At 59.8% G+C, this 115,343-nt stretch carries 100 protein-coding genes (2 of these 100 cut by a window edge); 63 read left to right on the top strand and 37 right to left on the bottom strand.

The window, feature by feature from the left end:
• From QYH43_RS03290 to gpmI, 3 genes are all read right to left on the bottom strand, one after another.
• Positions 1–1,256, bottom strand: partial view of a S41 family peptidase gene (locus QYH43_RS03290; protein ID WP_095058291.1) — the 5' portion only. 64 nt of this gene lie to the left of the window's left edge; only the first 1,256 of its 1,320 coding nucleotides appear in the window; the start codon lies at positions 1,254–1,256; its stop codon lies beyond the left edge, outside the window.
• Between the two features lie 31 nt (positions 1,257–1,287).
• Positions 1,288–2,583 carry a murein hydrolase activator EnvC gene (locus QYH43_RS03285; protein WP_095058292.1) on the bottom strand — a complete coding sequence of 432 codons (1,296 nt, stop codon included), beginning with the start codon at positions 2,581–2,583 and terminating at the stop codon, positions 1,288–1,290.
• Between the two features lie 252 nt (positions 2,584–2,835).
• Entirely contained in the window at positions 2,836–4,365 is a 1,530-nt protein-coding gene (gpmI, locus tag QYH43_RS03280) for a 2,3-bisphosphoglycerate-independent phosphoglycerate mutase (protein WP_095151742.1), read from the bottom strand.
• A gap of 153 nt (positions 4,366–4,518) precedes the next feature.
• Between gpmI and QYH43_RS03275 the strand changes: the two genes are divergently transcribed.
• From QYH43_RS03275 to secB, 3 genes are read left to right on the top strand one after another with little or no spacing between them, the layout of a single operon-like run.
• Positions 4,519–4,932, top strand: a complete 414-nt coding sequence (locus QYH43_RS03275; RefSeq protein WP_053153177.1) for a rhodanese-like domain-containing protein — start codon at positions 4,519–4,521, stop codon at positions 4,930–4,932.
• 1 nt (position 4,933) lies between these two features.
• Positions 4,934–5,188, top strand: a complete 255-nt coding sequence (gene grxC / locus QYH43_RS03270; protein ID WP_095058294.1) for a glutaredoxin 3 — start codon at positions 4,934–4,936, stop codon at positions 5,186–5,188.
• A 42-nt stretch (positions 5,189–5,230) separates the two neighbouring features.
• Complete coding sequence (secB, locus tag QYH43_RS03265) at positions 5,231–5,716, top strand: protein-export chaperone SecB (protein ID WP_007949026.1); 486 nt, start codon at positions 5,231–5,233, stop codon at positions 5,714–5,716.
• A 180-nt stretch (positions 5,717–5,896) separates the two neighbouring features.
• On the opposite strand, the gene trmL is transcribed toward secB, so the two are convergent.
• Entirely contained in the window at positions 5,897–6,352 is a 456-nt protein-coding gene (gene trmL, locus QYH43_RS03260; protein ID WP_095058295.1) for a tRNA (uridine(34)/cytosine(34)/5-carboxymethylaminomethyluridine(34)-2'-O)-methyltransferase TrmL, read from the bottom strand.
• Between trmL and QYH43_RS03255 the strand changes: the two genes are divergently transcribed.
• Complete coding sequence (locus QYH43_RS03255; protein ID WP_301156285.1) at positions 6,351–6,791, top strand: hypothetical protein; 441 nt, start codon at positions 6,351–6,353, stop codon at positions 6,789–6,791. The genes trmL and QYH43_RS03255 overlap by 2 nt on opposite strands.
• Positions 6,792–7,312: 521 nt before the next feature.
• Here the strand turns inward: QYH43_RS03255 and ntrC are convergent.
• From ntrC to glnA, 4 genes are all read right to left on the bottom strand, one after another.
• The gene (ntrC, locus tag QYH43_RS03250) at positions 7,313–8,749 is read right to left on the bottom strand and encodes a nitrogen regulation protein NR(I) (protein ID WP_095058297.1); all 1,437 of its coding nucleotides are present in this window, start codon (positions 8,747–8,749) and stop codon (positions 7,313–7,315) included.
• Positions 8,746–9,831 (bottom strand): nitrogen regulation protein NR(II), encoded by a 1,086-nt coding sequence (gene glnL, locus QYH43_RS03245; protein WP_095058298.1) that lies wholly within the window; start codon positions 9,829–9,831, stop codon positions 8,746–8,748. The genes ntrC and glnL overlap by 4 nt, the downstream gene beginning before the upstream one ends.
• A 273-nt stretch (positions 9,832–10,104) precedes the next feature.
• Complete coding sequence (locus QYH43_RS03240) at positions 10,105–10,614, bottom strand: DUF4124 domain-containing protein (protein WP_095058299.1); 510 nt, start codon at positions 10,612–10,614, stop codon at positions 10,105–10,107.
• Positions 10,615–10,812: 198 nt separating this feature from the next.
• Positions 10,813–12,219: a glutamate--ammonia ligase gene (gene glnA / locus QYH43_RS03235; RefSeq protein ID WP_095058300.1), complete on the bottom strand. Its 1,407-nt coding sequence runs from the start codon at positions 12,217–12,219 to the stop codon at positions 10,813–10,815.
• A 332-nt stretch (positions 12,220–12,551) separates the two neighbouring features.
• Here glnA and thiI point away from each other — a divergent pair, with 332 nt between their 5' ends.
• Both thiI and typA read left to right on the top strand, forming a co-directional pair.
• Positions 12,552–14,006 carry a tRNA uracil 4-sulfurtransferase ThiI gene (gene thiI, locus QYH43_RS03230; RefSeq protein ID WP_095151745.1) on the top strand — a complete coding sequence of 485 codons (1,455 nt, stop codon included), beginning with the start codon at positions 12,552–12,554 and terminating at the stop codon, positions 14,004–14,006.
• 139 nt (positions 14,007–14,145) lie between these two features.
• Positions 14,146–15,966, top strand: coding sequence for a translational GTPase TypA (gene typA, locus QYH43_RS03225; RefSeq protein ID WP_095058303.1), 1,821 nt, complete (start codon positions 14,146–14,148; stop codon positions 15,964–15,966).
• A 197-nt stretch (positions 15,967–16,163) separates the two neighbouring features.
• Here the strand turns inward: typA and QYH43_RS03220 are convergent, their stop codons facing one another.
• Entirely contained in the window at positions 16,164–16,601 is a 438-nt protein-coding gene (locus tag QYH43_RS03220; RefSeq protein WP_095058304.1) for a YkgJ family cysteine cluster protein, read from the bottom strand.
• Positions 16,602–16,844: 243 nt separating this feature from the next.
• Between QYH43_RS03220 and QYH43_RS03215 the strand changes: the two genes are divergently transcribed.
• The 5 genes from QYH43_RS03215 (at position 16,845) to QYH43_RS03195 (ending at position 25,891) form a co-directional block, all read left to right on the top strand.
• Positions 16,845–19,295 (top strand): glycogen/starch/alpha-glucan phosphorylase, encoded by a 2,451-nt coding sequence (locus tag QYH43_RS03215; protein WP_095058305.1) that lies wholly within the window; start codon positions 16,845–16,847, stop codon positions 19,293–19,295.
• 170 nt (positions 19,296–19,465) lie between these two features.
• On the top strand, positions 19,466–22,669 hold the full coding sequence (locus tag QYH43_RS03210; RefSeq protein WP_301156279.1) for a DUF2339 domain-containing protein: 3,204 nt from the start codon (positions 19,466–19,468) through the stop codon (positions 22,667–22,669).
• Entirely contained in the window at positions 22,666–24,036 is a 1,371-nt protein-coding gene (locus QYH43_RS03205) for a DUF3999 domain-containing protein (RefSeq protein ID WP_301156277.1), read from the top strand. Before QYH43_RS03210 ends, QYH43_RS03205 begins: the two co-directional genes overlap by 4 nt.
• A gap of 238 nt (positions 24,037–24,274) precedes the next feature.
• Positions 24,275–25,285: a class 1 fructose-bisphosphatase gene (locus QYH43_RS03200; RefSeq protein WP_095058308.1), complete on the top strand. Its 1,011-nt coding sequence runs from the start codon at positions 24,275–24,277 to the stop codon at positions 25,283–25,285.
• A 3-nt stretch (positions 25,286–25,288) separates the two neighbouring features.
• A complete protein-coding gene (locus tag QYH43_RS03195; protein WP_301156275.1) occupies positions 25,289–25,891 on the top strand; it encodes a DUF924 family protein in 603 nt (200 codons plus the stop codon).
• Between the two features lie 117 nt (positions 25,892–26,008).
• Here the strand turns inward: QYH43_RS03195 and QYH43_RS03190 are convergent, their stop codons facing one another.
• Positions 26,009–27,901: a methyl-accepting chemotaxis protein gene (locus QYH43_RS03190; protein ID WP_301156274.1), complete on the bottom strand. Its 1,893-nt coding sequence runs from the start codon at positions 27,899–27,901 to the stop codon at positions 26,009–26,011.
• A gap of 282 nt (positions 27,902–28,183) precedes the next feature.
• Here QYH43_RS03190 and QYH43_RS03185 point away from each other — a divergent pair, with 282 nt between their 5' ends.
• Together QYH43_RS03185 and QYH43_RS03180 are read left to right on the top strand one after the other, a co-directional pair.
• Positions 28,184–28,438: a hypothetical protein gene (locus QYH43_RS03185; protein ID WP_301156273.1), complete on the top strand. Its 255-nt coding sequence runs from the start codon at positions 28,184–28,186 to the stop codon at positions 28,436–28,438.
• A gap of 31 nt (positions 28,439–28,469) precedes the next feature.
• A complete protein-coding gene (locus QYH43_RS03180) occupies positions 28,470–29,039 on the top strand; it encodes a lipocalin family protein (RefSeq protein ID WP_095058312.1) in 570 nt (189 codons plus the stop codon).
• 113 nt (positions 29,040–29,152) lie between these two features.
• Here QYH43_RS03180 and QYH43_RS03175 read toward each other — a convergent pair whose 3' ends face one another.
• The gene (locus QYH43_RS03175) at positions 29,153–30,517 is read right to left on the bottom strand and encodes a formimidoylglutamate deiminase (protein WP_301156270.1); all 1,365 of its coding nucleotides are present in this window, start codon (positions 30,515–30,517) and stop codon (positions 29,153–29,155) included.
• Positions 30,518–30,663: 146 nt separating this feature from the next.
• Between QYH43_RS03175 and hutC the strand changes: the two genes are divergently transcribed.
• The 15 genes from hutC (at position 30,664) to mdoH (ending at position 50,242) form a co-directional block, all read left to right on the top strand.
• Positions 30,664–31,374: a histidine utilization repressor gene (hutC, locus tag QYH43_RS03170; protein WP_172435301.1), complete on the top strand. Its 711-nt coding sequence runs from the start codon at positions 30,664–30,666 to the stop codon at positions 31,372–31,374.
• On the top strand, positions 31,371–31,940 hold the full coding sequence (locus QYH43_RS03165) for a HutD family protein (protein WP_095151751.1): 570 nt from the start codon (positions 31,371–31,373) through the stop codon (positions 31,938–31,940). Before hutC ends, QYH43_RS03165 begins: the two co-directional genes overlap by 4 nt.
• A gap of 426 nt (positions 31,941–32,366) precedes the next feature.
• A complete protein-coding gene (gene hutU, locus QYH43_RS03160; RefSeq protein ID WP_095151752.1) occupies positions 32,367–34,034 on the top strand; it encodes a urocanate hydratase in 1,668 nt (555 codons plus the stop codon).
• Positions 34,035–34,173: 139 nt separating this feature from the next.
• Complete coding sequence (locus QYH43_RS03155; RefSeq protein WP_301156267.1) at positions 34,174–35,643, top strand: cytosine permease; 1,470 nt, start codon at positions 34,174–34,176, stop codon at positions 35,641–35,643.
• Between the two features lie 69 nt (positions 35,644–35,712).
• Complete coding sequence (locus tag QYH43_RS03150) at positions 35,713–36,681, top strand: ABC transporter substrate-binding protein (protein WP_095058317.1); 969 nt, start codon at positions 35,713–35,715, stop codon at positions 36,679–36,681.
• A 70-nt stretch (positions 36,682–36,751) separates the two neighbouring features.
• Positions 36,752–37,603: a proline/glycine betaine ABC transporter permease gene (locus tag QYH43_RS03145; protein WP_095058318.1), complete on the top strand. Its 852-nt coding sequence runs from the start codon at positions 36,752–36,754 to the stop codon at positions 37,601–37,603.
• Entirely contained in the window at positions 37,600–38,430 is an 831-nt protein-coding gene (locus QYH43_RS03140) for a glycine betaine/L-proline ABC transporter ATP-binding protein (protein ID WP_301156264.1), read from the top strand. The genes QYH43_RS03145 and QYH43_RS03140 overlap by 4 nt, the downstream gene beginning before the upstream one ends.
• A 135-nt stretch (positions 38,431–38,565) precedes the next feature.
• The gene (gene hutH, locus QYH43_RS03135; RefSeq protein WP_095058320.1) at positions 38,566–40,089 is read left to right on the top strand and encodes a histidine ammonia-lyase; all 1,524 of its coding nucleotides are present in this window, start codon (positions 38,566–38,568) and stop codon (positions 40,087–40,089) included.
• A 119-nt stretch (positions 40,090–40,208) separates the two neighbouring features.
• Positions 40,209–41,741, top strand: a complete 1,533-nt coding sequence (hutH, locus tag QYH43_RS03130) for a histidine ammonia-lyase (protein ID WP_095151754.1) — start codon at positions 40,209–40,211, stop codon at positions 41,739–41,741.
• 90 nt (positions 41,742–41,831) lie between these two features.
• The gene (hutI, locus tag QYH43_RS03125; protein WP_301156261.1) at positions 41,832–43,037 is read left to right on the top strand and encodes an imidazolonepropionase; all 1,206 of its coding nucleotides are present in this window, start codon (positions 41,832–41,834) and stop codon (positions 43,035–43,037) included.
• A gap of 10 nt (positions 43,038–43,047) precedes the next feature.
• Entirely contained in the window at positions 43,048–43,851 is an 804-nt protein-coding gene (hutG, locus tag QYH43_RS03120) for an N-formylglutamate deformylase (protein WP_095151756.1), read from the top strand.
• 283 nt (positions 43,852–44,134) lie between these two features.
• Positions 44,135–45,106, top strand: a complete 972-nt coding sequence (pip, locus tag QYH43_RS03115) for a prolyl aminopeptidase (protein ID WP_095058324.1) — start codon at positions 44,135–44,137, stop codon at positions 45,104–45,106.
• Complete coding sequence (dtd, locus tag QYH43_RS03110; RefSeq protein ID WP_095058325.1) at positions 45,103–45,540, top strand: D-aminoacyl-tRNA deacylase; 438 nt, start codon at positions 45,103–45,105, stop codon at positions 45,538–45,540. The genes pip and dtd overlap by 4 nt, the downstream gene beginning before the upstream one ends.
• A 321-nt stretch (positions 45,541–45,861) precedes the next feature.
• Positions 45,862–47,679, top strand: coding sequence for a glucan biosynthesis protein G (locus QYH43_RS03105; RefSeq protein ID WP_095058326.1), 1,818 nt, complete (start codon positions 45,862–45,864; stop codon positions 47,677–47,679).
• Complete coding sequence (gene mdoH / locus QYH43_RS03100; protein ID WP_301156257.1) at positions 47,672–50,242, top strand: glucans biosynthesis glucosyltransferase MdoH; 2,571 nt, start codon at positions 47,672–47,674, stop codon at positions 50,240–50,242. The genes QYH43_RS03105 and mdoH overlap by 8 nt, the downstream gene beginning before the upstream one ends.
• Positions 50,243–50,398: 156 nt before the next feature.
• Here mdoH and QYH43_RS03095 read toward each other — a convergent pair whose 3' ends face one another.
• The 10 genes from QYH43_RS03095 to ubiE form a co-directional block, all read right to left on the bottom strand.
• Positions 50,399–52,315, bottom strand: a complete 1,917-nt coding sequence (locus QYH43_RS03095) for a methyl-accepting chemotaxis protein (RefSeq protein WP_301156255.1) — start codon at positions 52,313–52,315, stop codon at positions 50,399–50,401.
• A 239-nt stretch (positions 52,316–52,554) separates the two neighbouring features.
• Positions 52,555–53,262, bottom strand: a complete 708-nt coding sequence (locus tag QYH43_RS03090; RefSeq protein WP_095056509.1) for a 16S rRNA (uracil(1498)-N(3))-methyltransferase — start codon at positions 53,260–53,262, stop codon at positions 52,555–52,557.
• Entirely contained in the window at positions 53,259–54,053 is a 795-nt protein-coding gene (gene tatC, locus QYH43_RS03085; protein ID WP_095056508.1) for a twin-arginine translocase subunit TatC, read from the bottom strand. The genes QYH43_RS03090 and tatC overlap by 4 nt, the downstream gene beginning before the upstream one ends.
• On the bottom strand, positions 54,050–54,493 hold the full coding sequence (gene tatB, locus QYH43_RS03080) for a Sec-independent protein translocase protein TatB (protein WP_095056507.1): 444 nt from the start codon (positions 54,491–54,493) through the stop codon (positions 54,050–54,052). The genes tatC and tatB overlap by 4 nt, the downstream gene beginning before the upstream one ends.
• Before the next feature lie 10 nt (positions 54,494–54,503).
• Entirely contained in the window at positions 54,504–54,776 is a 273-nt protein-coding gene (locus tag QYH43_RS03075) for a twin-arginine translocase TatA/TatE family subunit (protein WP_053153307.1), read from the bottom strand.
• Positions 54,777–54,801: 25 nt separating this feature from the next.
• A complete protein-coding gene (locus QYH43_RS03070; RefSeq protein ID WP_008047820.1) occupies positions 54,802–55,134 on the bottom strand; it encodes a phosphoribosyl-ATP diphosphatase in 333 nt (110 codons plus the stop codon).
• Positions 55,127–55,528: a phosphoribosyl-AMP cyclohydrolase gene (hisI, locus tag QYH43_RS03065; protein ID WP_007989281.1), complete on the bottom strand. Its 402-nt coding sequence runs from the start codon at positions 55,526–55,528 to the stop codon at positions 55,127–55,129. The genes QYH43_RS03070 and hisI overlap by 8 nt, the downstream gene beginning before the upstream one ends.
• Before the next feature lie 80 nt (positions 55,529–55,608).
• Positions 55,609–57,213 carry a ubiquinone biosynthesis regulatory protein kinase UbiB gene (ubiB, locus tag QYH43_RS03060; protein WP_095056506.1) on the bottom strand — a complete coding sequence of 535 codons (1,605 nt, stop codon included), beginning with the start codon at positions 57,211–57,213 and terminating at the stop codon, positions 55,609–55,611.
• Entirely contained in the window at positions 57,210–57,833 is a 624-nt protein-coding gene (locus tag QYH43_RS03055) for an SCP2 domain-containing protein (RefSeq protein WP_095056505.1), read from the bottom strand. Before QYH43_RS03055 ends, ubiB begins: the two co-directional genes overlap by 4 nt.
• Positions 57,833–58,603 carry a bifunctional demethylmenaquinone methyltransferase/2-methoxy-6-polyprenyl-1,4-benzoquinol methylase UbiE gene (gene ubiE, locus QYH43_RS03050; protein ID WP_060542605.1) on the bottom strand — a complete coding sequence of 257 codons (771 nt, stop codon included), beginning with the start codon at positions 58,601–58,603 and terminating at the stop codon, positions 57,833–57,835. Before ubiE ends, QYH43_RS03055 begins: the two co-directional genes overlap by 1 nt.
• A 155-nt stretch (positions 58,604–58,758) precedes the next feature.
• Here ubiE and QYH43_RS03045 point away from each other — a divergent pair, with 155 nt between their 5' ends.
• The 3 genes from QYH43_RS03045 to QYH43_RS03035 all read left to right on the top strand — a co-directional run bounded on the left by QYH43_RS03045 (position 58,759) and on the right by QYH43_RS03035 (position 60,515).
• The gene (locus tag QYH43_RS03045) at positions 58,759–59,034 is read left to right on the top strand and encodes a polyhydroxyalkanoic acid system family protein (protein WP_095151760.1); all 276 of its coding nucleotides are present in this window, start codon (positions 58,759–58,761) and stop codon (positions 59,032–59,034) included.
• 223 nt (positions 59,035–59,257) lie between these two features.
• On the top strand, positions 59,258–59,680 hold the full coding sequence (locus tag QYH43_RS03040) for a phasin family protein (protein WP_095056503.1): 423 nt from the start codon (positions 59,258–59,260) through the stop codon (positions 59,678–59,680).
• Positions 59,681–59,690: 10 nt separating this feature from the next.
• On the top strand, positions 59,691–60,515 hold the full coding sequence (locus tag QYH43_RS03035) for a phasin family protein (RefSeq protein ID WP_095056502.1): 825 nt from the start codon (positions 59,691–59,693) through the stop codon (positions 60,513–60,515).
• 92 nt (positions 60,516–60,607) lie between these two features.
• Here the strand turns inward: QYH43_RS03035 and QYH43_RS03030 are convergent, their stop codons facing one another.
• The 10 genes from QYH43_RS03030 to QYH43_RS02985 form a co-directional block, all read right to left on the bottom strand.
• A complete protein-coding gene (locus tag QYH43_RS03030) occupies positions 60,608–61,225 on the bottom strand; it encodes a TetR/AcrR family transcriptional regulator (protein WP_095056501.1) in 618 nt (205 codons plus the stop codon).
• 59 nt (positions 61,226–61,284) lie between these two features.
• Entirely contained in the window at positions 61,285–62,967 is a 1,683-nt protein-coding gene (gene phaC, locus QYH43_RS03025) for a class II poly(R)-hydroxyalkanoic acid synthase (RefSeq protein WP_095056500.1), read from the bottom strand.
• 114 nt (positions 62,968–63,081) lie between these two features.
• Positions 63,082–63,936 (bottom strand): poly(3-hydroxyalkanoate) depolymerase, encoded by an 855-nt coding sequence (gene phaZ, locus QYH43_RS03020; RefSeq protein WP_095056499.1) that lies wholly within the window; start codon positions 63,934–63,936, stop codon positions 63,082–63,084.
• 165 nt (positions 63,937–64,101) lie between these two features.
• Positions 64,102–65,781, bottom strand: coding sequence for a class II poly(R)-hydroxyalkanoic acid synthase (gene phaC / locus QYH43_RS03015; protein WP_095056498.1), 1,680 nt, complete (start codon positions 65,779–65,781; stop codon positions 64,102–64,104).
• Positions 65,782–66,040: 259 nt separating this feature from the next.
• Positions 66,041–66,418, bottom strand: a complete 378-nt coding sequence (locus tag QYH43_RS03010) for a gamma-butyrobetaine hydroxylase-like domain-containing protein (protein WP_095151761.1) — start codon at positions 66,416–66,418, stop codon at positions 66,041–66,043.
• A 116-nt stretch (positions 66,419–66,534) separates the two neighbouring features.
• Positions 66,535–67,872 (bottom strand): HslU--HslV peptidase ATPase subunit, encoded by a 1,338-nt coding sequence (hslU, locus tag QYH43_RS03005; protein WP_095056496.1) that lies wholly within the window; start codon positions 67,870–67,872, stop codon positions 66,535–66,537.
• Between the two features lie 54 nt (positions 67,873–67,926).
• On the bottom strand, positions 67,927–68,457 hold the full coding sequence (gene hslV / locus QYH43_RS03000; RefSeq protein ID WP_007975582.1) for an ATP-dependent protease subunit HslV: 531 nt from the start codon (positions 68,455–68,457) through the stop codon (positions 67,927–67,929).
• A 288-nt stretch (positions 68,458–68,745) separates the two neighbouring features.
• Positions 68,746–69,450 carry an SPOR domain-containing protein gene (locus QYH43_RS02995; protein ID WP_095056495.1) on the bottom strand — a complete coding sequence of 235 codons (705 nt, stop codon included), beginning with the start codon at positions 69,448–69,450 and terminating at the stop codon, positions 68,746–68,748.
• A gap of 1 nt (position 69,451) precedes the next feature.
• Positions 69,452–71,188, bottom strand: a complete 1,737-nt coding sequence (gene argS / locus QYH43_RS02990) for an arginine--tRNA ligase (RefSeq protein ID WP_095151762.1) — start codon at positions 71,186–71,188, stop codon at positions 69,452–69,454.
• 237 nt (positions 71,189–71,425) lie between these two features.
• The gene (locus QYH43_RS02985; RefSeq protein WP_095151763.1) at positions 71,426–73,645 is read right to left on the bottom strand and encodes a primosomal protein N'; all 2,220 of its coding nucleotides are present in this window, start codon (positions 73,643–73,645) and stop codon (positions 71,426–71,428) included.
• Positions 73,646–73,934: 289 nt separating this feature from the next.
• Between QYH43_RS02985 and rpmE the strand changes: the two genes are divergently transcribed.
• From rpmE to QYH43_RS02970, 3 genes are all read left to right on the top strand, one after another.
• The gene (rpmE, locus tag QYH43_RS02980) at positions 73,935–74,165 is read left to right on the top strand and encodes a 50S ribosomal protein L31 (protein WP_053153366.1); all 231 of its coding nucleotides are present in this window, start codon (positions 73,935–73,937) and stop codon (positions 74,163–74,165) included.
• Positions 74,166–74,179: 14 nt separating this feature from the next.
• A complete protein-coding gene (locus QYH43_RS02975) occupies positions 74,180–74,980 on the top strand; it encodes a thermonuclease family protein (RefSeq protein ID WP_301156233.1) in 801 nt (266 codons plus the stop codon).
• Between the two features lie 184 nt (positions 74,981–75,164).
• Positions 75,165–76,433: a malic enzyme-like NAD(P)-binding protein gene (locus QYH43_RS02970; RefSeq protein WP_095056491.1), complete on the top strand. Its 1,269-nt coding sequence runs from the start codon at positions 75,165–75,167 to the stop codon at positions 76,431–76,433.
• A 237-nt stretch (positions 76,434–76,670) separates the two neighbouring features.
• Here QYH43_RS02970 and QYH43_RS02965 read toward each other — a convergent pair whose 3' ends face one another.
• Entirely contained in the window at positions 76,671–79,112 is a 2,442-nt protein-coding gene (locus QYH43_RS02965) for a penicillin-binding protein 1A (protein WP_095056490.1), read from the bottom strand.
• A 213-nt stretch (positions 79,113–79,325) separates the two neighbouring features.
• Here QYH43_RS02965 and QYH43_RS02960 point away from each other — a divergent pair, with 213 nt between their 5' ends.
• The 24 genes from QYH43_RS02960 (at position 79,326) to gspM (ending at position 106,940) form a co-directional block, all read left to right on the top strand.
• Positions 79,326–80,390 carry a pilus assembly protein PilM gene (locus QYH43_RS02960; RefSeq protein ID WP_301156231.1) on the top strand — a complete coding sequence of 355 codons (1,065 nt, stop codon included), beginning with the start codon at positions 79,326–79,328 and terminating at the stop codon, positions 80,388–80,390.
• Entirely contained in the window at positions 80,390–80,956 is a 567-nt protein-coding gene (locus QYH43_RS02955) for a PilN domain-containing protein (RefSeq protein WP_095151766.1), read from the top strand. Before QYH43_RS02960 ends, QYH43_RS02955 begins: the two co-directional genes overlap by 1 nt.
• Positions 80,953–81,576, top strand: coding sequence for a type 4a pilus biogenesis protein PilO (locus QYH43_RS02950; protein ID WP_301156229.1), 624 nt, complete (start codon positions 80,953–80,955; stop codon positions 81,574–81,576). Before QYH43_RS02955 ends, QYH43_RS02950 begins: the two co-directional genes overlap by 4 nt.
• On the top strand, positions 81,573–82,097 hold the full coding sequence (locus QYH43_RS02945) for a pilus assembly protein PilP (RefSeq protein WP_301156228.1): 525 nt from the start codon (positions 81,573–81,575) through the stop codon (positions 82,095–82,097). Before QYH43_RS02950 ends, QYH43_RS02945 begins: the two co-directional genes overlap by 4 nt.
• Positions 82,098–82,110: 13 nt before the next feature.
• Positions 82,111–84,177, top strand: coding sequence for a type IV pilus secretin PilQ family protein (gene pilQ / locus QYH43_RS02940; protein WP_301156227.1), 2,067 nt, complete (start codon positions 82,111–82,113; stop codon positions 84,175–84,177).
• 4 nt (positions 84,178–84,181) lie between these two features.
• Positions 84,182–84,700, top strand: a complete 519-nt coding sequence (gene aroK / locus QYH43_RS02935) for a shikimate kinase AroK (protein WP_053153402.1) — start codon at positions 84,182–84,184, stop codon at positions 84,698–84,700.
• Positions 84,701–84,851: 151 nt separating this feature from the next.
• Positions 84,852–85,952, top strand: coding sequence for a 3-dehydroquinate synthase (gene aroB, locus QYH43_RS02930; RefSeq protein ID WP_095056484.1), 1,101 nt, complete (start codon positions 84,852–84,854; stop codon positions 85,950–85,952).
• A gap of 10 nt (positions 85,953–85,962) precedes the next feature.
• On the top strand, positions 85,963–87,555 hold the full coding sequence (locus tag QYH43_RS02925; RefSeq protein ID WP_095056483.1) for an AAA family ATPase: 1,593 nt from the start codon (positions 85,963–85,965) through the stop codon (positions 87,553–87,555).
• A gap of 351 nt (positions 87,556–87,906) precedes the next feature.
• Positions 87,907–92,352: a glutamate synthase large subunit gene (gene gltB / locus QYH43_RS02920; RefSeq protein WP_301156224.1), complete on the top strand. Its 4,446-nt coding sequence runs from the start codon at positions 87,907–87,909 to the stop codon at positions 92,350–92,352.
• A gap of 125 nt (positions 92,353–92,477) precedes the next feature.
• Positions 92,478–93,896 (top strand): FAD-dependent oxidoreductase, encoded by a 1,419-nt coding sequence (locus QYH43_RS02915; RefSeq protein WP_095056481.1) that lies wholly within the window; start codon positions 92,478–92,480, stop codon positions 93,894–93,896.
• Between the two features lie 222 nt (positions 93,897–94,118).
• Positions 94,119–95,186: a uroporphyrinogen decarboxylase gene (gene hemE / locus QYH43_RS02910; RefSeq protein ID WP_095056480.1), complete on the top strand. Its 1,068-nt coding sequence runs from the start codon at positions 94,119–94,121 to the stop codon at positions 95,184–95,186.
• A 292-nt stretch (positions 95,187–95,478) separates the two neighbouring features.
• On the top strand, positions 95,479–96,945 hold the full coding sequence (gbpA, locus tag QYH43_RS02905; protein ID WP_301156222.1) for an N-acetylglucosamine-binding protein GbpA: 1,467 nt from the start codon (positions 95,479–95,481) through the stop codon (positions 96,943–96,945).
• Positions 96,946–96,954: 9 nt separating this feature from the next.
• Positions 96,955–97,572, top strand: a complete 618-nt coding sequence (locus QYH43_RS02900; RefSeq protein ID WP_367316863.1) for a cytochrome b/b6 domain-containing protein — start codon at positions 96,955–96,957, stop codon at positions 97,570–97,572.
• Between the two features lie 179 nt (positions 97,573–97,751).
• A complete protein-coding gene (locus QYH43_RS02895) occupies positions 97,752–98,114 on the top strand; it encodes a hypothetical protein (protein WP_367316862.1) in 363 nt (120 codons plus the stop codon).
• An 8-nt stretch (positions 98,115–98,122) separates the two neighbouring features.
• Positions 98,123–100,042, top strand: a complete 1,920-nt coding sequence (gene gspD, locus QYH43_RS02890; protein WP_301156220.1) for a type II secretion system secretin GspD — start codon at positions 98,123–98,125, stop codon at positions 100,040–100,042.
• 4 nt (positions 100,043–100,046) lie between these two features.
• Positions 100,047–101,519, top strand: coding sequence for a type II secretion system ATPase GspE (gene gspE / locus QYH43_RS02885; protein ID WP_095151772.1), 1,473 nt, complete (start codon positions 100,047–100,049; stop codon positions 101,517–101,519).
• A 3-nt stretch (positions 101,520–101,522) separates the two neighbouring features.
• Positions 101,523–102,731 carry a type II secretion system inner membrane protein GspF gene (gene gspF / locus QYH43_RS02880; protein ID WP_095151773.1) on the top strand — a complete coding sequence of 403 codons (1,209 nt, stop codon included), beginning with the start codon at positions 101,523–101,525 and terminating at the stop codon, positions 102,729–102,731.
• Positions 102,732–102,734: 3 nt separating this feature from the next.
• Positions 102,735–103,178, top strand: a complete 444-nt coding sequence (gene gspG / locus QYH43_RS02875; protein WP_301156218.1) for a type II secretion system major pseudopilin GspG — start codon at positions 102,735–102,737, stop codon at positions 103,176–103,178.
• 7 nt (positions 103,179–103,185) lie between these two features.
• The gene (gene gspH / locus QYH43_RS02870; RefSeq protein ID WP_095151775.1) at positions 103,186–103,653 is read left to right on the top strand and encodes a type II secretion system minor pseudopilin GspH; all 468 of its coding nucleotides are present in this window, start codon (positions 103,186–103,188) and stop codon (positions 103,651–103,653) included.
• Positions 103,646–104,029 carry a type II secretion system minor pseudopilin GspI gene (gene gspI / locus QYH43_RS02865; RefSeq protein ID WP_301156216.1) on the top strand — a complete coding sequence of 128 codons (384 nt, stop codon included), beginning with the start codon at positions 103,646–103,648 and terminating at the stop codon, positions 104,027–104,029. The genes gspH and gspI overlap by 8 nt, the downstream gene beginning before the upstream one ends.
• Positions 104,022–104,564 (top strand): type II secretion system protein GspJ, encoded by a 543-nt coding sequence (locus QYH43_RS02860; RefSeq protein WP_095056517.1) that lies wholly within the window; start codon positions 104,022–104,024, stop codon positions 104,562–104,564. The genes gspI and QYH43_RS02860 overlap by 8 nt, the downstream gene beginning before the upstream one ends.
• A gap of 41 nt (positions 104,565–104,605) precedes the next feature.
• The gene (locus QYH43_RS02855; protein WP_301156384.1) at positions 104,606–105,406 is read left to right on the top strand and encodes a type II secretion system protein GspK; all 801 of its coding nucleotides are present in this window, start codon (positions 104,606–104,608) and stop codon (positions 105,404–105,406) included.
• The gene (gene gspL / locus QYH43_RS02850; RefSeq protein ID WP_301156214.1) at positions 105,406–106,512 is read left to right on the top strand and encodes a type II secretion system protein GspL; all 1,107 of its coding nucleotides are present in this window, start codon (positions 105,406–105,408) and stop codon (positions 106,510–106,512) included. The genes QYH43_RS02855 and gspL overlap by 1 nt, the downstream gene beginning before the upstream one ends.
• Positions 106,509–106,940, top strand: a complete 432-nt coding sequence (gene gspM, locus QYH43_RS02845; protein WP_095056470.1) for a type II secretion system protein GspM — start codon at positions 106,509–106,511, stop codon at positions 106,938–106,940. The genes gspL and gspM overlap by 4 nt, the downstream gene beginning before the upstream one ends.
• On the opposite strand, the gene QYH43_RS02840 is transcribed toward gspM, so the two are convergent.
• On the bottom strand, positions 106,933–108,213 hold the full coding sequence (locus QYH43_RS02840) for an MFS transporter (RefSeq protein ID WP_301156210.1): 1,281 nt from the start codon (positions 108,211–108,213) through the stop codon (positions 106,933–106,935). The two genes, gspM and QYH43_RS02840, sit on opposite strands and share 8 nt — an antisense overlap.
• Positions 108,214–108,331: 118 nt before the next feature.
• On the opposite strand from QYH43_RS02840, the gene QYH43_RS02835 reads away from it, so the two are divergent.
• The 3 genes from QYH43_RS02835 (at position 108,332) to QYH43_RS02825 (ending at position 110,694) form a co-directional block, all read left to right on the top strand.
• Positions 108,332–109,234, top strand: coding sequence for a LysR family transcriptional regulator (locus QYH43_RS02835; protein ID WP_095151781.1), 903 nt, complete (start codon positions 108,332–108,334; stop codon positions 109,232–109,234).
• A gap of 511 nt (positions 109,235–109,745) precedes the next feature.
• Positions 109,746–110,009: a DUF6124 family protein gene (locus QYH43_RS02830; protein WP_095151782.1), complete on the top strand. Its 264-nt coding sequence runs from the start codon at positions 109,746–109,748 to the stop codon at positions 110,007–110,009.
• A gap of 301 nt (positions 110,010–110,310) precedes the next feature.
• Positions 110,311–110,694, top strand: coding sequence for a type II toxin-antitoxin system PemK/MazF family toxin (locus QYH43_RS02825; protein WP_095056466.1), 384 nt, complete (start codon positions 110,311–110,313; stop codon positions 110,692–110,694).
• A gap of 214 nt (positions 110,695–110,908) precedes the next feature.
• On the opposite strand, the gene QYH43_RS02820 is transcribed toward QYH43_RS02825, so the two are convergent.
• Together QYH43_RS02820 and QYH43_RS02815 are read right to left on the bottom strand one after the other, a co-directional pair.
• Positions 110,909–111,163 carry a hypothetical protein gene (locus QYH43_RS02820; protein ID WP_095056465.1) on the bottom strand — a complete coding sequence of 85 codons (255 nt, stop codon included), beginning with the start codon at positions 111,161–111,163 and terminating at the stop codon, positions 110,909–110,911.
• 70 nt (positions 111,164–111,233) lie between these two features.
• A complete protein-coding gene (locus QYH43_RS02815) occupies positions 111,234–111,581 on the bottom strand; it encodes a DUF6124 family protein (protein ID WP_095056464.1) in 348 nt (115 codons plus the stop codon).
• 447 nt (positions 111,582–112,028) lie between these two features.
• On the opposite strand from QYH43_RS02815, the gene QYH43_RS02810 reads away from it, so the two are divergent.
• Positions 112,029–112,625 carry a helix-turn-helix transcriptional regulator gene (locus QYH43_RS02810; RefSeq protein ID WP_301156206.1) on the top strand — a complete coding sequence of 199 codons (597 nt, stop codon included), beginning with the start codon at positions 112,029–112,031 and terminating at the stop codon, positions 112,623–112,625.
• A complete protein-coding gene (locus QYH43_RS02805) occupies positions 112,618–113,490 on the top strand; it encodes a queuosine precursor transporter (protein ID WP_301156205.1) in 873 nt (290 codons plus the stop codon). The genes QYH43_RS02810 and QYH43_RS02805 overlap by 8 nt, the downstream gene beginning before the upstream one ends.
• Before the next feature lie 52 nt (positions 113,491–113,542).
• Here QYH43_RS02805 and queC read toward each other — a convergent pair whose 3' ends face one another.
• On the bottom strand, positions 113,543–114,241 hold the full coding sequence (queC, locus tag QYH43_RS02800) for a 7-cyano-7-deazaguanine synthase QueC (protein ID WP_301156204.1): 699 nt from the start codon (positions 114,239–114,241) through the stop codon (positions 113,543–113,545).
• Positions 114,242–114,456: 215 nt separating this feature from the next.
• Positions 114,457–115,343, bottom strand: the 3' portion of a protein-coding gene (locus QYH43_RS02795) for a beta-ketoacyl-ACP synthase (protein WP_095056460.1). The gene runs 340 nt beyond the window's last position; only the last 887 of its 1,227 coding nucleotides appear in the window; its start codon lies beyond the right edge, outside the window; it ends in the stop codon at positions 114,457–114,459.

The raw sequence follows: 115,343 nt of genomic DNA, 5'->3' as shown, positions 1-115,343 counted from the left end.
TCGTCCTGCGGCATCGGCTTGGCTTTGCCGCCGGAACCGGTCGGTTTGTCGGCGCCGCCGTTGCCATTGCCCAGGTGACCCTGCAGGTCGGCTTCCTTGAAGTAGTCGCTGTCCTGCTCGCTGGTGATCTTGGCCTTGCGCACTTCGATGTCCGGCACGATGCCCTGGGCCTGGATCGAGCGACCGTTCGGCGTGTAGTACAACGCGGTGGTGATCTTCAGCGCACGGTCGTTGTTCAGTGGCAGCACGGTTTGTACCGAACCTTTGCCGAAACTGGTGGTGCCCATGACGACTGCGCGTTTCTGGTCCTGCAGGGCACCGGCGACAATTTCCGACGCCGAGGCACTGCCGCCGTTGATCAATACGACCATCGGCACGGCTTCGCTTTCGTCCTTGCCGGTGGCGGAGAAGCGCAGTTCGGAGTTGGCGATGCGGCCCTTGGTATAGACGATCAGGCCCTTGGTGATGAAGTGGTCGACCACTTCCACCGCGGCTTGCAGTACACCGCCAGGGTTGTTGCGCAGGTCGAGGATGATGCCCTTGAGCTTCTTGCCATTGTCCTTGCGCAGCTTGGCCAGGGCCTTGGAGACCTCTTCGCCGGTCTTGACCTGGAACTGGGTTATGCGGATGTAGCCGTAGCCCGATTCCAGCAACTGGCTCTTCACGCTCTTCACTTGAATGACCGCGCGGGCCAGCGTTACGTCGAACGGCGTGCCGCCATCGCGTACCAGGGTCAGGGTGATTTTTTCGCCGATCTTGCCGCGCATCTTGTCCACGGCTTCGGTCATGCTCTGGCCGCGTGTTGGCTGGCCGTTGATCTTGACGATGAAGTCGCCAGCCTGAATGCCGGCTTTGGAGGCTGGCGTGTCGTCGATGGGCGAGACCACCTTGATGAAACCGTCTTCGGCGCCGACTTCGATACCCAGGCCGCCGAATTCGCCGCTGGTGCTTTCCTGCAGCTCGGCGAAATCTTCAGGGCCCAGGTACGCGGAGTGCGGATCGAGGTTGCTGAGCATGCCCTTGATGGCGTTTTCCAGCAGGGTCTTGTCGTCCACCGGCTCGACATAAGCGGCCTTGATCCGGTCCATTACCTCGGCAAACGTGCGCAACTCATCCAGCGGCAATGGCGCCTTGGTGGTCGCAGCAGTGCCCGCTGGCGCGACCGCCGGGGCTGGTTGAGCGGCAAACGCCAAAGGCGCGCCGATCACCAGGGCGATCGTCAGGGCCAGCGAGGTAAGGCGGGACAAATGCAGCATGTCGAACAAACTCCTGAATTAGGTAACGCGCTTATCCTTGCGCGCGGCACCATTGCGCCGGATCACTCGGGTGACCCTGCTGACGAATAGCAAAATACAGCGCTGGCGTGTCCTGCCCGCCACTGTTGCCGACAGTGGAGATGGACTCGCCGGCTTTAACCACATCACCCGCAGACTTGAGCAGTGTCTGGTTGTGACCATAAAGACTCAAAAAACCGTTGCCGTGGTCGAGGATCACCAGCAGCCCGGCGCCTCGTAGCCAGTCGGCAAACACTACGCGACCACCATGCACCGCATGTACGGTGCTGCCGGCAGACGCGCTGATCATCACGCCGTCCCACTTGGTCCGGGAGTCGTCGCCACGGCCTTCACCGAAACGTGCCAGCAGTCGACCGTCGACAGGCCATGGAAGTTTGCCGCGGGTTGACGCAAAAGGGCCACCAAAGGTCTCGCCGGAACTGGACACCAGTGCTCCGGGTGACGACTTAACGGGTTTGCGTGGGGCATCATCGCCGGCATCTGCCTGCGCCTGGGCCTCACGTAAACGCTTTTTTTCGGCTTCCTGCTGGGCGATCAGCGCTTTTTGCCGCGCTTCTTCTGCCTCACGAGCCTGGCGGGCCAGGGTTTCTTCAATGGTTTTAAGGACTTTAGACAGATCTGCCTGATCCTGCTCGCGGGCTGCCAGTTTCTGGTCGCGAGCCTTTACATCGGTATTGAGCTTGGCCAGGACTTGCTGGCGTTCCTGGCGGACTTTGTCGAGCTCGTCGCGTTGGGTGTCGAGGCTGCTTTTCTGCACCAGCAACTGCGCCTGCTGCATGGCGATGTCTTTTTCGACATTGGCCAACTGGCGCAGGGTTTCGTTGAAATTCTTCAGCTGCTCCAGGCGGGCCTGGCTCAGATAGTCGTAATAGGTGAGGGTGCGGGCGAATTTTTCCGGGTTCTGCTGGTTGAGCAGCAGCTTGAGGTACTCCTGACGACCATTCTGGTAAGCCGCACGGGCCTGAATGGCGATCAGGTGTTGCTGTTCAGTGCGCGCGCTCTGGAGTTTTTTTTTCTCTGCATCGAGTCGCTGCAGCTCGGTTTCGCTTTTCTTCAGCTCTTTTTGCAGGGCGTCGACCTGCTTCTCAAGCTTGCCCATTTCGGTTTCGGTGCCCTTGAGCTCCTTCTGCACACCGGATTTTTCTTCCTGGAGCTTGCCCAGCAGCTTTTTCAGCTCGGCAATGTCCTGACGCGTGGCGTCCAACTGTTGTTGGGTGTCCGCGCGCTCGTCAGCGAAAGCCGGTTGGAGCAGACAGGTCAGGGCTAGGGCAGTCAGGATGCGGAGCATAGGGGCGGGCGGCACCAGGGAAAGGGACGGCCTAGTATGCCCGCCATGGACGGCAAAAAAAACGCCCATTTCTGACTGCGTGATAACTGGCCCAAACGTCAGGCTGAATTTCATTTCGAAAACACCACAAACCACTGTGGGAGCTGGCTTGCCAGCGATTGCGTCGGCACATTCAACATAGCAGTTGGTGCCAGATTGCTATCGCTGGCAAGCCAGCTCCTACAGGGTTTAGCGGTGTTTCGGGGAAGCCGATCAGACCAGAATCGAAGTCCCGGTCATTTCCTTCGGCTGCTCCAGACCCAGCAGCTTCAGCATGGTCGGCGCCACGTCCGCCAGTACGCCGCCTTCACGGACTTTCAGGTCGCGTTTGCCGACATAGATGAAAGGCACTGGCTCGGTGGTGTGCGCAGTGTGCGCCTGGCCGGTGGATTCGTCGGACATTTGCTCGACGTTGCCGTGGTCAGCCGTGATCAGCGCTTCGCCGCCGACTTTTTCCAGCGCCTCGACGATACGGCCGACGCAGACGTCCAGGCATTCAACGGCTTTGACAGCGGCTTCGAACACTCCGCTATGGCCGACCATGTCGCCGTTGGCGTAGTTGACCACGATCACGTCGTATCGCTGGTTTTCGATGGCGTCGACGATGCGGTCGGTCACTTCAGGCGCGCTCATTTCCGGCTGCAAGTCGTAGGTGGCGACTTGCGGCGACGGGATCAGGATGCGCTCTTCGCCCGGGAACGGTTCTTCGCGACCGCCGGAGAAGAAGAAGGTCACGTGGGCATACTTCTCGGTTTCGGCAATACGCAACTGAGTCTTGCCGTTTTTCGCGAGGTAATCGCCCAGCACGTTTTCCAGGCTGCCGGCAGCGAAAGCCGACGGTGCAGGGATGCTGGCGGCGTATTGGGTCAGCATGACGAAACCGGCCAGTTTCGGCTGGCGGGCACGCTCGAACTCACTGAAGTTGTCTTCGACGAACACGCGGGTCAGCTCGCGGGCACGGTCGGCGCGGAAGTTCATGAACACCACGGCGTCGCCGTCTTCGACTTTTACCGGCTCGCCGATGGAAGTGGCTTTGACGAATTCGTCGCTCTCGCCACGTTCATAAGCTGCTTGCAGGCCTTCCTGGGCGGTGGCGGCGTTGAATTGGCCGTGACCGTCAACGATCAGGTTGTAGGCCTGGGAAACGCGGTCCCACCGGTTGTCGCGGTCCATGGCGAAGTAGCGGCCAATGATGCTGGCGATCCGGCCTTTGCCCAAGGCCTGGAACGTGGCATCGAGCAGCTCGATGGACGATTGCGCGCTTTTCGGCGGGGTGTCGCGGCCGTCGAGGAAAGCGTGCAGGTAAATTTTTTCGGCGCCGCGCTTGAAGGCCAGTTCGGCCATGGCGACCAGGTGATCCTGGTGGCTATGCACGCCGCCATCGGACAGCAGACCCATGAAATGCACGGCTTTACCGGCAGCGACGGCTTTGTCCACGGCGGCGCAGATGGTCGGGTTCTCGAAGAACTCGCCGTCGCGGATCGATTTGGTCACGCGAGTGAAGTCCTGATACACCACGCGGCCGGCGCCGAGGTTCATGTGGCCGACTTCGGAGTTGCCCATCTGGCCATCCGGGAGGCCGACGTCCATGCCGCTGCCCGAGATCAGGCCGTTCGGCACGGTGGCCCACAAACGGTCGAGCACAGGCTTCTTCGCGGCAAAGATTGCGTTGGATTCTGGGTTGTCGCTGTGACCGAAGCCGTCGAGAATCATCAGGACCAAAGGTTTAGGCGTGGTAGTCATGGAATCCGCTCTGGCTTAAGTAAAAAAGGGGCGATGGAAAAGGGAGTCGCAGTTTAAAGCTAAGTTCCGGCCACGTCACCGCCGGACGGGGTTTGGCCCACCATAGGGGCTGTGTATACTGGCCGACATTTTAACGCCCTGGAACCTCCTTCGATGGTTGCTCACCTGATTGAATTTGCCACTAACCACTACATTCTCGTCGGTATCTTCGTCGTACTGCTGGCGTTGCTGATTGCCTATCAAATGCAGGGCGGCGGCCGTAGCCTGAGCACCGGCGAACTGACCGGGCTGGTCAACAAGGACGCAGGCGTGGTGATCGACATTCGTCCGACCAAGGATTTCGCCGCCGGTCACATTGTCGGCGCGCTGAACATTCCTCAGGACAAACTGACCGCCCGCGTCGGTGAACTGGAAAAGCACAAGGCCAAGACCATCATCCTGGTCGACGCCATGGGCCAGACCGCCGGCACCCACGCTCGCGAGCTGATGAAGTCCGGCTTCACCGCCGCCAAGCTGTCCGGTGGTATCTCCAGCTGGAAAGCCGACAATCTGCCGCTGGTGAAGTGATATGAGCAACGTCGTCGTCTACTCCAGCGATTACTGCCCTTACTGCTCGCGAGCCAAGTACCTGCTCGAGAACAAAGGCGTGGACTTCGAAGAGATCAAGGTCGATGGCAAGCCGCAGGTACGCGCCGCCATGGCCCAGAAAGCCGGACGCACGTCCGTGCCGCAGATCTGGATCGGCAGCACCCACGTCGGCGGTTGTGATGATTTGTTCGCTCTGGAGCGCGCCGGCAAGCTCGACGCGCTACTCAGGGCCTGAATTCCATACCCTATAAAAGCCCAAGATCAGAAAGGATCTGAGATGACTGACCAACAGAACACTGCAGCTAGCGAAGAAGAAACCGCACCGCAATTCTCCTTGCAGCGCATCTACGTACGTGACTTGTCCTTCGAAGCTCCGAAAAGCCCGGCGATCTTCCGCCAGCAGTGGGAGCCGAGTGTCGGTCTGGACCTGAACACCCGTCAAAAGGCGCTGGAAGGAGACTTCCACGAAGTCGTGCTGACCCTGTCGGTGACCGTGAAAAACGGTGACGAAGTGGCGTTCATTGCTGAAGTGCAACAGGCCGGTATCTTCCTGATCAAGAATCTGGACGACGCTTCGATGAGCCACACCCTGGGTGCGTTCTGCCCGAACATCCTGTTCCCGTACGCTCGCGAAACCCTGGACAGCCTGGTCACCCGTGGTTCGTTCCCGGCACTGATGCTGGCTCCGGTGAACTTCGACGCGCTGTACGCGCAAGAACTGCAACGCATGCAGGCTGCCGGCGAGACTCCAACCGTTCAATAAACGGCGGATGGAAAAAAAAGCGCCGTAACAGGCGCTTTTTTATTGGGAAAACGAAGCCGTGTGATCCATGGAGACCTTTGTAGGAGCTGGCTTGCCAGCGAAGGGGCCGTAACATTCGACATCTCTGTTGGCAGTTACATCGCTTTCGCTGGCAAGCCAGCTCCTACAAGGACGGTGGTGTTACTTGAAGCCGTTCTGACGCCAGGCTTCGTACACGGCGACGGCCACGGTGTTGGACAGGTTCAGGCTGCGACAGCCTTCACGCATCGGCAAACGCAAGCGTTGCTCGGCGGGCAATGCGTCGAGCACTTCAGGCGGCAAACCACGGCTTTCCGGGCCAAAGATAAACGCATCGCCCGGGGCAAAGCTGGCATCGTGGAACGGCCGCGAGCCCTTGGTGGTAAAGGCGAACAGCCGTGGATGACCGAGGCTTTCCAGGCAGCTGGCGAGGTCCGCGTGGCGTTGCAGGGTGGCATATTCGTGATAATCGAGGCCGGCCCGTCGCAGGCGCTTGTCGTCCATCTCGAAGCCTAGCGGTTCGATCAAATGCAGGTGGCAGCCACTGTTGGCGCACAGCCTGATGACGTTGCCGGTATTCGGCGGAATTTCTGGTTGGAAAAGGATGACGTGAAACATGCACGGCTCCGAAGGTAAAGATGAGCGGCATTCTACGCCGCAAGCCGACCTGCGTTCGAAACTATTCCTGCGGGTGATGGCGTCGCTGGCGATTGTCGGGGTGATGGTGGGGCTGATGATCGGTCGCCTGACCACGCCAGACCCCAGCGTGCTGCAGCAGATTGAAGTGACGAGCGATGGCCTGGTGGTGTGGTTCAACAACGAACCCAAGACCCACGGCGAGATCGTCGAGGGCAGCGTCGCGCTGTTGTTCGGCGCTGAAGGCAAGGCACAGAAAGGCCAGCTCAAACTGGGCGACAAGGACGTGAACTGGCGGGTGCGTTTGAGTGATGGCGGGTTGTTCCTGACACTGGTGGCGGCCCGGCCCCTGCAGGGCGACTGGGCCGGTAGTGAGGTTGATGACCGCTGGCGGCTGGTAATTCATCTGCGGGAGCAATAAAAGAGGGAATCCCCGGCCTGCCTGTACCAAGGTCCCCAAAACGGGAGGCTCGTCGCGAGTGCGGTGTGAGCCTGGTGTAAAGAAGGAACCCCTGACCTGCCTGTATCAAGGGCCCCAAAACGGGTGGGCTCGTCGCAAGTGCGGTGTGAGCCCGATGTAAAGAGGGGAATCCCCGGCCTGCCTGTACCAAGGTCCCCGAAACCGGGTAGTGAACTGAATCACTGAATGGACTATTGCAGGCGGCGTGCCAGTTTTCACAAAGAGAAACAAAAAATCGATTTAAAACGCTGAAAGCCCCGTAATTCGGGGCTTTCATGTTTTTTCGGAAAGGATTCGATTGCAAAAGCGGGCAGGGTTTCGAAGTGGTTTTTGTGCGCGATTGCGGTTCACGGTGCATTGCGGCGGTGCACAAACAAAAAAAGATCGCAGCCTTCGGCAGCTCCTACGGGTGTTCGTATTAACCCTGTAGGAGCTGCTGAAGGCTGCGATCTTTCGCTGGTAACTAAGCTCGAAAGCCGGATTTAGCCCTCATCCCCCTCATCCTCATCCCCGCCATCCACCTTCATCCCCAGTTCCTTGATTTTGCGGGTCAGGGTGTTGCGGCCCCAGCCCAGCAGAACGGCGGCATCGCGACGGCGACCGGCGGTGTGCTTGAGGGCGGTTTCGATCATGATCCGCTCGAAAGCCGGCACGGCACTGTCGAGCAAGCTCGATTGACCGCGAGCCAGCGCCTGATCGGCCCACTGACGCAGCGCCTGTTCCCAGTTGGTCACGGGCGCCGAGTCCTGCGGCAGGCTCAGCAGCTCTGGCGGCAAATCGCCGATGTGCACTTCGCGACCCGAAGCCATCACCGTGATCCAGCGGCAGGTGTTCTCCAGCTGACGCACGTTGCCCGGCCACGGCAGGTTTTTCAGGTACTCCTCGGTCTCGCTTTTCAGCAGCTTCGGCTCGACGGCCAGCTCCTGGGCGGCACGGCTGAGGAAGTGCTTGGCCAGGGTCGGGATGTCTTCGCGACGGTCCGACAGGCGTGGAATGTGGATGCGGATAACGTTCAGACGGTGGAACAAGTCCTCACGGAATTTACCGGCATGCACCAGGGTTTCCAGATTCTGGTGGGTCGCGGCGATGATGCGCACATCGACCTTCACCGGCACATGACCGCCAACGCGGTAGAACTCGCCGTCGGCCAGTACGCGCAGCAAGCGGGTTTGAGTGTCGGCCGGCATGTCGCCGATTTCATCGAGGAACAGCGTGCCGCCATCGGCTTGCTCGAAACGCCCGCGACGCAGATTGGCCGCGCCGGTGAACGCGCCTTTCTCGTGGCCGAACAGTTCGGACTCCATCAGGTCTTTGGGGATCGCCGCCATGTTCAGGGCAATGAACGGCGAAGCGGCGCGAGGGCTGTGTCGATGCAGGGCGTGGGCCACCAGTTCTTTACCGGTACCCGATTCGCCGTTGATCAGCACAGTGATGTTGGAATGGCTCAAGCGCCCGATGGCGCGAAACACTTCCTGCATCGCCGGTGCTTCGCCGATGATTTCCGGGGTGCGGGTCAGGGTAGGGACCACTTCCAGACCCTGTTGCTCCTGGGCGTGCTGGTTGGCGCGCTTGACCAGGGAAACCGCTTCGTCGACATCGAACGGCTTTGGCAGGTACTCGAATGCGCCGCCCTGATAGGACGCGACAGCGCTGTCCAGATCCGAGTGGGCCGTCATGATGATCACCGGCAGCCGTGGGTGCGATTCGCGAATCCGCGCCAGAAGGTCCAGGCCGCTGGCGCCGGGCATGCGGATGTCGGAGATGATCACATCCGGCTGCTGGCGCGCCAGGCGGCTCATCACGCCATCGGCGCTGTCGAAGCTTTGCGTGGTCATGCCTTCCTGTTGCAAGGCTTTTTCCAGGACCCAGCGGATAGAACGGTCGTCATCGACGATCCACACGGTTTCACTACGGCTCATGTCGATGTGGCTCCTTGTTCCAGTGGCAGAAAGATCGAGAAGGTGGTGTGGCCTGGATGGCTGTCACATTCGATCAGGCCCTGGTGCTGGCTGATGATGTTCTGGGTGATGGCCAGGCCGAGCCCGGTACCGTCCGGGCGTCCGCTGACCATGGGGAAGAAAATGGTTTCCTGGAGTTCAGCAGGAATGCCCGGGCCGTTGTCGATGATCTCGATCTTGGTCACCAGGCGATGGCGCACATGGCCGATGGTGAACTGGCGCATGGCGCGGGTGCGCAGGCTGATGCGGCCCAGGCGCAACTCGTTCTGGCTGCTGATGGCCTGCATTGCGTTGCGCACGATGTTCAATACGGCCTGGATCATTTGTTCGCGGTCGATCAGGACGTCGGGAATGCTCGGATCGTAATCACGCACCAATGTGATGCGCCCCTGGCTTTCAGCCTCGACCAGATGACACACGCGCTCCAGCACTTCGTGAATGTTGCACATCGCCAACGAAGGCAGCTTGTTGGAGCCGAGCATGCGGTCGACCAGGTTACGCAGGCGGTCCGCTTCTTCAATGATGACGTTGGTGTAATCCTTCAGGCTTTCTTCCGGCAGTTCACGGGCCAGCAATTGCGCTGCGCCACGAATCCCGCCCAGTGGATTCTTGATTTCGTGAGCGAGGCCGCGCACCAGCATCTTGCTGGTTTCCTGTTTGGAGAGTTGTGCTTCTTCCTTGGTGATGCGCAGTAAGCGATCCCGGGGATGGACTTCGAGCAGCAACAAAGTGTCGCCATTGCTCAGAATCGGCGTGACCGCGTAATCGACGGTCAGGGTCTGGCCGGTGAGGGCCGTGAGCATGGCTTCGCGCTTGGTGAACGGATGCGCCTGCTCGACGGCCTGACGCAAGGAATTGAGCGCCTCGGTGGATTCGGTGAACAGTTCGCTGATGAACTGCCCATGACTTCGCTGGCCGCTGATGGCCAGCAGCATCTCCGCCGCCGGGTTCATGTACTCAAGGCGCAGTTCCGCGTCGAGCAGAATGGTGGCGGTCGTCAAGTTGTCGAGTAGCAGACGATGCAGTGCGTCACTGATGGTCATTCAGGACCTCTTTTGGAGCAGGGCGCGCGCATGAATAAAGCGCTGATACGGACAAAATGCAAAAACCAAACCAAGGCTCCGAAAAGAAGCGCTAAAGGCCTGAAACAGGCGTTTAACGCTCGGTTGCGTGGCGTTCTGCCGGCTTTTGCGGGTACTTTCGAACCAAAATGGGGTGGAGTTGGGCGGTAGTGCAACCATTCGCACCAATATAGTGCGCAAAGCTGAGCGATGTCAGAAAAGTATCAGGAACGAGGAAAAGCTTGGCGCAGGCCTTCAGCGTTTGTGCACTCGCTGAACGGTGAAGGTGATGGAAGGGCTTTGCTGGATGAGCGTCTCGCCGTCGATTACCTGTACCGCCAGGCTGTGTTCTCCGCGATCAATGTTGACCAGTTGCAGGCTCGGGACATTGCTTGGCTGACCGTAAGGTTGGTTGTCCAGCAGCAGACGCAACCGATGGGGAGCTTGCAGGCGTGGGTTGATCAAGACATTCACCGTGAACGTGCCATTGTTGGCGCGCAGGGCTTCGGTGGTGGGCAGTCCGGTGAGCTCCAGTGTCTCGTAGGCCTTGGGGGGTGGTTTGTTCGCTTGGGTTGGCGCCGGGGAGGTTGGCGTGACCTGGGGTTCAACGGTATTGAGCGGTGGCAGTTCGACCGTTTGAGTCTTCACGCCATCCGGGGGTTGATTGCTGTACGCGGTGTTGCCATTGGCATCCGTGTACTTGTAGATCTGCGCGGTGGCGGGCAATGCGATCAGCAGCAGAATGAAGAGAAGTCCACGACCCATGGAATCGACCGGAAACGAAAGCGTTGGGTTGCAGCATAGGTCAGACGGGGTGGTTATCCCAAGCCGAAAACATTTGGGCAAGATTTAACGAGATGCTCCAGACACCCGAAAAAGCGCCCACAGGAAAATTTGGCAATAAAAAAGGCCTCCCGAAGGAGGCCTCTTTTTTGTCACGCCGCGTGCTGCGGCGCTACCGGATCAGCAGCTGTAGTACAGCTCGTATTCCAGTGGGTGTACGAAGGTGCGTACTTTGATTTCTTCTTCGCTTTTCAGAGCGATGTAAGCGTCGATGAAGTCGTCGGAGAACACGCCGCCTTTGGTCAGGAACGCGCGACCTTTGTCCAGCTCTTCCAGGGCTTCTTTCAGGCTGCCGCAAACTTGTGGGATCTCTTTCGCCTCTTCAGGCGGCAGGTCGTACAGGTTTTTGTCAGCAGCGTCGCCAGGGTGGATCTTGTTCTGGATGCCGTCCAGGCCAGCCATCAACAGTGCGGCGAAGCACAAGTATGGGTTGGCAGCCGGATCCGGGAAGCGGGCTTCGATACGGCGGGCTTTCGGGCTCGACACGTAAGGAATACGGATCGAAGCGGAGCGGTTGCGAGCCGAGTAGGCGAGCATCACTGGCGCTTCGAAGCCTGGAACCAGACGCTTGTAGGAGTTGGTGGCCGGGTTGGTGAAGCCGTTCAGCGCCTTACCGTGCTTGATGATGCCGCCGATGAAGTACAGAGCGGTGTCGGACAGGCCGGCATAACCTTCGCCAGCGAAGGTGTTCTTGCCATCTTTCCAGATGGACATGTGCACGTGCATGCCCGAGCCGTTGTCGCCGTACAGAGGCTTAGGCATGAAGGTCGCGGTGCGGCCGTAAGCGTCAGCAACGTTGTGGACAACGTACTTCAGGGTCTGGGTTTCGTCGGCTTTCTTCACCAGGGTGTTGAACTTGACGCCGATTTCGTTCTGGCCGGCAGTCGCCACTTCGTGGTGGTGAACTTCGACGGTCAGGCCCATTTCTTCCAGTGCGTTGCACATGGAGGTACGGATTTCGTGGTCGTGGTCGAACGGCGGAACCGGGAAGTAGCCGCCTTTGACGCCTGGACGGTGGCCCTTGTTGCCGCCTTCTACGTCCTGGTCGGACATCCACGAACCTTGTTCGGAGTAGATCTTGAACATGGAACCGGAGATGTCGGACTTGAACTTCACTTGGTCGAAGATGAAGAACTCTGGCTCTGGACCAGCGAATACGGTGTCACCGATACCGGTGGCTTTCAGGTGTTCTTCGGCGCGACGGGCGATCGCACGTGGGTCGCGGTCGTAGCCTTGCATGCTCGAAGGTTCGATGATGTCGCAGACCAGGATCAGGGTCGGCTCTTCGGTGAACGGGTCGAGAACGGCAGTGCTGTCGTCCGGCATCAGGATCATGTCGGAAGCTTCGATGCCTTTCCAGCCAGCGATGGAGGAACCGTCGAACATTTTGCCTTCTTCGAAGAAAGCGTCATCCAGCGCGTCGCGAGCCGGCATGGTCACGTGGTGCTGAGTGCCTTTGGTGTCCGTGAAGCGCAGATCAATCCATTTGACGTCATGATCTTTGATGAGTTGAACCGACTTCGACATAGTGTCCTCCGGGGTGGCTTCGGGCTTAGTAATGGATAGCCCTTGGAATGTGGGTGATGCCGGCGCGAATACTCTGCCAAGGCAACCTGCCTCACAAGGGAGCAAATTGCATGCCAGTGCCCCACCATGGGTTTTTTGCCCCAAAAACACGCTTATAAGCCTTCTATACGCGTTAAAGCAGAAAATGGCGCCCTTTAATGTAGCGTCGAATTCAACAAATGACCTGTTTTGGTGCGCGCGAAACCTTCTGCACATTAACTGGTTAAACCTTGAGCAATTTCCGCTATAATCCGCGCCCCCCTTTTTCGGCAGGCCATGCGCGCGCTGTTTCCATGAAATTAATCGTAAAAGTCTTCCCCGAGATCACCATCAAGAGCCGCCCGGTACGGATGCGTTTCATCCGTCAATTGGCCAAGAACATCCGTGCCGTGCTCCGCGATCTGGACCCGGCCGTGGTGGTGAACGGCGTGTGGGACAACCTCGAGCTGGAAACCCGCGTCACCGAGCCCAAGGCCTTGAAGGAGATGACCGAGCGCCTGAGCTGCATGCCGGGCATCGCGCACTTCCTGCAGATCGATGAGTACCCGCTGGGCGATTTCGACGACATCGTTGAAAAGTGCAAGCAGCACTACGGTGATGCGCTGGCCGGGAAGATTTTCTCGGTGCGTTGCAAACGGGCCGGCAAGCACCCATTTAGCTCCATAGACATCGAAAAATATGTCGGCAGCCAGTTGCGCCGTCAGTGTGGTGCCGCCGGGATCGACCTGAAAAAGCCGGAAATCGAAGTCCGGATCGAAGTTCGCGACCAACGGTTGTTTGTGATCCACAGTCAGCACACCGGCATCGGCGGTTATCCGCTGGGAGCACTGGAGCAGACGCTCGTGCTGATGTCCGGTGGCTTCGACTCCACCGTGGCGGCCTACCAGATCATGCGCCGCGGCCTGATGGCCCACTTCTGCTTCTTTAACCTGGGCGGACGGGCCCACGAACTGGGCGTCATGGAAGTCGCGCATTTCATCTGGAAGAAGTACGGCAGCTCTCAACGCGTGCTATTTGTCAGTGTGCCGTTCGAGGAAGTCCTGGGCGAAATTCTCGGCAAAGTCGATAACAGTCATATGGGCGTAGTATTGAAGCGTATGATGTTGCGCGCTTCCTCCCAAATTGCCGATCGACTGCAAATCGAGGCGCTGGTGACGGGTGAGGCGATCTCCCAGGTGTCGAGCCAGACGTTGCCGAACCTGAACGTGATCGACTGTGTGACCGAGAAGCTGGTCTTGCGCCCGCTGATCGCCAGCCACAAGCAGGACATCATCGACCTGGCCAACGAAATCGGCACCGCCGATTTCGCCCGGCACATGCCGGAGTACTGTGGCGTCATTTCGGTCAATCCGAAGACCGCAGCCAAACGCCATCGCGTCGAGCATGAAGAGAAAGAGTTCGACATGGCAGTGCTCGAGCGTGCGCTTGAGAATGCCAAACTGGTGCCGATCGATCGCGTGATCGATGAATTGGGCCAGGATCTGCAAATTGAAGAAGTCAGCGAGGCGCTGGCCGGTCAGATCGTCATCGATATCCGTCACCCGGATGCCGCTGAAGACGACCCGCTGGATCTGGCTGGCATCGAGGTACAAACGATGCCGTTTTATGCACTGAACGCTCGTTTCAAGGAACTGGACCCTACTCGCCAGTACCTGCTTTATTGCGACAAAGGCGTGATGAGTCGCCTGCATGCCCACCATTTGCTCAGTGAGGGGCATGCCAATGTGCGCGTTTATCGACCGAGCTAAGAGCCCGGGGCTGTATGCCTGTGGCCTGCGTCACCGGCCCCCCGACTCTGCCGTCAAGCTGTAACGGCAAGGCCTGACTCTACTGTAAATCGCTGCCAAGACTTGTCAGCACACCGAATCCTCTGATCGAGATACACAAGTGATCGAAAATCTACGCAACATCGCCATCATTGCTCACGTTGACCATGGTAAGACCACCCTGGTAGACAAACTCTTGCGTCAATCCGGCACCCTGGAGCGCAACGAGCTCAACGACGAGCGCGTGATGGACTCCAACGACCAGGAAAAAGAGCGCGGTATTACCATTCTGGCGAAAAACACCGCCATCAACTGGAACGGCTACCACATCAACATCGTGGACACCCCGGGCCACGCCGACTTCGGCGGCGAAGTTGAACGCGTAATGTCGATGGTTGACTCCGTTCTGCTGCTGGTTGACGCTCAAGACGGCCCTATGCCGCAAACCCGTTTCGTGACCAAGAAGGCTTTCGAAGCCGGCCTGCGTCCAATCGTGGTAATCAACAAGGTTGACCGTCCAGGCGCGCGTCCGGACTGGGTTCTGGACCAGATCTTCGACCTGTTCGACAACCTGGGTGCCACCGAAGAACAGCTGGACTTCAAAGTCGTCTACGCCTCGGCCCTGAACGGTATTGCTGGTCTTGAACACACCAACATGGCTGAAGACATGACCCCGCTGTACCAGTCGATCATCGACGACGTACCTGCGCCGAAAGTCGACCGCGATGGCCCGTTCCAGATGCAAATCTCGGCACTGGACTACAACAGCTTCCTGGGTGTTATCGGCGTTGGCCGTATCGCTCGTGGTCGCGTCAAGCCGAACACCCAGGTTGTGGCGATCGACGCTGACGGCAAGCGCCGTAACGGTCGTATCCTGAAGCTGATGGGTCACCACGGTCTGCACCGCATCGACGTTGAAGAAGCAGCTGCCGGCGACATCGTCTGCATCAGCGGCTTCGACCAGCTGTTCATCTCCGACACTCTGTGCGACCCACTGAACGTCGAAGCGATGAAGCCGCTGACCGTTGACGAGCCAACCGTTTCGATGACCTTCCAGGTTAACGACTCGCCGTTCTGCGGCCGTGAAGGCAAGTTCGTGACCAGCCGTAACATCAAGGAACGTCTGGACAAAGAGCTGCTGTACAACGTTGCACTGCGCGTTGAAGAAGGCGACTCGGCTGACAAGTTCAAGGTTTCCGGCCGTGGTGAGCTGCACCTCTCGGTACTGATCGAAACCATGCGTCGCGAAGGCTTCGAAATGGGCGTTGGTCGTCCGGAAGTGATCATCCGCATGGTTGATGGCGTCAAGCACGAACCGTACGAAAACGTGACCATCGACCTGCCGGAAGAATCCCAGGGCGCGATCATGGAGCAAATGGGTCTGCGTAAAGGCGACCTGACCAACATGGTTCCGGATGGCAAGGGCCGTGTGCGCCTTGAGTACAACATCCCGGCCCGTGGCCTGATCGGTTTCCGTAACGAGTTCCTGACCCTGACCTCCGGCGGCGGCATCCTGACCTCGATCTTCGACCGTTACGACGCGATGAAGTCCGGCGACATGTCCGGCCGTCAGAACGGCGTGCTGGTATCGGTAGCTACCGGTAAGGCTCTGACCTACTCGCTGGAAACCCTGCAGGCACGTGGCAAACTGTTCGTTGAACACGGCCAGGACATCTACGAAGGTCAAATCGTTGGCTTGAACAGCCGCGACAACGACCTGGGTGTGAACCCAACCAAAGGCAAGAAGCTCGACAACATGCGTGCTTCGGGTAAAGACGAAACCATCGCTCTGGTTCCGCCTGTCAAGTTCACTCTGGAGCAAGCTCTGGAATTCGTACAGGAAGATGAGCTGTGTGAAGTGACTCCTAAGTCCATCCGTCTTCGCAAGAAGATCCTGGGCGAAAGCGAGCGTACCCGCGCTGCCAAGAAGTCCGGTAACTAAGTCATTTAGTTAGCTGGCAAAAAAACGCCCCCGGTCGAAAGGCCGGGGGCGTTTTTGTTTGTCTGGGATTTATGCGGTTGTTTGTTCCGGCCTCATCGCTGGCAAGCCAGCTCCTACACGGTTGCGTGTCGTACGCATTGTAGGAGCTGGCTTGCCAGCGATAGCGGTGGATCAACCGCCGCAAATTTCAAGAGCTATCAGAACCGCTCGATACTCCGCGAAGTTCGCTCGCGCTCCACTTCCTTCGGCTTGTACGCGCAATACCCCGGCCGCGGGCCGATTTTCGGGTGGTTGCGGCAGGTATCCGGGCGCTTTTCATAAATAGTGCACAGACGGCTCTTACGATCCAGATAGTAGCAATCGTTATTGCTCATGCGCTGGAGGGTGAAGATCCCCGACTTCTGGTTAAAACGCTCGACCAGGCCTTCTTTCTGCAGACGCTTGGCGATGTTCTTCGGCGGATCACCCAGCTCGAACTCGTCGACGATGCCGATACGGATCAGATCCTTGATCTTGACCTCGACGGGCAGGGTGCAGCAGCTGGACACGCACGAGCCGCACATCGGGGCGGAGTACTTGGCCCAGGTATCGAGTCGGTCGATCTCCGCGGCGGCGATCAGGTTGGGCTTCATCATCGGTTGTTACCAGCGTGTGCATCAGGGCGCGCGATCATACCGGGACTGGTGGATTTTTGAACAACCTTTCGCCAGATTTTTTTCATGTGCGGCTCAACAAGATCAAAATTCGGCACGGCCCCTGCATTCATTCAGGTACACGATCCAGCTCACACTCATGGGAAAAACTGCCGAACCAGAGTCTCTACCGCCTGTCAGACCGTCTAGGCTCAGACAATTCCAAGCTCGCTCGAGGTCCTATCGATGACTCAAGAACCACTTGTTCGCGAAGCAGAGGTGGCCGCATTCCGCGACGCCGTCTTGACCAAACTCACCTACGCGGTGGGCAAAGACCCGGATCACGCCTTCGACCATGACTGGTTCGAAGCCATTGCCCTGGCGGCGCGTGATCACATGGTCGAGCACTGGATGGACCACACGCGACAGATCTACCGCAAAGGTCAGAAGCGCGTTTATTACCTCTCCCTGGAATTTCTCATCGGCCGGCTGCTCTACGACAGCTTGAGCAACCTCGGCCTGCTCGACGTGGCGCGCGAAGCCATGACCGAGCTCGGCGTCGACCTTGAACGCATCCGCCTGCTGGAGCCTGACGCGGCCCTGGGCAACGGTGGTCTCGGGCGATTGGCGGCGTGTTTCATGGAGAGCATGTCGACCCTCGGCATTGCGGGTCACGGTTACGGCATTCGTTACGAACACGGCTTGTTTCGGCAGGCCATCGTCGACGGCTGGCAGCAAGAACAAACCGAGCATTGGCTGGATTTCGGCAACCCATGGGAGTTCGAGCGCCCGGAGGTGGTTTACCCGATCGGCTTCGGCGGCAGTGTCGAGACCGTGACCGATGACAGCGGCAAGTCCAGGCAAGTCTGGCATCCGGCAGAAACCGTGCGGGCCATTGCCTACGACACGCCGGTGGTCGGTTGGCGCGGGGCGAGTGTCAATACGCTGCGGCTGTGGCGCGCCCGGGCCATGGAAGATTTGCACCTGGAGCGCTTCAACGCCGGCGACCACCTGGGCGCCGTGGCCGAAGTGGCCCGGGCCGAAAGTATCTCCCGCGTGCTTTACCCGGCGGACAGCACCGAAGCGGGGCAGGAATTGCGTCTGCGTCAGGAATATTTTTTCGTCGCCGCGTCGTTGCAGGACCTGCTGCGCCGTCACCGCAACATGCACACTTCGGTGCTGACCCTGGGCGACCACGCGGCGATCCAGCTCAACGACACCCACCCTTCGATTGCCGTGGCCGAACTGATGCGGCAACTGGTCGACGTGTACGACGTCGCGTGGGACGCGGCGTGGCAGGTCACTGTCGATACGCTGTCCTACACCAACCACACGTTGCTGCCGGAGGCGCTGGAAACCTGGCCGGTCGGGTTGATGGAACGCATGCTGCCGCGGCACATGCAGATCATCTACCTGATCAACGCCCATCACATCGACTCCCTGCGGGCCAAAGGCATCCACGATTTCGACGTGCTGCGCGCGGTGTCGCTGATCGAGGAAGACAACGGACGCAGAGTGCGCATGGGTAACCTGGCGTTTCTCGGTTCCCACAGCATCAACGGCGTGTCCGGGCTGCACACGCAACTGATGCGCCAGACGGTGTTCTCCGAACTGCACAAGCTCTATCCGCAGCGGATCAACAACAAAACCAACGGCATTACCTTCCGCCGCTGGCTGTATCAGGCCAATCCCGAGCTGACCTCGATGCTGGTGGATTCCCTTGGGGCGCAGCTGCTGGATAACCCCGAAGAGCGTTTGCTCGCCCTCGAACCGTTCGCCGAGAAAGCCGGGTTCCGCAAGGCCTTTGCCGAGCAGCGGCTGCACAGCAAGAAAGCCCTGGCGTACCTGATTCATGAGCGGCTGGGCGTGGCGGTCAATCCGGCGGCGATGTTCGACGTGCAGGTCAAGCGGATCCACGAGTACAAACGGCAATTGCTTAACCTGCTGCACACCGTGGCGTTGTACCAGGCGATCCGTGCCGAACCGGAAGTCGACTGGGTGCCGCGAGTGAAGATCTTTGCGGGTAAAGCGGCGGCCAGTTATCACCAGGCCAAGTTGATCATCAAACTGACCAACGACATCGCCCGGGTCGTGAACAACGATCCGACCGTGCGCGGTCTGCTCAAAGTGGTGTTCCTGCCCAACTACAACGTCAGCCTGGCGGAGAGCATCATTCCGGCGGCGGATCTGTCCGAGCAGATATCCACCGCCGGGTTTGAAGCGTCCGGCACCAGTAACATGAAATTCGGCCTGAACGGGGCGCTGACCATCGGCACCCTGGACGGTGCCAACGTGGAAATGTGCGATCGCATCGGCGCCGAGCACATGTTCATCTTCGGCCTCAGCGCGCAGCAAGTGGAAGCGCGCAAGCAGAACCATGAGTTCAATGCCACGCAGGACATTACCGCATCGCACCGATTGGGCGATGTGCTGCAAGCGATTCGCAGCGGGGTGTTTTCGCCGGATGATCCGTCCCGTTACACCGGGCTGATCGATTCGCTGGTAGATTACGACCGCTTTCTGGTCTGCGCCGATTTCGATTCGTACTGGAACGCCCAGATGCGCGTCGAAGCCCATTGGCACGATTCGAAGGAGTGGTGGCGTTCGGCAGTGTTGAACACATCGCGGATGGGCTGGTTCTCGTCCGACCGGACCATTCGCGAGTACGCGACGGAAATCTGGAAGGCGTTGGAGTAACTTTCCACTCTGCTCGACAGGTTGGTGGGCTGGAAAAGATCGCAGCCTTCGGCAGCTTCTACACAGCGCGGTATTGCGCTATCCCGTAGGAGCTGCCGAAGGCTGCGATCTTTTTGTATCCGGCTGGGCTAATCTTTCCAGGTTGGCCAATACGATTAGGGATATCGACCATGCAATGGATGTTGATGCTGATTGGGCTGGTGCTCGGCTGGATACTCGACGAAGAGTTCAGCGAAGCGCTGCTGGGCGCGTTGCTCGGGTTGGGAATCGGCCAGGCCATTCGCATCGGGCGTCTGGACTCGCAAGCGGCCGGACAGCATCGTCTGCTGGAGCAGACGAAAGTTGCGCTGCACGCGGTCGAGCAGCGGCTGGCGGTGTTGGAGGTGCCGGGTGCCAAGACGTTCGAAAGCGCCGAGCCTGTTGTCTCCGCTGAAACCGTAAAGGATGAAAACCAGATCACCACCGAGCTGATCTGGGAACTCCCCCCCGAACTCGAACCGACTCCCGCGATGGCCAGCGAACCCGTTCGTGCGCTGCCGGTCGATGCCTGGAAGCCCGATCCGGTTGCCCGTGAGCCACAACAACCTGCCGAGCCGCGCGGCCCGAATGTGATTGATCGAGCTATTGCCCACGCCCGCGCCTGGCTGTTCGGCGGCAACACCGTGTTGCGCGTCGGTGTGGTGCTGTTGTTTCTCGGCCTGGCTTTCTTGCTGCGATACGCCACCGAAGGCGTGGTGGTGCCGGTCGAGCTGCGTTACGCCGGTGTTGCGGCGGCGGCCTTGGGTTTACTCGGCTTGGGTTGGTGGCTGAGAACCCGCAATCCCGGTTACGCATTGATCCTGCAAGGCACCGGCATCGCCGTGCTGTACCTGACGGTGTTCGCCGCGATGCGCCTGCATCCGTTGCTTGACCCATCGGCGGCGTTTGGCCTGCTAGTGGCGGTGACGGTGTTCTCGGCGATTCTCGCCATTACCCAGGATTCCCTCGGCCTGGCCGCCGCCGCAGCGTTGGGCGGTTTCGCTGCGCCGCTGTTGGCGTCCACGGGCACCGGCAGCCATGTCGCATTGTTCAGTTACTTTGTCCTGCTCAACAGCGGCATCCTTGCCATCGCCTGGTTCAAGGCCTGGCGGGTGCTCAATGTCATTGGCTTCGTCGGCACGTTCGGCATCGGTTTTGCCTGGGGCATTCGCTCCTACCATCCCGAGATGCTGTGGAGCACCGAGCCGTTCCTGATGGTGTTCTTCCTGATGTACCTGGCCATCGGTCTGTTGTACGCCCGCCGCACGTTGCTGCAGATGAGCGACGCGCCCGAGGAGAGCGATCGCGAGGCGCTGCTGCGCTGGTCGGCGCGCAAGGGTGATTACGTCGATGGTTCGCTGCTCTTCGGCCCGCCGCTGGTGGGTTTCGGTTTGCAATTCGCGTTGGTCCAGCATCTGGAATTCGCAGCCGCGTTCAGTGCCCTGGTGCTGGGCATGATCTACATGGGCCTGGCCCGTTTGTTGATGGGCGGCCGCGCGACGTTGCTGGGGGAGACCTGCCTGGCGCTGGGCGTCATTTTCACCAGCCTGGCGATTCCGCTGGGGCTGGATGCGCACTGGACGACAGCGGCGTGGGCAGTGGAGGGTGCGGGGATTTTCTGGCTCGGCCTGCGCCAGCAACGCGCGCTGGCCCGGGCATTCGCCCTGTTGCTGCAACTGGGGGCGGCGCTGGCGTTTCTCAGCGAGTTGCACAGCAGCGAGAGCAGCCTGCTCGATGGCTCGACCTTGGGTGCATTGATGCTGGGTACTGCGCTGTTGTTCAGCTTCTATCGACTACGCAAAGCGCTGCCCGAACAAACCTCGTCGTGGGAACGCCAAAGTTTGCCGGTGCTGGCGGGACTTGGCCTGGCGTTTCTTTATCTGCTGGCGCCGCTGTTTTTCTTCGGACACGGCACGGCGATCAGTTGGGCCTTGGCCGGATTGCTCACGTTGTTTGCCGGTTTGCACCTGCAATCACGCACCTTCCTGTTTGCCGGGCTTGCCGTGCAGACGCTGGGCGGCGCGTTGTACCTGGTGGCGGGGTCGGTGTTGGGTGACGAGGTGCGGCCCTTGGCCCATGGCGAGTTCTGGGCGCCGTTGGTGCTGGGGCTGGTGGCGTTTGTCGGCGCCTGGCGTTTGCAGCGCGATAAGCCTGCCACGGCGTTTGAAGGGCTGAGCGTGCAGCGCTTGTCCCAGGCGTTGCTGGTGTGGGGCGCGGGTTGGTGGGCGCTGGCATGGATCAGCGAAGTGCTGCGGTTTGCGCCGGTACCCTTGCAAGCGACGCTGTTACTGGCCATAGCGGCGGCGAGCGCTGCGTTGTGGGCGGTGTTGGCGCTGCGTCTGAAGTGGCCCTCGTTGGGGTTGCTGTGCACCTTGCTGATTCCAGCTGCCGCGTGGGTGTTGTTGGCCGCCTGGCATTCGCGGTACCACCCGGCAGCGAATTGGGGTTGGCTGATGTGGGCGGCAGTGTTTGTCGTGCATTTCGTTTCGCTGCGACGTCTGGCTTCGATGTTGCCGGCGCAAGCCTTGAGCGCCGCCCATGTGCTGGGTTGCTGGTTGCTTATCGGGGTGCTGGCGCTGGAGTTGCGCTATGTCTTGCTGCTGATGTCCGAGCAGTACAACGCCTGGCGCTGGCTGGGTTGGGCGATTCTGCCGAGCTTGTATCTGGTGCTGATGGCCGCACCCCGTGCCTGGCCAAGGCCGGTATCGGCTTACCCTCGTGAATATCGCCTTTACGCCGCTGCGCCGCTGGCACTGTTGATGCTCGGCTGGTTCTGGCTGGCGAACGCTTTCAGTGACGGCACCGCCGAGCCGTTGCCCTACGTGCCGCTGATCAACCCGCTGGAATTGGGCCTGATGTTTGCGCTGTTCGGCATCTACGTCTGGTCCCGCAGCGCGGCGACGCAACTGACACTGCGCCAGAGCTCCGCCGCGAACGCCACACAAGTGATCGCCGGCGTGTCGCTGTTCATGTTCTTTACTGCAATGGTCATGCGCACGGCACATCACTGGAGCGGCGTGCCGTTTGAACTGGATCTGTCGCTGGCGTCGATGCGGGTGCAGGCCGGGCTGTCTATCGTCTGGACCTTGATAGCATTGAGTCTGATGATCGGCGGGCACCTGCGCCAGCGTCGCGAAGTCTGGTTGATTGGCGCGGCGTTGATCGGCGTGGTCGTGGCCAAGCTGTTCTTTGTCGAACTGAGCAATCGCGGCGGACTGGCGCGGATCGTGTCGTTTATTGGCGTTGGCGTCCTGTTGCTGGTGGTGGGCTATTTCGCACCGCTGCCGCCCAAACGTGTCGAGTCTGTGCCGGATGCTGAAAAACCGGGCGCGGACACCGAAGGAGTGTCGTCATGAGCCAGAAGCTGAACCTGGGCTGGTTAGGCGCTGTTGCCGTGGCGGTGACCCTGTCGGCCGGCGCTCAGGAAAAACCGGCGGACTTCACCACTCAAGTGCCCTTGTCGGTGACGGGTGACGGCCCGTGGTATCGCCTCGAATTGCCGTTGGCGGTGCAACTGAGTGCGCGGCAGACCGACTTGAGCGATGTGCGCGTGTTCAACGCCGCCGGGGATGTTCAGGCGTATGCCCTGGCCCGGGAGGCGGCGAAGACCGACGACAATCGCACCCTCACTGACGTGAAGTGGTTCCCGCTGTACGACGCGGCGGGCGCCACCGGGCAAGCGCCGAGCGTGCGCGTGCAATCGAACACCAATGGCACGTTGGTTGAAGTGCAGCCTTCCAGTCAGTTGGAGGCCGGCGAGGAAGAACTGCGCGGCTGGTTGCTCGACGCGTCCGCCATCAAGGCACCGTTGCGGCAGTTGATCCTCGACTGGACCAGCGAACGCGACGGCTTCCAGCGTTTCACCATCGAAGCCAGCGAGGATTTGCAACACTGGCAGTCCTGGGGTGAAGGGCAGGTGGCGCGCCTGACGTTTGCTGACGAACGGGTCGAGCAGCATGAAATTGGTTTGCCGGGCCAATCGGCGCGTTACTTGCGACTGCTATGGAGCACGCCGCAATCGGCGCCGACATTGACCTCGGCGCAACTGGTCAGCGTCAGCCCCCGTAGTCTGCCGCTGCCGTTGGTCTGGTCACAACCGTTGGCCGGCAGCACCGGGAAGGCCGGTGAATACACCTGGCAGTTGCCGATGGACCTGAGCGTCGAGCGGGTGCAGGTTGAGTTGAGTCAGCCCAACAGCCTGGCGCCGGTGACCCTGTGGGGTCGTCGCGATAACAGCCTGCCATGGCAAACGCTGAGCAGCGGTTTGCTCTATCGCCTGACCCAGAACGGTCAGGATGTGGTGCAAAACGAATTGCAGCTGCCGGGGCAAACGGTTCAGCAATTGAAACTGACCGTGGACGAGCGCGGCGGTGGCTTGGGCGCAGAGGCGCCCACCGTGAAGTTCGCCGTACGTGCAACGCACCTGGTGTTTCTGGCCCGCGGACCAGGGCCCTATACGCTGGCGCTGGGCAATTCGACGATGAAGGCAGCCAACTTGCCGTTGTCGACACTGATACCGGACTACAGCGCGGCGAAACTGGCGACGCTGGGCAGGGCGATGGTGGACGGTGGGGCGGTGGTTACCCCGGCAGTTTCGACAGCGCCGGCAGCATCGGGTATCCACTGGAAGAAATTCGGCCTGTGGTCGGTGTTGTTGCTCAGCGTTTTGTTTTTGGCGGCAATGGCGTTCAGCTTGTTGCGCAAGCCTTCGGCCAAAACTTGAATCTGTGACGAGGGCGCTTGCTCCCGTTCGGTTGCGAAGCAGCCGTGAGAGGTACGGAACAGGGCCGCTTCGCGCCCCGACGGGAGCAAGCGCCCTCGCCACAATTGGGTGGATTTGCAACTACGCTCAACCCCGCGCCTGAACTCTCTTTGGCCGATCACGTCTGATAGGAGGAAATGCGCCCCGACTCGCGTTAAACTGCGCGGGTTTTTAGCCCCCCATTCCTCCGGAGCCTTCCATGTCCCGCGTTACCTTGAGTCGCTATTTGATTGAGCAGACCCGCAGCAACAACACTCCTGCCGATCTGCGCTTCCTGATCGAAGTGGTGGCGCGTGCCTGCAAGGAGATCAACCACGCCGTGTCCAAAGGCGCCCTCGGCGGCGTTCTGGGCAGCATGGGCACTGAAAACGTCCAGGGCGAAGTGCAGAAGAAGCTCGACGTGATCTCCAACGAGATCCTGCTCGAAGCCAACGAATGGGGCGGTCACCTGGCCGGCATGGCGTCCGAAGAAATGGACAATGCCTACCAGATCCCGGGCAAATACCCGAAAGGCGCCTACCTGCTGGTATTCGACCCGCTGGACGGTTCGTCGAACATCGACATCAACGCCCCGGTCGGCACGATCTTCTCGGTACTGCGTTGCCCGAACGAATACCTGAGCCAGAACGAGCCTTTGAATGAAAAGGCCTTCCTGCAGCCAGGTACTCAGCAAGTGGCCGCCGGTTACGCGATCTACGGTCCACAGACCATGCTGATCCTGACCCTGGGCGACGGCGTGAAAGGTTTCACCCTGGACCGTGAAATGGGCAGCTTCGTACTGACCCACGAAAACATCACCATTCCTGAAAGCACCCAGGAATTCGCCATCAACATGTCCAACCAGCGTCACTGGGAAGCTCCGGTCCAACGTTACGTCGGCGAGTTGCTGGCTGGCGAAGAAGGTCCGCTGAAGAAGAACTACAACATGCGTTGGGTCGCAGCGATGGTTGCCGACGTACACCGCATCCTGACCCGTGGCGGTCTGTTCATGTACCCACGCGACAACCGCGAGCCGTCCAAGCCGGGCAAACTGCGTCTGATGTACGAAGCCAACCCGATGTCGTTCCTCGTGGAACAAGCGGGTGGCGCTTCGACCAACGGCCACCAGCGCATCCTCGACATCCAGCCGGAAGGCCTGCACCAGCGTGTAGCGGTGTTCCTGGGTTCGAAGGAAGAAGTTGCACGCGCCACGGCTTACCACAAGGAATAAACCATGAACGCGCCCTGGCAGCCGCTGCTCGATTGGTGGTTCGGAAGTTCCGGATCAGCGAGCGAAGTAGCGGCGCAGAAGGGCAAGTTGTGGTTCGGCAAGCGCGACAGCCAGGACCTCGAAGCGCGCACGCGCTTCGAGGACCAGGTCGAGCAGGCACTGGCCGGCGGATTGACCGAGTGGATGCAACGTCCCGAAGGTTGGCTGGCACTGGTGCTGTTACTCGATCAACTCCCGCGAATGATCTTTCGCGACACACCCAAAGCGTTTTCCGGCGATTCCCGGGCACAGAAACTCGTGGCCCAAGGCATTGCGGCGGATTTCGATCGGCAGTTGCGGCCGATTCAACGGGTGTTCATCTATCTGGTGTTCGAGCACAGCGAAAACCTCGCGGTGCAGAACGAAGGCGTCTCGCGTTACATCGAATTGGTGGCGCAGCAGCCTGAAGGTGACCGGGCGTTGTTTGCCGATTACCTGGATTACGCCGAGAAGCACCAGAAAATCATTGCGCAGTTCGGACGGTTTCCCCATCGCAATGCGGTGTTGGGAAGGGAGAGTACTGCACAGGAACTCGCGTTTCTGTCGAAGCCGGGCTCTCGGTTCTGATTTTTCGCTGTTGCTGATGCCGCCATCGCTGGCAAGCCAGCTCCTACAGTAGATCTCCAGTACGACAAAGATCCCTGTAGGAGCTGGCTTGCCAGCGATGGGGCCCGCGAAAGCGCCTCAGATCCTGAAACTACCCACCAACTGCTTCAACCGCGCCGCCTGCTGCTCAAGATCGGCACACGCACGCAAGGTCGACTGCAGGTTCTCCACACCTTCCTGGTTCAGCGTGTTGATCTCGGTAATGTCGACGTTGATCGACTCCACCACAGCCGTTTGCTCTTCGGTGGCGGTCGCGACCGACTGGTTCATGCCATCAATCTCGCCGATACGCTGGGTCACGCTCTCCAGTCGCTCACCCGCCTGATTGGCGATGCCGACACTGCTTTCGCTCTGGCGCTGGCTGTCGGTCATGATGCCCACCGCTGCGCGGGCGCCGACTTGCAGCTCTTCAATCATGGTTTGCACTTGCTGCGCAGAATCCTGCGTGCGGTGGGCGAGGTTGCGCACTTCGTCGGCAACTACCGCGAAACCGCGTCCGGCTTCACCCGCTCGTGCGGCTTCAATGGCGGCGTTGAGCGCCAGCAGGTTGGTCTGCTGGGAGATGCTGGTGATCACTTCCAGAATCTGCCCGATGTTGACCGTGTTGCTGTTGAGCGTCTCGATGTTGCCGCACGAATCGCTGATCTTCGCCGAGAGCTGTTGCATGGCGGCGATGGTTTTATCCACAACCTGTTGGCCGTCTTCAGCCAAGGCACGGGCGTCGCTCGAATGTTGCGAGGCAAGGGCGGCGTTCTGGGCGATTTCCTGGGCTGCGGCGCCGAGCTGGTTGATCGCGGCGGCCACGCTGCTGGTGCGCGAGGCTTGCTGGTCGGAGTTGAACATCGACGAATTGGACGCCGCCACAACGCGCAGGGCGACTTCGTTGACCTGGCCGGTGGCCGAGGACACTTCGCTGATCGAGGCGTGGATACGCTCGACGAAACGGTTGAACGACAACCCCAGCGCGCCGAACTCGTCGTGACCGTGGATGGTCAGGCGTTTGGTCAGGTCACCGTCGCCTTCGGCGATGTCATGCATGGCGCGACCCATGGTCAGCAGCGGTTGCATCAACAGGCTGATCAGCATGCCCAGCAACGCGATGATGATTACCACCGCAATCACCATGGCAATGATCGCCGAAGTGCGGAATTCGCTGAGCATCGAAAACGCGGTGTCCTGGTCGAGCACCAGTGCCACGTACCAGTCTGCCGACGGCACGCCGTTGACGTGGGTGAAAGAGATGAACTGACGCTTGCCGTCGATCTCGACTTCTTTCATGCCCGGGCTGACTTTTGGCGCGCCATTGGGGTAGGCCTCGGTCAGGTTCTTGAGCACCAGTTTGCTGTTCGGGTGGATCAGGATCTTGCCGTCGGCACTGACGATGAAGGCATGGCCGTGACCGCTAAAGTTCAGCGAGTTGATGATCGCACTGACGCTGGACAGATCAATGTCAGCGCCTGCTACACCGATCATCTGGCCCTGGTGCTGCACCGGGGTTGCCACGGTGATCACCAGTTTTCCGGACGATGCGGCGATGTACGGTTCGGTGACGATGGTCTGCTGTGCGCTGTTGGCTGCCTTGTACCAGCCACGGGCGCGCGGATCGTAGTCCGCTGCGCGATTGCCCGCCGGGACCGAGAACATCACGCCGTCGGTACCGCCAAAGTAGCTCAGCTGGAAATTGCCGGTGTAGGCGGGCAGGTCAATGATGCGCTTCAGGCTGGCCGGGGCATTGCCATCTGCTGTGACCTGTTGAGCCATCGACTGCAATAACTGCATGCGGCTTTCCAGCCAGGTCTGGATGTTGCTGGTGGTCAGGCTGCCGAGTTCCTGCATCGAAGCTTCGGTGCTGCTGCGCAGGGTCTGGCGCTGGCGATAGTCGTTGAACAGGATGAAACAAGCGAATGCGACGGCCACCACGAGGGCGGCAGCCAGCAAGATCTTGTGGCTGAACTTCATGTTTCTGGTCATTTGGATGAGCTACCGCAGAGGGTCGGGTCAACAAAGGGGAGGCAAACGCCACAGGCGTGGCTTTTGCGTTGCACCTATGTCGACTGTGCGGCGCCAAAGATTAGGCGGATTTGATGAAAATCGACGAAAAACCGGATAGACAAAAAAAGTGATTGGTTTTTCGGCCGATGGATGACGAGCGGGCCAACAAATAGCCATGGGGTCAGGGAACCAGAGAGGGGTTTTCTCTTCTAAGCTTCAGCTTGGCAGCCATGCCATTCCCCTACACCCCGGAGTTACACCATGTCGCTGCGATCCATCGCCCTGCTTTCCTTCTGCGTGTTGCTCGCTGCGTGCAGCAAGGTCAATCAGGAAAACTATTCGAAGCTCTCGTCAGGAATGACCAAAGCCGAGGTCGAAACCCTGTTGGGCAAGCCCGCCGATTGTTCAGGCGCGCTCGGCATGTCCAGCTGCACCTGGGGTGACAAGAACAGCTTTATCAGCGTGCAGTATGCCGGTGAAAAAGTGCTGATGTTTTCTGGCCAAGGCCTGAAGTAAACCGGGGCGGACTGCCCACGGGAGAAGAACAATGAAGCGGTTATTTATCATCCTTTTTGCCGGCCTGGTGTTGGCTGGCTGTGCCACGTCTGGCCAGGATACGTTGGCGCCAAAAACCGTCAACAGCGTCAACCTCAAGCGTTACCAGGGCAAGTGGTACGAATTGGCCCGTTTGCCGATGTACTTCCAGCGCGACTGTGCGCAATCCGAAGCTCATTACACGCTCAAACCCGACGGCAACGTCGGGGTGTTGAATCGCTGCCTGACGGCGCAGTGGCAATGGGAGGAGGTCAAGGGCACCGCTTATCCACAGGTGCCGGGCAAGACCGACAAATTGTGGGTCGAGTTCGATACCTGGTTTTCGCGGCTGATTCCGGGTACGGCGAAGGGCGAATATTGGGTGTTGTACGTCAGCGATGACTACAAGAGCGCCATCGTCGGTGATCCGAGCCGCAAATATTTGTGGTTGTTGTCACGCACCCCGACCGTGAACGGTGTGGTGCGTGAAGAACTGCTAAGCAAGGCGCGTCAGCAGGGTTACGACACCACGCGGCTGATCTGGCGGGCGTCGGATACGCAGATGGCGAAGACCTCGAACTAATCACGCAACCCCTGTAGGAACTGGCTTGCCAGCGATGGCGGCCTGTCAGGCAACAATGATGTTGAATCTGACGGCCTCATCGCTGGCAAGCCAGCTCCTGCAAGGGTTTTGGGTTAGCCCAGAAGATCGCGCAGGACCTGGGTGAAGGCGCGGCTGCTTTCCTCTTCATCCGCATGCCGCCCGTCACGCACCACCCACTGGCCATTCACCAATACATCCCGCACCTGACGATCTCCACCGGCAAACAACCAGCGATTCAGAATCCCGTCACCATTGGCTGTCGCCAGGTACGGATCGTTGCCGTCCAGCACCAGCCAGTCGGCGCGCTTGCCGACTTCCAGCGCACCAATCGGTTGCCCCAGCGCCTGAGCGCCGCCGTCCAGCGCCGCATCAAACAAGGTGCGCCCGACCATCGGTTGATCCGCGCCATACAAACGATTACGCCGCTGATCACGCAGACGCTGGCCGTATTCCAGCCATCGCAGTTCTTCCACCACACTCAGTGACACATGGCTGTCGGACCCGATACCCATGCGTCCGCCTTGGGCGAGGAAATCCACTGCCGGGAAAATTCCGTCACCGAGGTTGGCTTCGGTCGTCAGGCACAGGCCGGCAATGGCGCGACTCTTGGCCATCAGCGTGACTTCTTCCGGGTTGGCGTGGGTGGCGTGGACGAGGCACCAGCGCTGATCGACTTCAGTATTTTCGTACAGCCATTGCAGCGGACGACGACCGCTCCAGGTCAGGCAGTCGTCGACTTCTTTCTGCTGTTCAGCGATGTGGATGTGCACCGGGCATTGCTTGTCGCTGGCTGCCAGCACTTCGCTGATCTGCTGCGGCGTGACCGCACGCAACGAGTGGAAACACAGGCCCAGCGATTGCGCCGGTTGCTGCGCCAGTAACGGTTGCAGCCTCGATTGCAGCGTGAGGTAGTTTTCAGTGCTGTTGATAAAGCGGCGCTGACCCTCGTTTGGCGCTTGGCCGCCGAAACCGGAATGGCTGTACAGCACCGGCAGCAGGGTCAGGCCGATCCCGGCGGAGCTGGCGGCCTGACTGATGCGCAGCGCCAGTTCGGCCGGATCAGCGTAAGGCTGACCGTTGTTGTCGTGGTGCACGTAATGAAACTCCGCCACCGAGGTGTAACCGGCCTTGAGCATTTCGATGTACAGCTGACGGGCGATGACGCCGAGTTGCTCCGGGCTGATTTTTCCGACGAGGCGGTACATCAAGTCGCGCCAGGTCCAGAAACTGTCGTTCGGATTGCCCGCCACTTCCGCCAGCCCGGCCATGGCCCGCTGGAAGGCGTGGGAGTGCAGATTCGGCATGCCCGGCAGTAGCGGACCGCTCAACCGTTCGGCGCCATCTGCATGGGAGTCGGCCTGGATATGGGTCAATACGCCCTCGGCGCTGACCTCAAGACGTACATTGTTGGCCCATCCACTAGGCAGCAGCGCGCGTTCGGCAAAGAAGGCGGACATGGTTCAGCACCCCATCGTGTGTTATTTGTATATACATATACAGACGTTTGCCTGCTCGGTAAACTCCGGCAAGCTAGCGACATTCACTAAACGACCAAGGATTAACCGTGCCGACTCCGCCTCCAGTTTCTCCGTTGGCCGCGAACATGGGCGACAGTCCGGCGCCCTTGTACGCCCGCGTCAAACAGATGATCACCCAGCAAATCGACAGTGGTAACTGGCCGCCGCACTATCGCGTTCCGTCGGAAAGCGAACTGGTCAGCCAGTTGGGCTTTAGCCGCATGACCATCAACCGCGCCTTGCGCGAGATGACCGCCGACGGTCTGTTGGTGCGCATGCAAGGGGTCGGCACTTTCGTAGCCGAGCCGAAAAGCCAGTCCGCCCTGTTCGAAGTGCACAACATCGCCGACGAAATCGCCTCTCGCGGTCATCGCCACACGTGCAAGGTCATCACCCTCGAAGAAGAGGCTGCCGGCTCCGAGCGCGCTTTGGCGCTGGACATGCGCGAAGGTCAGAAAGTGTTCCACTCGCTGATCGTGCATTTCGAAAACGATATTCCGGTGCAAATCGAAGACCGTTTCGTCAACGCGCTGGTGGCGCCGGACTACCTCAAGCAGGACTTCACTCTGCAAACGCCTTACGCCTATCTCAATCAGGTCGCGCCACTGACCGAAGGCGAACATGTGGTCGAGGCGATCCTGGCCGAGGCGTCTGAATGCAAATTGCTGCAGATTGAAAAAGGCGAGCCGTGCCTGCTGATCCGTCGCCGCACCTGGTCCGGCCGTCAGCCAGTGACTGCTGCTCGCTTGATCCACCCGGGTTCCCGTCATCGTCTGGAAGGTCGGTTTCACAAATGAGCAGTTTGAAAGTTCTACGCGCCAAAGATTACCCGCGCATGCCGTGGAAAAACGGCGGCGGCAGTACTGAAGAAATTACCCGTGATGCCGGCACTGGCCTGGATGGCTTTGGCTGGCGCCTGTCGATTGCCGACATTGGCGAGTCGGGCGGGTTTTCCACCTTCGCCGGTTACGAGCGGGTGATCACCGTGTTGCAGGGCGATGGCATGACCCTGACGGTGGATGGTCAGGACACTCGGTCGCTGTTACCGCTGGACCCGTTTGCCTTTAGTGGTGAGAGCAAGGTTTCCTGCACATTGCTCGCTGGCCCGATTCGCGATTTCAACCTCATCTATGCACCGCAGCGTTATGCCGCGCGGTTGCAGTGGTTGAGTGGGGAGCAACGGTTCTTCAGTTCGGCGGGCACCGTGTTGGTGTTCAGCATCAGCGAAACGTTGGAAGTGAAAGTCGGTAACAGTGCTTCGCAGCTGGGTCGCCATGATTGCCTTCAGCTTGTTGGTAACATAGGTCTTCTCGAGGTTTCCATTCGCGGCGCCTGTTGCGTGATCGAATTGACAGAGCGCTGAACCCCACCCTGTAGGAGCCGGCTTGCTGGCGATAGCTATCTTAAGGACGCTATCGCCAGCAAGCCGGCCCCTACGAAAAGCTGTTCCCCATCGCGCACCACTTTGTTACCGAACGCCCCAGCGTGGCTCAAAACCACGCTTCAGTAACAATCGTCGCGACCTCCAAAAAATCCCCGCAGAAAATTTCATCTTCGCCACAACCCTTGTTCCATGAGCTCTCCAGCCCTTTCAGAATTTTTCTTGAACACCCATCCAACAAGTTGGCCGCTTGATTGCATATGCTTGTATGTACAAGTAAAGACGTATGCGTATGAGTCACGAAGACTCAACCGTCGTCCACTGATTCGCCGGTGTGCACTGATGCCCATCGGCTTGCTCGCCCACTGCCCGGGCTGGTTTTGGATTGATTGCTGAGGAGTTCTTTTCGTGACTAAATTTCGTGACGTTGAAATCCGCGCTGCCCGCGGTAACAAGCTGACCGCCAAGAGCTGGCTGACCGAAGCACCGCTGCGCATGCTGATGAACAACCTCGACCCGGAAGTCGCCGAGAACCCTAAAGAACTGGTGGTTTACGGTGGTATCGGTCGTGCGGCACGTAACTGGGAATGCTACGACAAGATCGTCGAAAGCCTGACCAACCTGAACGACGATGAGACCCTGCTGGTGCAATCCGGCAAGCCGGTCGGCGTATTCAAGACCCACACCAATGCACCACGCGTACTGATCGCCAACTCCAACCTGGTGCCGCACTGGGCGAGCTGGGAACACTTCAACGAACTCGACGCCAAAGGCCTGGCCATGTACGGCCAGATGACCGCTGGCAGCTGGATCTACATCGGCAGCCAGGGCATCGTCCAGGGCACCTACGAAACCTTCGTCGAAGCCGGTCGCCAACACTACAACGATGACCTCAAAGGCAAGTGGGTCCTGACCGCTGGCCTGGGCGGCATGGGTGGCGCCCAGCCGCTGGCTGCAACCCTGGCCGGCGCTTGCTCGCTGAACATCGAATGTCAGCAGGTCAGCATCGATTTCCGTCTGAAAAGCCGCTACGTCGACGAGCAAGCAAAAGACCTCGACGACGCACTGGCCCGCATCGCCAAATACACCAAAGAAGGCAAGGCGATCTCCATCGCGCTGCTGGGTAACGCGGCTGAAATCCTGCCGGAACTGGTCAAACGCGGCGTGCGCCCGGACATGGTCACCGACCAGACCAGCGCCCACGACCCGCTCAACGGCTATCTGCCGGCCGGCTGGACCTGGGACGAGTACCGCGCTCGTGCCAAGACCGAGCCTGCTGCTGTGATCAAAGCCGCCAAGCAATCGATGGCCGTGCACGTCAAAGCGATGTTGGACTTCCAGAAAATGGGCGTACCGACCTTCGACTACGGCAACAACATCCGTCAGATGGCGCAGGAAGAAGGCGTGGAAAACGCATTCGACTTCCCGGGCTTTGTACCGGCCTACATCCGTCCGCTGTTCTGCCGTGGCATCGGCCCGTTCCGTTGGGCCGCACTGTCGGGCAACGCTGAAGACATCTACAAGACCGACGCCAAGGTCAAAGAACTGATCCCGGACGACGCCCACCTGCACAACTGGCTGGACATGGCCCGCGAGCGCATCAGCTTCCAGGGTCTGCCGGCACGTATCTGCTGGGTTGGCCTGGGTCTGCGCGCCAAGCTGGGTCTGGCGTTCAACGAAATGGTGCGCAGCGGTGAGTTGTCCGCGCCAATCGTCATCGGTCGCGACCACCTGGACTCCGGTTCGGTCGCCAGCCCGAACCGCGAAACCGAATCGATGCAGGACGGTTCCGATGCCGTGTCCGACTGGCCACTGCTCAACGCTCTGCTCAACACCGCGAGCGGTGCGACCTGGGTTTCCCTGCACCACGGCGGCGGCGTCGGCATGGGCTTCTCCCAGCACTCAGGCATGGTGATTGTCTGCGACGGTACTGATGAAGCGGCCGAGCGTATCGCTCGCGTGCTGCACAACGACCCGGCCACTGGCGTTATGCGTCACGCCGATGCGGGTTACCAGATCGCGATCGACTGCGCCAAGGAACAAGGGCTGAACCTGCCGATGATCACCGGCAAGTAATGCTTGCCCTGTAGGAGCCGGCTTGCTGGCGATAGCATCAGCGCGTTGCACCAGACACACCGCGCCGCATGGATCGCCAGCAAGCCGGCTCCTACAGGGGATTATCCAACCCAGAATAACAATCCACAGAGGTTGAATCATGGCTGCTAACAGCGAACGTGCAGGCAACAAACCTTTGATCGAGAAACGCTCGATCGACTACATCCCGGAAGCGGAAAGACACGGTCGTCTGTTTAGCCAGTTCACCTTGTGGATGGGGGCCAACCTGCAAATCACCGCGATTGTCACCGGGGCCCTGGCCGTGGTGCTGGGCGGTGATGTGTTCTGGTCGTTGATCGGTCTGTTGATCGGCCAACTGCTCGGCGGTGGCGTGATGGCGCTGCATGCCGCGCAAGGGCCCAAGCTTGGCCTGCCGCAGATGATTTCCAGCCGAGTGCAGTTCGGCGTTTACGGCGCGGCCATCCCGATCGTTCTGGTGTGCCTGATGTACCTGGGCTTCACTGCAACGGGCACGGTGCTTTCCGGCCAGGCGCTGGGCCAGTTGTTTGGCGTGAGCGACACCGTCGGTATTCTCATTTTCGCCAGTGTCATCGTGCTGGTTACAGTGCTCGGTTATCGGGTGATCCATTGGATCGGCCGTGTTGCCAGTGTCATTGGCGTGATTGCCTTTGTTTATCTGTTCAGCCGCCTGATGAGCCAGGTTGACGTTGGCGCCCTGTTGGAAATTCGCCACTTCAGCTGGAGCAGTTTCCTGCTCGCGGTGTCGCTCGCGGCGTCCTGGCAGATCGCCTTCGGCCCTTATGTGGCTGACTATTCCCGCTACCTGCCGAGCAAGACTTCCTCGGTGAAAACCTTTTTCGCCGCAGGCGCAGGTTCGGTCATTGGTGCACAGGTGGCGATGGTCCTCGGCGTGTTCGCGGCCGCTTCGGCCAACGGGCAATTCGCCGGTCACGAAGTGGCCTACATCGTGGGTCTGGGGGGTGCCGGTGCCACCGCTGCGCTGCTGTATTTCAGCATTGCGTTCGGCAAGGTCACCATCTCCACGCTGAACTCCTACGGCAGCTTCATGTGCATCGCGACCATCATCAGCGGTTTCCGGGGTGAGCTGAAGGTCACGCGCTTGCAGCGTCTGGTGTTCGTGCTGGTCATCGTCGGTGCGGCGACCCTGATGGCGTTGCTCGGCCAGCACTCGTTCCTCGGTGCATTCAAGTCCTTCATCCTGTTCTTGCTGGCGTTCTTCACGCCCTGGAGCGCGATCAACCTGGTGGATTACTACTGCATCACCCGCGAACGCTATGACGTACCGGCGCTGGCCGACCCGAATGGTCGCTACGGCCGCTGGAACATTCTCGGGATCAGCGTCTATGTTTTCGGTGTGTTGGTGCAGCTGCCGTTCATCTCCTCCAAGTTCTATACCGGTCCGTTGGTGGATGCCCTGGGGGGTGTGGATATTTCCTGGATCATCGGCCTGGTGCTGCCCGCCGCCCTGTATTACGTGTGCGCAAAAAAATGGCACGGCACAGTGCCTGATCATTTGATCCTGCCGGTCGAGCAGGGCGCGATCACCGAACAAAAGCTGAATGTGGGTCGCGCTGCGGCGCAGGCCTGACTGGACGTGGACAGGGCTGGATGCCTCTTGACTGCCGTAAGCCCATTCATGATTAGGAGCGTCAATACAATGAAATCGAACAAGACCCTGCTGACCACATTGCTTTCCATGGGCCTGCTGGCCAGCGCCGGCGCCACTCAGGCGGCGGGTTGGTGCGAGTCGGGCAAGCCGGTGAAATTCGCCGGTTTGAACTGGGAAAGCGCCATGCTGCTGACCGACGTGATGCAAGTCGTGTTGGAGAAAGGCTACGACTGCAAGACTGACAGCCTGCCGGGCAACTCCATCACCATGGAAAACGCCTTGGGCAGCAACGATATTCAAGTGTTTGCCGAAGAGTGGGTCGGCCGCAGCGAGGTCTGGAACAAGGCCGAAAAAGCCGGCAAGGTCGTTGGCGTCGGCGCGCCGGTTGTTGGTGCGATCGAAGGCTGGTACGTGCCGCGCTACGTCATCGAAGGCGATGCCAAGCGCAAGCTGGAAGCCAAGGCCCCTGACCTGAAAAACATTGCCGACCTGGCCAAATACGCCGCGGTGTTCAAGGACGCCGAAGAGCCAGGCAAGGGCCGTTTCTACAACTGCCCGGCCGGCTGGACCTGTGAGCTCGACAACAGCGAAATGCTCAAAAGCTACGGTCTGGAAAGCAGCTACACCAACTTCCGCCCAGGCACCGGCCCGGCGCTGGATGCCGCGGTGCTGTCGAGCTACAAGCGTGGCGAACCGATCCTGTTCTACTACTGGTCGCCAACCCCGCTGATGGGCCAGATCGACGTGGTGAAACTCGAAGAAAAACCAGGCGTGAACAAGACCGTGGATATCAAGGTCGGCCTGTCCAAGACGTTCCACGACGAAGCCCCGGAGCTGGTGGCCGTGCTGGAAAAGGTCAACGTGCCAATCGACCTGCTGAACCAGAACCTGGCGCGCATGAGCAAAGAGCGAATCGAGTCGCCAAAACTGGCCAAGATCTTCCTTAAGGAACATCCTGAAGTCTGGCACCAGTGGGTGAGTGAAGACGCAGCCAAAAAGATCGACGCGGCCTTGTAGGTCGAGCTTCTCCGGCTGTCGGCAACGGCAGTCGGATGCTTGATCGCAACCCCTTGATTGAGAGTCTCTTATGTTTCCCGAAAGTTTTACCTTTTCCATCGCCGACTGGGTCAACGGTTGGGTCGACTCGCTGGTGACCAACTACGGCGACGTGTTCCGCAGCATTTCCGACACCCTGCTGTGGGCCATCGTCAATCTCGAAAGCCTGCTGCGTGCGGCGCCCTGGTGGCTGATGCTGGCCATCGTGGCCGGTGTGGCCTGGCACGCGACCCGTAAAATCGTGACCACCTCCGTGATCGTCGGTCTGCTGTTTTTGGTGGGTGCGGTCGGCCTCTGGGACAAGCTGATGCAGACCCTGGCGCTGATGATGGTCGCGACCGTCATTTCGGTGCTGATCGGCATTCCGCTGGGCATTCTCTCGGCGCGCAGCAACCGCCTGCGTTCTGTGCTGATGCCACTGCTGGACATCATGCAGACCATGCCGAGTTTCGTGTACCTGATCCCGGTGCTGATGCTGTTCGGCCTGGGCAAGGTCCCGGCGATTTTCGCCACGGTGATCTACGCCGCACCGCCGCTGATCCGCCTGACCGATCTGGGCATTCGCCAGGTCGACGGCGAAGTGATGGAAGCGATCAACGCCTTCGGCGCCAACCGCTGGCAGCAACTGTTCGGCGTGCAACTGCCGCTGGCCTTGCCCAGCATCATGGCGGGTATCAACCAGACCACCATGATGGCCCTGTCGATGGTGGTGATTGCCTCGATGATCGGTGCCCGTGGTTTGGGTGAAGACGTACTGGTGGGGATTCAGACCCTCAACGTCGGACGCGGCCTGGAGGCGGGTTTGGCGATTGTGATTCTGGCAGTGGTCATCGACCGCATTACACAGGCGTACGGTCGGCCACGGCATGAGGTGAGCAAATGAACAACGCATCCGTAAGCAAGATCGAAGTCAAAAACGTCTTCAAGATTTTCGGTAACCGCTCCAAGGATGCGCTGGCCATGATCGGCCAGGGCAAAACCAAAGAGCAGGTGCTGTCCGAGACGGGTTGCGTGGTCGGTGTGAATGACCTGTCGCTGAGCATCGGCAGCGGTGAGATCTTCGTGATCATGGGCCTGTCGGGTTCCGGCAAGTCGACCCTGGTGCGCCACTTCAATCGCCTGATCGACCCCACCAGCGGCGCGATCCTGGTGGACGGCGTGGACATCCTGCAATACGACATGGAAGCCCTGCGCGAATTTCGTCGGCGCAAGATCAGCATGGTGTTCCAGAGCTTCGGCCTGTTGCCGCACAAGACGGTGCTGGACAACGTCGCCTATGGCTTGAAAGTCCGTGGCGAAAGCAAAGCCCTGTGCAGTGAACGCGCACTGCACTGGATCAACACCGTGGGCCTCAAGGGTTACGAAAACAAATACCCGCATCAGCTCTCTGGCGGCATGCGTCAGCGTGTGGGCCTGGCCCGCGCCTTGGCGGCGGACACCGATATCATTCTGATGGACGAAGCCTTCAGCGCCCTCGATCCGCTGATCCGTGCCGAGATGCAGGACCAGTTGCTGGAACTGCAAAAGACCCTGCACAAGACCATCGTCTTCATCACCCACGACCTCGACGAAGCCGTGCGCATCGGCAACCGCATCGCGATCCTCAAGGACGGCCGCCTGATTCAGGTCGGCACGCCGAAAGAGATCCTGCATTCGCCGGCGGATGAATATGTCGACCGCTTTGTGCAGCGTCGGGCGGCGGTGGTTTAAGAAATTTGTGGTGGTTGTGCTGGCCCCCATCGCCAGCAAGCCGGCTCCTACAAGGTGTACACAATCCCTGTAGGAGCTGGCTTGCCAGCGATGGGGCCGGTGAAGCTGCATCAATAATCAGGTACGAGGTTAAAGATGTCCCAGGCTGAAAAAATCGTTATCACCCAAGCGCAGGTCACTTGGCAGGATGTGGTCGCCGTGGCCCGCCATGGCGCACAGCTTGAGCTGTCGGCGCCGGTCTGGGCACGCATCGACAACGCGCAAGCCATCGTCCAGCGCATCGTTACCAGCGGCGAACGCGCCTATGGCATCAACACCGGGCTGGGCGCGCTGTGCAACGTCTCGCTGCAGGACGAGCAACTCAGCCAATTGTCGCGCAACACGCTGCTCAGCCACGCCTGCGGCGTCGGTACACCGCTGACCAACGAACAGACCCGTTCGATCATGTGCGCCGCCGTCATCAACTACAGCCATGGCAAATCCGGCCTGCACCGCCAGGTCGTCGAAGCCCTGCTGGCGCTGCTCAACCGTGGCATCACCCCGCAAGTGCCGTCCCAGGGTTCCGTGGGCTACCTGACCCACATGGCTCACATCGGCATCGCGCTGCTGGGCGTCGGCAATGTCAGCTATCGCGGCCAGGTCGTTTCCGCGCAGCAAGCGCTGGCTGAAGAAGGCCTGCAACCGGTCAAGCTGGGTGCCAAGGATGGTTTGTGCCTGGTCAACGGCACGCCGTGCATGACCGGCCTGAGCTGCCTGGCGATTGGCGATGCCACGCGCCTGCTGGAATGGGCCGACGTGGTCGGCGCCATGAGCTTTGAAGCTCAGCGCGGACAAATCGATGCATTTGACGCCGAGATCATCGCGCTCAAGCCGCACCCGGGCATGCAACAGGTCGGGATCAACCTGCGAGCCTTGCTCGATGGCAGCGAAGTGATCGCCCAGAGCAAGGGCATCCGCACGCAAGACGCCCTGAGCATTCGCTCGATCCCGCAGGTGCACGGCGCCGCGCGCGATCAACTGGCGCACGCGACCAAGCAGATCGAAACCGAGCTCAACAGCGCCACCGATAACCCATTGGTGCTGGGCACCGCGGACAACTACCGCGTCGTTTCCCAGGCCAACCCCCACGGTCAGTCCGTGGCAATGGCAGCGGATTTGCTGGCCATCGCGATGGCAGAAATCGGCTCCATCGCCGAACGTCGCCTGGACCGCTTGATCAACCCGCATGTCAGCGGTCTGCCGGCGTTTCTGGTGGCCAACCCGGGAGTGAATTCCGGGATGATGATCGTGCAATACGTCGCCGCCTCGCTGTGCGCGGAAAACCGCCAGTTGGCGCAACCGGCAGTGTTGGATAACTACGTGACGTCGGGTCTGCAAGAAGACCACCTGAGCCTGGGCACCAACGCGGCGCTGAAACTGCACCGCGCCTTGGAAAACTGCACGCAGATCCTCGCCATCGAGTATCTGCTGGCGGCCCAGGCGTTTGAATTCCTGAAAGAGCAGCGCTTCGGCGCGGGTACCGATGCGGCCTGGCGTCTGCTGCGTGAGCGCGTTCCGGCTTACGATCAGGATCGTTGGCTGGCGCCGGACATTGCCGCTGCGGCCAGTGTTCTGAAAGACCCTGCTTTGTTGCAAAAAGCTTTACCGAACTTGAACTGATTTCCATACAAAACCAGCGTGCCAAGGCGCCAGCCCCCTCAAAAAGGCGGAAGCGACGGACAACGGACATCTCCGGAGCGTCTGGTAGTTGATAAAAAACTCTCAAAAGGAGCACAAAAATGACTGCGCTAAACCTGATTCCCGGCCAACTGACTCTCGCTCAACTGCGTGACGTGTATCAGCAACCGGTGAAACTGACCCTCGACAACAGCGCCTCGGCCCAGATCGAAGCCAGCGTGGCCTGCGTGGAACAAATCCTCGCCGAGAACCGCACCGCTTACGGCATCAACACCGGTTTCGGCCTGCTGGCGTCGACCCGCATCGCCAGCGAAGATCTGGAAAACCTGCAGCGCTCGTTGGTGCTGTCCCATGCGGCCGGTGTCGGCCAGCCGATCAGCGACGAGCTGGTACGACTGATCATGGTGCTCAAGGTCAACAGCCTGTGCCGTGGTTTCTCCGGCATTCGCCGCGTGGTGATCGACGCGCTGATCGCCCTGATCAACGCTGAGGTTTATCCGCACATTCCGCTGAAAGGTTCGGTGGGTGCCTCCGGTGACTTGGCGCCATTGGCCCACATGTCGCTGGTGCTGCTGGGCGAAGGCAAAGCGCGCTACAAGGGCGAGTGGATGGAAGCGGTCGAAGCGCTGAAAGTCGCCGGCCTGACTCCGTTGACCCTCGCCGCCAAAGAAGGCCTGGCGCTGCTCAACGGCACGCAGGTGTCGACCGCGTTTGCCCTGCGTGGCCTGTTCGAAGGCGAAGACCTGTTTGCCGGTGCCCTGGCCCTCGGCGGTCTGACCGTTGAAGCGGTACTCGGCTCGCGCTCGCCGTTCGACGCACGCATCCACGCGGCCCGTGGCCAGAAAGGCCAGATCGACGCTGCTGCCGCTTACCGCGATCTGCTGGGCGAGCGCAGTGAAGTGTCCGATTCCCACGAGAACTGCGAGAAGGTTCAGGACCCGTATTCCCTGCGCTGCCAGCCACAAGTCATGGGCGCCTGCCTGACCCAGTTCCGTCAGGCTGCCGAAGTGCTGGCCGTCGAAGCCAACGCTGTATCGGACAACCCGTTGGTATTCGCTGCTGAAGGCGACGTGATTTCCGGTGGTAACTTCCACGCCGAACCCGTGGCCATGGCGGCTGACAACATGGCGCTGGCCATCGCGGAAATCGGTTCTCTGAGCGAGCGTCGCATCTCGCTGATGATGGACAAGCACATGTCGCAACTGCCGCCGTTCCTGGTGGCCAATGGCGGCGTGAACTCCGGTTTCATGATTGCCCAGGTGACGGCGGCGGCACTGGCCAGCGAGAACAAGGCGCTGGCCCATCCGCATTCGGTGGACAGCCTGCCGACGTCCGCCAACCAGGAAGACCACGTGTCGATGGCCCCTGCTGCCGGTAAGCGTCTGTGGGAAATGGCCGAGAACACCCGTGGGATTCTGGCTGTTGAATGGCTGGCAGCGGCGCAGGGCCTGGACCTGCGCAATGGCCTGAAGACCTCGACCAAACTGGAAAAGGCTCGCGCCATTTTGCGTAAAGAAGTGCCGTTTTATGAGAAGGACCGGTTCTTTGCACCGGACATCAATGCGGCGATTGAACTGCTGGCTTCGCGGTGCCTGACTGAGCTGGTTCCAACCAAGCTTTTGCCTAGCCTGTGATGCCCCCATCGCTGGCAAGCCAGCTCCTACAGGACCCTGTAGGAGCCAGCTTGCTGGCGATTCGATTTTGAATACTGTGGAGACTAAGGGATGAAAACCCTCTGGCAACACTGCCACGTCGCAACCATGGCCCAAGGCGTCTACTCGATTATCGAGGACGCGGCCATCGTGACGTCCGGTGCGCTCATCGAGTGGATCGGCCCTCGCGCTGAACTGCCGGCGGGCGAGTACCCGGCGGTCAACGATTTGAACGGGGCCTGGGTCACACCGGGTCTGATCGACTGCCACACCCACACGGTGTTCGGCGGTAACCGCAGCGGTGAATTCGAGCAGCGCCTGCAAGGCGTCAGCTACGCGGAAATCGCCGCCAGCGGCGGCGGCATCGCCAGCACCGTGCGCGCCACCCGTGCCGCCAGCGAAGACGAATTGTTCGCCAGCGCCAGCAAGCGTCTGAAAAGCCTGATGCGCGACGGCGTCACCAGCATCGAAATCAAATCCGGCTACGGCCTGGACCTGGCCAACGAACGCAAAATGCTACGCGTGGCCCGTCGTCTCGGCGCCGAACTGCCGGTCAGTGTGCGCAGCACCTGCCTGGCGGCTCATGCTTTGCCGCCGGAATATGCCGATCGCGCCGACGATTACATCGATCACATCTGCGCTGAAATGCTCCCGGCCCTGGCCGCCGAAGGGTTGGTGGACGCCGTGGACGCATTCTGCGAATACCTGGCGTTTTCCCCGGCTCAGGTTGAGCGCGTATTTATAACTGCTCAGGAACTTGGCTTGCCGGTGAAGCTGCACGCCGAACAGTTGTCCTCGCTGCACGGCTCTAGTCTGGCGGCGCGTTACCACGCGTTGTCCGCCGATCACCTGGAATTCATGACCGAAGACGACGCCATCGCCATGGCCGAGTCCGGCACCGTCGCCGTGCTATTGCCCGGTGCTTTTTACTTCCTTCGCGAAACCCAATTGCCGCCGATGGAAGCCCTGCGCAAGCACGGTGTGAAAATCGCCATCGCCAGTGATCTCAATCCCGGCACCTCGCCGGCGCTGTCGTTGCGCCTGATGCTGAACATGGCTTGCACCTGTTTCCGCATGACTCCGGAAGAAGTCCTGGCTGGCGCGACGATTCATGCCGCCACTGCATTGGGCATGGCCGACACCCACGGTTCGCTGGAGGCCGGCAAGGTCGCGGATTTCGTCGCCTGGCAAATCGATCGTCCGGCCGACCTGTGTTACTGGCTCGGCGGCGACCTGGAAAAACGCGTCGTGCGCCACGGCGTCGAATCAAGTTTGTAGGAGATCTGTTGTGGATAAGGTTCTGAACTTCAAACAAGGCCGCGTGCCACTGCTGATCAGCATGCCCCATGCCGGTGTGCGTCTGACCCCGGCCGTCGAAGCCGGATTGATCCCCCAGGCGAAAAGCCTGCCGGACACCGACTGGCACATCCCGCAGTTGTACGATTTCGCCGCTGAACTGGGTGCCAGCACCCTGGCTGCCGAGTATTCGCGGTTCGTCATCGACCTGAACCGTCCCTCCGACGACAAGCCTTTGTATGTCGGCGCAACCACCGGCCTGTACCCGGCCACGTTGTTCGATGGCGTGCCTTTGTTCCGCGAAGGGCTGGAGCCTTCCAAAGAAGAACGCGCGACGTACCTTGAGCAGATCTGGACGCCGTACCACAGCACCTTGCAAAACGAGCTGGCGCGTCTGAAGGCTGAGTTTGGCTACGCGCTGCTGTTCGATGCGCATTCGATCCGCTCGCTGATCCCGCACCTGTTTGACGGCAAGCTGCCGGATTTCAACCTCGGCACCTTCAACGGCGCCAGTTGCGATCCGCAGTTGGCGACGCAACTGGAAGCCATCTGTGCGCGTCACGACAATTACACCCACGTGCTGAACGGACGCTTCAAGGGCGGCCACATCACCCGGCATTACGGCAACCCGGCCGAGAACATTCACGCCGCGCAACTGGAGCTGGGGCAGTGCACGTATATGGAAGAGTTCGAGCCGTTCCGTTATCGCCCGGACCTGGCGGAGCCGACGCGAGTGGTGTTGAAGGAATTGCTGCAAGGGTTGTTGGCGTGGGGCGAAAAGCACTACAGCGCTTAAACACGAAACGCTGGCAAGTGGGCCTTTGTGGCGAGGGAGCTTGCTCCCGTCCGGCGGCGAAGCCGTCGTAAACCCGGACAGTCAGGTGTATCTGACAAAACTCGGTTGAAGGGTTTTTGGGCTGCTACGCAGCCCAGCGGGAGCAAGCTCCCTCGCCACAGGTTTGATTGCGAACTCTTGCCAGGCTGGGCATGCTCATTGACGTAAATCGGGTTTATGATGCCCCACGGCAGAATAATAGAAGTCCCCCCAGGGATGACCTCGACCCCTTACGGAGTGCGCAATGCAGACTTTGTACCCGCAGATCAAACCCTACGCCCGGCACGATCTGGCTGTCGATGCGACCCACACCCTGTACGTTGACGAAAGCGGTTCACCGCAAGGTTTGCCGGTGGTATTCATCCACGGTGGCCCTGGCGCGGGGTGTGATGCCCAGAGTCGTTGCTTCTTCGATCCCAACCTGTACCGCATTGTCACCTTCGACCAGCGCGGTTGTGGTCGCTCCACTCCCCACGCCAGCCTGGAAAACAACACCACCTGGGATCTGGTCGCCGACCTTGAGCGGATTCGCCAGCACCTGGGCATCGAAAAATGGGTGCTGTTCGGTGGCTCATGGGGTTCGACCCTGGCGCTGGCCTATGCACAAACCCACCCGGAACGTGTACATGGCCTGATCCTGCGCGGGATCTTTCTTTGCCGTCCGCAGGAAATCGAGTGGTTCTACCAGGCAGGCGCCAGTCGCCTGTTCCCCGATTACTGGCAGGACTACATCGCACCCATTCCACTGGACGAGCGCGACGACCTGCTCACCGCTTTCCACAAGCGCCTGGTCGGCAACGATCAGATCGCCCAGATGCATGCGGCCAAGGCCTGGTCGACCTGGGAGGGTCGCACCGCAACCCTGCGTCCAAACCCGCTGGTGGTCGATCGGTTCTCCGAGCCGCAGCGTGCGTTATCCATTGCGCGCATCGAATGTCACTACTTCACGAACAATGCCTTCCTCGAACCGAACCAGCTGATTCGCGACATGGGCAAGATTGCCCATCTGCCGGGCGTGATCGTGCATGGTCGCTATGACGTGATCTGTCCGCTGGATAACGCCTGGGAATTGCACCAGGCCTGGCCGAACAGTGAATTGCAAGTGATTCGCGACGCCGGCCACGCCGCTTCCGAACCGGGCATCACTGACGCGCTGGTAAGGGCCGCCAAGCAGATGGCTCACCGTTTGCTGGACCTGGCGCCCGAAGAAGCATGAAAGGCTTGCTGCAACGCGTGCGTGGCGCGCGAGTCGAGGTAGCGGGCGAGGTGGTCGGTGCGGTTGACCAGGGTTTGTTGGTGTTGGTGGCTGTAGAGCCCGAGGACACCCGGGCCAGCGCCGACAAACTTCTCAATAAACTGCTTAACTATCGGGTGTTCAGCGATACCGAGGGCAAGATGAACCTGTCCCTGGCGGATGTGGGTGGCGGGTTGCTGCTGGTCTCGCAGTTCACCCTGGCTGCCGATACCAAGAGCGGGTTGCGCCCGAGTTTCTCGACCGCGGCCCCTCCGGCGCTGGGAGAGGAGCTTTTCGACTATCTATTAGCCAAAGCGAAACAAGTGCATGGCACTGTGGCATCGGGTAGATTCGGCGCGGATATGCAGGTGCACCTGGTCAATGATGGCCCGGTAACCTTCCTGTTACAGACCTGAAAGCACTTGAAACAAGTTTTTAAGCTCATTTCGGCTGCAAACAGGGGTTTTTCGCGATAAATACTTTGTTACCCCTGATGCGTTGTAACGCGGCCTACTAGATAATCGCGCGCTACGGGGATCGGCGTTCGTTGGTCCATTTTGACTTAGGTAGAGACTTGTCTGGATCCGATTGGGGAATCATTTTGCCCCAGCGGAGTCGGAACAATGCTCGCCAACTTGGCAAGAGTGGTTTGTAGGGTCGGTTTTTTCACACCGCATTCCTCACAAACCCTTCAACTGGCCGTTGGTTTTTTGATCTGTTTTCGGCGAGGGTTGCTCGTGATTGTTAGTCCCTGTAATGCACCAAAATTGTCTGCCAAACGGTTACGTAACGCACTGGTAGCGGGCTCTGCACTGCTCTGCCTGTTCAGCGCCGGCCAGCTTTGGGCATTCAATCTGGATGATGTATCGGTCAAGGCAAAAGAGCTGGCCGGGCAGAAGTACGAAGCGCCGCGCAGTAACCTGCCGAACGAATTCCGTGAAATGAAATTCGCGGACTATCAGAAAATCCGGTTTCTGACCGAAAAAGCCGAGTGGGCTGATCAGAAGACGCCGTTCAAGCTGTCCTTCTATCATCAGGGCATGCATTTCGATACGCCGGTGAAAATCAACGAAATCACCGCGAACACCGTCGAAGAGATCAAGTACGACCCAAGTCGTTTCGACTTCGGCGACCTGAACTTCGACCCGAAGGCCACTGAGCAATTGGGTTATGCCGGTTTCCGTGTGCTGTACCCGATCAACAAGGCCGACAAGCAAGACGAAATCATGACCATGCTCGGCGCGAGCTACTTCCGCGTCGTCGGCAAGGGTCACGTCTATGGTCTGTCCGCCCGCGGCATGGCGCTCGATACCGCATTGCCATCCGGCGAAGAATTTCCGCGTTTTCGCGAGTTCTGGATTCAACAGCCAAAACCGGGCGACAAGCACCTGGTGATCTTTGCGCTGCTGGATTCGCCACGTGCCACCGGTGCCTATCGCCTGACCTTGCGTCCGGGCAGCGACACCATTGTCGACGTCAAGGCGCAGATGTTCCTGCGTGACAAGGTCGGCAAACTGGGTATCGCGCCGTTGACCAGCATGTACCTGTTCGGCGCCAACCAGCCGTCGAAAGTGCTGAACTACCGTCGTGAACTGCATGACTCCAGCGGCCTGGCGATCCATGCCGGCAATGGCGAGTGGATCTGGCGTCCGCTGAACAACCCGAAACACCTGGCTGTCAGCAACTTCTCGGTCGAGAACCCGCGTGGTTTCGGTCTGCTGCAACGTGGTCGCGACTTCAGCCATTACGAAGATCTCGACGACCGCTACGACAAGCGCCCAAGCGCCTGGATCGAGCCGAAGGGCGACTGGGGCAAGGGCACCGTCGATCTGGTCGAAATTCCGACCGCCGACGAAACCAACGACAATATCGTAGCCTTCTGGAACCCGGAAAAGTTGCCGGAACCTGGCCAGCCACTCGATGTTGCTTATCGTATGCACTGGACCATGGACGAAGCGTCGATCCACGCCCCGGACAGCGCCTGGGTCAAACAAACCCTGCGTTCCACCGGTGACGTTAAACAGTCCAACCTGATTCGTCAGCCGGACGGCAGCGTGGCTTACCTTGTGGATTTCGAAGGTCCGTCCCTGGCCGCTTTGCCTGCCGATGCGGACGTTCGCAGCCAGGTCAGCGTTGGTGACAACGCCGAACTGGTCGAGAACAGCGTGCGCTACAACCCTGAAACCAAGGGCTGGCGCCTGACGCTGCGCATGAAGGTCAAGGATCCGAGCAAGGCCACCGAAATGCGTGCCGCGCTGGTGCAGAACATCGTGCCTGCGGACTTGGCCAAGACCTCGATTCCGGCGTCGAACTCGTCGGTTGCCAAGGCCGACAAGGTTGCTGCCAAGCAACAAGAGAAAGCAGACAAGGACGCCAAGGCAGCGGAGGCCAAGCAGGCCGACGTCAAGCCGGTTGCAGATGCCAAGGACAAGGCCAAAAACAAAGACGCCCAGCAGCCTGTCGCTGCCGGCGCGGCCCCAGCCACACCGGAATCGGCGCCGACTGAAGAAGTCCTGACCGAGACCTGGAGCTACCAGTTGCCTGCCGATGAGTAATTCTCAAGTACAGCCAGAAACTCTTGCCGAGTATCTGGCGCATCTGCCGATGACCGACCAGCAACGCGCGGAGCTCGCGGGTTGCCGGTCCTTCAGCGAGCTGCATGAACGCCTGTCGTCATCCACGTTCGACGCTCCGACCGAGGCCGCCCAGGCTTCGGTGGGCAAGCGCCTGACCCTGAGCACTGCCGAAGAGTTGCAGGATGCGGAAATGCTGGCGCTCGACGCCAATGGTCGGGTCTGCCTCAAGGCGACCCCGCCAATCCGCCGGACCAAGGTTGTGCCGGAGCCGTGGCGCACCAACATTCTGGTGCGTGGCTGGCGTCGGATGACCGGTCGTACCAACCCGCCACAGCCGCCGAAGGACGAACGCGTCCTGCCGGCCGCGCGCTGGCGCACCGTGGGTTCGATCCGTCGCTACATTCTGTTGGTGCTGATGCTCGGCCAGACTATCGTCGCCGGTTGGTACATGAAAGGCATCATGCCGTACCAGGGCTGGTCGTTCGTCGACCTGAACGAAGTGCTGCACCAACCGCTGCTGCAAACCGCCACGCAAGTGCTGCCGTATGCCTTGCAGACCAGCATCCTGATTCTGTTCGGGATTTTGTTCTGCTGGGTGTCGGCCGGTTTCTGGACTGCGCTGATGGGCTTCCTCGAGTTGCTCACGGGGCACGATAAATACCGTATCTCTGGTAAAAGCGCCGGTAACGAGCCAATTCCGAAAGATGCGCGCACCGCACTGGTGATGCCGATCTGCAACGAAGACGTGCCTCGTGTGTTCGCGGGTCTGCGCGCGACGTTCGAGTCGGTTGCAGCGACCGGTGATCTGGATCGCTTCGACTTCTTTGTGCTCAGCGACAGTAACGACGCCGACATTTGCGTTGCCGAGCAGCAGGCCTGGCTGGACGTCTGCCGTGAGGCTGGGGGCTTCGGCAAGATCTTCTATCGCCGCCGTCGCCGTCGCGTTAAGCGTAAAAGCGGCAACCTCGACGACTTCTGCCGTCGCTGGGGTGGTGACTACAAGTACATGGTCGTCCTCGACGCCGATTCGGTAATGAGCGGCGATTGCCTGACCAGTCTGGTGCGTTTGATGGAAGCCACGCCGGACGCCGGGATCATCCAGACCGCGCCGCGTGCGTCGGGCATGGACACCCTGTATGCGCGCATGCAGCAATTCGCGACCCGCGTGTACGGTCCGCTGTTCACCGCGGGCCTGCACTTCTGGCAGCTGGGCGAATCGCACTACTGGGGTCACAATGCGATCATCCGCATGAAGCCGTTTATCGAGCACTGCGCCCTGGCGCCGTTGCCGGGTAAAGGCGCGTTTGCCGGTGCGATCCTGTCCCACGACTTCGTTGAAGCCGCGTTGATGCGTCGTGCCGGTTGGGGCGTGTGGATTGCCTACGACTTGCCGGGCAGCTACGAAGAACTGCCGCCGAACCTGCTGGACGAACTCAAGCGTGACCGTCGCTGGTGCCACGGCAACCTGATGAACTTCCGCCTGTTCCTGGTCAAGGGCATGCACCCGGTGCACCGTGCGGTGTTCCTGACCGGCGTGATGTCTTACCTGTCGGCGCCGTTGTGGTTCTTCTTCCTTGTGTTGTCGACGGCGCTGCTGGCGGTCAACACGTTGATGGAGCCGCAGTACTTCCTTGAACCGCGCCAGCTCTATCCGCTGTGGCCACAATGGCACCCGGACAAGGCGATTGCACTGTTCTCGACCACCATCGTGCTGCTGTTCCTGCCGAAGCTGTTGAGCATCATCCTGATCTGGGCCAAGGGCGCGAAAGAGTTCGGCGGCAAGTTCAAGGTGACCCTGTCGATGCTGCTGGAGATGTTGTTCTCCATGCTGCTGGCGCCGGTGCGGATGATTTTCCACACCCGTTTCGTCCTCGCCGCGTTCCTCGGCTGGGCCGCGACCTGGAACTCGCCGCAACGTGACGACGACTCCACGCCATGGAGCGAGGCGGTCAAGCGACACGGTCCGCAAACGCTGCTGGGCTTCTTCTGGGCACTGTTGGTGATCTGGCTGAACCCGAGCTTCCTGTGGTGGCTGGTGCCGATTGTCGGTTCGTTGATGCTGTCGATCCCGGTGTCGGTGATCTCCAGCCGTGTTGGCCTGGGCCTGAAGTCCCGTGACGAGAGCCTGTTCCTGATTCCTGAGGAATACAATCCGCCACAGGCGCTGCTGGCCACCGACCAGTACACCCACGAGAACCGCTGGCACGCACTGAACGACGGCTTCGTCCGTTCGGTGGTCGATCCACAGCAGAACGCCCTGGCGTGTTCGCTGGCGACGTCCCGTCACGGTCAGGCCGAGCCGATCGAATGGCTGCGGATCGAACGGGTTCGTCACGCCATGAAAGTCGGCCCTGAAGGGCTGACCAACAATGAGCGTGTGCAACTGCTGAGCGATCCGGTGGCTTTGGCCCGCCTGCATGAGCAGGTCTGGAGCGAAGGTCACCCAGAGTGGCTCAACGCCTGGCGCAAGTCGGTCAAGGCCGACCCTCACGCGCCGCTGCTACCGCTCAAACCAATGAGCGAACAGCCTCAGTTGGCGTAATGAAAAAAACCCGCGAAAGCGGGTTTTTTATGGTCTGAAGTTTGTTCTTGAGCTTGCACCAGATTCTGTAGCGGTAGCGTCTGGTCGATCGCAATCGCGGGCAAGCCCGCGATTGCATCACCTCGGTCCTGAGTGAGCCGAGGCATGCGGATCACCTCAAACCCTGAACTTGCCCACCAACATCTGCAAATGCGTCCCCAACCGTGCCAGCTCAACGCTGGAGGCCGCTGTCTCCTCACTGGCAGCGGAAGTCTGATCCGACACATCACGCACATTCAGCACGCTGCGGTTGATCTCCTCGGCCACGGCGCTTTGCTGTTCGGCGGCAGCGGCAATCTGCTGGTTCATCGCCTGAATCGCCGAGACCGTGCGGGTGATGCTTTCGAGTGAACCACCGGCACGGCGGGTCAGTTCGACGCTGCTGTCGGTCAGGGCGCGGCTGTTGTCCATGATGGTCGAGACCTGCTGGGTGCCGTTTTGCAGGCCGACGATCAGCTCTTCGATTTCTTCCGTGGACTTCTGGGTGCGCTGGGCCAGGCTGCGGACTTCATCGGCGACCACGGCAAAACCGCGTCCGGCTTCACCGGCGCGAGCGGCTTCAATCGCGGCGTTGAGTGCCAGCAGGTTGGTTTGCTGGGCCACGGATTTGATCACGTCGAGCACGCTGCCGATCTTGTCGCTTTCGCGCTTGAGTTCGCCCATTGCCTCGGTGGAATGACCCACTTCCTTGGCCAGGCGCTCGATCTGCGCGATGGCTTCACCCACTACCTTGTCACCTTCGCGAGCTTGCTGGTCAGCGGCGACGGCGGCTTCGGAGGCTTCCTCGGCATTGCGCGCGACTTCCTGCACGGTGGCGGCCATCTCGTTCATGGCAGTGGCGACCTGGTCGGTTTCAATCTTCTGATTGTTGACCCCGGCGCTGGTCTGCTCGGTGACGGCGGACAACTCTTCGGCGGCGCTGGCAATCTGCGTCACGCCATCGCTGATGCCGCCGATCAGTTCGCGCAAGCCTTGGGTCATGCTCTGCATGGCGCGCTGCAGCTGGCCGAGCTCATCGCGACGCTGAGAGATCAGGTTTTGGGTCAGATCGCCGCTGGCCACACGCTGGGCCACGGCCAGGGTCTGGTTCAGCGGAATGATGATCTGGCGGGTGATCGCCCACCCGGCCAGCAGGCCGAAAGCTGTGGCGAGCACGGTGGCGAGGGTCAGCATGTTTTTGGCATGGGCAGCGTCGGTGTCGCGGATAACGGTTTGCGAGGTGGTGAGTTGGTTGCTCACGTCCAGCAGGATGTTGCCTTGGGCAGCCATGCGCACCAGTGCCTTGGCGCTGGCGGACTGTGAGTCGCGGAACTGGCTGACGGCGGCACGATAGGCCTTGAGCGAGTCGGTCGCCTGTTGCAGGTTGGCGAGATGTTCCTCAGGCAGTTTGGCTGGCAGGCTTTCGAGGTTTTTCAGGGCGTCATCGATAGCGTTCAGCGCGGGCTGTTCGGCGTCGCTCTTGCCGCTGTAGGTGTAACCGCGAACCTGGAAGCGCGCCTGCTGGATCAGTTTGCTCAGGTCGATCACGCTGTTGAAGGCGTTCACGCTTTCACCCTGGAGCATGGATTTTTCCACGTCGGCCACGCGGGCTACGGCGTTGTCGGCGGTGCTGCCGAGTTTGCTGCGGGCATCTTCGCGGTCGGCGCCGGCCTGGATCATTTCGCTGAACGCGCGACGGTACTCGGCGAGTGCAGTCAATTGCTGATCAACCTTGGCGGCATCAGCCGGTTGCTCGATCAGGGTGCGGGCGGTCTGAAGGCTGGTTTCGAGCTTGCCCAGCAAGTCGTTGACGACGCCCGGGCCTTGTTCGCCGCGACGCATTTCGTAGTCCAGGCGCGCGATGCGCAGATCTTTGGTCAGCCCATTGATCTCGGAAATGAAACCCAGTTTATCGCCGCGACTGATCACGTCGCTCAGGCCGGTCCAGCCGGTAAAGGTGATCAACAGGGTCAGAGACAGCACCAGACCAAACCCGATCCCCAGTTTGCGTTTGACGCTGACGTTTCCCAGACTCTCGGCTAGCCATTGGTACATGCTGAAAACTCCCCGGACCATCATTTGGTTTTATGGGAGATGTATCGGCTGCACTGGGCGTATCTGAAGGTGCTGAGAGTTTTTCAGATGCGTGGTGAGCTGTGGCGAGGGGGCTTGCCCCCGTTCGGGTGCGCAGCAGCCGTAAAAGTGGTGCATGCGGTTTGACCGGAGCAACAGCAGTGGCCGCTTCGCGACCAAGCGGGGAAAAGCCCCCTCGCCACAGTGATTGTGTCGGGGGTTTAGAAAAGGCGTGCCAGCAGGGCGGTCACGGCGGTTTCGACGCGCAGGATTCGATCGCCCAGTTGTACCGCTTGCAGGCCGGACTTGCCCAGCAAGTCGATCTCGTAAGGAATCCAGCCACCTTCCGGGCCGATGGCCAGGGTCACCGGTTCGCTGAGGCCGCGGGGGCAGGGCGGGTAGTTACCGGGGTGGCCAACCAGGCCGAGGGTGCCTTCGGCGATCGCGGGTAGACGGTCTTCAACGAACGGCTTGAAGCGCTTCTCGATCACGATTTCTGGCAGCACAGTGTCCCGGGCCTGTTCGAGGCCAAGAATCAACTGTTCACGAATCGCTTCAGGTTCAAGGAATGGTGTCTGCCAGAAGCTCTTCTCGACGCGATAGCTGTTGACCAGCACGATCCGCGGCACACCCATGGCCGCCACGGTCTGAAACACCCTGCGCAGCATTTTGGGCCGTGGCAGTGCCAACACCAGGGTCAGCGGCAGCTTGGCCGGTGGCGGTTGGTCGAGGGAGACGCGCAGTTCGGCTTCATCGGCGTCCAGGCGCAGCACCTCGGCCGAGCCCATCAGCCCACCGATTCGCCCGACGCGCATGCTGTCGCCGACTTCACAGCGGTGAACTTCCTGCATGTGCGTCAACCGGCGATCACGCAGGATCGCCCGGTCGGCCGCAATGAAATCGGCCTCTTCGAGGAGCAGCAGGTTCACGCTTGGGTCGCTGGCGGCTGGTCGTTGTGATCGTCAGCCGGTTGATCGTCCGGATGCTCGCCACGCTTGCTGATCAGGCTGCCAAACAGGATGCCGACTTCAAACAGCATCCACATCGGTATGGCCAGCAGGGTCTGCGAGAAGATGTCCGGCGGCGTCAGGATCATGCCGACCACGAAGCAGCCGATGATCACGTACGGGCGGATTTTCTTCAGGTACTTGACGTCGACCACGCCGATCCACACCAGCAGCACCACGGCCACCGGGATTTCGAACGCCACGCCGAAGGCGAAGAACAGCGTCATGACGAAGTCGAGGTAGCTGGTGATGTCGGTCATCATTTCCACCCCGGCCGGGGTGGCAGCGGCGAAGAACTTGAAGATCAGCGGGAACACCAGGAAATAGGCGAACGCCATGCCGGCGTAGAACAGAAAGATGCTGGAGACCAGCAAGGGCATGGCGATGCGTTTTTCATGCTTGTACAGGCCAGGTGCGATGAAGCCCCAGATCTGATGCAGGATCACCGGGATCGCCAGGAACAGCGAGACCATCATGGTCAGCTTCAGTGGCGTCAGGAACGGCGACGACACATCGGTGGCAATCATCGTCGCGCCAACGGGCAGGTAAGCACGCAGCGGCGTCGAGACGAAGGTGTAGATCTGCTGGGTGAAGGCAAACAGCCCGGCAAAAATGATGAAGATCGCCGCTACGCAGCGCAGCAGGCGGGTACGCAACTCGGTGAGGTGCGAAACCAGCGGCATGTGCTGGTCATTTTCAGGGAGATCGCTCATGGGGCTCGCGGCGGCAAAGTGGTGTCAGTAGGCGCTGGCGTTGTCGGCGCGGCGGCTGGAGCAACGGGTTCAACCGGCATTGCTGCCACAACCGGCGCAGGTTCCGCTATCGGAGCGGCTGCCGGTGGGACAGCGGCGGCAGGCGTTTGAATCGTCTGCTCGCCCACGTGCTCGACAGGTGTCGGCTCTTGCTGGGTCGGCGTGAAGATCTTCCGCGCTTCCTGCTCAAGCGACAGGATGTGTTCGTTGTGCAGTTGCCGACGAATTTCGTCAGCACCGATTTCACGTTCAACTTCCTGTTTGATCGCATTGAAGCTGCGCTTCAGGCGCCCGACCCACAGGCCGGCGGTGCGCGCTGCGCCCGGCAGGCGCTCGGGACCCAGCACCAGCAGGGCGACGAGGCCGACGAGCAGCAGTTCAGAGAAGCTGATACCAAACATTAGTCAGTGCTCACACGTCTTTGCGGATCGGCTCTTCGACTTTCTGCGCCTGCACGTCGATGGTGTGCGGCTGGTTCACAGAAGCTTGTGGCTGAACAGGCGGAACCGGTTGGGCCGGGGTCGCGTTCGGGTCGGCCGGTTTTTCGTCATCGTTCATGGCTTTGCGGAAGCCCTTGATCGACTCGCCGACGTCAGTGCCGAGATTTTTCAGCTTCTTGGTACCGAACACCAGTACGACAACAACCAGGATGACGATCCAGTGTTTCCAGTCAAAAATGCCCATGTTGCTGCTCCTCTCTAACAGTTATTCAGGCGGACGGGCGCGAGGCTTTCTCGGCGTGTCCGGACAGACCGAAGCGACGGTCCAGTTCATCGAGTACAGCCTGAGGATGCTGCCCCAGTTGGGCGAGCATGACCATGCTGTGGAACCACAAATCGGCGGTTTCGTAGATCACATCGCTGCAGTCACCGCTGATGGCGGCATCCTTGGCGGCAATGATGGTTTCGACCGACTCTTCGCCGACTTTTTCCAGAATCTTGTTCAAGCCCTTGTGGTACAGACTGGCGACATACGAGCTGTCGGCGGCGGCGCCTTTGCGCTCCTCCAGTACCTCGGCCAGACGGGTCAGAGTGTCACTCATGTTTGTGTCCTGCGGAATAGATGGCGTGCGGATCTTTCAGAACCGGGTCGACTGTTGTCCAGTCGCCGTTCTCATAGACGCGGTAGAAGCAGCTCTGACGGCCGGTATGGCAGGCGATGTCGCCGATCTGCTCGACCATCAGAATGATCACGTCGGCGTCACAGTCCAGGCGCATCTCGTGCAGGGTTTGCACGTGGCCGGACTCTTCGCCCTTGCGCCACAGCTTGCCACGGGAACGCGACCAGTAAATGGCACGGTTCTCGGCAGCGGTCAGTTCCAGTGCTTCGCGGTTCATCCAGGCCATCATCAGGACGCGCCCGGTCTTGTGATCCTGGGCAATCGCCGGCACCAGGCCGTCGGCGTCCCACTTGATCTCGTCCAGCCAGTTTTTCATCTTCGACTCCGACAGCGGGCCCGACACTTCATTAGTCGAACCCAACGTTCAAACAGTGTGCCAGTCGTTAACCCAACTGGCTATCGACGAACGACCAGATACAAACCGACGGCCATCATGATGCCAGCCGGCCAATAGGCCAACTGATTCAATGGCCCGCCAGCGGCCAGGATGGCGCCGCCAGCCAGATGCGCGGTGCCGAGCAGGCGCAGGAACCAGTCGTCGCGGCGTCGATGCCACGGTGGCGGCGGGTCGTAGGCGTGGGGCTGGGACATGCGTTCGAGCAGGTCGCGGGCCATGTTGGCCAGGTGCGGCAGCTGTTCGAACTGGCTGTGCACGTTGCCGAGCAAGGCTTTGGGGCTGACGCGCTCGCGCATCCAGCGTTCGAGGAACGGTTGCGCGGTGTTCCACAAGTCGAGGTCCGGATACAGCTGACGCCCCAGACCTTCAATGTTCAGCAGGGTTTTTTGCAGCAGGACCAACTGTGGCTGCACTTCCATGTTGAAGCGACGCGCGGTCTGGAACAGGCGCATCAACACCTGGCCGAAGGAAATGTCTTTTAACGGTTTTTCGAAGATCGGCTCGCACACGGTGCGGATCGCGGCTTCGAATTCATTGAGTTTGGTTTCCGCCGGGACCCAGCCCGAGTCGATGTGCAGCTGCGCTACACGACGGTAATCGCGCTTGAAGAAGGCGAAGAGGTTGCGTGCGAGGTAATCCTGGTCTTCCGGGGTCAGGCTGCCGACGATGCCGCAGTCGATCGCGATGTATTGCGGGCTCCACGGAGTCACGGTGCTGACGAAAATGTTGCCGGGGTGCATGTCGGCATGGAAGAAGCTGTCGCGGAACACCTGGGTGAAGAAGATCTCCACGCCGCGTTCGGCGAGCATTTTCATGTCGGTGCGCTGGTCGGCCAAGGTCGTCAGATCGGTGACCTGGATGCCGTAGATGCGCTCCATCACCAGCACTTTCGGGCGGCACCAGTCCCAATAGACTTGCGGCACATACAGCAGTGGCGAGCCTTCGAAATTGCGCTTCAACTGGCTGGCATTGGCCGCTTCGCGCAACAGATCGAGTTCGTCGTAGATGGTTTTTTCGTAATCGCTGACCACGTCCACCGGGTGCAGCAGACGCGCATCGGACGAGAGTTTTTCGGCGGTGCGGGCAAGAATGAACAGCCACGCCAGGTCCTGGGCGATGATCGGCTTGAGTCCCGGGCGGATCACTTTGACCACGACTTCTTCGCCGGTTTTCAACTGTGCGGCATGCACCTGGGCCACCGACGCAGAGGCCAGCGGCTCAACGTCGAAACGGCTGAACACTTCGCTGATTTTCTTGCCGAGCTGTTCTTCGATCAGCTTGACCGACACCTGCGAGTCGAACGGCGGTACGCGGTCCTGCAGCTTCATCAGCTCATCGGCGATGTCTTCGGGCAGCAGGTCGCGACGGGTGGACAGGATCTGCCCGAACTTGATGAAGATCGGCCCCAGGTCCTGCAACGCCAGGCGCAAGCGTGCGCCACGGCTCAGGTCCAGGGTCTTGCGCGGGAACCAGCGCCACGGCAAGGCATAACGCAGCGCCCGCAAGAACCAGGGCAGCGGCAGGGCGAACAGCAGGTCATCGAGGCGGTAGCGGATCACGACGCGCTGGATGCGCAACAAACGGCGGACGGCAAGCAGCTTCATGCGTTATCGCTTGGGTCGAGGGATCGGGAAAGGCGCTCGAAACGCGCCTCGAGACGTTCCAGATCAAGTTTGATCCGGTCCAGTTCACTGAATCGGGCTTCGGCTTCGCGCTGACCGACGAGGGTGCGCGATTCTTCGGCCAGGTATTCGCTCAGGTTCTGCCCCAGGCTGGCGAAGCCTTGCTGATACCAGCGGGCGCGGCTGCGCAGGTGACCGCCGACCAGTTGCGTGGCCACGGGGCCGAGCCAGCGCGACAGCTCGTACTCCCAGTCCAGCTCCAGGTCCTGAAGGATCGCCGCCAGTTCCAGCAGCACGCCGCTGTCGCCATCGAGTTCGACTTCAGGGCCGTGCAGGATCGAAGTCTTGTCCTTGCTCATGGCCAGTTTCAACAGGCTCGAGGCCGGTGCACGCAAGGTGCAGTCGGCGCCGGTTTCCCATTGGGAGGCGAGCATCAGGCCTTCGTCGCTGGGCAGGATGAACAGTTGCAGCGCCGGGCTGCGACAGTCGACCGCAATCACTTTGCCGGTCAGATGCGCCAGCCGCGGCAGCGCCGTGCTGTCGAGACGCAGCACCCGGTTGATGCCGAGTTCAACGCTGGCGAGCAGGCCGGCGAGCAGCATCAGGGCTTGATGCCGCGGTGCAGAGCGACGATGCCTGCGGTCATGTTGTGATAGGTCACGCGGTCGAAACCGGCCTCGACCATCATCGACTTCAGGGTTTCCTGGTTCGGGTGCATGCGGATCGATTCGGCGAGGTAACGATAGCTTTCCGAGTCGTTGGTGATCAGCTTGCCCATCAGGGGCATGAAGGCGAACGAGTAGGCATCGTAGGCCTTGGACATCAGCGCGTTGGTCGGCTTGGAAAATTCCAGTACCAGCAAACGACCGCCCGGCTTGAGCACGCGCAGCATGGAACGCAGGGCGTCTTCCTTGTGCGTGACGTTGCGCAGGCCGAAAGCGATGGTCACGCAGTCGAAATGGTTGTCCGGGAACGGCAGCTTTTCAGCGTCGGCCTGGACGAACTCGACGTTGCCGGCCACACCCAGATCCAGCAGGCGGTCGCGACCGACCTTGAGCATGGATTCGTTGATGTCGGCCAACACGACCTGGCCGGTCGGGCCTACCAGATGCGAGAACTTTTTGGTCAGGTCGCCCGTGCCACCGGCGATGTCGAGCACGCGGTTGCCGCTGCGCACGCCGGATAATTCGATCGCAAAGCGCTTCCACAGACGGTGCATGCCGCCCGACAGGAGGTCGTTCATCAGGTCGTACTTGGCGGCTACCGAATGGAAAACCTCAGCGACTTTTTCCGCTTTCTGGCTTTCCGGAACGTTTTTGAAGCCGAAGTGAGTGGTGGGTTCGGCATCGCTGCCTTTGCGCTGATCAGTCATATCGCTGTCACCAAAAGAGAATGCGCGACATTCTAATCCCCAAGGGATGCTTTGTCTTGGCAAGGCTGAAGGTAAGATGGATCACCCTCGGGACGTTTTGCCGCAGTGGCGGTCAAGATTCACCGAACAAGCATTCATAAAGCAGGAGTCATTCAATGGCCCATATTAGTGTTGAACGTACCCACGGCCTGGGTAAGGAAGCGGCCCGCGAGAAGGCTGACAAGCTGGCGCAGAAACTTTCCGACCAGTATGGCCTGGAGCCGCAATGGTCCGGCGACACCTTGAACCTCAAGCGTTCGGGCGTGAAAGGCGCGGTGCATGTCAGCGAAGATTTGATCAAGGTCGATGTGGAGCTGGGCCTGATGATGTCGGCCATGAGCGGCATGATCAAAGCGGAAATCGAAAAGGCGCTGGATAAAGCCCTCGCATAAACGCGCTCTTGTAGGAGCACGCTTGCTGGTGATGCAGGCAACTCGGTATTTCAGTTGCACCGAGGTGATGCCTTCGCGAGCAAGCTTGCTCCTACAGTCAGAGGCAACCCTCTATCTATGTCAGTTGTTAGGGTGCCGTTTCTAATTTTTCTCCCTACCTTTGTGCCCAAGCCCGACACTTCTTGCGGGCAGTTCCTCAAACCTTCTGCGCGTGAGGTGCACCATGGCCAAAGTTATTCTGAAGAAAAAAATCGACGCATCGACCACTGCTCTGGGCGACGTCAAATCCTATGCCCGCAAGATCTGGCTGGCAGGCCTGGGTGCTTACACCAAGGTCGGTCAAGAGGGTGGCGAGTACTTTCAGGAACTGATCAAGGCAGGTCAGGTTGTTGAAAAGAAAGGCAAAAAAGTAGTCGCTGAGAAACTTGAAGCAGCGAATGCCGAGATCGATGAAGCCAAGACCGAAGTGAGCACTTTCAAAGGCAAGGTCGAAGTTCAACTCGATCGTGTCGAGAAGGCGTTTGACACTCGTGTCGCAAGTGCCTTGAATCGTATCGGCATTCCGTCTAAACATGACGTTGAGACACTCTCTGCTAAGCTCGATGAGCTGACGGCATTGCTCGAACGTGTCGCGCGTAAATCTTAAGGAGAACGGGATGGCTGGCAAAAAGACTACTGACAAAGAAGGCAGCTCGTGGATCGGGAAAGTCGAAGACTACTCCCGCAAAATCTGGCTGGCTGGCTTAGGCGTGTACTCGAAGATCGACACTGACGGCAGCAAGCTCTTCGATGCATTGGTTAAGGACGGCGAGAAAGCCGAGAAGCTCACCAAGAGCGCTGTTGGCAAGACCGTCGACGCCGCCAAGGACTCCGCTTCTTCGGCCAAGTCGCGCATCAGCGGCGTGAAGGACCGTGCGCTGGGCAAGTGGGATGAACTGGAAGGGGCTTTCGACAAGCGCCTGAACAGTGCCATTTCGCGCCTGGGCGTACCGAGCCGCAATGAAGTCAAGGCACTGCACAGCAAGGTCGATACCCTGACCAAGCAAATCGAAAAGCTGACCGGTGCCAAGGTTGCGCCTGTTGCAGCGAAAACTGCAGCAGCCAAACCAGCAGCCAAAGCCGCTGCAAAACCACTGGCTAAAGCAGCTGCAAAACCAGCGGCCAAGACAGCGGCAGCAAAACCTGCTGCAGCCAAGCCAGCGGCCAAACCAGCTGCCGCGAAAGCCGCCGCTAAACCGGCTGCCAAGCCAGCAGCTAAACCTGCGGCCAAAACCGCAGCGGCTAAACCTGCTGCGGCGAAAAAACCAGCTGTGAAAAAGCCGGCTGCGCCGAAAGCAGCAGCGCCAAAACCAGCAGTGGCTGCCGCCAAACCGGCAACCCCGGCACCTGCAGTCAGTTCGTCGAACTCTGCAATCGCGCCGACCCCTGCTGTAACCCCGACTGCCGCGCCAGCTCCATCGACGCCAACCAGTCAGTCCTGATTTCAGGGCTCATGAAAACGCCCGGCCTGTGAAGGTCGGGCGTTTTTGTTTGTATGGAAAAAAATCGCAGCCTTCGGCAGCTCCTACAGATCTCATTGGTCTTCCAGATACTCCATCGCCATCTGTTCGGTCGCCGCCTTCATCGACGCAAGCAGGTGCGGCGCCACCAGCATCATGATCTGGTAAATCACCAGTCGCACTTCACCTTCGCGGCCGAGAATTCGCTGGTAGTCCAGTGAAAACAGCAATGTCATGGTGATCTGTTCCACCAGTTGCCCAAGCGCCTGGGTTTCACTGACCAGCAAGCCTTGCGCCTGCAAACGCGCCAGCAACGACGCCAATGTGCGCTTGAGTGAATTGAGCAGATTGCGAATGCCCTTGGCCAGTTTCGGCAAGCGCCCGGCGAGGTTCGACAGGTCCTGGAACAGAAACCGGTAGTGCGACAGGCGTTCGACGATCAGGTGCAGGAACAGCCAGTAATCCTCGGGTGCCAATTCGACATCGGGCGGAGGGTCGAGCAGTGGCGCGAGTTCGCTTTGAAAGCGTTCGAACAGTCCGAGAATCAGCGGTTCCTTGCCGTGGAAGTGGTAGTAGAGGTTCCCTGGGCTGATGCCCATTTCGTTGGCAACTTCCATGGTGGAGACATTCGGTTCGCCCTTTTCATTGAACAAACTCAGGGCACATTCGAGGATCCGGTCGCGGGTTTTCATCCAGTCTTCTTATCGATCAGGTCATGCCACGGCAGGCAGCTGCCGTGGCTCGTTGAACGTCAGCGCACGTGCACGTAAGTGCCGGGTGCCGCCTCCATCGGTGGATAGTTCTGGTTGCCGAGCGCCGCGTGTGTTTCTTTTTGCGCGCCCGAGCGTTCCTGGATCCAGCTCAGCCATTGGCCCCACCAGCTGCCCTCGACTTGTTTGGCGTCGTAGAGCCAGGCCCGTGGGTCGCTGCTCAGCTTGGCGCCCTCGACGTAGTTGGCTTTCGGGTTGCTCGGTGGATTGAGAATGCTTTGTATGTGACCGCTGTTGGACAGCACGAAGCGTCGCTCGCCACCCAGCAGCAGCGTTGAGCGATACACCGCATCCCACGGCGTAATGTGGTCGTTGATGCCGGCAACGCTGAAGCTGTCGACGGTCACCTTCTGCAAATCAATCGGCGTGCCGCAGACTTCGAGACCGCCCGGATGGCTCAACGGGTTGTGCTTGAAGAAGTCGAGCAAATCACCGTGCAGGGCGGCAGGCAGGCGCGTGTTGTCGTTGTTCCAGTAGAGGATGTCGAATGCTGGCGGTTCTTTGCCCAACAGGTAATTGTTGACGAAGTAGCTCCAGATCAAATCGTTGGGGCGCATCCAGGCGAAGACCTTGGCCATGTCGCGCCCGTCCAGCACGCCCTTCTGGTAAGAGCGGCGCTTGGCGGCTTCCAGGGTCTGTTCGTCAGTGAACAGGGTGGCGGGCGAATCCAGTTGGCTGTCGAGCAGGCTCACCAGGTACGTCGCGCTGGAGACCCGGCGCAGCTGTCGCTTGGCCTGCAAGTGACCCTGCAACGCCGCAATGGTCAGCCCGCCGGCACAGGCGCCCATCAGGTTGACCTCTCGGGCACCGGTGATGGCCCGGCAGACGTTCATGGCTTCTTCCACGGCCTCAACGTAAGTCGACAGCCCCCATTCACGGTGGCGCACATCCGGGTTGCGCCAACTGATCACGAAGGTTTGCAGGCCATTCTTGAGTGCGTACTGGACGAAGCTGTTGTGCGGGCTCAAATCAAAAATGTAGAACTTGTTGATCTGCGGTGGCACCACCAGCAGGGGTTTTGAGTACTGTTTTTCGCTCATGGGTTTGTACTGGATCAACTCCAGCAGCTCATTGCGAAACACCACCGCGCCGGTGCTGGTGGCGACTGTTTTGCCGACCTCGAACGAATGCTTGGTGACTTGCCGGGGCAGGCCATCGTTGTGCAGGAGGTCGTCCACCAGGTGGCCCATGCCGCGCACCAGGCTGTTGCCGCCGGAGTTGAAGATTTCCTTGATCGCCAGCGGATTGAGCAGGCTGTTGGAAGGTGACATGGCGTCGTTGATCAAGGCAAAGGCGAAGTGCGCACGGGCACGGTCGTCCGGGCTCATGTTGCTCTCGTCGATCCACTGACTGACCTGTTTCTGCCAGCTCAGGTAGGCCTGCAGGCTGCGACGATAAAACGGGTTGAGGCTCCATGCCGGGTCCGCGAAACGGGCGTCCTGCGGGTTGGTCGGGTGCAGGGTGTCCCCCAGCAACACGCGCCCCAGTTGACCGCCCAGTTTCAAGGCATGGCGTGCCGTGTGCACCGGGTTTCGCAAACCGTGAGCGGCCATACTGCGCAGAGTCGACAGCAGATCCCGGCCGCGCAGACCGGTGATCGCACTTTGTGCGTTGATGAACGTGGCGGGAGTGGGTAGAGACTCCCTCACGGGTTTATCGCGCATGACTCAACACTCCTTCGTCTTCAGGCCAAATACAAATACCGAACCAGAACACCATAGACGCTGTAATGGGTTGTTGCGCGGCACGGCGTCCTGCCGTTCCCTTTCAATCAAGGTTTAGCCGCCCATTGGCGCCGGATGCGGATGCATCACCGCGCGCTGTCGCTCCTCTTCCAGGAATTTCATGATGATCGGGGCGACCGCTTCGGCCCGGGTGATCAGGAACAAATGCCCGTCATCGATGATGTGCAACTGGGCGTTGGGAATCCGCCAGGCCAGTACGCGCATGTTGATCAGCGGGATCAGCGGGTCATCATCGCCCGCCAGCACCAGGGTCGGCTGCTTGATCTTGTGCAGCCAGTGGATGCTGGTCCAGCCAACGCCGGCGAACAGTTGCCAGTAGTAACCGAGCTTGCCGGCCGATCGCACTTTTGCGGCATGGCTGGCGGCCAGGGTCGGGTCGCGACGGAACGAGCCACCGTAAATCAACGGCGCAATGCGGATCACGTGGGACGGCTGAATGTAACGCCGCGGGCTGGCCATCAACCAAAGCACTTTCGGCTTGCCCGGCACCATCACCGCACCGGCCGCGGTGGCGGCCAATACGAGCTTCTTGCAGCGCTCGGGATAGTCAAAGGCAAACTGCTGGGCGAGCGCGCCACCCCAGGACACACCGATCACGTTGACTTGCCCGTAATCGAGGTAGTCGAGCATCCGCGCCGTCAGCTTCGCCAGACCCGGAAACCGAAAAGGCCGGTTCGGCGTCGACGAGCCGCCAACACCGGGCACGTCGAAAGCGATGACTTCCAGGTCCGGGTCGAGCGCCGCGATGAACGGAAATACCAGCTCCAGGTTGGCGCCGATGCCGTTGAATATCAGCAAGGGCGTCAAGTGAGGCTTGCCGGGGCGTACCGCCGTGCGGAGTGTCTGGCCATCCAGCTCGACGGTACGGAATATAAAGGGTTGCGGCATGCTTCGGGGCCCTGTGGGTCGCGTTGTCAAATTCTTCCCCGATCCCCTGTAGGAGCGAGCTTGCTCGCGAAAAACGCAAAGGCAACGCATTCATCCAGACAGCGCGCGTTATCGTTGACGTCCATCGCGAGCGAGCTCGCTCCTACAAGGGGCGAGGTGTGTCAGTTACCGCTCATGTACATAGGTGCCGGGTGCAGCTTCACCTGCCGGATGGGCCTTGTTGCCCAGTTTCAACGGTGCCTTTTTCAGGTTGCCCGAACGCTCGGCCTGCCAGGCCTGCCAGTGCAGCCACCAGGAGTCGGTATGTTTGGTCGACTCCAACTGCCAGTCATCAGCGTTGACGGGCATTTCGGTGCTGGTCATGTAGCGCGATTTCGGGTTGCCTGGCGGGTTCAGGATGCTCTGGATATGCCCGCTGCTGGACAGCACGAATTCAACCTTGCCGCCGAACAGTTGGGCCGACTTGTAGCAGGAGCGCCACGGGGTAATGTGGTCGCTGGTGCCGGCCAGGGCAAAGATGTCGGCAGTGACCTGCTTGAGATCGATCGGCGTGCCGCACACTTCCAGTGCGTTCGGGCGGATCAATGGATTGTTTTTGAACATTTCGATCAGGTCGCCGTGGAACGCGGCAGGCAGGCGAGTGGTGTCGTTGTTCCAGAACAGAATGTCGAACACCGGCGGCTCGTTGCCCAACAGGTAGTTGTTGACCCAGTAGTTCCAGATCAGGTCGTTGGGGCGCATCCAGGCGAAGACTTTCGCCATGTCGCGGCCTTCCAGCACACCGGCCTGGTAGGAGTGACGCTTGGCGGATTCGAGGGTTTGCTCGTTGACGAACAGGGCAACGTCGCTGTCCAGGGTCGTGTCGAGCACGCTGACCAGCAGGGTCAGGGCATTCACCTTTTTTTCGCCGATTGCCGCGTAGTGGCCCAGCAGTGCGGTGCAGGTGATCCCGCCGGAGCAGGCGCCGAGCATGTTCACGTCTTTGCTGCCGGTGATTGCAGTGATCACGTCGACGGCTTCTTTGAGCGCCTCAATGTAAGTCGACAGGCCCCACTCGCGTTGCGCCTTGGTCGGGTTGCGCCAGCTGACGATGAACGTCTGAACATTGCTGCGCAGGCAGAACCGCGCCAAGCTCTTTTCCGGGCTCAGGTCGAAAACGTAGAACTTGTTGATCTGTGGCGGTACTACCAGCAGTGGGCGCTCATAGACTTGCTCGGTGGTCGGCTTGTACTGGATCAGTTCCAGCACGTCGTTGCGAAAGACCACTGCGCCTTCGGTCACGCCCAGGGTCTTGCCGACCTCGAACGCGCCCATGTTGACCTGGCTCGGCATGCCACCGTTGTGCACGATGTCCTTGGCCAGATGGGAGAGACCGTCGAGCAGGCTTTTGCCGCCGGTTTCGAAGAAGCGTTTGACCGCTGCGGGGTTGGCCGCCGTATTGGACGGAGCGAGTGCTTCGGTCATGAGGTTGATGACGAAATGCCCGCGCCCGACGTCATGCGCCGGCAAATTGCTTTCGTCGATCCAGGTGTGGAGCTCCTTGCGCCACGCCAGGTAAGTCTGCAGATAACGTTTGTAGAGCGGGTTCTGGCTCCAGGCAGGATCAGCGAAACGACGGTCTTCGTTGGTCGGTTGCAGCTCGGATTTGCCAAGCAGCACGTTCTTGAGTTCAAGGCCGAAATGCGCGACATGCTTGGCACTGTGAATCGGTTGCCTGACGGCCTGTCTGAGCACCATTCGAGCTGAAGCCAGTAGATCTTTTCCACGCAGTCCAACGACAGGATTCAGCCCCAAGGTGTTTTCGGAGGCTTGATACTTCAAGTCATCGTTATTCTTGTTACTCATCTACGACGCTCCATTGTCCTGAGACGAGTACCGGGTCGCGCTGTGTAGTCTCACAGCTAATGCCAGGTACTGCTGCTCGGGGTGACCGTTAATACTGCATCGCTGCTTTTTTAATGCAGAGAGCACTGCAGGGAACTTGCCAGTTCCATTGGTTACCCGAGTTTAATTTTTTTCGCAAGCAGACCAATCAGAGGTCCTGGAGCGGAGCATTCAAACAGATGAAATTAGAAAATGCCTTCTAATGAACAAGAGGCTCGGGCTAGAGCATCAGTTTGACGACAGATTCGTTCGGATCGCGGGTTTTCCCGGCCGCTTTGAGCTCGGCAAGATAGTCTTCCCACAGTGCGTCATAACGTCGCGCCAGTTCGTAGAGGTATTCCCAGGTGAACAGGCCGCTGTCGTGGCCGTCGTCGAAAGTGAGTTTCAGTGCGTACTGACCGGCCGGTTCTATCTTGGTCAGTCCTACGTTGATCTTGCCAAATTGCAGGATAGGTTTGCCGTGGCCCTGGACCTCGGCGGAGGGGGAGTGCACCCGAAGAAACTCGGCGGGCAGGGTGTATTCCTCGCCGGTCGCGTATTTGAGCGACAGGGTTTTCGAGGCTTTGTGCAGTTTGATGTCGGTGGGGAGTTGGGTCATGACCGGATGTCCGTTGGTATGCGTGATCTGACCCTTGCAGGAGCCGGCTTGCTGGCGATGGCGATCTTGGGTGCGTCATCGCCGGCAAGCCGGGCTCCTGCAAGGAATCACATTACCTACAGGATATAACGGGACAGGTCTTCGTTTTGCGCCAATTCGCCCAAGTGGCTGTTGACGTAGTCGGCGTCGATCTGGATCACCTTGCCGTCATGGGTGCTGGCCAGGTCGCCGGCGCTGAACGACACCTCTTCGAGCAGGCGCTCAAGCAGAGTGTGCAGACGACGGGCACCGATGTTTTCGGTTTTTTCGTTGACCTGCCAGGCAATCTCGGCGATGCGCTTGATCCCGCTTGGCTGGAACTCGATGCCCAGGCCTTCGGTTTTCAGCAGTGCGCAATATTGCTCGGTGAGTGATGCATGCGGTTCGCTGAGGATGCGCTCGAAGTCTTCCGGGCTCAGGGCCTTGAGTTCCACGCGGATCGGCAGACGGCCTTGCAGCTCAGGCACCAGGTCGCTCGGCTTGCTCAAGTGGAAAGCACCGGAGGCAATGAACAGGATGTGGTCGGTCTTGACCATGCCCAGTTTGGTGTTGACGGTGCAACCTTCGATCAGCGGCAGCAAATCGCGCTGCACGCCTTCGCGGGACACGTCGACGCCACCGGAGTTGCCGCGCTTGGCGACCTTGTCGATTTCGTCGATGAACACGATACCGTGCTGCTCGACCGCCTCCAGCGCCTTGGCCTTCAACTCCTCATCGTTGACCAGGCGACCGGCTTCTTCGTCACGGACCAGCTTCAGGGCTTCCTTGACCTTGAGCTTGCGGGCCTTCTTCTTGCCCTTGCCCATGTTGGCGAACAGGCTTTGCAGCTGGTTGGTCATTTCTTCCATGCCCGGTGGCGCGGAGATATCGACGCCGGCCATTTCGGCGACTTCGATTTCGATCTCCTTGTCATCCAGCTGACCTTCACGCAGGCGCTTGCGGAACAGCTGACGGGTGTTGGAATCGGCAGTCGGGGCGTCGTCGTTGCTGAAGCCCATGCGTGCCGGTGGCAGCAGAGCGTCGAGGATACGTTCCTCGGCAGCGTCTTCGGCGCGGTGACGAACCTTGACGATTTCCTGTTCGCGCAGCAGCTTGATCGCCGCATCGGCCAGGTCACGAATGATCGATTCGACGTCGCGGCCGACATAGCCGACTTCGGTGAACTTGGTCGCTTCGACCTTGATGAACGGCGCGTTGGCCAGTTTTGCCAGGCGACGGGCGATCTCGGTTTTACCGACACCGGTCGGGCCGATCATCAGGATGTTCTTGGGGGTTACTTCAACGCGCAGCTCTTCAGGCAGCTGCATCCGGCGCCAGCGGTTACGCAGGGCAATGGCGACGGCGCGCTTGGCATCGTCCTGGCCGATGATATGGCGATTGAGTTCGTGGACGATTTCACGGGGAGTCATGGACATAATATTTAAAGGACCTCAAGCAAGAATGAGCCGTGGCACGGGGCCGAGACAGGCTTACTCGGCGCAGTCCTGCTCCTCAATGGTCTGGGTGTGGTTGGTGAATACACAGATGTCGCCGGCGATGCCGAGGGCGGTTTCGACGATTTCGCGGGCCGACAGATCAGTCTTTTTCAGCAGTGCGCTGGCGGCCGCTTGAGCGTAAGCGCCGCCGGAGCCCATGGCGATCAAGCCGTCTTCAGGCTCCACCACATCGCCGTTACCGGTGATGATCAGGGAAGCGTCTTTGTTGGCGACGGCGAGCATGGCTTCGAGGCGGCTCAGGGAGCGGTCGGTGCGCCATTCTTTGGCGAGTTCGACGGCGGCACGGACCAAATGGCCCTGATGCTTTTCAAGCTGGCCTTCGAAACGTTCGAAGAGGGTAAAGGCGTCGGCGGTGGCGCCGGCAAAACCGGCAATGACCTGGCCGTGGTACAGGCGGCGAACTTTTTTCGCGTTGCCTTTCATCACGGTATTACCAAGGGAAACCTGGCCGTCGCCGCCCATGACGACTTTGCCGTGGCGGCGAACTGAAACGATGGTGGTCAAGGGAAGAGTCTCCACGCAGCGGGGCGAAAATGCCTTATGCCCATTCATATGGGGGTGGTGGGGCGTTTTTCAACTGCGAGGCGGGAGAAGGGACGAGCGGTGTTTCGTGCACAAGGTTGTGTTGTGTGGTCTGACGCCATCGCCAGCAAGCCGGCTCCTACAGGTTGTGTGACTTTCACGGATACGGTGAACCGTGGACTTCACGGCGTTCGCGATACCGCGAACGATACATAACCTGTGGGAGCCGGCCTGCTGGCGAAGAACGATGACGCGGTGTTCCTTAAGGACTCAGCGGTTCTGGCGTTGTTGTAACAACAAGTTGCTGAAGCCGGCACCCGCCAGTTGTTTCTGGGCGGTGGTCAGTTGTTCGCGATTGCTGAACGGTCCGACCAAAACCCGATACCAGGTTTCGTCCTTGACTGTGCCGGACTCGACCGCCACAGCCTGGCCCAACAGAATGATCTGCGCGCGCACCTTGTCCGCATCAGCCTCTTTACGGAACGAGCCGGCCTGCAGGAAGAACTTTGTCACCGGTGCAGCCTTGACCGGTGGCGCGGGTGGCGGCGTAATCCCGGCGAGGGCTGCCTGGGCGCGTGCGGTGTCGATCTTCGCCGCTTCGGCCGGGGTCACCGGCGTAGTCGGAATCGCTGGCACCTGTGGCGTCGGCAGGGTCTTCTCCGGCACGGCGTCCGGCGGCACGATGACTTCCGATTCCGGCAGCAAGGTGTAGAAGTCGTACTTCGGCTTCACCGGTTGCGTCGGGCTCGGCGGGGTCTTGTTGGCCTCGGCGATCTTGGTGGCTTTCTGTTGCTCCACTTTCTCGCGTTTGACCGTATCGCTGCCCTTGCCCGGTTCCAGTTTCATCAGAAACACTAGGAACGCGCCGACCGTGAGGCCGATAACCATCCACAACCAACCCGGAATCGGTTGCTTTGCAGGAGCTTGGTAACGGCTGGCGCCACGCTTGGGTGCAGGTTTTTTCTTGGCGGCCAACTTACATACGCTCCAGAGTTTCCAGGCCCAAGAGTTCCAGGCCTTGCTTGAGGGTGCGTCCGGTCAGTGCGGCGAGACGCAGGCGGCTCTGCATTTGTGCCGGGGTGTCGGCGGCGAGGATCGGGCAGTTCTCGTAGAAGCTGGAGAACAGGCCGGCGACGTCGTAAAGGTAAGTGCAGAGGATGTGCGGCGTGCCTTTCTCGGACACGTTGTTCAGCACTTCGCCGAACTGTGCGAGTTTCGCCGCCAGCTCGTGTTCGTGCGGTGCTTCGAGCACGATCTGGCCTTCGACTTCGCTGAAGTCCTTGCCGAGTTTGCGGAACACGCCGGCCACGCGGGTGTAGGCGTACAGCAGGTACGGCGCGGTGTTGCCTTCGAAGTTGAGCATCAGGTCGAAGTTGAAGCTGTAGTCGCTGGTGCGGTGCTTGGACAGGTCGGCGTATTTCACCGCGCCGATGCCCACGACCTTGGCGATGTTGCGCAGCTCGGCTTCGGCCAGCTCGGGGTTCTTGTCTTTCACCAGGGCGTAGGCGCGTTCCTGGGCTTCGGTCAGCAGGTCGATCAGCTTCACGGTGCCGCCATCACGGGTCTTGAACGGACGGCCATCGGCGCCGTTCATGGTGCCGAAGCCCATGTGTTCCATTTCCATCGGATGGGTCACGAAACCGGCCTTGCGCGCCACAGCGAACACTTGCTGGAAGTGCAGGGCCTGGCGCTGGTCGACGAAGTACAGCGCGCGATCAGCCTTGAGCTTGCCGCTGCGGTAGCGCACGGCCGCCAGGTCGGTGGTGGCGTAGAGGTAGCCGCCGTCGGCCTTGACGATGATCACCGGCAGCGGGTCGCCGTCGGCGTTCTTGAATTCATCGAGGAACACGCACTGGGCGCCGTTGCTCTCGACCAGCATGCCCGCCGCTTTCAGATCGTTGACCACGTTGATCAGGTCGTCGTTGTAGGCGCTTTCGCCCATCACGTCGGCCATGGTCAGTTTGACGTTGAGCAGTTCGTAGATCTTCTGGCAGTGGGACAGCGAGATGTCCTTGAACTTGGTCCACAGCGCCAGGCAGTCGGCATCGCCGGCCTGCAACTTGACCACCAGGCCACGGGCGCGGTCGGCGAACTCTTCGGATTCGTCGAAGCGTTGCTTGGCGGCGCGGTAGAAGTTTTCCAGGTCCGACAGCTCATCGCTGGTGATCGGGTTCTCCTGCAAATAAGCCATCAGCATGCCGAACTGGGTGCCCCAGTCGCCGACGTGGTTCTGACGGATGACTTCGTCGCCGAGAAATTCCAGCACGCGGGCTACGCCGTCGCCAATGATGGTCGAACGCAAGTGGCCGACGTGCATCTCTTTGGCCAGGTTCGGGGCCGACAGGTCGACCACGGTGCGCTGCACCGGACCGGCCTTGCGCACGCCGATGTGGGCGTCGGCCAGGGCCGCGTCGAGGCGCGAGGCCAGGGCATCGGTGTTCTGGAAGAAGTTCAGGAAGCCAGGGCCGGCGATTTCGGTCTTGGTGATGTTTTCATCGGCCGGCAGCGCGGCGATGATTTTTTCCGCCAGATCGCGCGGCTTCATACCGGCCGGTTTGGCCAGCATCATGGCGATGTTGCTGGCGAAGTCGCCGTTTTTCTTGTCGCGGGAATTTTCCACCTGGATCGCCGGCGACAGGCCTTCAGGCAACACACCTTCGTTGACGAGTTGGGTGATGGCTTGTTGGATCAGCTGGCGAATGGTGTCTTTCATGGTCTTCTCTTTCGACCGCTGGCGCGGCGGCGCATCATGCGCTGGTGGAAAAACTGGGCATTATCCGTTGCGAAGACGGGCTTGCCAACCTTAGCAGGCAGGTTGTGGATGTGTGGTGACAATTGGGCCGCTATCGCTGGCAAGCCAGCTCCTACAATGATCGTGGGTGTTCACGCGTGCAGGTGTCACCGCAAAGCCCCTGTAGGAGCTGGCTTGCCAGCGATAGCGATCTCCCGATCAATACAAATCGACCGGATCAACATCCAGCGACCAGCGCACCGCCCGCCCGCTCGGCATCTGCTCCAGCACCAGCAACCAACTGGCCAGCAACCGGTGCAGCGGGGCCCGTGCTGTCGCTTGCAACAAAAGCTGAGCGCGATAACGTCCGGCCCGGCGTTCCATCGGTGCGGGCACCGGCCCCAGCAGCTCGATGCCGGTCAGGTTCTGTTCCGCCAGCAATCGCTCGGCTTCGCTGCAGGCTTCATCTAGAAAACCTTCGGCCTGCCCCGGTTTATGCGCTTCGGCCCGCAACAACGCCAAATGTGCAAACGGCGGCAGGCCGGCAGCGCGACGCTCGCTCAAGGCTTGCTCGGCAAATGCAAAGTAGCCTTGCTCGGTCAGCTGAATCAGCAGCGGATGGTCGGCGAGGTGTGTCTGAATGATCACTTTACCGGGCTCTTCAGCACGACCTGCACGGCCCGCGACCTGGACGATCAGTTGCGCCATGCGCTCGCTGGCGCGGAAGTCGCCGGAGAACAGCCCGCCGTCGGCATCCAGGATCGATACCAGCGTCACTCGTGGAAAGTGGTGCCCTTTGGCGAGCATTTGCGTGCCGATCAGGATGCACGGCTGGCCCTTCTGAATCGTTGCGAACAGTTGGTTCATCGCGTCCTTGCGCGAGGTGCTGTCGCGGTCGACGCGCAGTACCGGGTAGTCCGGGAACAAAATCGCCAGCCGTTCTTCGGCCCGTTCGGTGCCGGCACCCACCGGGCGCAAATCGACCTTGTTGCACTTCGGGCATTGGCGCGGCACGCGTTCGACGTAGCCGCAATGGTGGCAACGCAGCTCGCCATAACGTTGATGCACCGTCATGCGCGCATCGCAGCGCTGGCACTCGGACATCCAGCCGCAGTCGTGACACAGCAGGGTCGGCGCGAAACCTCGGCGATTGAGGAAAACCAATACTTGCTGACCAGCAGCCAGTGTCTGGCCGATGGCCTGCTGCATCGGCCCGGATATGCCGCTGTCCAGCGGACGGCTTTTCACATCCAGACGCAGGAACCGTGGCTGCTTCGCGCCGCCGGCGCGTTCGTTCAATCGCAGCAGGCCGTAGCGACCGGTGTAGGCGTTGTGCAGGCTTTCCAGCGAAGGTGTCGCGGAGCCAAGGACGATCGGGATGTTTTCCTGTCGCGCCCGCACCAGCGCCAGATCGCGGGCGTGGTAGCGCAAACCTTCCTGCTGTTTATAAGAACCGTCGTGCTCTTCGTCGATGATGATCAGGCCAGGGTTCTTCATCGGTGTGAACAGTGCCGAGCGGGTGCCGATGATGATGTCGGCCTCGCCGTCACGGGCGGCGAGCCAGGCTTCGAGGCGCTCGCGATCATTGACCGCCGAGTGGATCAGCGCGATGCGCGCATTGAAACGCTGCTCGAAGCGCGCCAGGGTTTGCGGGCCGAGGTTGATTTCCGGGATCAGCACCAGCGCTTGTTTGCCGGCCTCCAAGGTTTCGCGGATCAGCTGTAAATACACTTCGGTCTTGCCGCTGCCCGTGACGCCCGCCAGCAAAAACGCGTGATAACTGTCGAACCCGGCGCGAATCGCTTCATAAGCGGCGTGCTGTTCCGGGTTGAGCGGCAACTCGGGTTGCGCCAGCCAGTGTTCATGGCGTGCGCCGGGTGCGTGTCGACGGATCTCGACTTGCACCAGGTCCTTGGCCAGCAACAGGTCCAGGCTGTCTTTGCTCAGCATCAGTTTGCTCAACAACTGATGGGCGACGCCGTGGGGGTGTTGGGCCAGCGTTGCCAGGGCTTCGCGCTGACGCGGGGCGCGGGCGATGCGCGGGTCATCAAGACTGGCGCCGGGTGCGGCGGACCAGAAACGTTCCTGGCGCGCTTCGGCCAGTTCGCCTTGACGCAGCAGCACCGGCAAGGCCCAGCTCAGCGTGTCGCCAAGGCTGTGCTGGTAATACTGGGAAGTCCACAGGCACAGCTTGAACAGCGCGGGCGGTAGCGGCGGCGTGGCGTCCAGCAGCGCCAGGGCCGGCTTGAGCTTCTCTGCCGGGACTTCACTGGTGTCGGCGACTTCGACCAGAATGCCGATCATCTCCCGCCGGCCAAACGGCACCCGCAGGCGCATGCCGGGGTGCAACTGCGCGCGCAGCACGCCGGCCGGCGCCCGGTAGTCGAACAGGCGGCGCAGCGGCGAAGGCAGGGCGAGGCGCAGAATGGCGTCGGGCACGCGGGGGGATCTCGATTAGCGAAAGATAAAAGCGGGGTTGCATGTCCCCTGTAGGAGCAAGCTTGCTCGCGATAGCGTCGTGTCAGGCAATACATAGGCTGACTGACACGCCCTCATCGCGAGCAAGCTTGCTCCTACAGGGGGCGCGTATTGGTCCGGGAGCCTAGCAGACGGTCGGTCTCAGGGACAGCTTGCGTGATTGGCATTGTCTGGTAGAATCCGCGGCCTAATTACGTGCGGTATTCAACAATAGTGTTGGGTGGCGGCACGCTAGCCCGAGGAAGACACCATGAAAGCTGATATCCATCCAGAATACCCAGCAGTTGCTGTTACCTGCAGCTGCGGCAACAAGTTCGAAACCCGTTCGACCTTCGGCAAAGCCCTGGCGATCGACGTTTGCAACGAATGCCACCCGTTCTACACCGGTAAGCAGAAGACTCTGGACACTGGCGGCCGCGTTCAGCGCTTCGCAGACCGTTTCGGTGCTTTCGGCAAGAAAGCTCCAGCTGCTGCAGAGTAAGGTTAAAGAGCCTTATGGGCTTTTCCTTGCTGTTAAAAAAGGCGTCCCTTGCGGGCGCCTTTTTTGTGTCCGCGATTTGGCTTTCCGGCGCCCAGGCGTTCTGCCCGGCACCCGAGGGGCTGGCCTCTGTCGCCGTGGAGCGGGTGGTCGATGGCGACACCTTGCGCCTGGACGATGGTCGCAATGTGCGCATGATCGGCCTGAATACGCCGGAGCTGGGTAAGAAGGGCCGTTCCGACGAGCCATTCGCAGTGGTGGCGCGCAAGCGTCTCGAAGCCTTGGTGGCGGCCAGCGATGGGCAGGTCGGTTTGTTGCCCGGTAAAGAAAGCAAGGATCGCTACGGACGCACCCTGGCCCATGTCTATGGTGCAGATGGCGCTAACCTTGAGGCGCAAATGCTCGCCGAGGGCCTCGGTTTCCTGGTAGCGGTAGCGCCGAATGTCGATCTGGTCGCGTGTCAGCAGGCCGCGGAGCGCAGCGCCCGTCAGGCCGGGCTCGGTGTGTGGCGCCAGTCACCTGTACTGAAGGCGGATCAGATCAGCGCGTCCGGGTTTGCCGTGCTCAGTGGTCGTGTGAGCAAGGTTCAGCGCAATCGCGGCGGGGTTTGGATCGAGTTGCAGGACTCGGTTGTACTGCGTGTTGCACCCAATCAACTGGCGCGATTCGATATCGCCTTGCTCGAAAGCCTGGAAGGCAAGCAGGTCGAGGCGCGCGGCTGGGTGCTGGACCGTTCGCGCCGTGGCGGACTCAAGGAGGGTCAGCCGCGCTGGATGTTGCCATTGACCGATCCGGCGATGCTGCAAGCGTCGCAGTGATAAAAAAATTGTAGACATTTTTTCGCTCGATTGTGAACAGTCGATCCCTTGTGTTCCGCGGCTCTTGGCCCAAAGTCGTAGGGCGGGGCGCTTGACAGGGGTGACCGGTCAGTCTTGTGGGGACTTTGCGAGGCGCGTATCCTCGCTGACCAGTCTGTCCAACAGTAAAAAGCGGAATGCCAAAATGTCTGATCTGAAAACTGCCGCTCTCGAATATCATGCCCATCCTCGTCCAGGGAAGCTGAGTGTCGAGCTCACCAAGGCCACTGCTACCGCTCGCGACCTGTCGCTGGCGTACAGCCCGGGCGTAGCCGAACCAGTACGCGAGATCGCCCGCGATCCTGAACTGGCCTACAAGTACACCGGCAAAGGCAACCTGGTTGCAGTCATTTCCGATGGCACCGCGATTCTCGGCCTGGGTAACCTCGGCCCACTGGCTTCCAAGCCAGTGATGGAAGGTAAAGGCGTACTGTTCAAGCGCTTCGCCGGCATCGACGTTTTCGACATCGAAGTCGACTCCGAAAGCCCGCAAGCCTTCATCGACACCGTCAAGCGCATCTCCATCACCTTCGGTGGCATCAACCTGGAAGACATCAAGGCACCTGAGTGCTTTGAGATCGAGCGCGCTCTGATCGAACAGTGCGACATTCCGGTATTCCACGATGACCAGCACGGCACCGCTATCGTGACCGCTGCGGGCATGATCAACGCCCTGGAAATCGCTGGCAAAACCCTGGCTGACGCCAAGATCGTCTGCCTGGGCGCGGGCGCTGCCGCTATCTCCTGCATGAAGTTGCTGGTGAGCATGGGCGCCAACATCGAAAACATCTACATGGTCGACCGTACCGGCGTGATCCACTCCGGCCGTGACGACCTGAACCAGTACAAGGCTGTGTTCGCTCACGCGACCGACAAGCGCACCCTGGCTGACGCCCTGCAAGGCGCTGACGTGTTCGTGGGCCTGTCCGGTCCGAACCTGCTGAGCGCTGAAGGCCTGCTGTCGATGGCGCCGAACCCGATCGTGTTCGCGTGCTCCAACCCTGATCCGGAAATCTCCCCGGAACTGGCACACGCTACCCGTAACGACGTGATCATGGCCACCGGTCGTTCCGACTACCCGAACCAGGTCAACAACGTACTGGGCTTCCCGTTCATCTTCCGTGGTGCCCTGGACGTTCGCGCCAAGCGCATCAACGAAGAAATGAAAGTGGCTGCGGCCAACGCCCTGCGTGAACTGGCCAAGCTGCCGGTTCCTCAGGAAGTGTGCGACGCCTACGGCGGCATCAAGCTGGAATTCGGTCGTGAGTACATCATTCCGAAGCCAATGGATGCTCGTCTGATCACCCTGATCTCCGACGCTGTGGCCAAAGCCGCAATCGAGACCGGTGTGGCGACCCTGCCGTATCCGAAGAACTACCCGCTGAAAAGCGTGGATGACGTGTTCAACGGCTAAGCCGTTGTAGCGCTTCAACCCAAAAGCCCTGGCTCGTGAGTGTCGGGGCTTTTTTGTGCCTGAGATTTTGGTGTTGGCTGTGCGCGTCTCTTCGCTGGCAAGCCAGCTCCTGCTGATGCACGCGGTCCTTGTAGGCGCTGGCTTGCCAGCGAAGGGGGCGGCTAAGGCGATACAAAAAGGGCAGGTAAAAAAAGCCCCGCACTTCTCTCGAAGGCGGGGCTTTTTTGCGGCTCAGGATCAGAACAAATCGATCGGTGCCGCTTCGTCCGCTGGCAGTGGGCTGCCCGGTGCTGTGCCGTTGCTCAGTTCATTGACCGATGGCGGCGTGTCCTCGGCCTTGAACAGCTCGAAGTAGGCCCCAGGTGTGCCTGGGCTCGCTGCACGCCCGCTGATCGGGTCGACCCGCAGGCTGAGAAGGCCTTCCGGCTCCGCTTGCGTGTGTGGCGGCTTGTCCTTGAGGGCGGCGCCCATGTAGTTGATCCAGATCGGCAATGCGACGGTACCGCCGAACTCCTTGCGCCCCAGGCTTTCAGGCTGGTCGAAGCCGGTCCAGACCGTGGTCACGTAATCGGCGTTGTAGCCGGAGAACCAGGCATCCTTGGATTCGTTGGTCGTACCGGTTTTGCCTGCGATGTCGGAGCGGCCCAGCGCCAGGGCGCGACGGCCGGTGCCGAGCTTGATGACGTCCTGGAGCATGCTGTTGAGGATGTACGTGGTGCGTCCATCAACAATGCGTTCGGCCACGGCCGGTGTTTGTGGTGCGGGTGTTGTGCCAGGAATTTCGCTCGGGGTTGCATTGACCGTGATGGCTTCAGTCGCTGGCACGGCAATACCGTCGCTGGCAGCGCCACCCTGAGGCACGCTCGGCGGGTTGGCGCGGAACAGCGTATCGCCGTTGCGGCTTTCGATCTTGTCGATGATGTACGGGGTGATCTTGTAGCCGCCGTTGGCGAAGGTGCTCCAGCCGGTGGCGATCTCCATAGGCGTCAGGGTTGCGGTGCCCAGCGCCAGGGACAGGTTGGGCGGCAGATCCTGCTTGTTGAAGCCAAAGCGGGTGATGTAGTCAATGGTCTTGCCAACGCCCATCGCCTGCAGCAAGCGAATCGATACCAGGTTGCGCGACTTGTAGAGCGCTTCACGCAGGCGGATCGGGCCAAGGAACGTGTTGGTGTCGTTCTTCGGGCGCCAGACCTTGTCCAGGTACTCGTCAACGAACACGATCGGCGCGTCGTTGACCAGGCTGGAAGCGGTGTAGCCGCTGTCCAGCGCTGCACTGTAGACGAACGGTTTGAAGCTCGATCCGGGCTGGCGCTTGGCCTGCATGGCGCGGTTGTAATTGCTCTGCTCGAAGGCGAAACCACCGACCAGCGAACGAATCGCGCCGTTCTGCGGATCAAGGGAGACCAGCGCGCCCTGAGCCTGTGGAATCTGACTGAATTTCAGTGAATTGTCCGGCTGGCGCTGCACGCGAATCAGATCGCCAACCTGCGCCACGTCCGAAGGCTGCTTCGGATTGGGGCCCATGCTGTTGGTGTTCAGGAATGGGCGAGCCCATTTCATGGTGTCCCAGCTGACAGTTTCCTGGCCAGTGCGGGTCAGTACTTGCAGGCCGTTCTTGTCGACCTGGGTCACGATGGCCGGCTCAAGGCTGCTGATGGTGCGCTGCTTGGTCAATTCCGTTGCCCAGGCTTCGCGAGTCTTGCCCGGCAGACGCGATTCCGGACCACGGTAGCCATGGCGCCGGTCGTAAGTTATCAGGCCTTCGTGGAGGGCGGTGTTGGCCAGTTCCTGAAGGTTGCTCGGTACCGTGGTGGTAACGCGGAAACCTTCGGTGTAGGCGTCGCTGCCGTAGCGGCCGACCATTTCGGCGCGGGCCATTTCAGCGATGTACGGCGCATTCACCTCCGGTGTCGGCACGTGATAACTGGCGTTCAGCGGTTCGTTGACGGCGGTGGTGTAGTCTGCTTCGGTGATTTTGCCGAGCTTGTACATGCGGCCCAGGATCCAGTCGCGACGTTCCTTGCTGCGGGCCGGGTTGGCCAACGGGTTGAAGCGCGACGGTGCTTTTGGCAGGCCGGCGATCATTGCCATCTGCGCCAGGCTGACGTCGCGGATCGACTTGCCGTAATAAACCTGCGCCGCCGCCTCGATACCGTAGGCGCGGTTACCCAGGTAGATCTTGTTGACGTATAGCTCAAGGATCTCGTCCTTGGTCAGCTGTCGTTCGATCTGCAGGGCCAAAAGGATTTCGGTGGTTTTGCGCGAGAAGCTGCGTTCGCTGGTCAGGAAGAAGTTCTTCGCGACCTGCATGGTGATGGTGCTGCCGCCGGACTGAATGTGTCCGCTTTTGATCAATTGGGTCGCGGCACGCATCAGGCTGCTCGGATCGACGCCGTAGTGGTTGGCGAAGTTATCGTCTTCAGCACTTAGTAACGCATTAATGAAATTGGGGGGAATGTCGGCGAAACGGATCGGAGTACGGCGCATTTCGCCAAACTCTGCGATCAACTTGTCGTCGCTGCTGTAGACGCGCAGGGGAATCTGCAACTGGATGCTTCGCAGGGCCTCCACGGACGGTAATCCAGGGCTAAGGTAGAGAAACGCCCCGCTCAGACCCAGAAGGAGTCCGCAGAAAACCGCGACGATGGACCAACCGAAAAACTTCAGCAGACGAATCAAGGCTTTGGGATATCCAGGGCAAAAAATGAATTGGGCATCAGGGTTCAGGGTAAAGGAAACGAACCACGCTTGAGCAAATGCGAAAAAAAACGCTGGGCATTATAAGCACTTTTCTGTCGGGCAGCGTCATTTGCACAGCTGTCAAGACGGGCGGGTTGAACGCAATGGACATTGCAGAGTCCGTAACTCACGGATAGTCATAGGGAATTGGTAGTGCTAGGACTCTTCAACAAAAAAGCCAAAACGCTGTTAGGCATCGACATCGGATCCACCTCGGTGAAATTGCTCGAATTGAGCCGTCAGGGTGATCGCTACCGGGTCGAGGCCTATGCGATCGAGCCGCTGCCGACCGGTGCCGTGGTCGAAAAGAACATCGCCGAACTCGAAGGGGTGGGGCTCGCGCTTGCTCGCGTGCTGGTCAAAGCCAAAACCGGACTGAAGAACGTCGCCGTGGCGGTGGCCGGTTCAGCGGTGATCACCAAGACCATCGACATGCAGGCTGGCCTTTCTGACGATGAAATGGAGACCCGGCTGAAGATCGAGGCTGACCAGTACATTCCCTACTCGTTGGATGAAGTCGCCATCGACTTCGACGTTCAGGGTGCATCAGCGCGCAATCCCGAGCGTGTGAATGTGCTGCTCGCCGCCTGTCGCAAGGAAAATGTCGAAGTCCTCGAAGCGGCCCTGACGCTGGCCGGCCTCACGGCTCGAGTGGTCGATGTCGAGGCTTATGCAGTGGAGCGTTCGTTTGGCGTGCTCGCCAGCGGGTTGGCAGCCTCCGGCGAGGGCTTGACGGTGGCGCTGGTCGATATCGGTGCGACCATGACTACCCTGAGCGTGCTGCACTGCGGGCGGATCATCTACTCGCGGGAACAGTTGTTCGGTGGTCGACAGCTGAACGAGGAGATTCAGCGGCGCTACGGCTTGAGCGTGGAGCAGGCAGACCTGGCGAAAAAGAATGGTGGGCTGCCGTCGGACTACGTCAATGAAGTGTTGCAGCCCTTCCGCGAGGCATTGGTGCAGCAGGTTTCCCGTTCGTTGCAGTTGTTCTTCGCCTCGGGTCACTCCAAAACGGTTGACCACATCTTGCTGGCCGGTGGCACCGCATCGGTCCCGGGGCTGGAGCGCTTGATCGAGCAGCAATTGAACACGCCGACCCGGATCGCCAATCCATTCTCGGACATGGTTCTGGGCGGCAAGGTCGATGGCGTTGCCCTGGCCAATGATGCGCCCGCGTTGATGATTGCCTGTGGGCTGGCCCTCAGGAGTTTCGACTGATGGCGCGCATCAATCTTTTACCCTGGCGCGAAGAACAGCGTGAAATCCGTCGCAGGCGCTTTTTAGGCGTTCTGGTTGCCGTGCTGATGGGGGCCGCTGGCACCGTAGCGATTGCGAGTCAGATCCTCGATGGCGCTGTCGAGCGGCAAGTCGCCCGTAATGATTACATCGGCAAGCAAATAGCCATCGTCGATGAGCGGATCAAACAGATCAGTGATCTCAAAGAGCGTCGCCAGCAATTGGTCGAACGCATGCGCATCATCCAGGACCTGCAAGGCAATCGCTCGATCAACGGGCGCGTCTTTGACCAGTTGACCCGCACCTTGCCCGACGGTGTGTATTTCACCGAAGTCAAAATGGCCGGCAATGTTCTGTCTATCACGGGCGCGGCGGAGTCCAACCATCGGGTTTCTGACCTGATGCGCAACCTGGACGCTTCGGACTGGTTCGATGCGCCGAGCCTGACCGAGGTCAAGGCGAGCGCGGTCGGTCGGGTTGATCAGGCCAACGTCTTTCAACTGACCGTGCGTCAGGTTCAGCCCGCAGCGCCGGAGGCGGGCGAATGAGTCCCACCGAGTGGTTCGACGGGTTGCGAAAAATCGACATCAGCGATCTGGACAGCAGCAACATCGGCTCCTGGCCCCCGGCAATCAAAGTCCTGGTGGCCTGCTTGCTGATGATTCTGGTGCTGGCAGTGGGCTACAGCTTTTCCATCAGCGAGCTGGAGGGGCAGCTTGATCTGAAGCGCGAGCAAGAGTTGCTGCTCAAGGAACAGTTTGCGGCCAAATCGCGTATGGCCGCGAATCTGCAGCCCTATACCCGGCAGATGGAGGAAATGGAGGACGCCTTCAGCGTGCTGTTACGGCAATTGCCCAGCGACACCGAAGTGCCCGGTCTGCTTGAAGACATCACGCGTACCGGCCTGGGCAGCGGCCTGGAGTTCGAAGAAATCAAACTGCTGCCGGAAGTCTCCCGGCCGTTCTACATCGAATTGCCGATCCAGATCACCGTCACCGGTGGCTATCACGATCTTGCGATGTTCGTCAGCGGCGTGGCGCGCTTGCCTCGAATCGTCACGTTGCATGACTTCGAACTTGCACCGGTCAATCCCGAGGCCGGGGCGAAGTTGCGCATGAGCATTCAGGCCAAAACGTATCGCGACAACGGCAAGGGGTTGGCGCAATGAGCCTGCGTAATCTGGCGATTGTCCTGCTGTTGGGTGTACTCGGCGGGTGTGGTGGCGATGATGACGTCGCTGACCTGGATGCGTACATGAACCAAATGCGCTCGAGTACGCCGGGCAAGATTGAACCAGCGCCGACATCCCGGTCTTACCCGGTATTCACTTACAGCGCCGGGAACCTGCGAAGCCCGTTTTCGCAGCAGGTGCGAATCGATCGGGCGGGTCAGAAACAGGGCTCTCGCAACGTCAGCCCCGACCCTGATCGGGTCAAGCAATACCTCGAAGGTTTCAACATCGAGCAATTCGAAATGGTCGGCACCCTCTCCAATGCAGCGGGCTCTTTTGCGTTGCTGCGCGGGGCGGGGGGTGTGCATCGACTGAAAGTCGGCGATTACCTGGGGCGCAACGACGGACGGATAGTCGCCATCAGCAGCTCGCAAGTCGATGTGATCGAAATCGTCCCGGACGGTGAGGGCGCGTGGCTGGAGCGACCCCGGACCCTCCCTTTGAAAGAGCACTCATAGTGGAACAAAAATAATGAACAGGATTTTTTCCACCCTCGGTCTTTCGCTATGGATAGCGATGTTGTCGCCGATGGTACAAGCGACCAGCCTCAAAACGCTGGATGTCGACGCGTTGCCAGGGGGGCGCGTTGAGTTGAAGTTGTCATTCGATGGGCCGCCTCCGGTTCCTCAGGGCTACACGACAGAATCACCCGCCCGAATCGCGTTGGACATGCCGGGCGTTGTCAGTCAGCTCGCCACCAAGACCCATGATTTGGGAGGCGGCAATGCCCGCAGCGCCACGGTCGTCGAGGCCAAGGATCGTACGCGGCTGATCATTAACCTGAACCAACTGTCGCCGTACGATTCACGGATCGAAGGCAACGATCTGTTCGTCGTGGTCGGGCAAGAGGTCAGACCCCTGGTCTCACAGCGGGCCCCCGCTGCTGCATCAAGCCCGGCACGAAATACTGCGCCCGCAGGCAAAGCCATTCGTGGCGTGGATTTTCAGCGCGGGACCCAGGGTGAAGGCAATGTCGTGATCGACTTGTCGGATCCGTCGATGGCTCCCGACATTCAGGAGCGCGACGGCAAAATCCTCCTCGGGTTTGCCCGGACGCGACTACCTGAGCCATTGCGCGTACGGCTGGATGTGAAGGATTTCGCTACACCGGTGCAGTTCGTCAAGGCCAGTGCGACCGGCGATCGGGCGACCATCAGCATTGAACCCAGCGGGGCCTTCGAATACTCGACCTATCAAACCGATAACAAGCTGACGGTCAGCATCCGCCCGATGACCGTCGACGACCTGCAACAGCGCAATACCAATCGGCCCTACAGCGGGGAGAAGCTCTCGCTGAACTTTCAGGACATCGATGTGCGCTCAGTCCTGCAATTGATCGCCGATTTCACCAACCTCAACCTGGTGGCCAGCGACACCGTACAAGGCGGCATTACCTTGCGCTTGCAGAACGTTCCGTGGGATCAGGCGCTGGATCTGGTGCTGAAAACCAAGGGGCTGGATAAGCGCAAGGTTGGCAATGTCCTGCTCGTTGCGCCGGCCGACGAAATTGCCGCCCGCGAACGTCAGGAGCTCGAATCGCAAAAGCAGATCGCCGATCTCGCGCCGTTGCGCCGGGAGCTGTTGCAGGTCAATTACGCCAAGGCCGCCGATATCGCCAAGCTGTTCCAGTCGGTGACCAATGCCGAGGCGAAAGCCGACGAGCGGGGTTCTATCACCGTCGATGAGCGCACCAACAACATCATTGCCTACCAGACTCAGGACCGTCTCGACGAATTGCGTCGCATCGTCGCGCAACTGGATATTCCGGTACGTCAGGTGATGATCGAGGCGCGGATCGTCGAAGCCAACGTCGACTATGACAAGAGTCTCGGGGTGCGCTGGGGTGGTTCGATACAAAACAAAGGTAACTGGAACACCTCCGGCGTCAGCAATGGCGTCAACGGTTCGTCGACCATCGGTACGCCCGGCAGTACCAGCACCAATACACCGTTCGTCGACTTGGGGGCTGCGGCAAATACCTCGGGAATCGGCATTGCGTTCATTACCGATAACGTCTTGCTGGACCTTGAACTGACCGCCATGGAGAAGACCGGCAACGGCGAAATTGTCTCGCAACCCAAGGTGGTCACGTCCGACAAGGAAACCGCAAAAATCCTCAAGGGCACCGAGATTCCTTATCAGGAAGCCAGCTCCAGCGGCGCTACGTCGGTGTCCTTCAAGGAGGCTTCGCTGTCGCTGGAGGTGACGCCGCAGATCACGCCGGACAACCGGATCATCATGGAGGTCAAGGTCACCAAGGACGAGCCGGATTACCTGAACATGGTCCAGGACGTGCCGCCGATCAAGAAAAACGAGGTCAACGCCAAGGTCCTGGTCAACGATGGCGAGACCATCGTCATTGGTGGTGTTTTCTCAAATACTCAGAGCAAGGTTGTAGATAAGGTGCCATTTCTTGGCGATGTGCCGTATCTTGGCCGCCTTTTCCGGCGTGACGTGGTTTCGGAGAAAAAATCCGAGCTGTTGGTGTTTCTCACACCGCGTATCATGAATAACCAGGCGATTGCTGTGAGTCGTTGATTCTGTGCGAAATTTGATTCTTGTAGGACCGATGGGCGCTGGAAAAAGCACCATCGGCCGATTGCTGGCCAAAGAGTTGCGCTTGCCATTCAAAGATTCCGATAAGGAAATTGAATTACGCACGGGCGCCAATATCCCATGGATTTTCGATAAGGAAGGCGAACCGGGCTTTCGTGATCGCGAGGAGGCAATGATTGCCGAATTGTGCGATTACGACGGTGTGGTGCTGGCGACCGGTGGTGGCGCAGTCATGCGCGAAGCCAATCGGCGGGCGCTGCACGCCGGTGGACGGGTGGTTTATCTGCATGCCTCTGTCGAGCAGCAGGTCGGCCGCACGGCCCGCGACCGCAATCGACCGCTGTTGCGCACCGCCGATCCGGCCAAGACCCTTCGGGATCTGCTGGCCATCCGCGATCCGCTTTATCGGGAGATCGCCGATCTGGTGGTCGAAACCGATGAGCGGCCTCCGCGAATGGTCGTGCTGGATATTCTCGAGCGTTTGCAGCAGCTGCCGCCCCGTTAAAACGCCGCTCGAAATGCGCTATCCTCGGCGTCCTGCCATGACCGCTCAAGGTTGTGGCGGACGGCTTGCGATTGGCGTCATACCAGCAAACGCCGTGGACATTCGTTAACCCAAGGCAAGACGCCTGATTTCATCTTCACTGTGGGGACACATGCAGACACTCAAGGTCGATCTAGGCGAGCGCAGCTACCCGATTCATATTGGCGAAGGTTTGTTGGATCAGCCTGAGCTGCTGGCCCCGCACATTCGCGGACGGCAAGTGGCGATCATCTCCAACGAAACCGTTGCGCCGCTTTATCTTGAACGTCTGACCCGCAGCCTGTCGCAATTCTCGGTGATCTCCGTGGTGCTTCCCGATGGCGAAGCCTTCAAGACCTGGGAAACCCTGCAACTGATTTTTGATGGCCTGCTGACTGCGCGTCACGACCGTCGCACCACGGTGATCGCCCTCGGTGGCGGCGTGATCGGCGACATGGCCGGTTTCGCGGCAGCCTGCTATCAGCGTGGCGTCGATTTCATTCAGGTCCCGACCACGCTGTTGTCGCAAGTCGACTCTTCCGTGGGTGGCAAGACCGGGATCAACCACCCGCTGGGCAAAAACATGGTCGGCGCCTTCTATCAGCCGAACGTAGTGCTGATCGATACCGCCAGCCTCAATACCCTGCCGGCCCGTGAGCTCTCAGCTGGCCTGGCGGAAGTCATCAAGTACGGTTTGATCTGCGACGAGCCGTTCCTGACCTGGCTCGAAGACAACGTCGACCGCCTGCGCAATCTGGATCAACAAGCCCTGACCTATGCCATCGAGCGCTCTTGCGCGGCCAAGGCGGCGGTGGTCGGTGCCGATGAAAAGGAGACGGGTGTTCGCGCCACGTTGAACCTGGGGCACACTTTCGGTCACGCCATCGAAACCCACATGGGCTATGGTGTCTGGCTCCATGGGGAAGCGGTCGCTGCTGGCACCGTAATGGCTCTGGAAATGTCCGCGCGTCTGGGCTGGATCAGTGAGCAGGAACGCGATCGCGGCATTCGCCTGTTCCAGCGTGCCGGGTTGCCGGTTGTCCCGCCAGAAGAGATGAGCGAAGCCGATTTCCTCGAACATATGGCAATTGATAAAAAAGTGATCGACGGTCGTTTGCGCCTGGTGCTGCTGCGCCAAATGGGCGAAGCGGTGGTGACCGACGATTATCCGAAAGAGGTTCTACAGGCCACGCTGGGAGCGGATTACCGCGCCCTGGCTCAGCTTAAAGGTTAATAAGATCGAGATGACTAGTTTGCATGCCGACGAGGCGTTCCTCGGCCATTTCCAATTGAGTCATGACCCTTTTGCTCCGCGGGTTCCTGGCTTCAAATTCTTCCCGGCCCAGCGCAAACCGGTACTGGGGCAACTGCATCATCTGGCGCGTTACAGCCAGTTGTTGCTGGTCGTCACTGGCCCGCAGGGCAGTGGCAAGACCCTGCTGCGCCAGGCCCTCGTGGCCAGTACCAACAAGCAAACGGTGCAGAGCGTGGTGGTTTCCGCCCGTGGTGCCGGTGATGCGGCGGGTGTCCTGCGCCAGGTGGCCCAGGCGCTGGACGTGGCGCACGCCGAAATCGACGCAATCCTGGCCCAGGTGGTGCAACTTGCCCTTACCGGGCAGGAAGTCTACCTGCTGGTGGATGATGCCGAGCAGCTCGACGAGTCCGCGCTTGAAGCCTTGATGGGCCTGGCTGCCGGCGCGCCGGAAGGTCGCCCACATGTGTTCCTGTTCGGTGAGTCGTCGCTGATTGCTCAGCTTGATGCGTTGCACCTTGAGGAAGAACGCTTCCACGTCATCGAGCTGCAGCCTTACACCGAAGAAGAGACCCGCGAATATCTGGATCAGCGCCTTGAGGGTGCGGGTCGGGGTATCGAACTTTTCACCGCGCAACAGATCTCTGATATTCACGAAAGCTCCGACGGTTGGCCTGGCAACATCAACCAGGTCGCCCGCGATGCAATGATCGAAGCCATGATTGCCAGCCGCTCAGCGGTGAAGCGTCCAAAAATGGGGTTCAATATGCCGAAGAAACACGTATTGGCGATTTCCGCCGTCGTCGTGGTCGCGGTAGCCGCCGCCTGGTTGATGCCAGGTCGCAGCAAAGCACCGAGTACCGGCGCGCCGGCCAACGAACAGGCGCAATTGCCACTCGGCCAGGGCGCGCCACAATCGAGCGATGGCGCTCCGTCCGTCGAATTCGCCGGCAACACGCAGCCGATGCCTTTGCCGTTGGTCGGTAACTCGCAGCCGGTCATGCGTGGCCCGCTGGCCGAAGCGGCGGGTGGCATCACCGAAGGCGATGATGGTGTGCCGCTTGAAGGTTCGAGCGATACACCGCCAACCGTGACCACGGTTGCGCCGCCAGCGGGCGTTACGGCCGGTGCTGCGCCGACGCCAGCGGCCAAGCCGACACCTGCGCCGACTCAAGTCGCTACAGCCAAGCCGGCACCGGTTCCGGCGCCTGCCGCCAAGCCTGCTCCAGCGCCTGCCAAACCGGCCGTCGCCGCAGCCAAGCCTGCCGAGAAAACCGCGCCTGCCGCCAAGGCCGCTGGCGGTACCTGGTATGCCGGTCAGGCGCCGGGCAACTACGTGGTGCAGATCCTCGGCACCAGCTCTGAAGCGAGCGCGCAAAGCTTCGTGAAAGAGCAGGGCGGCGAGTACCGTTATTTCAAGAAAGTCCTCAACGGCAAGCCGCTTTACGTCATCACTTACGGCAATTTCTCCAATCGTGATGCAGCCGTTTCCGCCATCAAGGCCTTGCCAGCGAAGGTTCAGGCTGGTAAACCTTGGCCTCGCACTGTCGCCAGCGTCCAACAGGAACTGGCAACAACTCGCTGAAGATTCGGCGGCCTTACCCAGGCCGCCTCTCCAGGCACCTCAAAATCTCTGCAAGTGCGCGCCGTCTCTACAGACTGCGTGCCTTGTGGTGTCTGCGTCACAGTAGTCTTTGAGTCGTTGCGGTCAGAATTAAAAAAAGTTTTGACTAGCACAGCGTATCGCTTTAAACCTTTCACAAATGCGACATAGATTTGCGACATCTCGTCGTCAAATTTGTGAGCCTCTGTGTCGGTGTGTACAATGACCTCCCTTTTGCCCCCGCAAAGCTGGCGTACGTTCGGCGCGGAAGGTAACTAGTTGAATTGAAAAGAAATTTGCCTCGATAAGAGGCAGCCTGGTGAGAAAGTGTCTATGAAAGCAGGTCTGTACCAACCAGATGAATTCAAGGATAACTGCGGTTTCGGCCTGATTGCCCATATGCAGGGCGAGCCCAGTCATACCCTTTTGCAAACGGCCATCGAGGCCCTGACCTGCATGACCCACCGCGGTGGGATTAATGCCGACGGCAAGACCGGTGACGGTTGCGGTCTGCTGATTCAAAAGCCGGACGCGTTCCTGCGCGCTATCGCCCAGGAAACCTTCGGCGTTGAAATTCCCAAGCAATATGCGGTGGGCATGGTTTTCTTCAACCAGGACCCGGTGAAAGCCGAAGCCGCTCGCGAGAACATGAACCGCGAGATCCTGGCCGCCGGTCTGCAACTGATCGGCTGGCGCAAAGTGCCGATCGACACCAGCGTCCTCGGCCGCCTGGCCCTTGAGCGCCTGCCGCAGATCGAGCAGGTGTACATCGGCGGAGAAGGCCTGAGCGATCAGGACATGGCCGTCAAACTGTTCACCTCCCGTCGTCGCTCGTCCGTGGCCAACGCCGCCGACAGCGATCACTACGTGTGCAGCTTTTCCCACAAGACCATCATTTACAAAGGCCTGATGATGCCGGCGGATTTGACCGCCTTCTATCCAGACCTGAGCGATGAGCGCCTGCAAACTTCGATTTGCGTGTTCCACCAGCGCTTCTCCACCAACACCCTGCCGAAATGGCCGCTGGCTCAACCGTTCCGCTTCCTGGCGCACAACGGCGAGATCAACACCATTACCGGCAACCGCAACTGGGCCGTGGCCCGTCGCACCAAGTTCACCAACGATCTGATGGATCTGGAAGAACTCGGCCCGCTGGTCAACCGTGTCGGTTCCGACTCCTCCAGCATGGACAACATGCTCGAGCTGATGGTCACCGGTGGCATCGACCTGTTCCGTGGCGTGCGGATGATCATTCCGCCTGCGTGGCAGAACGTCGAGACCATGGACCCGGATCTGCGTGCGTTCTACGAATACAACTCGATGCACATGGAACCGTGGGACGGCCCGGCCGGCGTGGTAATGACCGACGGTCGTTACGCGGTGTGCCTGCTCGACCGTAACGGTCTGCGTCCGGCACGTTGGGTGACCACCACCAACGGCTTCATCACCCTGGCTTCGGAAATCGGCGTCTGGAACTACCAGCCTGAAGACGTGATTGCCAAAGGCCGCGTTGGCCCGGGCCAGATCTTTGCCGTGGACACCGAAACCGGCCAGATCCTCGACACCGACGCCATCGACAACCGTCTGAAGTCCCGTCATCCGTACAAGCAATGGCTGCGCAAGAATGCCCTGCGCATCCAGGCAACCATGGAAGACAACGACCACGGTTCGGCGTTCTACGACGTCGATCAGCTCAAGCAATACATGAAGATGTATCAGGTCACGTTCGAAGAGCGCGACCAGGTGCTGCGTCCGCTCGGCGAGCAGGGCTACGAAGCCGTTGGCTCGATGGGCGACGATACGCCGATGGCCGTGCTGTCCCAGCGCGTGCGTACGCCGTACGACTATTTCCGCCAGCAGTTCGCGCAGGTCACCAACCCGCCGATCGACCCGCTGCGTGAAGCCATCGTCATGTCGCTGGAGATCTGCCTCGGTGCCGAGCGCAACATCTTCCAGGAGTCGCCGGAACACGCCTCGCGCGTGATCCTCAGCTCGCCGGTCATTTCCCCGGCCAAGTGGCGCTCGCTGATGAACCTCGATCGTCCGGGCTTCGAGCGCGCGATCATCGATCTGAACTACGACGAAAGCGTCGGCCTGGAAGCTGCGATCCGCAACGTGGCCGATCAGGCTGAAGAAGCTGTGCGCGCCGGTCGTACTCAAGTCGTGCTGAGCGACCGTCATATTGCCCCGGGCAAGTTGCCGATCCATGCTTCCCTGGCCACCGGCGCTGTGCACCACCGCCTGACCGAAAAAGGCCTGCGTTGCGACTCCAACATCCTTGTCGAAACCGCGACTGCACGTGACCCGCATCACTTCGCCGTGCTGATCGGTTTCGGCGCCTCTGCCGTTTATCCGTTCCTGGCCTACGAAGTGCTGGGCGACCTGATCCGGACCGGTGAAGTGCTGGGCGACCTCTACGAGGTGTTCAAGAATTACCGTAAAGGCATCACCAAGGGCTTGCTCAAGATCCTGTCGAAGATGGGCATCTCGACCATCACTTCGTACCGCGGTGCGCAGCTGTTCGAAGCCATCGGCCTGTCCGAGGAAGTCTGCAACCTGAGCTTCCGTGGCGTGCCGAGCCGCATCAAGGGTGCGCGTTTCGTCGACATCGAAGCCGAGCAGAAAGCCCTGGCCACCGAAGCCTGGAGCCCGCGCAAGCCGATCCAGCAAGGCGGCCTGCTGAAGTTCGTCCACGGTGGCGAATATCACGCGTACAACCCGGACGTGGTCAACACCCTGCAAGCCGCTGTGCAGCAGGGCGACTACAGCAAGTTCAAGGAGTACACGTCGCTGGTGGACAACCGCCCGGTGTCGATGATCCGCGACCTGCTGAAAGTCAAAACCCTCGACACTCCATTGGACATCAGCGAGATCGAACCGCTGGAATCGGTGCTCAAACGCTTCGACTCCGCCGGTATCTCGCTGGGCGCCTTGTCGCCGGAAGCTCACGAAGCCCTGGCCGAAGCCATGAACCGCCTCGGTGCGCGTTCCAACTCCGGCGAAGGCGGCGAAGACCCGGCGCGCTACGGCACCATCAAGAGCTCGAAAATCAAGCAAGTCGCGACCGGCCGTTTCGGTGTAACCCCGGAATACCTGGTCAACGCTGAAGTGCTGCAGATCAAGGTCGCCCAGGGCGCCAAGCCGGGCGAAGGCGGTCAACTGCCAGGCGGCAAGGTCAACGGCCTGATCGCCAAACTGCGTTATGCAGTGCCGGGCGTGACCCTGATTTCGCCACCGCCGCACCACGACATCTATTCGATCGAAGACTTGTCGCAGCTGATTTTCGACCTGAAACAAGTCAACCCGAAGGCACTGGTCTCGGTGAAGCTGGTAGCAGAAGCGGGCGTCGGCACCATCGCCGCCGGTGTGGCCAAGGCCTATGCGGACCTGATCACCATCTCCGGCTACGACGGCGGCACCGGCGCATCGCCGCTGACCTCGATCAAATACGCGGGCGCTCCGTGGGAACTCGGCCTGGCCGAAACCCACCAGACCCTACGCGGCAACGACCTGCGCGGCAAAGTCCGGGTACAGACCGACGGCGGCCTGAAAACCGGCCTCGACGTGATCAAGGCAGCCATCCTCGGCGCTGAAAGCTTCGGCTTCGGCACCGCGCCAATGATCGCCCTGGGCTGCAAATACCTGCGCATCTGCCACCTGAACAACTGCGCCACCGGCGTTGCGACTCAGAACGAGAAGCTGCGCAAGGATCACTACATCGGTACCGTCGACATGGTGGTGAACTTCTTCACCTACGTCGCCGAAGAAACCCGTGAGTGGCTGGCCAAGCTGGGCGTGCGCTCCCTCGAAGAGCTGATCGGCCGTACCGATCTGCTGGAAATCCTCGAAGGTCAGACCGCCAAGCAACATCACCTCGACCTGACCCCGTTGCTGGGCAGCGACCACGTGCCGGCGGACAAGCCGCAGTTCTGTGGCGTTGAGCGCAACCCGCCGTTCGACAAGGGCCTGCTGGCCGAGAAAATGGTCGACATGGCCACCTCGGCGATCAACGACCTGAGCGGCGCCGAGTTCGCCCTGGATATCTGCAACTGCGACCGTTCCATCGGCGCACGGATCTCCGGCGAAATCGCGCGCAAGCACGGCAACCAGGGCATGGCCAACGCGCCGGTCACGTTCCGCTTCAAGGGCACTGCCGGTCAGAGCTTCGGCGTGTGGAACGCTGGCGGCCTGAACATGTACCTGGAAGGCGATGCCAACGACTACGTCGGCAAGGGCATGACGGGCGGCAAGCTGGTCATCGTTCCGCCGAAGGGCAGCGTCTACCGCACCCAGGACAGTGCCATCATCGGCAACACCTGCCTGTACGGCGCCACTGGCGGCAAGCTGTTCGCCGCCGGTACCGCGGGCGAGCGTTTCGCCGTGCGTAACTCCGGTGCCCACACCGTCGTGGAAGGCACTGGCGATCACTGCTGCGAGTACATGACCGGTGGTTTCGTCTGCGTTCTGGGCAAGACCGGTTACAACTTCGGCTCTGGCATGACCGGCGGTTTCGCCTACGTGCTCGACCAGGACAACACCTTCGTTGACCGGGTCAACCACGAACTGGTGGAAATCCAGCGGATCAGCGGCGAGGCGATGGAAGCCTACCGCAGCCATTTGCAACGCGTGCTGAACGAGTACGTCGAGGAAACCGACAGCGAGTGGGGTCGTGAACTCGCCGAGAACCTCGATGATTACTTGCGTCGTTTCTGGCTAGTCAAACCTAAGGCGGCGAGCTTGAAATCTCTGCTCTCCAGTACTCGTGCGAATCCGCAGTAACGACGCAGCTGCAAGCGGCAAGCTTCAAGCCGCAAGTTAACAGCAGTGCGCGTTGTGCCTGCCACCGTGATTGTCTTGCAGCTTGAAGCTTAGAGCTTGAAGCTGTCGTGTAAGAGGTTTTGAAGATGGGCGAACGACTCAGCAACGACTTCCAATTCATCGAGGTCGGGCGCAAGGATCCGAAGAAGAAACTGTTGCGTCAACGCAAGAAAGAGTTCGTGGAAATCTACGAACCCTTCAAACCCCAGCAGTCGGCCGACCAGGCCCACCGCTGCCTGGGTTGCGGTAACCCGTATTGCGAATGGAAGTGCCCGGTGCACAACTTCATTCCCAACTGGCTGAAGCTGGTGGCCGAGGGCAACATCCTCCAGGCCGCCGAACTGTCGCACCAGACCAACACCCTGCCGGAAGTCTGCGGCCGGGTGTGCCCGCAGGACCGTCTGTGCGAGGGTGCCTGCACCCTTAACGACGGCTTCGGCGCGGTGACCATCGGTTCGGTGGAGAAGTACATCACCGACACCGCGTTCGCCATGGGCTGGCGCCCGGACATGTCCAAGGTCAAGCCGACCGGCAAGCGTGTCGCGATCATCGGTGCCGGGCCTGCGGGCCTGGGCTGTGCCGACGTGCTGGTGCGTGGCGGCGTGACTCCGGTGGTGTTCGACAAGAACCCGGAAATCGGCGGTCTGCTGACCTTCGGCATTCCCGAGTTCAAGCTGGAAAAGACCGTGCTGAGCAATCGTCGCGAAGTCTTCACCGGCATGGGCATCGAGTTCCGCCTCAACACCGAGGTGGGCACGGACGTGACCATGGAGCAACTGCTCGAAGAATACGATGCCGTATTCATGGGCATGGGCACCTACACCTACATGAAGGGCGGCTTTGCCGGTGAAGACCTGCCGGGCGTGTACGACGCGCTGGATTTCCTGATCGCCAACGTCAACCGCAACCTGGGCTTTGAAAAGTCGCCGGAAGATTTCGTCGACATGAAAGGCAAGAAGGTCGTGGTACTCGGCGGTGGCGACACGGCGATGGACTGCAACCGTACGTCGATCCGCCAGGGCGCCAAGTCGGTGACCTGCGCCTATCGTCGTGACGAAGCGAACATGCCGGGCTCGCGCAAAGAGGTGAAGAACGCCAAGGAAGAAGGCGTGAAATTCCTCTACAACCGCCAGCCGATCGCCATTGTCGGTGAAGACAAGGTCGAAGGCGTGAAGGTGGTCGAGACCCGTCTCGGCGAGCCGGACGCCCGTGGCCGTCGCAGCCCCGAGCCGATCCCGGGTTCCGAAGAGATCATCCCGGCCGACGCCGTGGTTATCGCCTTCGGTTTCCGTCCAAGCCCGGCGCCGTGGTTTGAGCAGTTCAGCATCCAGACCGACAGCCAGGGCCGTGTCGTGGCACCGGAACAAGGTCAGTACAAGCACCAGACCAGCAACCCGAAAATCTTCGCCGGTGGCGACATGGTGCGCGGTTCCGACCTGGTGGTGACGGCGATCTTCGAAGGCCGCAATGCCGCCGAAGGGATCCTGGATTACCTGGGCGTCTGATCGACGCCTCACCCTGTAGGAGCCGGCTTGCTGGCGATGAACGATAACGCGGTGTACCTGATACACCGCGTCGTCTGCATCGCCAGCAAGCCGGCTCCTACAGTGTTTTTGGGTGCTGCAAAAATGCGACAAATTGACTCGATAGACAAAAGGCTGACCTGCAACCGTGCCTTTTGCGTCGCGCTCTGAGAAAATGCCCGCACTTTTTTTCCGGATGCCGACATGACTGCCCTGAAGAACGACCGTTTCCTGCGCGCCCTGCTCAAGCAACCCGTAGACGTCACCCCCGTGTGGATGATGCGTCAGGCCGGTCGCTACCTGCCTGAATACCGCGCCAGCCGTGCCAAGGCCGGCGATTTCATGAGCCTGTGCATGAACCCGGCGTTCGCTTGCGAAGTCACGATGCAGCCGCTCGACCGCTACCCGCAACTGGACGCAGCGATTCTCTTCTCCGACATCCTGACCATCCCCGATGCCATGGGCCAAGGCCTGTACTTCGAAACCGGCGAAGGTCCGCGCTTCAGGAAAGTCGTCAGCACCCTGGCCGACATCGAGGCCCTGCCGATTCCTGATCCGCACAAAGACCTCGGCTACGTGATGGACGCGGTCAGCACCATCCGCCGCGAACTGAACGGCCGCGTGCCGCTGATCGGCTTTGCCGGCAGCCCATGGACCCTGGCCACCTACATGGTCGAAGGCGGCTCGTCGAAAGACTACCGCAAGACCAAAACCATGCTCTACGACAACCCGCAAGCCTTGCACCTGCTGTTGGACAAGCTCGCGCAGACGGTCACCAGCTACCTCAACGGCCAGATCATGGCGGGTGCGCAAGCGGTACAGATCTTTGACAGTTGGGGCGGTGCCCTCTCGGCGGCGGCGTACCAGGAATTCTCCCTGGCCTACATGAAGAAAATCGTCAGCGGCCTGATCCGCGAACACGAAGGTCGCAAGGTGCCGGTCATCCTGTTCACCAAGAACGGTGGCCTGTGGCTGGAAAGCATCGCCGATGCCGGCGCCGATGCACTGGGCCTGGACTGGACCTGCGACATCGGCAGTGCCCGCGCCCGCGTGGGTGACAAAGTCGCCCTGCAAGGCAACATGGACCCGACCGTGCTTTACGCAAAACCGGAAGCCATCCGTACCGAAGTCGGGCGCATTCTGGCCAGCTACGGCAAAGGCAGCGGCCACGTGTTCAACCTCGGCCATGGCATCACCCCGGAAGTCGATCCGGAACACGCCGGTGCCTTCCTGCGCGCGGTGCATGAGTTGTCGGCGCAGTATCACGAGTAACGGTTAATCCCGTTTTCGCAAAAACCTGTCCCTCCTCGTGCCGGACAGGTTTTTTTATGCCGTTTAAAAGTTCGGTCGATAAATCATCACTGGCTGTAAGAGTAGTCTCTGACGTTGTCAGATAGATGAATGGAGAGACTGTTCCTGCCTCGTCTGGCGACTCCTCCTACATAGAATTTTCTTCCATCCCCGTAAGGTTCCAGGCCCTTGTCCGGCGCAACGCCGAACAATCACGAAGCGAACTTCGGCGCCCACAAGGTGCCCTGTTTTCGATAATCAGCCTGGAATATTCATGAAAATCACGTTTGATAAAAGAAGTGCGTTGACCGCGTGCACGTCCACTGCGGTCCTGTTGTCGGCAATGCTGACCACGCAAACCGTTTCCGCTCACGGCTATCTGGAAGTGCCACCTTCCCGTGCCCTGGTTTGCCAGAAAGGTTTGAACACAAACTGCGGCGGCGCCCAGTACGAACCGCAAAGCGTCGGTGAAACCTTCAAAGGCTTCCCGGCTGGCGTAGGCGGCGCACCGCTGCAGGGCCCGGTCGATGGCAAGATCGCCAGCGGCGGCCACTCGCTGTTCTCCGCACTGGACGCGCAGTCCGCCACCCGCTGGCACCTGACGGAAATCAAGAATCGCACGATCGATTTCCAGTGGCGCTACACCGCCGTTCACCCGGCCACCAAGCATGAGTACTTCATCAGCCGCAACGGCTGGAACCCGAACGAAGCACTCAAGCGCGCCACGTTCGAAAGCACCCCGTTCTGCACCATCGATGGCGGTAATCAGAAACCGTCGGACAGCGATAAGCACACCTGCACCATCCCCGCTGATAAAACCGGTCATCACGTCATTCTGGCGATCTGGACCGTTGGTGATACCGATGCGGCGTTCTACAACCCGACTGACGTGAACATCCTGGCGGAAGCAGAACTGCCGGGTGGTTGGTCCTCCGTGGGCAGCATCGCGCCTTCGACCACATTGCTGGTGGGCGACAAGGTCAAGGCTCGTGCGTTCTCCGCTACTGGCGAGAACCCGGAGTACAGCGTCGAAATCAGCATCGACAACGCTGAAGGCGGCGTGCCGCAAAACTGGGCATTCAACCTGGCGGAAAAGATCAACGCCACCCACACCCTGGTCCGTGCCGGTGTCCGTGATGAAAGCGGCAATATCGAACCGGTCAAAGGCAGCAACAGTATTTACGCCCAGAAACAAAGCGGTGTTATCCGTTACGAAGTGCAGCTGGACATGAAGGAAGACGCCGCCGCGCGCCTTGGGGTGTCGACGCTGCAACCTGAGTACGTGCTGGACAAAGGTCAGGCCAAAGTCGATTTCGGCGTGCTGTCCAACCGCAGGATGAACATCGAAGCGACGTTGTTCGACAAGAGCAATAAGCCGGTCGGTGTGACCTCGACACAAATCGACAGTGGTTCAGCCATGCTCAGCATGGATGTTCGCAGCAATCCGGATGTGCACACCCTGACGCTCGTCGGCACCACCCTGGATGGCCGTACCACTCGCCAGGATACCCAGACCGTCAACATGACCGGTGAAGGCGCAGGCGCCGACTATGACTTCGTGTTCCCCGAAGGCATCAGCGACTACACCGCCGGCACCAAAGTCCTGCAACCGAAGACCAATGAAGTCTTTGAATGCAAGCCGTTCCCTGAGTCCGGTTACTGCAAGCAGTACAGCCCGAGCGCCAACGGTTACGAGCCCGGCGTCGGTGCTCATTGGCACATGGCGTGGAACAAGCTGTAAGTCCTTTGCGTGACACTTCAGGCGATCGAATTCGGGTCGCCTGAAGACTCATCTCATCTGTTGATGATCGGGTTGAAAATGACGGTTTTGGTTTACTCCACGCTGCGTGTATGGCTGCACTGGTTTTCGGCGGCTGTCATTTTATGGACGTTGCTGTCCGGTTTTTTTGTGGCCAGTGTTGACGTTTCGGCACCCATCAAACAGTCGGTAGCGTCCTTCAATGTCTCGCTGACGACCGTGTTCATACCGTTTTTTGTATGGCGGCTGTTTTTGTTTTTTTCGCATGTCCGTTGTTTGGACTGGAAATCCATTTTGCTTGTCGATGCGCTTGCACCGTTGGTGCACGTGCTGATTTATCTGATTGTCGCCATCGTACTGGTGACTGGCGTGTTGATGATGGATCGTCCGATTGATGTGTTTGGGGTTGTGGAATTTGCTCAACCGCTGCGTGATCCGCATCTGATCGCCCGTTACTTCACCGTGCATATTTGGGCATGTGTTGTGCTGTCGTTACTGATTGCGCTGCATGTCGGTGCCGTGATTTTCCATGAAGCCTGCAACCATCGCGTGTTGCGACGAATGTCATTTTTTCGGTGCAACAAGGCGGCGAAGGGGCAATTTGAGTGAATGGAGCTGTGAGGTTTTCACTGGCACGTTTGACCAGGCTCGCTGCACGTCTGTGCTTATTGGCGGTGCCAGTAGGCTACGGCGCATTTCTGGCCTGGCAAGAGTGGCGTTTTCGCGAAGGCCTTGCGACTCCTCCCCAGCCCGTCGAGATCATTCGAACAGCTGCACTGCCCCGCGAAATGCTAGATGCAACCTCGGTCGCTACGGTGCTCGGCCTCACGGCCGGTGTGCAGTTGGTACCCAGTACCGAACCACTGATCTTGCACGCGAGTTTTGTTATCCGCAGCGGATTATCCAAAGCGTTGCTGGCGGACACCCAGGGTTCGCACCTTTACAAGGTGGGAGATCGCCTGCCCGGCGGCAGCGTACTGCGCCGGATCGAGGCCGGTCAGGTGGTGTTGTGGAGCAAGGGGCGAGAAGAATTGTTGGCCCTCAAGCCTGCTGCCAGCGCTTTTCTGCATCGGGTTGAAGCCCCCGCCAAATCACCGGCACCGATCATTTCTCCGCGTTTTTTCCTCCCCGATACCGGGGTGTCAGAGTGAACACATTCATGAATAGCGTTCTCGGGGCACAGGCGTTGCGGCCTGTGCTTTTTTTTGTCGCCATGACGATCGCGTTGTTCCACGGCGCCCTTGAGGCCGAGGAAGAAAAATGGCAGTTGGCGATGAACAATGCCGAACTGCGCGACATCGTCGAAGAGATCTCCAACATTCTGGGAACCACCGTAGTGCTGGACCCTCGAGTCTCCGGCCGCATCACGATCATGTCCCGCCAGGCCCTGGACCGCGAAGGGGTGCGCCGGCTGTTCTATTCGGTGCTCGATGCCCACAACTTTACGGTGATCGACGAGGGTGACCGGATCCTCATCACGCCGGTTGCCGAGGCCAGGACGCGCGCCGGTCAGGGCTCGGAAAAGACCGCCACGGCCTCGCAATATGTGACCCGTGTCATCGACTTGAACACCAGCAGCGCGGCGGACATTGCCGGGCTGGTGCGGCCGTTGGTGTCGGCCAGTGGCTACGTCGGCCCGTCGGTGTCGGCCAATGCGTTGGTGGTGACCGATACAGCGGCCAATGTGGCTCGCATCGGCAAGGTCGTGCGCCAACTGGATTCCGGTCAGAACAACCTGCATACCGTGGTGCAACTGCGGCATGCCCAGGCCGCCGATGTCGCGCCCGTGATCGAGGCTTCGCTGGGCAAACGCAACGCCGAGTCCGCCATCCAGGTGTTGGCCGACAACCGCACCAATCGCCTGATCTTCATTGGTCCGCCGACCGTTCGCCAGCGCCTGACCGAGTTGGCGCGAGGCCTCGATACGCCCGCCACCGCCACCCTCGACAACGCCCGGGTGATTCGCCTGCGCCACAGCGATGCCAAGCAATTGGCCGAGATTCTGGAGTCGATGGGGCAGGGCAGAAAGCAGGCGCCCGGCGTCGGCAATGCAAGGGACGCATCCACCGGCGCGACGTTCATGATCAAGGCTGACGAAAGCCAGAATGCCTTGGTGCTGATCGCCGAACCGGCACAAGTGCGGACCATCGAAAGCATCGTGCGTCAGTTGGATCAGCCACGGGCCCAAGTGCTGATCCATGCCGCCATCGTCGAAATCTCTGGGGACATCGCCGAGGCCGTCGGTGTGCAGTGGAACCTCAACACCGGCGACGCCAAAGGCTTCATCAACTTCCCCGGCACCGACATTCCGATTGTCGGCGGGCTGACATTCGATGAGAAAAAATCGGCCCCCGAAGGCGCGATCCTGCAACTGGGCAGCGACCGCTTCGGTGCGTTGATTTCGGCGCTGGCCAGCAACACCCACAGCAACCTGCTCTCGACGCCGAGCCTGTTGACGCTGGATAACCAGGAAGCGGAAATCATCGTCGGCCAGAACGTACCGTTCAAGACGGGCTCCTACGCGACCAACAGCAACGGTGCGGACAATCCGTTCACTACCGTCGAGCGCAAGGACGTGGGCATCAGCCTGAAGATCAAGCCGTACATCAATGAAGGCTCGACCTTGCGTCTTGAGGTCCAGCAGGAAGTGTCGGACATCGCGCCGTCTGTGTCGGGCATCGACTCTTCGGATTTGATCACCAACAAGCGTGCGCTCAAGAGCACCATCCTCGCCGACGATGGCGAAATCATCGTGATCGGCGGGCTGATCCGGGATAGCGTGCGCACCCAGAAAAGCGGTGTGCCGCTGCTGCGCGATATTCCGTATCTCGGCGCGCTGTTTCGCTGGAGTCGCGACACCCAGACCAAAAGCAACCTGATGGTTTTTCTGCGTCCGACCATCGTGCGCAGCAAAGAGGACCTGTCCCAGGTCAGCCAGCAGCGGTACAACGCGCTGCGTGACCTGAGCAAGTCCGGCGCCGGTGAAAACAACTCGTTGCTGCTGCCGGCCGAAGCGCGGCAGTTGTTCGAGCCCGTGAGTGACGCGCCAGTGTTCGACCTGCGCGGCAAGGCGCCGTGATGCCATGAGCGGAGTCTGCGAGCAATTGGCGTTCGGGTTTGCCCGGCGTTGCGGTGTGCTGCTGGAGCAAGCGGGTGACAAGCCATGCCTGGTGATACGCGCCGATGCATCGCTGACCGCGTTGGCGGAAGCGCAGCGCGTGTGCGGCCGGGCGCTGCCGATACAGATCGTCGAGCCCGGCGAATACGCCTTGCGTCTGGCAGCGGCCTATCGCGAAGGGCAGAGCGCGATGGAACAGGTCGCCCAAGGGTTGGACGAAGAGCTGGACTTGCTCAGCCTGGTCGATCAGGTCCCGCAAACCGCCGACCTGCTGGAGCAGCAGGGCGATGCGCCGATCATTCGGTTGATCAACGCCCTGCTCGGCGAAGCGGTGCGCGAGCATGCCTCCGACGTGCATCTGGAAACGTTCGAGCAATACCTGTCGGTGCGCATGCGGGTCGACGGCCAGTTGCGTGAAATGCTCAGGCCGCGGCGCGAACTGGCGACGCTGCTGGTATCGCGGATCAAGGTCATGGCGCGCCTGGACATCGCCGAAAAGCGCGTACCCCAGGATGGCCGAATGGCTTTGCGTCTGGCCGGTCATGAAGTCGATGTGCGGGTCTCTACGCTGCCTTCAGCGCACGGCGAACGAGTGGTGTTGCGCCTGCTCGACAAACAGGCCGGGCGACTGGATCTGCATCGGCTGGGCATGCCGGATGACACGCTTGCAGCGTTGCACCTGTTGCTGGGAAAACCCCATGGCATTCTCCTGGTGACCGGTCCCACGGGCTCCGGCAAAACCACCAGCCTGTATGCGGCCCTGAGCAGCCTCAACGACCAGACCCGCAACATCCTCACCGTCGAAGACCCTATCGAATATCACCTGCCGGGCGTCGGTCAGATGCCGGTGAATCCAAAGGTAGACATGACCTTCGCCCGAGGCTTGCGGGCGATATTGCGACAGGACCCGGACGTGGTGATGGTCGGCGAAATCCGCGACCGCGAAACCGCCGAGATCGCTGTCCAGGCCTCCCTCACCGGGCACCTCGTGCTGTCGACCTTGCACACCAACAGCGCGGCCGGCGCGGTCACGCGGCTGGTGGACATGGGTGTCGATGCCTATCTGCTGGCGTCCTCATTGGTCGGCATTCTGGCCCAGCGACTGCTGCGCACGTTGTGTCCGCACTGCAAGGTTTCGTACATCGCCGACGCGACGGCTTGCGAACGTCTGGGGCTCGATCCTTTAACGCCGCCGCCGCTGTTCAGAGCGGCGGGGTGCGAGCAATGCCAGCACGGTTATCGCGGACGCATCGGCATTTACGAGTTGATCAGCGTAACCCCCGCAGTGTCGGCGCTCATCCATCAGGGCGCCAGCGAACAGGCGCTGATCGAAGAAGTGCGCAAGGTTTCACGCAGCCTGTTTCAGGACGGCCAGCAGCGGGTGGTGAGCGGATTGACCAGCCTCGACGAACTGTTGCGCGTGACGCAGGAGCACTGACCGATGCCGACCTTCGATTACCGCGCCCACGATGCCCATGGCCGATCCTGCAAGGGACGGTTGGAAGCTGATGGACCGCGTCATGCACGGCAATTGTTGCGTGAGCGTCACTTGTGGCCGCTTGCGTTGAGCGAGATAGACGTCAGCAGGGACGCGGGAAAGGCATTCCATCGCGGACGCTTGAGCGCAGCGGATCTGGCCTTGCTGACCTTGCAGCTTTCAACATTGGTGCAGGCCGGTCTGCCGCTGGAAGAAGCCCTCGAAGCGGTGGCGAAGCAGAGTACCAAACGCAAGGTTGCTGGCCTGCTGTCGGCGGTCAGGTCCCGGGTAATGGAAGGCCATGCGCTGGCCTCGGCGTTAGGGCAGTTTCCCAAGGCGTTCCCCGAGTTGTTCCGCGCCACCGTGGCAGCCGGCGAGCGCTCCGGGCACTTGGGGCATGTGCTTGAACAACTGGCGGCTTACACCCAGGCCCGACAGGCCTCGCGACAGAAAATCCAGATGGCCCTGGTGTACCCGTTGATCCTGATGCTGGCCAGCGTGGCGATCGTCGGCTTTCTGCTCGGCTACGTCGTGCCGGACGTGGTGAAGATCTTCGTCGACAGCGGTCAGCCATTGCCCTGGTTGACCCAGGCGCTGATCGGTGTGAGCGACGGGTTGCGCAATCATTTCCTGCTGATGATAAGCGTGCTGGCCGCATTGCTCGGCCTCTGGCGCTGGAGTTTGCGCCAGCCGCTGTGGCGCCTGCGCTGGCATCGCTGGGTATTGAATGTGCCAGTCATCGGCGACGTATTGCGCGCCATGGATGCCGCACGGTTTGCCAGTACGTTGGCGATCCTCGGCAAGAGTGCCGTGCCGCTGGTGGATGCGCTGGAGATCGCCGCGGCGGTCATCGGCAACCTGACCATTCGAGCGCGGATGGTCGACGTCGCCCGCTCGGTCCGCGAAGGCGCAACCCTGACCCGGGGCCTGGAACAGAGCGGCGATATCCCGCCGATGATGCTGCACATGATCGCCAGCGGCGAACGCGCCGGTGAACTCGATCGCATGCTCGCCCGCGCCGCCGAACAGCAGGAAAGCAGCCTCGCCGCGCGCATTGCGCTGGTGGTGAGCCTGTTCGAGCCGGCGATGCTGGTGCTGATGGGTGGCGTCGTGCTGCTGATCGTCATGGCCATCCTGCTTCCGATTCTCAGCCTCAACCAATTGGTGAATTGATCCATGCAACCTGTCCGTCAACACAAGCAGCGCGGTTTTACCCTGATTGAAATCATGGTGGTGGTCGTCATCATTGGTGTGCTGGGGGCCATCGTGGTGCCGCAGTTCATGAGCCGTCCCGATCAGGCCAAGGTCACCGCTGCCAAAATCGATATCCAGGCCATCGCCACCGCACTGGAAATGTATCGACTCGACAACGCCCACTATCCCTCGACCCAGCAAGGCCTCGAAGCCTTGGTCAAACGACCTTCCGGATCGCCGGCGGCACGCAACTGGAACCCGCAGGGCTACCTCAAGAGCATGCCCGTCGATCCCTGGAGCACGCCCTATCAGTACCTCAACCCCGGCGTGAATTCGGTCGATGGCACCTACGATTTGTATTCCCTGGGCGCCGATGGCGTCGCGGGCGGTGAAGGGCTCGGGGTGGATATTGGTCTCGGAGGATGACTGATTCATGGAAAAGCGCTGCCGAGGATTTACCTTGCTCGAACTGATGATCGTGATCGTGGTGATCGGCGTGTTGTTGGGCATGGTGAGCCTGGCCACGGGTGTCAGTCCGGCGCGCAAGGTCAAGCAGGAAGCGGGCGCCATGGCGCAGATGATCGGGCAACTGCGTGAGCGCGCCGTGCTCGACGGCCAGGAGTACGGCGTGCGGCTGAGCGTCGATGGCTTCCGGGTCATGCGTCTTGGCGACAGGGGATGGGCGTCGGTGGCGGCGCTGTCGCGTTGGCCGGATGGCGTGCAACCTCGTTTGGAACGGGACGGCTATTCGCTGAGTTTGGGGGCTGACGAAGGTGCGCCACAACTGTTAATGCTCAGCAGTGATGAAACCAGCGATTTCACGCTCAGATTCGTCTCCAGCAACAGGACCTGGTTGAGCCTGTCCGGCGACGGCATCGGCGAGGTCGTGATCAATGACTGAGCGCAAACCAATGTCGCACATGGCCGGCTTCACACTGTTGGAAATCATGGTGGCCCTGGCGATCTTCGCCACGCTGGCGGCAGCCGTTTTGTCGGCCAGCCAATACGTGCTGAAGCAGAGCAGCGCTGTCGAACAAAGATTGTTCGCGGTCTGGCTGGCAGACAACCAGTTGAATGAATTACGCCTGCAGTCGCGCCTTGAAGTCGGGCAGCAGCAACGCTTGGTGCAGATGGATCAGCGTGACTGGCAGCTGCGTCAGCACATCAGCGCCACCGCCGACCCGCGCCTGCTCAGGGCAGACGTTCACGTCAGCGTTCCGGGGCGTGAGCACACCCTGCACCGCGCCACTGGCTGGATTCCTGTTCGTGATCAGTAAGCAGCGTGGGTTCACCTTGTTGGAACTGGTGATCGCCATGGCTATTTTCGCCGTGCTGGGTTTGGCCAGTTGGGGCTTGTTCGATGGCGTGGTGCGCGTGCAGCAAGGCACGACGGCGCATGAACGGGAGCTCAGGCGTTTGCAGCGGGCGGTGGCGGTCATCGAGCGGGATTTGATGCACGTCACTGCGCAATCGGTGGTGCTTGCGCCGTCGCTTTTGCGGTTCCAGCGCAGCCATTGGCGCAACCCTCTGGATCAGCCCCGAAGTGAGCGCCAAGCGCTGACCTATCGCCTGGACAACGGCGTGCTGTGGCGTGAAAGCCAAGGCGAAGGCTCGCAAGTCATGCAACGGCAAAAGTTGCTTGAAGGTGTTCGTGGATTGAGCTGGCGTTTGTTCGACGAGCAGGCTGGCTGGTTCAGTGAATGGCCGCAAGGGCAGGCGTCCGAAATGCCGCTGGCGTTGGAGTTTCAGCTGTCGGTCGGGCGTTTCGAAGGCATCCGAAGGGTGCTGCCAATGCCGGGAACACGGCGGTGAATCGGCAGCGCGGCATCGCGCTGATCAGCGTTTTACTGGTCATGAGCCTGGCGCTGTTGATTACCAGCGGTTTGTTGCGCAGTCATCACCTGTCGCTGCAAAGCAGTGGTCAGCAGTTGCAGCAATTGAGTTTGCGCCAACTCGCGACCGGGGCAGAAGACTGGGCGATCTTGTGGTTGCAAGCGGCGTTGCAGGAGCCCGAGCAAGCCACCGGCCAGGCTCATAACCGGATCGGCATGACACCCGGTTTTGAACTTGAAGACGCACAGATCCGAGTCGACATCGAAGACCTCGCCGGGCGCTTCAATCTCAACGCGTTGCTGCGTCAGGGACAAATCGATCAGGTCACCCTGGACCGCTGGGAGCGCCTGCTGAAACTGCTCAACCTGCCGCCGTTGCAACTGAGCCAGGTCGGCCCGTTGGGTGAGCTGAGCCAGTTGCGTTTGTTGCCGGGCATCGATGGACCACTGTTGCAGCAACTGGAACCCTGGGTCGCGACGCTGCCCCTCGAAGCTGCGCTGAACATCAACGCCGCGCCGACGCTGGTGTTACGAGCGCTCGGTGATGTAGACGCCGCGACCGCCGACACGCTGGTTCGACAGGCATCGACGACGCCCTGGGCCAGCGTTCAGGCCTTTACACAAGACCCGTTGCTCTCCGGGTTGGGTTTGAGCAGCCACGGCCTCGGCATCCAGAGCCGCTGGTATCGGATCACCGTGCAGGTAACCCAGGGCGGACGCATTTTGCGCTTGGCCACGGATGTCGAACACGATCCGGACACCCGCCAATTGAGCGTGCTGCAACGCCGTTTTCTTCCTTTGACTGCCAACGAGAGGTCGTGATGAACACCTGGCTTTACCTGACTGCAGAAGGTTTGGAATCGCTATCGATCGACTGGCCTTGTTGTGTAGGGGGCTCGACCGCTGACTGTCAGTCCATGCCTTTGAAGCAAGCCGCGCAAGCGCTGCAAGGTCAGGCGATTGATCTGCTGTTGCCCATGGAAATGTGCAGCTGGGTACGCACCGATCCCTGGCCGACCAAACGCAAACCGAAGGCCCAGGCCATCGCCTTCGCCGTTGAGGACCAATTGAGCGAAGCGCTGGAGATGATGCACTTGAGCGTTGGCCCGCGTGACTGTGATGGCTGCTATCCGGTGTTGGTCATTGGACGGGAACGTCTGGCGGGCGTGCTCGCACTGCTGGCCGAAGCGGCCATTGAGGTGCGTGGGGTGTTCGTCGATGCAGACCTCTTGCCCGGCGATCAACCGCTGGGCGTCTGGTGGTTTGGGCGCTGGTTGATCGGGGGTGCATTGCCGATGCGCATGGCCTTGTCGCAAGACCATCGGGCGCAGCTCACACCGTTACTGCCCAAGGACATGCAGTGGCTGGATGAGCCTCAAGGTCACGACTCCTTCGCGCAATGGATGCACTCCCGACCGGCGCAGGCCATCAATCTGCTGCACGGCGTATTCGCACCGCGGCGACAGCGTTTGCCCTGGCGAATGGGGGGAATGGCGGCGCTGATGGTGGCGCTGTTGAGCTGGGGCGCCCTTGAAACGCGAATCAATTTTCTCGACAGCGAAACCCAGCGCCTCACGCTCCAGAATGAGCAGCGATTCAAGGCGCTGTATCCGGATCAAAGCCGCATCGTCGACCTGGCGGTACAACTCAAAATGCTGCAAAACCAGCCCGTAGAAGTGCAAGGCACGCGGGTGGCCGGGTTGGTCAACCTGATCGAACGGGTGGTCGGCGCCAGCCATGTCGAGGTCCAGCGCATCGAGTTTCGCGAGGGCGATGGCTGGAAAATCCAGCTGACCGCCAACACGCTCGCCGAGCTCGAACAGTTGCGTGAACGTGGGCGCCAGCAAGGCCTGCCCGTCAGGCTCGATAGCGCGAACAAAGCGGCCGACCGCGTACACGCGACCCTCACCATGGAGAACGAGGCATGAAACACGCATGGCAGCGACTGTCCGTCCGCGAACAACGGCTATTGCTGGGGTTGGGGGCGTTTTTGCTGGCAGTCATGGCGTTCAGCCTGATCTGGCAACCGACCCGCCAGCGACTGGAAGCGGTCGAGCGTCAATATCAGCAGCAGAGGGGGCTGGCCGCGCAACTGCAACACGCACTGCCGCGCAGTCAGGCACCGGCTTCCGCTCATCAGCCGCTGTCGCTGCGTATCAGCGAAAGCGCCGCGAAGGCGGGGCTGGAGATTCGTCAGATGGACAGCGATGACGATGTGTTGCGCCTGACCCTGAGCGGCAACGCGCAAGCCTTGATGCAATGGCTCGATAACCTTGAGCGCGACGGTGTTGCGCTGCAATCGCTGACGCTGGAAGCTCGCGACACCGAGTTGGAGGCTCGGGCTGTGTTCAGGTAGTCGAGGTGTTTTGCGGCAGTAGTGGCAACTTCGCCAGCTTCAACGCCACCAGCAACGCAATCACCAGCAGCGTGCCGATGAACAGCCCGATCCCGTTCCATCCACCCAAGTGCCAGAACACGCCACCCGCCGTACCAGCGATGCTCCCCCCGGCGTAATAGCTGAACAGGTACAGCGACGATGCCTGCCCTTTGGCCTTGGTGGCGCGGCGACCGATCCAGCTGCTGGCCACCGAGTGGGCGCCGAAGAAGCCGAAGGTGAAGATCAGCATGCCGATGATCACCAGCGGCAGCGGGGTGAACATCGTCAGGGCGAGACCGCCGATCATCAGCGTGATGGTGCTCCAGAGCACTTTGCGCCGCCCGAGTCTGTCGGCCAGCGAGCCGACTTTTGCCGAGCTGTAGATGCCCGACAGGTACACCACCGACAGCAACCCGACGAAGGCCTGTTCCATGTGGTACGGAGCGGCCAGCAGGCGATAGCCGATGTAGTTGAACAGCGTGACGAACGCACCCATCAACACAAAGGCTTCGAGGAACAACAGCGGCAACCCGGCGTCGCGAAAGTGCATGGTGAAACCGTCGACCAGGCTGCGCGGATGCAGCGAGCGGGCGCGGAAGTTGCGCGATTCGGGGAGGATTTTCCAGAACACCGCCGCCGCAATCAGCGCCAGGCCACCGATCACCAGCATCGCCGTGTGCCAACTGACGAAGTCGATCAACACCCCGGTGATCAAACGCCCGCTCATCCCGCCAATCGCATTGCCGCTGATGTACAAACCCATGGCGAGGCCGATGTGCTGCGGGTGGATCTCTTCGCTCAAGTAAGTCATCGCCACCGCTGCCAGACCGCTCAACGACAACCCGATCAGCGCGCGCATCGCCAGCACGCCGTGCCAGCTCGGCATCATCGCACTGCCCATAGTGCACAGCGCGGCGGCGAACAGTGCCGCTACCATCACCTGTTTACGCCCGACCCGGTCGGAGATCGGGCCGGTGATCAGCAGGCCGATGGCGAGCATGCCGGTGGCGATCGACAGGATCAGGCTGCTCTGCGCCGCGTTGATGGAATACTCGTCGGACAGCAACGGCATCATCGGCTGCACGCAATAGAGCAGGGCGAACGTCGCGAAGCCGCCGCAGAACAACGCCAGCACCGTGCGCATGAACGCCGGGGTGCCTTTTTCGATGTAGATCTCTGCCAGCTCAGTAGCGATAGCGTCCGGTGCTGAAGGTGGAACTTCATGGGCGAGTGGGGCGACAGCAGTTTTCACGGGGGACCTCGGAGGACGCAGCCGGTCAGGCAATGAAAAAAGCATATAGCTGGCTAATGATTCAATCCAATATATTGTTCGACCTGTTTGATAGCTTTTACGACCTAATGGGGTTTCCATGGAATTGCGTCATCTGCGCTACTTCATCGCCGTCGCCGAAGAACTGCACTTCGGCCGCGCTGCACAGGTGCTGGGCATCTCGCAGCCGCCGCTGAGCCAGCAGATTCAAGCGCTGGAACAGGAAGTCGGCGCACGGCTTTTTGAACGTACCAATCGTCGGGTCGAACTGAGCGAAGCCGGTCGGCTGTTTCTGCAAGAAGCGCGACTGGCGCTGGCGCAAGTCGACAAAGCGGCGGATGTTGCGCGGCGGGCGCAGTTGGGCGAGTTGGGCGAACTGAAGATCGGCTTCACCTCGTCAGCCCCCTTCAACTCGACCATCCCCCAGGCGATTTTCTCGTTTCGCCAGCGCTTCCCGGCGGTGCACCTGAACCTGCGGGAAATGAGCAGCACCCAAGTCGCCGATGCGCTGGTGGACGAATCGATTGAAGTCGGCATCATGCGCCCGCTGGGCCTCCCGGACAGTCTCAGCGTGGTCGAATTGATGCGCGAGCCGCTGGTCGCGGTCCTCAGCTCCAAACACCCGCTGGTGGAGGGCAGCGAAGAGGGCTTGTTCCTGTCAGCTCTGGCGCTTGAGCCTTTTGTGTTTTTTCCGCGCAGTTACGGCAGCGGTCTGTATGCGCAGCTGCTCAGCCTCGCCCGCGATGCCGGGTTCACGCCGCATTTTGCCCAAGAGGCTGGCGAGGCGATGACCATCATCGGGTTGGTGGCCGCGGGTCTTGGCGTCTCGGTGATGCCTGCGTCCTATCAGCGGATGCGCATCGACGGCGTGGTCTATCGGCCGCTGCTCGATCCGGCAGCGGTATCGGCGGTGTGGCTGGTGCAGCGCAAGGACCAGAAATCGGCGATGGCGCGGGCGTTTGTGGAGTTGCTGACGAGCAAGGTTGAGCCGTTGCAGGTGTGACTGCTGCGCAGTCAATCGCGAGCATGCTCGCTCCTACAGTGTTCAGCGGTGTGAACACAATGCTCGCCACACCACGGAACCCTGTAGGAGCTGGCTTGCCAGCGAAGGCGTCCGCAAGTACACCCAAAAGACCCTCTGCATGCCAACCTGGCGGGAAACTTCACCCCCTCCCGTGGGACATTTCTGAAATCCTTCCCAAAGGCTACAGCGTCTTGCGGCGCTGCCTACACCTACTCCAGAATCCGCCGGCTTGTGCGCTTTTGGGGCTGTCGGTAGCTTGATTTTTGTCACTGATTGTCAGTGATCGGGTTTAGCAGCCCGTGTCCACAATGAAGCGCATTGGCGCTCCTGATAGGCAGGTATGTCCATACCTGCCCTTGACGGTGGCTGTGCGCAGGGCGCCTTCGGGCGCGCCGGTTTCATCGTGGCCCGGTCTGCTAACCTGCGTACAGCTGCCACCCTTTTGATCAGAAGCAATTTGGTGTGGCCGCCACTTTCAGGACGCTGAATCATGACCCATGCGCCAAACCCACCGGATACCGATCCGGACGTGCCACACCAACCCAGCCCCCTATTCCTCATCGCCCCCGATATCGACAACCACACCCTGCTGGAATACGCCTGCGTGTCGCTAGCCTCGGCAAACGTCATGGCAAGTGACTTCGCCAGAGACCTGAAGGGCTCACAGGGCCACACACTGCTGGGGATCCAGCAGTCGATCATGCTAGGGGAACTGGCGGTGAATCGGGTGCTGGATAATCTTGATCCGCCCTGATCACCCCATTGAGGGCTATGACAACTTGACCTGTCTGTGAAGGGGCCGAAAGGCGCTCAATCCAGCACGCCGCATAACGTCACACACACACAATACTTCTGCTTGGGGCAGCTTTATCCGGTGACGGCGGCGTGGCTGGTGCAGCGCAAGGACCAAATGATCGCCGATCACCAAGGTATTTGTTGAGCTGTCGACGAGTCGAGATAAGGGGCTTGAACGCAGGGACACTTCACGTAACGGATCCGGTTTCGTGATTCACCCGATATTGAGCAGAATCGATTTCTTTAGATGAGTGCCATGGATGCCACTTCTATATCAACCCAAGGAAGGCAGCGTACTGATTTGTGATTTCAGGGGTTACGAAGTTCCCGAAATGATCAAGGTCAGACCTGTTGTCGTGATTCGCAAACACAGAACCAACAGCTTGTTGGTGACGGTTGTGCCGCTTAGTACAACCGCTCCGGATCAACTGCTTGAACACCATCTAGAGCTGCCGAATCATCTGCAGGGAGCAAGCCCGACGTGTTGGGCTAAATGCGATATGGTTGCCACCGTCAGTCTTTCCAGGCTCGACCGAATAAAGAGCCGAGATCGTCGAGGGAAGCGCACTTACGTCATTTCACAACTTGAAACAGATGAGTTTTTTGCGATAAAAGTCGCTGTACGCAAGGCCTTAGGCCTATAAGCGCAGCAAATTTGGCTGAGGTGGGCAAGTTGCCAGCGGTTGTTCGTAGGGGGATTTCGGACAATACTGATGGCGTTCCCGAAAGGGGCTTGTGAGACTCTGAGGATCCTGGGCAACCAGCCATCACAGAGCCAGGCAGGTAAAGGGCGATGACAAGCCGACCTGTTTGTGAAGGGGCGCCGAAAGGCGCCCTTTGTCGTTTCTGGTGTACGAGCTACGCCGAAATTTGCTTCTGCAATCGTCGCCCGATGACATCCATCAAATCACAGCCATCGCGCAATGACGTGACCAGTACACGCGCCAGTTCGCTGTAAATGCCTTCGTCACACGCTAGGTTTTCCAGCAGTTGAGTCGCGGTGCGGATGCGGTAGGCCGCTGTTTCGTGCAACACGTCCAGCGGTGCTTCGGTGTCGATCACCAACGATGCAATGGTGCAGTCGATGCCAGTGATAGGCATGTATCGATCCATGACAAAAAACCTCCAGTGGTAAGAACGCGAACACACCGTGCTCGCGGTTTGGCGAAACCTCAGGCGAGCCCTAAGGCGGGTCCAGGTTATCCAACGCTCTGTTGACCAGCAGTTCACCTAAAGCAGCCAGTTGCTGTATGGCCAGTGCGACATTGCGGCGCGAGCCTTCCAGCTCGCAGGCGAGATCCGTGCTCATGACATTCAGTGAGGCGAGGGTTTCGCAGGCGTGGCTAAGCAGCGACTCCGTATCGACGTTCGGAACGATGGTGAATACGTGGCTGACAGGGTCGGGGCGATCCGGATTGCGCAGACGAGCGCTGACGAGGCGTTCGGTGATCTCGGAGAGTTTGGACAACTCGATGTGGTCGTCGGGTGGAAGGTCCGTTGATGGCGGAGGATTCGAGGTGGTTTTTTTCATGATGGAGCTCCCTGCAAGGTTAAAAGAAACATCGCCCGATCTCTTGGAGTCGCTGTTATTAATTACTGATTACGGGTGATGCGCAGGTGGATTTATTACCAGAAAATTCAATTTTATTAATCTAATAAATGAACATCTGTGTAATTAAATGATTCGTGAGTTGTGGTTTGTGCGTAATGTCTTACATCTTTTTCTTATTTGTTTTTATTTGGTGTTTTTTACAATTTTTATGTGAGGTGTTTCTGTAGGAAACTCCTGTAAGTTCTCGATGATTCGTATGTCGGAAATATCGCAGATGAAATATTTTCTAACGGTTGCTCTGCGTATTACTGATATTTTTTTGTGCCGTGCTTAGCTATGTAGGATGCTACTCTCACAAAGGCTTCTCGGTAGTATTTGCTTGAAGAGGCGGTAGGGTATGATCGAAAACAGAGTGGTAGAACGTTGATGTACAAAAAAGAAAAGACGGAAAATCTGAAAAATAATATTAAGTACCTGATTAAGAGTCGTGGCGAGACGCAGTTGTCGTTATGTAATTCCAGTGGTTTGACCAGAACTACGATCTATAACATTCTCGAAGGGCGAGTTGTAAATGTCCAGCAGTCTACGATTCGCAAGATTTCGGATTTTTTTGGTGTCTCCTATAAGGAGATAGAAACAGTTGACTTTCAAGAGAGAGAAATAATCGAAAGCGATGTTTCTCCGGAAGGGAATATGAATCCGGCCGCTGTTCCGGTGATCAAGGAAAGTGATTTGGTTCGAAGTCTGGATAAGAGGATTGGAGAGCTGTGTACGATTTACCCGCTGACTTATTATTTCGGAACGGCCTGTAATTTAATAGGTGTGCTTGTGGAGAATGAAATTTCTGGCGTGAATGAGCCAGGAGATCTGTTGATTGTAAAGAAAGGTTTGTCGACTTGCGGTAAAGAGCAGTTGGTGTACAACACGGACTCAAAAAAACTATTTATGACGACTGAGTGCTGTGTTGAATCAGACGCAATTCGGGTGGTTGGCGAGGTGATTGAGGAAAGGTTTAATGGTTAGTGACTCCGAAAATACGAAATACAAACTGTTAGGTTTTGAGAGGAGTAAAAACCTTGCAATGATTATGGTTGTCTCTACGGGAAAGCTCATCAAGGTTAGACTGGAAGAGGTGTTGAAAAGTGAAATTATAGATGACTTAAGTAAGACTGAAGTTAGGGATATATACAGGAAATTTTATTCTGGCGGGGTTGCGCTGACCACGTACGAGTTGAATGATCGTCATGAGCGTTCGTGGATGGTTTATGTAGTATTGAATCTTCTACTGCTTGCTTTGTACATATTTGCAAATATTGGTGCGACAAAGCTTGTTTACTTAAGTGTGTTTGATCTGGTTGTTACTCCAGGGGTCTTTCTATTTCCGCTAACTTTTTTAATAGTTGATTTATTGAACGAGTTTTACGGGCTTCGGCTTGCAAGAAAAGCAATATTGTTTGCTTTTGCAAGTAACGCATTAATAATAGTGCTATTGAGTGCGGTTTCATATCTTCCTGGGTTGCCTGGGTGGGAGTTGGACGCTCCTTATAGTGCGGTTGTTGCGCAGGTGTCGTCAGTGCTTGTTGCGTCTTCGGTGTCATTTCTTTTTTCAGAGTATGTTAATTCATATTTGTTGTCGAAAATAAAAGAGCTGACGAATTCGCGTTATTTGTTTTTACGTGTATTTCTCAGTGCTTTTTTTGCGGTAATAATAGACAGCTTTATTTTTTGTTTTATCGCATTTTATGGGGTGATGACGAATAGTGAAATTCTTTCTATAGTCTTCGTTCAGATAGCGATAAAAGTATTTTTTGCGTTCTTTAATGTATTGCCTGCGTATGGGGCTCGGTCGCTATTCAAACGGTTTGTGGCAGGGGGGCAGGTATCGTGACGGTGAGTGAACAGGGCCAATGGCATTGACCCGGTTCATGTTTTTAGGTCGGCTAACCTAGATTCAGTTTGTGCTTTAGGTTGCTCAAGATATATGTGTTGTTTTGCAAGTACTCACGTAAGCCTTTTTCACGAAGACTGCATGCATCGCAATCCCCACACCCGCTTCCCTTCACGCCGTTGTAGCAGGACAGAGTGCTCTCGCGAATCAGGTCGAGTTGTTCGTAATGATCAGCTAACGCCCAGGTTTCAGCCTTGGTTAGCCACATGAGTGGGGTTTCAATACGTAATTTGTAGTCCATTCCCAATTCGACAGAGGTGTTCAGGGACTGAACAAAGTCATGCCGACAATCCGGGTATCCCGAGAAGTCTGTTTCACACACACCCGTAATGACAGCTTCAGCGTGCACCTGATAGGCATAAATAGAAGCCAACGTTAAAAACAGAATATTCCGGCCAGGCACAAAGGTGTTCGGCACTCTGCAATCGACACTGCTCGCACTGGGAACCGGGATGTTGTCGCGTGTCAGGCTGCTGACTGCCAGCTCATTGAGCACAGACACGTTCAACACTTTATGAGCCGTCACGCCAAGTTGCTTTGCAAGCTGCTGCGCCACTTCAATTTCGGCGCGATGGCGTTGGCCATAATCAAACGTGATGCAGTGGACTTCGTCGTATTTCGGTAACGCATGGATCAGGCAGGTCGTTGAGTCTTGCCCGCCACTGAAAACGATAACGGCCTTTCTTGTCATGGTTCGTTCTTCCTTGGGATGCCCTGACGGGTGTCGGGGGAGCATTGACCCTACCGGGAAGCTCGAACGCTGACTGTGGGACGTTTCTGAATTTTTGTACTCCGGCGTCCGGTTGTGTCATTTCTTTGCGGTGAAATTGAAAAGATCGCAGCCTTCGGCAACTCCTACACCAATCTCTGTAGGCGCTGCCGAAGGCTGCGATCTTTTGACTTGAATTACGACCAGCGCTTGAAAATCAGCGACGTATTGACCCCACCAAACGCAAAGTTGTTGTTCATCACAAACTGATTGCTCATCTGCCGAAACTCGCCACGCAAGTAGTCGAGTTTGCCGCAGTGCGGGTCGACGTTGTCGAGGTTGAAGGTGTGGGCGTACAGGTCGCGGTTCATCATTTCGATGCTGAACCACGACTCCAGTGCACCGCAGGCACCGAGGGTGTGGCCGAGGAAGCTCTTTTGCGAGCTGATCGGCATGTGTTCGCCAAAGAGGCTGCTGGTGGCCAGGGTTTCGGCGATGTCGCCCTGTTCGGTGGCGGTGCCGTGGCCGTTGACGTAGCCGATGTCTGAAGGCACAAGCCCGGCATCTTCCAGGGCCAGTTCCATGGCCCGGCGCATGGTGATTTGTTCAGGGCGGGTGGTGTGCTGGCCGTCGGCGTTGCTGCCGAAGCCGACGATCTCGGCGTGGATGTGGGCACCGCGCGCCAGGGCGTGCTCCAGTTCTTCGAGCACCAGCATGCCGCCACCTTCACCAATCACCAGGCCATCACGTTCGCTGTCGTAAGGGCGTGGGCTGCGTTGCGGGGTGTCGTTTTTCAGGCTGGTGGCGTAGAGCGCGTCGAAGACCATGGCTTCGGTCGGGCACAGTTCTTCGGCACCGCCGGCGAGCATCAGCGGCAGGCGCCCGAATTTGATCGCTTCGTAGGCATAGCCGATGCCCTGGCTGCCGCTGGTGCAGGCGCTGGACGTGGGGATCAGCCGACCGGTGAGGCCGAAGAAGATGCTGATATTGGCCGCCGTGGTGTGCGGCATCATCCGCACGTAGGAATTGGCGTTCAGGCCTTCGGCCACCGAGTTGAGCAGCATGTTGCCGAAGGCCTTGATCT

It is taken from the genome of Pseudomonas sp. C32, assembly GCF_030417915.1.
Taxonomy (GTDB): domain Bacteria; phylum Pseudomonadota; class Gammaproteobacteria; order Pseudomonadales; family Pseudomonadaceae; genus Aquipseudomonas.
The sequence above is the reverse complement of the archived record's forward strand: the minus strand, read 5'-3'. Positions and strand labels throughout refer to the sequence as shown.

Bases quoted from the DNA above. Each gene is read 5' to 3' on its own strand.
- pilQ (WP_301156227.1), top strand. From the start codon at position 82,111: ATGAACAGGATTTTTTCCACCCTCGGTCTTTCGCTATGGATAGCGATG.
- mdoH (WP_301156257.1), top strand. From the start codon at position 47,672: ATGAGTAATTCTCAAGTACAGCCAGAAACTCTTGCCGAGTATCTGGCG.
- ubiB (WP_095056506.1), bottom strand. From the start codon at position 57,213: ATGAAGCTGCTTGCCGTCCGCCGTTTGTTGCGCATCCAGCGCGTCGTG.
- QYH43_RS02805 (WP_301156205.1), top strand. From the start codon at position 112,618: ATGGTTAGTGACTCCGAAAATACGAAATACAAACTGTTAGGTTTTGAG.
- QYH43_RS03150 (WP_095058317.1), top strand. From the start codon at position 35,713: ATGAAATCGAACAAGACCCTGCTGACCACATTGCTTTCCATGGGCCTG.
- gspM (WP_095056470.1), top strand. From the start codon at position 106,509: ATGAAACACGCATGGCAGCGACTGTCCGTCCGCGAACAACGGCTATTG.
- QYH43_RS02975 (WP_301156233.1), top strand. From the start codon at position 74,180: ATGGGCTTTTCCTTGCTGTTAAAAAAGGCGTCCCTTGCGGGCGCCTTT.
- gspL (WP_301156214.1), top strand. From the start codon at position 105,406: ATGAACACCTGGCTTTACCTGACTGCAGAAGGTTTGGAATCGCTATCG.
- QYH43_RS02825 (WP_095056466.1), top strand. From the start codon at position 110,311: ATGCCACTTCTATATCAACCCAAGGAAGGCAGCGTACTGATTTGTGAT.
- QYH43_RS03045 (WP_095151760.1), top strand. From the start codon at position 58,759: ATGGCCCATATTAGTGTTGAACGTACCCACGGCCTGGGTAAGGAAGCG.
- phaC (WP_095056500.1), bottom strand. From the start codon at position 62,967: ATGCGCGATAAACCCGTGAGGGAGTCTCTACCCACTCCCGCCACGTTC.
- gpmI (WP_095151742.1), bottom strand. From the start codon at position 4,365: ATGACTACCACGCCTAAACCTTTGGTCCTGATGATTCTCGACGGCTTC.
- QYH43_RS03155 (WP_301156267.1), top strand. From the start codon at position 34,174: ATGGCTGCTAACAGCGAACGTGCAGGCAACAAACCTTTGATCGAGAAA.
- QYH43_RS02830 (WP_095151782.1), top strand. From the start codon at position 109,746: ATGACCCATGCGCCAAACCCACCGGATACCGATCCGGACGTGCCACAC.
- glnA (WP_095058300.1), bottom strand. From the start codon at position 12,219: ATGTCGAAGTCGGTTCAACTCATCAAAGATCATGACGTCAAATGGATT.
- QYH43_RS03240 (WP_095058299.1), bottom strand. From the start codon at position 10,614: ATGGGTCGTGGACTTCTCTTCATTCTGCTGCTGATCGCATTGCCCGCC.
- QYH43_RS03190 (WP_301156274.1), bottom strand. From the start codon at position 27,901: ATGACCAGAAACATGAAGTTCAGCCACAAGATCTTGCTGGCTGCCGCC.
- QYH43_RS03195 (WP_301156275.1), top strand. From the start codon at position 25,289: ATGAACGCGCCCTGGCAGCCGCTGCTCGATTGGTGGTTCGGAAGTTCC.
- QYH43_RS02950 (WP_301156229.1), top strand. From the start codon at position 80,953: ATGAGTCCCACCGAGTGGTTCGACGGGTTGCGAAAAATCGACATCAGC.
- QYH43_RS02820 (WP_095056465.1), bottom strand. From the start codon at position 111,163: ATGGATCGATACATGCCTATCACTGGCATCGACTGCACCATTGCATCG.
- aroB (WP_095056484.1), top strand. From the start codon at position 84,852: ATGCAGACACTCAAGGTCGATCTAGGCGAGCGCAGCTACCCGATTCAT.
- hutC (WP_172435301.1), top strand. From the start codon at position 30,664: ATGGGCGACAGTCCGGCGCCCTTGTACGCCCGCGTCAAACAGATGATC.
- argS (WP_095151762.1), bottom strand. From the start codon at position 71,188: ATGAAAGACACCATTCGCCAGCTGATCCAACAAGCCATCACCCAACTC.
- tatB (WP_095056507.1), bottom strand. From the start codon at position 54,493: ATGTTTGGTATCAGCTTCTCTGAACTGCTGCTCGTCGGCCTCGTCGCC.
- trmL (WP_095058295.1), bottom strand. From the start codon at position 6,352: ATGTTTCACGTCATCCTTTTCCAACCAGAAATTCCGCCGAATACCGGC.
- QYH43_RS02855 (WP_301156384.1), top strand. From the start codon at position 104,606: ATGAGCCTGGCGCTGTTGATTACCAGCGGTTTGTTGCGCAGTCATCAC.
- hutI (WP_301156261.1), top strand. From the start codon at position 41,832: ATGAAAACCCTCTGGCAACACTGCCACGTCGCAACCATGGCCCAAGGC.
- hslU (WP_095056496.1), bottom strand. From the start codon at position 67,872: ATGTCCATGACTCCCCGTGAAATCGTCCACGAACTCAATCGCCATATC.
- QYH43_RS03095 (WP_301156255.1), bottom strand. From the start codon at position 52,315: ATGTACCAATGGCTAGCCGAGAGTCTGGGAAACGTCAGCGTCAAACGC.
- phaC (WP_095056498.1), bottom strand. From the start codon at position 65,781: ATGAGTAACAAGAATAACGATGACTTGAAGTATCAAGCCTCCGAAAAC.
- QYH43_RS02915 (WP_095056481.1), top strand. From the start codon at position 92,478: ATGGGCGAACGACTCAGCAACGACTTCCAATTCATCGAGGTCGGGCGC.
- ubiE (WP_060542605.1), bottom strand. From the start codon at position 58,603: ATGACTGATCAGCGCAAAGGCAGCGATGCCGAACCCACCACTCACTTC.
- pip (WP_095058324.1), top strand. From the start codon at position 44,135: ATGCAGACTTTGTACCCGCAGATCAAACCCTACGCCCGGCACGATCTG.
- QYH43_RS03070 (WP_008047820.1), bottom strand. From the start codon at position 55,134: ATGAGTGACACTCTGACCCGTCTGGCCGAGGTACTGGAGGAGCGCAAA.
- QYH43_RS03055 (WP_095056505.1), bottom strand. From the start codon at position 57,833: ATGCTGCTCGCCGGCCTGCTCGCCAGCGTTGAACTCGGCATCAACCGG.
- tatC (WP_095056508.1), bottom strand. From the start codon at position 54,053: ATGAGCGATCTCCCTGAAAATGACCAGCACATGCCGCTGGTTTCGCAC.
- QYH43_RS03275 (WP_053153177.1), top strand. From the start codon at position 4,519: ATGGTTGCTCACCTGATTGAATTTGCCACTAACCACTACATTCTCGTC.
- QYH43_RS02955 (WP_095151766.1), top strand. From the start codon at position 80,390: ATGGCGCGCATCAATCTTTTACCCTGGCGCGAAGAACAGCGTGAAATC.
- hutH (WP_095058320.1), top strand. From the start codon at position 38,566: ATGTCCCAGGCTGAAAAAATCGTTATCACCCAAGCGCAGGTCACTTGG.
- QYH43_RS02925 (WP_095056483.1), top strand. From the start codon at position 85,963: ATGACTAGTTTGCATGCCGACGAGGCGTTCCTCGGCCATTTCCAATTG.
- QYH43_RS03200 (WP_095058308.1), top strand. From the start codon at position 24,275: ATGTCCCGCGTTACCTTGAGTCGCTATTTGATTGAGCAGACCCGCAGC.
- hutH (WP_095151754.1), top strand. From the start codon at position 40,209: ATGACTGCGCTAAACCTGATTCCCGGCCAACTGACTCTCGCTCAACTG.
- QYH43_RS02970 (WP_095056491.1), top strand. From the start codon at position 75,165: ATGTCTGATCTGAAAACTGCCGCTCTCGAATATCATGCCCATCCTCGT.
- QYH43_RS03075 (WP_053153307.1), bottom strand. From the start codon at position 54,776: ATGGGCATTTTTGACTGGAAACACTGGATCGTCATCCTGGTTGTTGTC.
- QYH43_RS03040 (WP_095056503.1), top strand. From the start codon at position 59,258: ATGGCCAAAGTTATTCTGAAGAAAAAAATCGACGCATCGACCACTGCT.
- hisI (WP_007989281.1), bottom strand. From the start codon at position 55,528: ATGAAAAACTGGCTGGACGAGATCAAGTGGGACGCCGACGGCCTGGTG.
- QYH43_RS02895 (WP_367316862.1), top strand. From the start codon at position 97,752: ATGCTAGATGCAACCTCGGTCGCTACGGTGCTCGGCCTCACGGCCGGT.
- QYH43_RS03220 (WP_095058304.1), bottom strand. From the start codon at position 16,601: ATGATGAAGCCCAACCTGATCGCCGCCGCGGAGATCGACCGACTCGAT.
- gspD (WP_301156220.1), top strand. From the start codon at position 98,123: ATGAATAGCGTTCTCGGGGCACAGGCGTTGCGGCCTGTGCTTTTTTTT.
- QYH43_RS03180 (WP_095058312.1), top strand. From the start codon at position 28,470: ATGAAGCGGTTATTTATCATCCTTTTTGCCGGCCTGGTGTTGGCTGGC.
- rpmE (WP_053153366.1), top strand. From the start codon at position 73,935: ATGAAAGCTGATATCCATCCAGAATACCCAGCAGTTGCTGTTACCTGC.
- queC (WP_301156204.1), bottom strand. From the start codon at position 114,241: ATGACAAGAAAGGCCGTTATCGTTTTCAGTGGCGGGCAAGACTCAACG.
- gspF (WP_095151773.1), top strand. From the start codon at position 101,523: ATGCCGACCTTCGATTACCGCGCCCACGATGCCCATGGCCGATCCTGC.
- QYH43_RS03285 (WP_095058292.1), bottom strand. From the start codon at position 2,583: ATGCTCCGCATCCTGACTGCCCTAGCCCTGACCTGTCTGCTCCAACCG.
- QYH43_RS03140 (WP_301156264.1), top strand. From the start codon at position 37,600: ATGAACAACGCATCCGTAAGCAAGATCGAAGTCAAAAACGTCTTCAAG.
- QYH43_RS03215 (WP_095058305.1), top strand. From the start codon at position 16,845: ATGACTCAAGAACCACTTGTTCGCGAAGCAGAGGTGGCCGCATTCCGC.
- QYH43_RS03030 (WP_095056501.1), bottom strand. From the start codon at position 61,225: ATGAAAACCCGCGACCGGATCCTCGAATGTGCCCTGAGTTTGTTCAAT.
- gbpA (WP_301156222.1), top strand. From the start codon at position 95,479: ATGAAAATCACGTTTGATAAAAGAAGTGCGTTGACCGCGTGCACGTCC.
- QYH43_RS03185 (WP_301156273.1), top strand. From the start codon at position 28,184: ATGTCGCTGCGATCCATCGCCCTGCTTTCCTTCTGCGTGTTGCTCGCT.
- phaZ (WP_095056499.1), bottom strand. From the start codon at position 63,936: ATGCCGCAACCCTTTATATTCCGTACCGTCGAGCTGGATGGCCAGACA.
- QYH43_RS03205 (WP_301156277.1), top strand. From the start codon at position 22,666: ATGAGCCAGAAGCTGAACCTGGGCTGGTTAGGCGCTGTTGCCGTGGCG.
- ntrC (WP_095058297.1), bottom strand. From the start codon at position 8,749: ATGAGCCGTAGTGAAACCGTGTGGATCGTCGATGACGACCGTTCTATC.
- QYH43_RS03010 (WP_095151761.1), bottom strand. From the start codon at position 66,418: ATGACCCAACTCCCCACCGACATCAAACTGCACAAAGCCTCGAAAACC.
- QYH43_RS02815 (WP_095056464.1), bottom strand. From the start codon at position 111,581: ATGAAAAAAACCACCTCGAATCCTCCGCCATCAACGGACCTTCCACCC.
- glnL (WP_095058298.1), bottom strand. From the start codon at position 9,831: ATGACCATCAGTGACGCACTGCATCGTCTGCTACTCGACAACTTGACG.
- gspG (WP_301156218.1), top strand. From the start codon at position 102,735: ATGCAACCTGTCCGTCAACACAAGCAGCGCGGTTTTACCCTGATTGAA.
- QYH43_RS03210 (WP_301156279.1), top strand. From the start codon at position 19,466: ATGCAATGGATGTTGATGCTGATTGGGCTGGTGCTCGGCTGGATACTC.
- QYH43_RS02810 (WP_301156206.1), top strand. From the start codon at position 112,029: ATGTACAAAAAAGAAAAGACGGAAAATCTGAAAAATAATATTAAGTAC.
- QYH43_RS03035 (WP_095056502.1), top strand. From the start codon at position 59,691: ATGGCTGGCAAAAAGACTACTGACAAAGAAGGCAGCTCGTGGATCGGG.
- dtd (WP_095058325.1), top strand. From the start codon at position 45,103: ATGAAAGGCTTGCTGCAACGCGTGCGTGGCGCGCGAGTCGAGGTAGCG.
- QYH43_RS03145 (WP_095058318.1), top strand. From the start codon at position 36,752: ATGTTTCCCGAAAGTTTTACCTTTTCCATCGCCGACTGGGTCAACGGT.
- gspH (WP_095151775.1), top strand. From the start codon at position 103,186: ATGGAAAAGCGCTGCCGAGGATTTACCTTGCTCGAACTGATGATCGTG.
- QYH43_RS03255 (WP_301156285.1), top strand. From the start codon at position 6,351: ATGCACGGCTCCGAAGGTAAAGATGAGCGGCATTCTACGCCGCAAGCC.
- gltB (WP_301156224.1), top strand. From the start codon at position 87,907: ATGAAAGCAGGTCTGTACCAACCAGATGAATTCAAGGATAACTGCGGT.
- QYH43_RS02945 (WP_301156228.1), top strand. From the start codon at position 81,573: ATGAGCCTGCGTAATCTGGCGATTGTCCTGCTGTTGGGTGTACTCGGC.
- gspE (WP_095151772.1), top strand. From the start codon at position 100,047: ATGAGCGGAGTCTGCGAGCAATTGGCGTTCGGGTTTGCCCGGCGTTGC.
- thiI (WP_095151745.1), top strand. From the start codon at position 12,552: ATGAAATTAATCGTAAAAGTCTTCCCCGAGATCACCATCAAGAGCCGC.
- QYH43_RS03165 (WP_095151751.1), top strand. From the start codon at position 31,371: ATGAGCAGTTTGAAAGTTCTACGCGCCAAAGATTACCCGCGCATGCCG.
- grxC (WP_095058294.1), top strand. From the start codon at position 4,934: ATGAGCAACGTCGTCGTCTACTCCAGCGATTACTGCCCTTACTGCTCG.
- hemE (WP_095056480.1), top strand. From the start codon at position 94,119: ATGACTGCCCTGAAGAACGACCGTTTCCTGCGCGCCCTGCTCAAGCAA.
- secB (WP_007949026.1), top strand. From the start codon at position 5,231: ATGACTGACCAACAGAACACTGCAGCTAGCGAAGAAGAAACCGCACCG.
- QYH43_RS02835 (WP_095151781.1), top strand. From the start codon at position 108,332: ATGGAATTGCGTCATCTGCGCTACTTCATCGCCGTCGCCGAAGAACTG.
- QYH43_RS03175 (WP_301156270.1), bottom strand. From the start codon at position 30,517: ATGTCCGCCTTCTTTGCCGAACGCGCGCTGCTGCCTAGTGGATGGGCC.
- gspI (WP_301156216.1), top strand. From the start codon at position 103,646: ATGACTGAGCGCAAACCAATGTCGCACATGGCCGGCTTCACACTGTTG.